The sequence below is a fragment of the Gilliamella sp. B2824 genome (assembly GCF_026536245.1).
In the GTDB taxonomy this organism is placed as follows: domain Bacteria; phylum Pseudomonadota; class Gammaproteobacteria; order Enterobacterales; family Orbaceae; genus Gilliamella.
Window position 1 is genome coordinate 57672 of record NZ_JAFNON010000003.1, and the last position, 115343, is coordinate 173014.

Below are 115343 nucleotides of genomic sequence, written 5' to 3' on the forward strand. Positions count from 1 at the left end.
GCGAATTATTTAGTTTGGCAAAATCAGGATAGTCAATTATTGTTAACCGCAAAAACCGGTTATGCATTTAATTTGAGTAATGATGAATTTGATAGTGATATCACTATTAATGGCATTGATAATTTATCTAAAATGCGTGCCTACTCATCCAACCGTAGCAAAAATCAATATAACTTTGCTAGTGGCATCACCTATAAATATAATTTAGTTGATGTGAATGTTAATTATCAATACTTTGGTGAGAGTAAAAGAAATTCAAATTATATTACGGCTCTTACAAAAATTAGTTTTTAATCACTGAAACTAACCAGACAAAGATGATGCTCTACTGTTTTTTCAAAAAAGAGCATCATCAAATCGACATAGCAACCCTTTATGCGGTGATCTCATCTAAAGAAAGATTAAAACTTGGTACAAAAACATCTAAAAAGTAATCCATTTCAGGGCTACTTCGCTCAGATAAAGTTTTTTTAAGGCGCTGTTTTGCCAGTTTAAATTCGTTATTACCCGCACTTAACTCTTCAATTGTTTTAAGATATGCACATAAAGCATCAGCTTGTTTCACAATGCTTTTTTCTTCTTCAGTATAAAAATCATCATCAATTAGGCATCTAAAATCGTCTTGTAACTCTTTGGGTAACATATTAATGAGTTTATTTTGTGCTATTTTTTCAATTTTTTTATATTCAACCGTTATTTGTGGATTGTAATATTTGGTTGGTGTGGGTAAATCGCCCGTGATAACCTCTGATGCATCATGATACATAGCTAATAATGCAATTCGTTCCGGATTAACATTACCATTAAATCGTTTATTTTTAATAATAGCTAAAGCATGCGCAACAAAAGCCACTTGCAAACTGTGTTCAGATACATTTTCAGTTCTCACATTACGCATTAAAGGCCAGCGATTAATCAATTTTAATCGTGACAAATGAGCAAAAAAATGACTAGTATTCATAGGGAAAACTCTTTCTGATTTAAAAATAAAAAACGCTTCCATTACTGTATGGAAGCGCTTATTAGATAAATAAATGTATTTAAATTTTTAAGCTAAAACAAGTTGCTGCGTACCTAAAGCAAGTGGAACAGTTTGCTCTTCGGTAAAAGTGACATATTCCCACGCATCTTGTTTTGCTAATAAAGCTTGTAATAATTGATTATTTAAAGCATGACCAGATTTATAACAAACGACTTCGCCAATCATATTATGGCCACACATATATAAATCACCGATAGTATCGAGCATTTTATGACGAACAAATTCATCTTCAAAACGCAAGCCATCTTCGTTAAGGACTTTATAGTCATCAACCACAATTGCACAATCTAAACTACCACCTAAACACAAACCTTTTGATTGTAATGCTTCAATATCACGCATAAAACCAAATGTTCTTGCTCGGCTAATTTGACGAATAAATGATTCAGACGAAAAATCCAACTGATAACGTTGTGAACTACTATCAATTGCCGGATGATGAAAATCGATAGTAAAATCTAATCTAAACCCATTATATGGTCTAACTTCAGCCCATTTGTCACCATTTTCAACGCGAACAGTTTCTTTAACGCGTAAAAATCGTTTAAGTGCATTTTGCTCGGTAATACCTGCATCAAGCAGTAAATAAACAAACGGACTTGCACTACCATCCATAATTGGGATTTCAGGCGCATCAACTTCGATAATAATGTTATCGATGCCAAGACCTGCTAGCGCTGAGTTAATATGCTCAACAGTTGAGATACGAACGTTATCTTCATTCACTAAGCATGTACAAAGCATAGTATCACGCACTGATTTTGCATCCACCGGAAAATCAACATATGGATTCAAATCAGTACGACGATAAATAACACCTGTATTTTCAGGCGCAGGGCGTAACGTCAAAGTAACTTTTTTGCCGGTATGCAAACCAACACCTGTTGCTTGTATTGTCCTTTTTAATGTTCTTTGTTTCACTTTACACCTACTATTCTATTTGTTTCTATTGACATTAGACAATAAAAAACCAAATAAGTTCAACACTAATTCGCTTGCTTACGGATAAAAGCAGGAATATCTAAAATTTTATTTTCTTCAAGAGGAGAAATGCTTTGCTCATTAACCACTTTAGCTAATTTCTCTTCTTGATGTCCTAAATTACTGCTTTGACCAAATAGCGAGTTTTGTGAAATTGGTTTAGCAATTTTAACTTCTGGACGCTTATCCATACCAATGCCTGTTGCAACAACAGTAACTCGAATTTCATCTGACATATCAGGATCAAAAGTTGTCCCGACAACAACAGTGGCATTATCAGAAGCAAATGCTCTGACTGTACTACCCACTGTTTCGAATTCTTCTAAGCCAAGATCTAAACCGGCGGTAACATTAACTAAGACGCCGCGCGCACCAGATAAATCAATATCTTCTAATAATGGGCTAGAAATGGCCATTTCAGCAGCTTCTTCAGCTCGATTATCACCACTTGCACGACCTGATCCCATCATGGCATATCCCATTTCTGACATCACTGTTCTAACGTCGGCAAAGTCCACGTTGATATGACCAGGTTTAGTAATTAATTCTGCAATACCTTGTACCGCACCTTTTAATACACCATTTGCTGCCGCAAAAGCATCTAATAACTTAACGCCTCTACCCAATACTTTTAGTAATTTATCATTTGGTATAGTAATAAGTGAATCAACATGCTTAGCTAATTCAGCAATACCTTGCTCAGCAAAAGCCATACGCTTTTTACCTTCAAAACCAAATGGTTTTGTCACTACAGCAACGGTCAAAATACCTAACTCTTTAGCGATTTCAGCAACGACTGGGGCAGCACCTGTTCCTGTTCCACCACCCATTCCCGCTGCGATAAATACCATATCAGCGCCTTCAATAGCACTACGAATGACCTCACGATCTTCCTCGGCAGAATTTCTACCCACTTCAGGATTAGCACCAGCACCAAGTCCTTTGGTTACATTGGTACCGATTTGGATAGTTTGACCTACCTTAATTCTTTTTAATGCTTGTGCATCTGTATTTGCCGCAAAAAATTCTACACCTTCAATATGTTCAGCAATCATGTGTTCAACGGCGTTACCACCGCCACCACCAACACCAATAACTTTAATGACTGCTGCTGGTTCATCATCTGCAACCATAGGCTCAAACATAACTTATCTCCAATTATACGATCTTAGAACATTGTACAGATAACCGTCTACAATGTCCACGAAGTTCTTGAAATATATTAGCTAAAATTCTTTTTTAAACCAACCGGTCAAACGTTTAGCTATCCCTTTTAATGATGATTTGTCACTATCTTTGCCATCATCATTTAATAAACTCTGTTTCCCATAGTGTAATAACCCAACTGTCGTTGAACAATAAGGTTTTTGTACATAATCAGTTAGGCCCGAAATATTTAAAGGCTGACCTATACGTACTTGATTTTGAAAAACTTTTTCCGCACACTCAACCATACCTTTAATTTGAGCTGCACCACCAGTTAATACAATACCGGCTGCGAGTTGATATTTGACATTTTGTTTTTTTAGTTCGTCTTGTAGCGAAAGTAATTCTTTTTGAACTAAGGAAAGAAGTTCAGAATAACGAGGTTCTATGACATCAGCAAGTGTCTGTCTTTGTAAAGAACGAGATGGTCTACCGCCGACACTCGGTACATCGATGACTTCATCTTTACCAATTAATGAACCGACAGCACAACCATAGCGAATTTTAATATTTTCAGCATCCATTGGCGGGGCACCAAAGGCATAAGCGATATCGCTAGTAACAACATTTCCCGCATAAGGAATGACAACAGAATGACGTAAAGCACCACCTGTATACACCGTCACATCCATTGTGCCGCCGCCCATATCAATAACACAGACGCCTAATTCCTTTTCATCATCAGTCAATACTGCATAACTCGATGCTAAGCCAGAAAAAATAAGCTGATCAACTTTTAAACCACAACGTTCAACCGCTTTTACAATGTTTCTAGCCATATCATTATGGCAAGTGACTAAATGCACTTTAGCTTTCATACGTACGCCAGACAAACCAATCGGATTTTTTATTCCTTCTTGTAAATCAATGGAATATTCTTGGGCAATAACATGTAAGATTCGATGTTCATCTAAAATTCTGACTGATTTTGCTGTATGCACCACATTTTCAACATCTTCGGCGGTCACTTCCTCATCGGCAATTGGCACCATACCAATTTCATTTTGACAACGAATATGTTTGCCAGAAAGACTTAAATAAACCGAAGATATTTGGCAATCTGCCATTAGCTCAGCTTGATCAACAGCACGTTGGATTGATTTCACCACAGATTCTAGATCGTTAACACCACCTTTATCAACGCCTTTTGATGGGCAGTGCCCTACACCAATGATATTAATAATACCATCGGGAAGAACCTCACCAACAAGAGCAAGTACTTTTGATGTACCAACTTCTAGTCCTACAACCAATTTTTTTTCTGTTGCTTTCATACTTCAGCCTTTATTTATTCCTTACTGCGCTATTTTTTCTCTTTGTACTGAAATACCATTTTCATAACGTAAATCAGCGACCGTTATTCTTTCATTTGTTGGTATTCTTGATTGTATTTCAGGAAATAATTTCATAAATAGTTGATAACGCTCTTCGATGTTTTCACTTCCTAACACCAATTTTATTTCCTGATCTTCAACACATATACCAGCAATACATTGTTTTACCATCAGTTGCCAAGCATTTCGCTCATCGGATATTGCCGCGTCAATCTTTAATGCCAACTGATTATTAGCCAGTTTTTTAGATAAATTATCTAATTTATAATATGTTTCGAGTACTGATTTTGCTTTACCTTCAGGTCCATATAGCCTTGGTAATTTTAAATTGTTAATACGATCCAAAGGTACACTAAATACAACGCCATTTTCATCAAGTAAAAATAAATCATTCCAATAAAATGCCGGTTTATACTCTTCGACATGAACAATCAATCGATCCGGCCACTGTTTTCGTACACTGGCATGCTTAACCCATGGAAAGCGCATGACTTCTTGCTGAATATCATCAACATCTTGTCCAATATAAGTATTTGGTAAACCTAAACCTAAAATCGCTTCCCGAAGGTCATTTTCCGTTGTATAAGTATGTTCTCCGCTCAATGTTAACTGAGACAATACCATTTGTTCTGGATCATCCATCCACTCTTTAATACTTTGCACAATCCAAGTGCTAATTAAAATAATCATAATAAAGAACAAAAATCCCATGAATTGTTCTGTATTACGAAAAATAAGCAGGCGCCTTTTTTTTCTTTCTTCTCGTCGATGTGCTGCTTGCCTAACTTGTTTCATAAAAATAGGGCCATTATATAGTTGCCAGTTTTAAAATTCGTGTAACTAGTTCACTAAATGACCAACCGTATTGCTTGGCTGCCATTGGCACTAAACTATGATCTGTCATACCTGGAGCGGTATTGACTTCAAGTAAATAAGGATTTTGATTATCGTCAAACATAATATCTACCCTTCCCCACCCTCGACATCCTACTGCTTTATAAGCATCAAGGGCCAATTTACGAATTTCCTGTTCTTTATTTTCGGGTAACCCGCTTGGGCAAAAGTATTGTGTTGAGTCAGATAGATACTTTGCATCATAATCATAAAATTTGGTAGCGGGTTTAATGTAAATTGCGGGTAAAACTTCTTCACCAACTATTGCTACTGTAAATTCCGGTCCAGATAAAAATGACTCAACCATCACCGCATCATCATATTGAAAAGCAACATCTATAGCATCTTTCAATTCAGAGATTTCATTAACTCTTGCCATCCCAACGCTTGATCCTTCATGAATTGGCTTTACAAATAGCGGTAAACCAAGTTGTTTAACAATAGACTCAACATCAACAGGTTGGGTTTTATTAACCATAACATAATTGGCAACCGGCAAATCCATTGCTTTCCAAATTAATTTGGTTTTTAATTTATCCATTGTCAGTGCAGATGACAACACATCACTGCCTGTATAAGGAATATTTTGATAAGTTAAAATGGCCTGAACAATACCATCTTCACCTCCACGTCCATGCAGTATGATGAAAGCTTTATTAAAACCTTGTTGCTTTAGATCCGTAATAGCATGGTCTTTAGTATCAATAAGATGGGCATCAATCCCACTGGCCAATAATCCGGCTAGCACTGCACGACCAGATTTAATCGACACTTCACGTTCCGCAGAGGTACCACCATATAATACAGCTACTTTATCGTTCATGATTATTATACCTCTTTTGAATATAATTGAGCACTGGCTAATTGTCGAGCAATACGACCTACACTACCAGCACCTTGTGTTAATAATAAATCCCCACCTTGCAATAATTCCTGCATAATCTCAGGTAGAAGATCTAAATCGGAAACATAAATCGGATCAACTTTACCGCGATTACGAATCGAACGACATAAAGATCGACTATCCGCTCCCGCAATGGGTTGCTCACCGGCGGAATAAACATCCAACATAACCAGCGCATCGACTTGAGAAAGTACTTGCGCAAAATCATCAAATAAATCCCGAGTTCGAGTATATCGATGGGGTTGAAACAACATGACTAATCGACGATCGGGCCAACCATTTCTTGCTGCCTGTATTGTTGCATTAACTTCACTTGGATGATGACCATAATCATCCACCATCATAATATCGCTGCCATTGACATGCGGGAAGACCCCCAATAAATCAAACCGTCTACTGGTGCCCGCAAATTTAGCTAAGGCATGAATAATTGACTCATCGTCAATACCATCTTCAGTGGCAGCAATAATTGCAGCAGCTGAATTTAACGCATTGTGTTTTCCTGGTGCATTTAATTCTATCTGTAAATCTTCATGATTTGGTCGGCACACCGTGTAATAGCTGATACCTTGTTCCTGACGATAATTTTTAATGACCACATCCGCTTCTTCACTAAATCCATAAGTGATAATTTTACGCCCGACAATAGGTAATAAATCACGATTAAATGGATCGTCATAACACATTATTGCTAAACCATAAAAAGGAAGATTACGTAAAAACGAGATAAATGTCTGTTTAAGATTTTCGACATTACCCTGATAAGTATCCATATGATCAGGTTCAATATTGGTGACAATCGATACCATTGGTTGCAAATGAAGAAATGAAGCATCACTTTCATCTGCTTCGGCAATAAAATAACGGCTGCTACCTAATTGCGCATGTGTGCCAGCTGCTTTAACCAATCCCCCATTAACAAAAGTCGGGTCAAGTTTTGCTTCAGCATAGATAGCTGTAACCATGGCTGTTGTTGTGGTTTTACCGTGTGTACCGGCAATGGCAATACCATAGCGAAAACGCATTAGTTCGGCTAACATTTCTGCCCGTTGAATAACTGGAATACGCGCTTCACGTGCCGCAACAACTTCTATGTTATCTTGCGAAATAGCTGAAGATATCACAACAACACTTGAACCGAGTATATTTTCGGCCGCATGCCCAATAACAATTTTTGCACCTAATGTCTCTAAATGTTGTGTTACCGCGTTTTCAGCAATGTCCGAGCCACTAATTTGATAACCTTCATTAGCCAAAACTTCGGCAATTCCTCCCATGCCAGCGCCACCTATCCCAACAAAATGGATATGTTTGACACGTTTCATTTCGGGAATAATTGCTCTTAATTCAGCTAATTCCTTCGTATTCACAATCGAACTCCTAATTATACTGTTTTTATTTACGTGTTATGCTTTAACTTTATTGAGTATTCTATTATGCTTATTATTAATGAACTCAATAATTGATATGTCATAACGATATTATTAATCTTAAACATCTTAAGTAAGATGATTACATCACATTATATAAAAAATTAATCATTTTACTACTGAACACAAGGTTTGAGCCACTCTTTCTGTCGAATTCACAATGGCTAAACTTTTAGCCTTAACGGCCATATCTATTAACTCCGATCGATTTAAATTTTCAAGTAAATGAGAAAGCGATGCAACATTAAAATCGGGTTGCTCAATAATAGTTGCAGCACCAATATCGGCTAAAGATTTTGCATTCCAATATTGCTGGCGATCTTTATGCATAAATGGCACGAAAATCGCCCCTATACCGACCACTTCAATTTCACTTACTGTTAGTGCTCCACTTCGGCAAATGACAATATCCGCCCAATTATAAGCCTCGGCAACATCAGAAATAAATTCAGTAATTTTATTGTTTGTCATATCACAATCTTGATAAGACTGAGAAACTGATTCTAGCATTCCTTTTCCTGTTTGATGCCAAACTACATATTTATCGGACAATTTGGTTATCACTTTAGGCACAATATCATTAATCACTTTAGCACCTTGACTACCGCCCATTACTAATACTCGAATTGGACCTTGTCTATCTTTCAATCTTTCACTAGGATCAGCTAGTTGCAATAAATCATTGCGAACCGGATTACCCACTACCTCAGCATGGGGGAAAGCAGTAGGAAAAGCTTGAAGCACTTTAGTTGCAATTTTCGCTAACCATTTGTTAGTTAAACCAGCAATACCATTTTGTTCATGTAATACAATAGGTATACCTAAAGTTTTAGCTGCAATTCCACCTGGACCTGATACATATCCCCCCATACCAAGCACTACATCAGGACGATAAGCTTTCAAAATTTTTCTTGCTTGCAAAACCGCTTTAACAATTTTATAAGGTGCTTTTAATAAAGCGCTTATTCCTTTTCCGCGTAAACCTGATATTTGGATAAAATCAATATCAATTCCATTTTCAGGAACTAAATGCGCTTCCATTCTATCTGCTGTACCAAGCCACCTAACTTGCCACCCTTGTTTCATCAAATAATGCGCAACGGCAATACCTGGAAATACATGACCGCCTGTGCCACCAGCCATCACTAATAATTTTTTCATTATTTTATTGACCTTATTCTTGCTTGTGCTTGTTTTTGTCTAAACTCATAGTCTATTCGCAGTAATATAGCAACAGCAATGCTCATTACAATAAGACTTGAACCACCGTAGCTAATAAATGGTAATGTTAACCCTTTAGTTGGTAACATGCCGGATGTTACGCCTATGTTAACGAAAGTTTGAAAACCAAACCAAATACCGATTTCACAAGCTAAATAACCTGAAAACTGCGAACCATCATTAAGTGCTCTATATCCAATAGCTAATGCTTTAAATGTTAGAAAAAATAACAACATCAATAAAGCAACAACCCCAAGATAACCATACTCCTCAGAAATAATGGAAAAAATAAAATCTGTATGACATTCGGGTAAATAGCCCAATTTAAGAATTGAATTGCCCATTCCTTGACCAGTAATACCACCACTACCAATGGCCATCAATGAAGCAACTAACTGATAGCCCGATCCTGTTGCGTCTTGCCAAGGATCGAGAAAGGTTAATAAACGGGTTAAACGATAAGCTTCATATAAAATCAAACATATCACAGCACCAACACCCGTCAACAAAATAGCAATAAATTGCCACAACTGAGCACCGGCAATAAATAAAATACCAATGGTTACCATAAACAGCACAATAACGGTACCTAAATCGGGTTGTTTTAAGAGTAGAATTGATAAAACAGCCATCACCACCATAGGTTTAAAAAATCCCCAAAAACGATTTTGCACTTCATCGGATTTGCGTGATAGATAGGCTGCTAGAAAAATAAATAAAGATAATTTGGCTAACTCAGCCGGTTGGAAGTTAAAAACACCTAATGGGATCCAACGCGATGCACCATTGATTGAAGAGCCTATGCCTAATACAATCACTAACATAATAATGGCAACAATTAAAAGAGCGGTACTAAATTGTTGCCAGCGCTGCATAGGAATATACAATGTTACAAACATTAAAAACAGGGACATAGCCAACTGAATTAATTCGCGCTGGGTATAGAAAAAAGGATTAGTTTCACTAAATGACATCGATGCCGATGTCACCATGATTAAACCAAAAATCATTAAACCAAACACTGTCCAGAGTAATGAATTATCAAACGGTATATTTGGATTTACCTGTTTTTTTATCCAAAAAAACGTCATTTTTCACTCCTTTGAGCATATTGCTTTGCCAGTTGAGCAAACTGATTACCTCGCTCAATATAATTTTTAAATTGATCTAAACTGGCGCACGCAGGGGAAAGCAATACCACATCATCCACCTTAACTTTATTCGCGATCAGTTGCATTGCATCTGCCATGGTTTCAGTCACAGTAGTTTTACTCGGTGCTAATTTTGCAAGTAATTGACGGTCTCGCCCAAAACAAAAAACCTCAATCTGGTTATTTTGTAAGTAAGGAATCAGAGGGGTAAAATCGGCAGATTTTCCATCACCACCTAATAGTAAATATAACTTTCCTTGGCACACTACACTATTTAACGCTGCCTCGGTGCTTCCAACATTGGTCGCTTTTGAATCATTAATCCATTTCACACCATTTTGTTGATATACCAATTCAAATCGGTGAGCTAAACCTTGAAAGGTTGCTATGGTTGCTAAACTTGACGTTCTGGAAATACCTAATCGATCACTAATAGCAAGCGCAGCCAACGCATTTAAATAATTATGACGCCCAATTAGTTTCATCTCTTTAGTCGATAAAACCACTTCATTTTGTGCAATTAAATGTTCACACTTATTATCTAAATGGTAATCGCCTTTATTTACCCCAAATGAGACACAATTTTGCTCATTAGACGCAGGTATTGTTAATTTATCATCGTGATTAAATACGCAATACTTTGCATTATGATAGATGCGTTGTTTAGCTTGAGCATATTGCATTAAACCTAGCGGATAGCGATCCATGTGATCTTCGGATATATTTAAAATCGTCGCTACAGTTGCTTGTAAACTAAAAGTTGTTTCTAATTGGAAGCTTGAAAGTTCAAGCACATACACATCAACATTTTGTTTTAAAAGTGATAATGCCGGCTCACCGATATTACCACCAACACCAACCTTAATACCTGATGATTTAACAATATCACCAACCAATGTTGTGACGGTTGTTTTACCATTGGCGCCGGTAATGGCAACTACTTGCTTATTGGCTTGCTTGTTAACCTCGCGGCAGAAAAGTTCTATATCGCCTATAATTTCAATACCTTGGTTTGCCGCTTGTTGTAATTGTGGCGTAGATAAAGCTATACCTGGACTTGCGATAATTAAATCAGCATCTAACAACCAATCAAGCTTTAGATCACCTAAATGGTATTCAATACGGCTGTCTAATAGCTCTAATCCTTGTGGCTTTAAACGTGTATCAATCACTTTTGGAATCACATTTTGAGCAAGAAAATAGTCCACACAAGAGAGCCCTGTGATGCCTAAGCCAATAATAACAACGTTTTTGCCCTGATAGCTAATCATGATTTAATCCTGATCTTATTAATTAACGTAATTTCAACGTTAATAACCCAATTAATACTAACATTAATGAAATAATCCAAAAACGAACAATCACCCGAGGTTCCGGCCAACCTTTAAGTTCATAATGATGATGTATTGGCGCCATTCTGAAAATTCTTTTACCTCGTAATTTATAAGAACCAACCTGTAAAATTACCGATAACGTTTCAATAACAAATATACCGCCCATTATCAGTAATAAAAATTCTTGGCGTAATAATACTGAAATGATGCCAAACACACCGCCTAACGCTAAAGACCCTACATCGCCCATAAATACCATAGCCGGATACGTGTTGAACCATAAAAAGCCAAGTCCAGCACCGACGATTGCAGTGCAAACAATCATGAGTTCTCCACTGAATTTAATATAGGGAATATGTAAATAAGCAGCAAAATTAACATTACCGGTAGCCCAAGATACTAAAGCAAAACCTGCTGCAACAAATACTGTTGGCATGATGGCAAGTCCATCAAGTCCATCCGTCAAATTAACCGCATTACCGGCACCAACGATGACCACATAGGTTAGCAAAATAAAGAATAATCCTAATTGTGGCATCACATCTTTGAAAAAAGGAACAACTAATACGGTTACCGCCGTATCTTTACCATAAGCATAAAGGCCGAACGCAACAATTAAGGCAATAACTGATTGCCAAAAGTATTTCCATCTAGCAATAAGGCCCGCTGTATTTTTACGAATAACTTTTAAATAATCGTCTGCAAAACCAACAATACCGTAACCAATTAAAACAAATAAGGTTACCCAGACATAAGGATTACGCAGATCTGCCCATAAAAAAACTGAAATCGAGATTGATGCCAAAATGAGGGTTCCTCCCATTGTTGGCGTCCCTTTTTTGCTTAAATGCGATTCGGGCCCATCATTACGAATGACTTGACCAATCTGCAATTTTTGAAGCCAATCAATGACCTTTTGCCCCATAATTAATGAAATAGCTAATGAAGTTAACAGCGCTAAGATGGCCCTGACCGTTAAATAAGAGATAACATTAAAAAAAGTAAAATATTTAACTAAATGTTCTGATATTAAAAACAACATAATTTTAATCCTGAATCAACATTGTTCGATTTGAATTTTTTCGATGAGCTCTTCCATTTTAGCGCTACGTGATCCTTTAACTAGTATGGTTAAAATTGGATGCTGCCGTAGTAACATTAACAGATAATTCACTGCATCTTGTTTATGATTAAAATGGTGGCCGACACCACTATACTGGCTAATAAATTGACTTAAATTACCGACACTAATGACACAATCAAGTTTTTCGTGATGAGCAAGTTCACCAATTTGTTGATGATATTTTTCGGCATCTTCGCCTAATTCAGCCATATCACCAACAACTAAAATTCGATAACCAGGTTGCTTTGCTAAAACCTTAATAGCTGCCGACATTGAACCAACATTAGCATTATAAGCATCATCCAAAATTAACTGGGTTTGATTTAATTGTATTGGAAACAATCGACCTTTTACCGGTTTTAAGGTAGCTAAACCTTGCTTTATTTGATTAAACGTTGCGCCTACAGAAATCGCTAAAGCTGACGCCGCAACCGCATTAGAAACATTATGTTCACCAATCAAGGGAAGTTCTAGTGCACATTGACCATTAGGTGTATGTAAGATAAATGAAGTGGTCTGAGCGATTTGAATATTACTGGCATAAAAATTAGCTGATGGATTAGATAATGAAAAAGTCCATACCGTTTTATTACCTAACGAATTAAACCACTTATCACTACAGCTATCTAAATTGATGATAGCAATACCATTATTCGCTAATCCTGCAAAAATTTCACCTTTGGCGGTTGCCACTCCATCAAGCGAACCAAAGCCTTCAAGGTGCGCCTGCGCAATATTATTAATTAGAGCACTTTGGGGTTTAACAATATTAGTTGTATACGCAATTTCACCAATGTGATTCGCGCCTAATTCTATTACTGCATATTGATCTTGCTCAGTTAGACGGAATAACGTTAATGGTACACCAATATCATTATTAAAATTGCCCTGAGTATAAAGTGTCTGACCACAATGTTGTAAAATTGCGGCAGTCATTTCTTTAACCGAGGTTTTACCCGAAGAACCAGTGAGCGCAACAATTTTAGCATGACTTAACTGACGAACCTCCGCCGCAATAAGCCCAAGTGCAATTTTTGTATCCTTAACGACAATTTGAGCAATAGCATTATTGTCAATTTTATGATCAACAATAACCACACTAGCGCCTTGTTCTATTGCTTGTTCAACAAAAACATGCCCATCAAAATGATCACCCACTAAGGCAATAAATACTGCATTTTTGATAATGTTTCTGGAGTCTGTACAAATAGCATCAATCATCATATCTTCGTTTAAGATATGATAAGATTGACCATTTATGACTTTTTTGATTTGTTTAATTTGTAATGGAATCATGATTGATTCGCTACTCCTAAAAGCTGTTTCACTGTTTCTTGATCGGAATAGTAATATTTGGTTTTACCTACAATCTGGTAATCCTCGTGCCCTTTGCCTGCAATTAATATTACATCATTAGATTTAGCTTGTTTTAGTGTATAAGTAATCGCTTGTTTTCTATCAGGGATGACTTTTACATGGGTACCATCATGTAACCCTTGTTGAATATCATGAATAATGTTCATTTCATCTTCAGTGCGTGGATTATCATTAGTTAGTACAATTTGATCTGCAAATTGTTCAGCCACTTCAGCCATTAATGGGCGCTTTCCACTATCTCTATCACCACCACAACCAAAAATCACCCATAACGTTCCTTTGCAGTGAATTCGGCTAGCTTGTAACGCTTTTTGTAATGCATCTGGCGTATGCGCATAATCGACAATAACTGTAGGACTATTTTTTTCGTGTAGAACTTCCATTCGTCCACAAATTGGTTTAAGAAAAGAGGCCATATTCACAACAGCAAAAAATGGGTAATCTAGTGTTAATAAAGTTGCAATAGACAAAAGTAGGTTAGAAACATTGAATTCACCTAATAAACGGCTATTGATAATGGCATTTCCCCAACTTGACTCCATATGAATTTTGGCGCCTTTATCGTGGTATTCAATCATCGATACGCCAACATAAGGTATATTTAATGCTTTTAAACGACGTAACGATTTAGGCTGGCAAGATACCGCTGTCACCTGTGTCAGTTTTTCAATCCATCGCTTGCCATATTTATCATCATAATTAACAATTGACTTGCCCGAATTTAGTACTTGCTTTTGCTTTTCTTCTGGAGTGAATAATGACCATTTTGCTTTCGCGTATTTACTCATAGTTTTATGATAATCAAGATGATCTCGACTGAGATTGGTAAATACGGTTGCGGCACAATTTAAACTTTTAACGCGGTCCATGGCTAAACCATGTGAAGAAATTTCCATTGCTACAACTTTGACATGCTTTTTCACAAAATCGGCTAATAAAGTTTGTACATCGATAGCTGATGCAGTGGTATTGGTTGATGGCTCGAGCTGATGATTATAAATACCATTACCAATAGTACCTAAAATAGCGGTTTTTTCATTTAATAACGTAGTACATTGAGCAATAAGTTGTGTCACTGTGGTTTTACCATTAGTGCCTGTTACTCCAATCACTGACAATTTTTTGGAAGGTGAATGATAAAAATCATTAGCAATCATCGACAAACGATGTGACAATTGAAAAATACTGATTTGTGGTATTACAGACTTATCATCTTGCTTAAGATAATCAATTTTTAAATTATTCGATTTTCGATTAGTTTCAATAAGTATCGCAACAGCACCTGCCAAAATGGCTTGTTCAATAAAATTACGACCATCTACGGCATGCCCTTTGATCGCAACAAACACATCGTTTTTTTCCACTTGACGACTATCGATACGTAAATGATTAAGCGGAAAATCGGCTAATTCTAATTTGCCAGTTCCACCTAATAATTCAAATAATGTTTTAAATGTGCTTGTAGACATCATTTACCACCTGTTAATAAATAATCATTTGCCCATCAACTTGACGATCTGGCTTCACATTCATTGTTCGAAGAACCCCCCCCATAATACGGCTAAAAACAGGTGCGGATACTGAACCACCATAATATTGACCGGCTTTCGGGTTATCAATAACGACAACTAATGAATATTTAGGACCGGTTGCCGGTGCAATTCCTGCGGTATAAGCTAAATATTGATTGACATAGCGTCCACCCGATAATTTTTTTGCAGTACCCGTTTTAACGCCAACACTATAACCAGGTACCGAAGCTTTAGTTCCCCCACCTGTCACAGCCACAGCTTCCATCAATTGCACGACTGTTTTAGCTATTTTTTCTTGTACTACGCGTTCACCTTTAACCGGTTCTGTAATTTTTAAGATAGAAACAGGACGATATATACCGTAACTACCAATAGTTGCATAAGCTCTGGCTAATTGTAACGGTGTGACACTTAAACCATACCCGAATGCAAAGGTGGCGCGCTCAATATCTGCCCATTTTCTGGTACGATCAGCAGCAATAGATCCACTCACTTCACCACCTAATCCTAATCCCGTTGGCTGACCTAAACCAAAACGACTATAAAATTCAACTAACTCGCCAGGCTGCATTTGTAATGCTAATTTACTGACCCCAACATTACTTGATTTTTCTAAAATGCCCGCTAGATTTAATGATTTTTGATACGACACGTCTTTAATTTCATACCGATTCACAAAAAATGGTCGGGTATCAATGATAGTATTTACATCTGCAATTTTTTTCTCTAAAGCTGCCATAACAACTAATGGTTTAACTGTTGAACCAGGTTCAAACGCATCAGTGACAGCTCTATTACGTAATAAATTATAATCAATAGAGGAACGATTATTAGGATTATAAGACGGGCTCGTTGCCATCGCTAAAATTTCACCTGTATGCACATCAATTAAAACAGCTGTTCCACTATCGGCTTTATTAAATTCAACCGCTTGACTTAATTCGCTGTACACTAAAGATTGCAAGCGTTCATCAATACTTAACGTTAAATCGGATGCGGCTTCACTATCAGTTCGTTCTAACTCTTCAATAACCCGACCCACTCGGTCACGTCTTACGACTCGTTGTCCTGATTCACCAATTAACCATTTATTGAAGCTTTTTTCTATCCCTTCAGAACCCCGTTCGGTGCCGTTATCGTCGATATCGGTTAAACCAATTAACTGCGCAATATTTTCAGCAGCTGGATAATAACGTTTGGATGTTTTAGCAAACGAAATACCCGGTAGTTTTAACTGTTTTAAATAATCCGCTATTGTTGGTGTAATTTGCTTAGTTAAATACACAAAACGCATAGATGGATTACTCAATTTTTGCTGTAAGGTTGACATTGATATATTGAGTGTTTTGGCTAAACCTTGCCACCTAATATCATCAGCTTTGACACCACCTTTTTGTACAACAATTTTAGGATCCGCCCACACATCAAACATTGGCACACTCACGGCAAGCGCTCGACCATTACGATCAGTAATCATGGCACGCGGTGCATCCATTTCTTGATGGCGAATGGATCGTTTATTACCTTCAGCAATAAGCTTATCTGGTTCTATTATCTGCAATATTGCCATTCGAATAATTAAACACACAATAGCAAATATAATAAAGCCATAGACGATATAAAAACGGTTAGGTGTAAAAAACTGTTTTTTGTTCGGTTTATTTGCTTTGTTTGTTTTTACAACCTTTTTAGTTTTATCTTTATTATTTTTCACTACAGGTTTCATTATTTACTCTTTATCACAATAACGGTTTCATTTTGAGGCGTCACATATGACATACCCAATTGATTTTTAGCTTTATCTTCAACACGTTTCGGATCGGCAAGTACATTTTCTTCAATAACTAAATTACGCCATTCGCTCTCTAAAACATCTTGTTCTAGTAAAAGTTGCTCACGTTCAAATAGTTGCTTACGAACTTGTTGCGTTGTGATTAATACGGCTCCAGCTGTAATAATGATAAGTATAAGTAATAATAATGAAATTTTTTGATGACCGAGCAAATCACCAACAATTAAGCCAAATAAACTTTTACTTGGTCGCTTTTGATTGTCGATTTCAGCATAAAAATTTTCGCTATCATTTGCTTGATTACTGTTCATTTTTCCTTTCAGCTACCCTTAATATTGCGCTTCTTGAACGCGGGTTGTGATTAATCTCATCCATACTTGGTTTTACCTTGCCAAGTGATTTTAACTCGGCACCACCATATTGTTTAATTTGTTGTTCAGTAAGTGGTAATCCTGCTGGCAACTCAGGTCCTTTACTCTGTTTGCTAATAAATTGCTTAACTATTCGATCTTCTAAAGAATGAAAACTAATTACGGCAAGCCGTCCTTGGTTGGCAAGTATCGACAAACTGGCGTTCAATGCTTGTTCAACTTCTTCAAGTTCGCTATTAATATATATACGAATTGCTTGAAAACTCCGTGTTGCTGGATGTTTATGTTTATCTTTTTTAGGTGTTGCTTGTTCAATTAAATTGGCTAACTCTAATGTGCGAGTAATCGGCATAATTTTGTTTTTTTCGACAATAGCTCGCGCAATACGTTTAGCAAATTTTTCTTCACCAAATGTTTTTAATACCCATGCTATATCGGCTTCATCACTATGTAATAGCCACTCACTTGCTGTCATGCCCTGATGATTATTCATCCGCATATCGAGCGGACCATCACGCATAAACGAAAATCCTCTTTGCGGATCATCAAGTTGCGGAGAAGAAACCCCAAGGTCCAATAAAAAACCATCAACTTTACCAAGTAAGCCTAAATTATCAATATATTGATATACATTAGAAAACTCACCACGAATAAAGGTAAATCGCGGATCAATTATTTCACTCGCTGCCTGTTGAGCTTTGGCATCGCGATCAATGGCAATTAATCTTCCTTCATTACCTAGATGATTTAAAATTAAACGAGAATGACCGCCTCGACCAAAAGTTCCATCAACATAAATACCGTTTTTTTTTATATTTAATGCTGCAATAGCTTCATTTAGTAAAACAGTTGTATGTAGATAGCTCATTAGTCTTGTACTCTATTATTTAGTTAAATCGTTAAATTTTTTAAATTATCGGATAAGTTTGTAATATCAGCCGACAGCTCAGCAATATCTTCACTAATTTGTTGATACCAGATGACTTCATCCCAAATTTCAAATTTATTAGATTGACCTACAAACATGACATGTTTTTCTAATTTTGCGTATGTGCGTAATGTAGGCGGTAATAGGATCCGACCTGAATTATCCATAGGGCACTCAATTGCATAGCCTAGTAATAATCGTTTTATTCGACGCTCTGACTCAACAATAGTAGAAAGTGTTGATAGTTGCTTTTCAATACTTTTCCATTCAGAAATTGAGTAAAGTGACAAGCAAGAATGATATAAACCAATTGTGCAAACCATGCCTTCAGACAAAGCATCACGATAGCGAGTAGGAATAGCCATCCGCCCTTTACTATCTAAATTGACTGAAGTTGCACCACTGAACATGAAAGCACCGTTTTCTTTAAATTTTTATTATTTTTTTATTGATTAAAATCAGATGGTTAAATAATTCTTACTTTTTTACCACTTAAACCCACTTTTTACCACAAAAGTTACAAAAATAATAGGTATTTAATCAATTAATTTCGCGAATATTCATAAAAATAAGTTCACGCTATTTTTACTAAAAATAACTTCAGCTTTGAATATTTAAAATATTTATTTAAATCAATTGGTTAAATGATTTATTTTTTAAACGTTCATACTAACAATAGAAAAAATATGATTAAGAGATGATGTGAATAAAGTAATGAAGTTAAATATTACTCATAATGGATGAGTAATGATTGAGGCTTTAAAGAAAGATTGTGGCCGACATAAGTCGGCACAATCAATAGGCTTACGCAGCAGTCCAAAATATGGTCACATTAACTTTATCTTGCTGTAAAATTGCTCTAACTGGCATTTGGTTAATATCTTTACCTTGTTCGGCTTGTTCTAATACTGACATTTTACTATCACCCACTAAATGTAGATAGATATTGTGACTATTTAAAATAGTAGGCAGCGTTAAAGTAATTCGATCTAAAGGTGCTGTTAATGGTGTCATACCGATAACTTTACGGCCTGATTTCATATCTAAACCGGCAGCTAAATTCGCAGCGCCAGGGAATAATGACGCAGTATGACCATCTTCCCCCATACCTAGAATTAATACATCAAATGGCATTGGTACTTTGTCTAACTGTTTTTCAGTAATTGACGCGCCATCAAATGGATTATTACAGCTATTTTTTAAACCGATAAAATTAGCCAACTTTGCTTTATTTTGTAATAAGTAAGTCATGACCAATTTTTCATTACTGGCATCATCAGTATCATCAACCCATCTATCATCAACCAGAGTAATAAATACACGGCTCCAATCTAAATTTTGCTCACTAAGAGCAATAAATAAAGGAATAGGCGTTTTACCCCCCGATACAGCTATCGAAGCTTGTCCTCTAATTTGAATCGCTTTGGTAAGTTCATTCACGATGTGTGAAGTCAGGTCTTCAACTAATAACTCACTTGTTGCATATTTATTTAGTGTAACCATATTGGATATTCCTTTTATTCAAATTCATGCCATGAATAGCCATCTTTAGTAATTAAAGCGACTGATGCAACCGGTCCCCAAGTACCAGCTTGATAAGTTTTTGGTGTGTCATTATCAGCATCCCATGCATTGATAATAGAATCAACCCATTTCCAAGCAGCTTCAACTTCGTCACGATGAACAAATAGTGCTTGTCGTCCTCGCATCACTTCAAGTAGCAAGCGTTCATAAGCATCAGCACGATGTTGATGGAAAGTTTCACTAAAACTTAAATCAAGCTTAGTTGTTTGTAAAGTATGGGTACTATCTAACCCTGGCACTTTATTAAGAATTTCAATATCCATACCTTCATCAGGCTGTAATCGAATGGTTAACTTATTTTGTGGCAGCTCAGGATAAGATTCACTAAACAAATTCAGTGGTAATGGTTTAAAATAAACAACCACTTCTGAGCATTTGCTTGGTAAACGCTTACCAGTACGCAAATAAAAAGGGACTCCCGCCCACTGCCAATTATCAATATCGACACGAATAGCCACAAAGGTTTCAGTATGGCTGTCTGGGGTTGCACCATCTTCTTCTAAATACCCCGGTACATTAATACCGTTAACAAATCCTGAGGTATATTGACCTCTAACAACTTTATCACGAATATTGGTTTTATTAATTGGTCTAAGTGCATTAAGTACAGCGATTTTTTCATTACGCAAGCTATCATCACCAAGATTAGATGGTGGAGACATTGCAATCATAGTTAAAATCTGTAATAAATGGTTTTGTACCATATCACGCATTTGACCAGCTTTATCAAAATATCCCCAACGCCCTTCAATACCGACTTGCTCAGCAACAGTAATTTCAACATGATCGATTGAATTTCGGTCCCAAAATGAGGCAAATACAGGATTTGCAAAACGTAATGCTAATAAATTTAAAACGGATTCTTTACCTAAATAATGGTCAATACGATAGACTTGTGACTCATTAAAATATTTCGCAACAGAATCGTTAATTTCACGCGATGATTGTAAATCGGTACCGAGTGGTTTTTCCATAACAATTCGGTTTTGGATTTGATTTAATCCCGCTTCAGCTAAACCTTGGCAGATAGTACCAAACGCACCAGGATGCATGGCAAAATAAAAAATAGTTGGTCTGGTTTGGTCAAGTTCATCCTTTAATGCGCTAAAACCAGCAAGATTATTGACATCTAATTTATGAAAATTAAGTCGTTGACTAAATCGTTGCCAAATCGCGTCGTCGATAGGTTCTGGCATAAAAGTAGCCAATGCTTCTTTGGCTACTTCGCAATAAGCAGCATGATCCCAATCAGCACGACCTACGCCTAAAATTTTAGTCTGTTTTGGCAACTTACCATATTTTTCCAATTGATATAAAGACGGTAATAATTTACGTCTCGTTAAATCCCCTTTAGCACCAAAAATAACTAAATCGCAAACTGGGATATCAGACATAATTTTCTCCTAAAAAAAGCATATTATCTATTTTATTACGTTGTCCTACCTATGTACACTCAGTTAATAGAGCTAATCATAATAATAGGTATTTGCCTTATTTGATACGAAAACAAAAGGTCACCATGAAGGCGACCTTTTGCGTGGATTAGTAATTGGGTGTTACCCAATTGATGGATAATTTATACGCGCACAAAATCCATATGCACTAATTTTGGTTTGAATGGATGACGTTGTACTGCTTGTACTTTTGCTTTAACAGCTTTACCGTCAACTTCAATAGTTAATACTTCAGAATAAAATTCTGGTTTTTCTTGCATATTAAAAATATGGTTGTGATCAAGCACAACAGAAACTGCTGCTTCACTTCCACCATAGATAATAGCTGGGAATTGACCAGCGTGACGCAGGCGGCGGCTCGCACCCTTACCATGCTCTTTTCTAACTTCTGCTTTTAATGTAAACATTTTAATTTCTCTTAGTAATTTCAAATAAAAACCAATTACAGGCGACCCAGTAATTGGCTATCAAATAGTTGCTTAAAAAGCGTTAGCGATTATAAAGCGTTCTGCAATTTAACGCAATCAAATAATCATACTACTATTAATCAAAACCAAGTATCGATTAAGTTTGTAATACGAATTTACTGTTTACTTTATTAATTCTATCTTAAAACCATAAGACACTTTTTCTGTTGGCGAAAGTTTTAAAGGTTGAGTAATACACGCAGTTTCGACACAAACCATAGATTGATATTCATCATCAGCAAAATCAGCCATTGCTTTTGCTTTATCTATCCATGGATTCCATGTTACAACATCGGTCGAATGATTATTAGTTAACTCAATAGTACGTTGCCCATCTTTAATGATTAACTTATTATCGGCATGGGTGTAAATACGATCGACTTCTTGATTGAAAGTCAGCTGACCTACAGTAGTGGGTTTATTTTCATTTGCTAAACGTTCTTGATAGCTGTCTCCTAAACCTTTAACAAGCACATTGTTAATATTATCTACACCAAAATAGGTATGTAATGCACTTGTTGCTTCAAAATCGCCTTGGCAAGTTAACGTGACTTGGCAAGTATTACCAATATGAATCTGTAACCAAACGTGAAAAGGTTTTGAAAAAAACGGCTCAGTTTGTTGATTATTGGTTAACGATAAAACAAGATCAACGCCATCATTATCTTCGTTGCATGAATCTAGAGTCCACTGCACTATACGGGCAAAACCATGCATAGGATCACCTAATTTACCAAACCAAGGCCAACAAATAGGTACACCACCACGAATAGCGGTACCTTTTTTAAATACGGCGTTGTTACTTAACCAAACGACTGGTGCAGTTTCAGTTGTCGGTTGCCAAAATAATAGATGCGCACCTTGTAGTGAAACCGCGGCTGTACAAGTTTGGTGATTAATGACTAAAATAGGTAATTCACCATAGGTGGTTTGTTTAACAGATGGGCTTAAAGACTGAGATTGTTTAGCACTATCCAATAGTTGTTTTAAAATACTCATAATTACTCCTATAATGTTTAATCTGATCGACAATCAATGTCATAAACTAAATCTAAAATTGTTTCTATTTTACGCTTTTTCACCACATTCTAGAAATAGAATAAAGGTAAAAAAGCTTTTTTTAATAAATACGAGTAATATAGCCAGCTCATTTAAACTTATTCTGCGTATTTGACAAAAATTTATGGAAAAGCATATGTTTGATTATAAAATTCCGCTTAGCTTATATATTCATATGCCTTGGTGTGTTCAAAAATGTCCTTACTGTGATTTTAATTCACATACGGTGAAAAAAACACCTGATTATCAAGCTTATATTCAACATCTTATTGAAGATTTACGGCAAGATGTCAAACTGTGTCCTGATCGCTCAATTCACTCTATTTTTATCGGTGGAGGCACGCCAAGTCTATTTTCAGCCGAATTGATTAATCAGTTATTAATCGACGTTAATAAAATTATTCCAATAGACAGCGAGGCAGAAATAACAATTGAAGCAAACCCAAATTCTGTTGATGTAGAAAGGTTTAAGGGTTATCAGCAAGCAGGAATTAATCGTATTTCAATTGGCGTGCAAAGCTTTCAATCGGCTAAACTAGTAAATTTAGGACGCATACATAACCCTGAAGAAGCCATAAATGCAGGTACTCTTGCTCATAACCTAAATTTACATAGTTTTAATTTAGACTTAATGCATGGCTTACCGAATCAATCCATTGATGATGCATTGTATGATTTAAAGCAAGCCATTAAGCTAGCCCCCCCGCATTTGTCTTGGTATCAACTAACTATTGAACCCAATACATTATTTGGTTCCAAACCACCAATCTTACCTGATGACGATAACCTATGGGAAATTTATCAACAAGGGCATCAACTTTTAACTCAACAAGGCTATCAACAATATGAAACCTCAGCATATGCCAAACCCGGCTATCAATGCGAACATAATTTAAATTATTGGCGTTTTGGTGATTATTTAGGGATTGGCTGCGGAGCGCATGGTAAAATTACCCAATCGAATGGCAAAATTACCCGGACAGTAAAAACACGTCACCCTAAAGGGTATTTAGAAGGTCGATATTTAGAACACGCTTATCAAGTAGCGTCGCAAGATCTACCCTTTGAATATTTTATGAATCGTTTCCGATTATTTGAAGCAACGCCCAAGCACGAATTTGAACAACGTACTTTTTTACCCTTGCAATCGGTAAGTAAGCAGATTAACCTTGCCATAGAGCAAAACTATTTGATTGAACATAAACATAATTGGCAAATAACCGAGCGCGGTAAGCTGTTTTTAAACTCATTATTAGAGATCTTCTTATAGATAACACAATAAAAAATAATGAATTAGTGACGAGAATAAAGCGATTTACACTTACTTAACAAGATAGATACAATCTATTTAAGCAATCATTTAGTTATCTTTACATACATTTTTTAAAAAAAGGCGCATACTAACACTCGACAATGCATTTATTTCATTGTTTTCCTATTCCTTATGTTTTCCCAATAACCATGTTATTGGGATTTTTTTTGCAAATTTGTTCAACTGATTTTATTTATATTTAGAAATAAATTGTTTTAATTCATCTAATGTCGATGTCCCTTCCATTGGACCTTTTTTAGATACAGCTAGAGCACCGCTCGCATTCGCATAGCGCAAAGCCTGTTTGACAGAATATCCGGCTAACATCAAACTCACAAAGGTTGCACCAAAACAGTCACCCGCTCCAGTTGGATCAATGACGTTTGTGGCAAAACCGTCGACATGAAGTGTGTATAATTTATTTTTTTCATCGTGACCATAGTAGTCTGCACCATTACTACCTTTTTTCACCACAATATGTTTAATTCCTTTTTCGAGTAATGAAAACATGGTTTGTTGTTCACTCTCATCATGGCTATGGGCAAAATAACTAACCTCGCTTTCGCTTGGTAAAAATATGTCGGTATATTCCATGATATAATCAAACGATTGCTCCATTTCCTGAATATTAAACATCTCCTTACGCAAATTAGGATCAAACGAAATTGTGCCGCCATTTGTTTTAATAATATCAAGTGCTTTACGCATAGCATCAATGGCGCGAAAAGAATAAAGTGAAGAGCCCATAACGTGTAAATGGGTACAATCTTTTAGTAAACTTTCATTTATATGATTGAACGAAAGTAGACCACAGGCACTATTTGGGATATTAAAGATAAAATCGCGTTCATTTAAGTCTTTATAGGTTACAAATGCACTACCTGTATTAGCTTTATAATGCGAGGTAATCCCCTCAATAATCACACCATCTTGTTTTAATCGCTTAGTGCACATGTGACCAAAAGCATCTTTGCCAACACAACCAAAAAAAATAACTGGAAAACCTAATTTTGCAACTTGATCAGCAAATATTGCTGGTGCGCCACTGACAAAAGGTCCGACAAACTCACCCGGTTCGTCAAAACGTTGGTTTTTCTGTTTAGCTAAAAACTCAACTAGCAATTCTCCTATAGTACAAATCTTAAATTGCATATTACATCCCCTTTGCATTACGATAGATCACGCAAAATTTGTTAACCACATCTTGTTTAAAATTAGAATCTAATAATTGTTGATGATATTCGGTGACAACTGGTCTTGATAATATAACCGTATCTAAATGCTTTAGTTTTCCGATACTGTGTTCATCATTCATTACCAAGCGTTGAGGTAAAAGGCCAATAGTATGGTCAGCATTTTTAAATATTTGTTGATATGTTTTTTGTTGATCAATATTAGCAATAATTAAATGATTATTAGCATTGATAGCTGCCAATTCGACAATAAAATGGGTAATAGAAAATTGGTTAACAACCTCAGTTAGGGCATTATTATTTTGCAAAATATTACCCTCTAAAAGCACCCCCCCCACTAATATGACTTCGGCATCTGAAAACTCCTTAACCAATTGAGCATTTTGAATATCATTCATAATTAATTTTAAGGATTTTTTATTATGCAAAAAAGGAATGAGTTTTCGAATTAAAGTGCCATGACCTAAAAAAAGTGTATCGCCATCATTTATATAATCTAAACAATTTTTAACGATATCGATTTCACTGATATTTAAATTGATATTACTATAATTTACAGAGTCGAAAGAAGTTTGGTTAGCCAAACTTTCAGGTGGAATATAAATTGCTCCACCAAAGGATCGTTTTAAATAACCTTGTTGTTCTAAATATGTTAAATCTTGCCGAATGGTAACATTAGATACTTGAAGCTTGTCAGATAAGTCATCTACTTTTACTTCACCTTGTTTACGTACGATTTCGGCAATATCTAACCTACGTTTTAGTAGGGCTGAAGACGCTCTAGCCAAATTTTATTTCCTATATAACTGATAAATATCTAAAGATGATAATAAAATTTATCATACAAGTGGTCAACATCAATTAATGTGAAGAAATTTATCCTAAACATGAATCAATGTTAATTATCGCGATTTAGTAGTCTTAAATCAGCCTTGACCAGTTAAACGTTAAAATGCAACTTTAGCAACAAGTTTATCTTGTTCGACATATTAAAATCTATTTTTGTGATCCACCTCACGCTATTAACACTAGTATAACTTTCGTTTTGCAATCATAATTTAAAAAAATAACTTTCAATTCGAAAGTTAAAAAATTAAGTAGTTAATAAAAATTTTAGGAGAAGTTATATGTCAATTATTTCTAGCCATAATATGTTAAAAAAAGCGCAAAAAGAGCAATATGCCGTACCCGCCTTTAACATTCATAATTTAGAAACAATGCAAGTCATTGTAGAAACAGTTGCTCAATTACAGTCCCCTGTGATTTTAGCAGGAACCCCAGGAACCTATAGTTATGCAGGAACAGAAAATATTGTTGCTATTGCTTATGAGTTGTCGAAAAAACATAATGTTCCTTTAGCGCTTCATTTAGATCACCATGAAGACTATGATGATATAACAACCAAAATCAATGCAGGTATTCGCTCTGTGATGATTGATGGTTCTCATTTTCCATTCGCTGAAAATGTTGCCATTGTTAAACGTGTCGTTGAATATGCTCACCGTTACGATGTCAGTGTAGAAGCAGAATTAGGACGACTAGGTGGCGTTGAAGATGACTTAGTTGTTGATGCTAAAGATGCTTTATACACTAATGCTAAACAAGCAGTTGAATTTATAGAAAAAACAGGTATTGACTCACTGGCAATTGCAATTGGCACTGCGCACGGTCTTTATAAATCAGAACCCAAACTAGACTTTGATCGTTTATCGGAAATACGTTCAATGGTCGATATTCCACTAGTATTACATGGCGCATCGGGCGTGCCAGATAAAGATGTACGTGAATGCATTAAACGCGGTATTTGTAAAGTCAATGTAGCGACAGAATTAAAAATCGCGTTTTCTGATGCCCTCAAACAATATTTTATTGAACATCCTGATGCAAATGACCCTCGTCACTATATGAAACCAGCAAAAGCAGCAATGAAAGAGATCGTCAAAAAAATCATCACAACATGCGGATGCGCAGGAAAATTATAGAGGCTAAGCATGATGATCTATACCTTAACACTCAATACCGCCATTGATATGAATATTCGTTGCCAAGGGCTTTATCCCAATTGTGTCAATCGTACTTCGCATACGGAATATAGCCCAAATGGTAAAGCTATCAATGTATCGATTGTATTACATAAATTCAATAAACCAACCTGTGCTTTAGGTTTCTTTGGTGGTTTTTCGGGTAAGTACATTGTTGATGAATTAACTAAATTGCAACTTGAAACCAAACCTTGCTTTATTGATGACATCACGCGTATCAATGTTTTTGTCAACGATGGGCATAATGAATATAAATTGGTGGGGAAAGGACCGTTTGTTCCTGATAACAAAAAAAGTGAAATGCTAGCGATTATTAGTTCGTTAGCCAATGACAGTTATTTAGTGATCAGCGGAAGTCTGCCAAATAATATTGAACCAGATTATTATCAGTCTATCTTAGATTTATGTCTGTCCAAAAATATCCAAGTCATTCTTGATATTAGTCATCCCAAATTAAGTGAATTACTAAAGTATAAGCCATTATTAATTAAACCTAATGACGATGAACTAAAAGAAATTTTTGGACTTGAAACTAATACCCAACAGCAAATCATAACCGCACTTGAGGCTGTTCATTTAAAAGGCGCACAAAACATTTTATTAACAATGGGTGACAAAGGCATGTACTTTTCAGACGGCACGCATATTTGGTTTTGTAATGCGGTGAAAATAAATCTAGTTAGTTCGGCTTGTGCTGGTGACGCATCGCTTGCTGCATTTATTAGTGAGTGGCTTTTTGAACAACAAAATATTGAAAAAGCCATGAAAAAGGCCTCAGCAACAGGCGCTAATGTTGCCGAGTCAGATGGATTAGGTCAATTAGACAAAATTGACATTTATATGGGTCAAGTTGTCGTTACCCAAATCAAGTAAATAGGAGAGCATTATGAGAAAAATATTAGCTGTCACAGGATGTCCAACTGGTATTGCACATACATATATGGCGGAAGAAGCCTTAAAAAGCGCTGCCGAAAAAGCTGGCTTTGAAATAAAAGTAGAAACCAATGGCGCAGGCGGTGTTGATAACGCTATTACAGACGCAGATATTAGCGAGGCAATTGGGGTAATTATTGCTGCTGATAAAGATGTCAACCCTGACCGCTTTAATGGTTTACCTGTTATTGAAGTACCTGTTAAAGATGGTATTCATAAAGCTAAAGTACTTATTGAACAAATCACATCAGGCGCTGTTCCCATCCGTAAAGGCAAAAATAACAATTCAGACAAATCCAATTCATCATCTAACCAGATAGAAGTTAAAGAATCCATTGGTCGTCAAATTTATAAACACTTAATGAGCGGCGTTTCGAACATGTTACCTTTTGTGGTAGCTGGCGGAGTTTTAATTGCGTTATCGTTTTTATGGGGGATATATTCAGCTAACCCTGATAATGCTCAATATAATGAATTTGCCGCGTTATTAATGAAAATTGGTGGGCAAGCGTTTGGCATTATGGTTCCTATCTTTACCGGTTTCTTAGCGTACTCTATAGCTGGCCGACCAGGAATGGTTGCCGGATTTGTCGGTGGACTGATTGCTAATATCACCGGAGCTGGGTTCCTTGGTGGGATTATTGCTGGTTTTGCTGCCGGTTATTTAATGCTGTTTGTCAAAAAATTGTTAGATGGACTTCCACGTTCATTTGAAGGGCTTAAATCCATTTTCATTATGCCACTCATTGGCGTATTTGTGATTGGTGCAGGTATGTTTTTACTCGGTGGTCCGATTGCGACAGTAAATAATGCCATGAAGTCATTCCTTGAATCACTGCAATCTGCTAATCCTGTTTTATTAGGTATTGTTATTGGTGCGATGTGTTCATTCGACTTTGGTGGTCCAGTAAATAAAGCCGCTTACGTAACAGGTACCATGTTGTTAGGTGAAGGCAATTTCTATTTTATGGCTGGTGTCTCTGCAGCTTGTATTGCCCCCCCGTTTGTTATTGCTTTTTCAACAACAATCTTCCGCGATAAAGCCTTTACTGAAGAAGAGCGTGCAGCTGGTCTGGTCAATTATATTTTGGGTTCAACACACATTACAGAAGGAGCAATACCTTTTGCAGCAAAAGATCCATTGCGCGTGATTCCAATTATGATGTTATCGTCTGCTATTGCAGCTGTTTTAACCTTTTTATGCCAAATTCAAGTCCCTGCACCTCACGGTGGTTTTTTAGTACTGCCACTGGTCAATAAACCATTTTTATGGGTAGGTTGCATTTTCGCGGGCGCAATAGTTGGCGCTATTTTATTAGGTTTAGTTCGTATTGCACAAAACAAAAAATTAGCCAATAAAGCAACAGTATAATCAACAAATTAGTCTACCGCTCATCAGCGGTAGACTAACAAAATAAGGATAACAAATGAGCAATTTAAAACTTAATGTCAATGATATTTCAATCATAGATGGCTCTTTTTCTAAACAAGAGGCGATAAGAGCGGTATCTGAAAAGATGATTAACGCGGGATTAGTCAAAAATGATTATACTCAAGCAATGTTCGATCGTGATGCTCAAATTTCGACTTTTTTGGGTAATGGTATAGCAATTCCACATGGCACAACCGAAAAACGTGATAGTGTTATCGAATCAGGACTTAAAGTAATTTATTATCCACAAGGTATCAAGTGGGATGAAGATAATAATATTGCTTATGTTGTCGTTGGCATTGCAGCTAAATCAAATGAGCACTTAGATATCTTACGTAAATTAACACGTGCCGTAATTGCAGACGATACACTTGAGCGCATCTTAGCAGTAAAAACACCAGAACAACTATTAGCCATTCTTCAAGGTAATTCATGATAATCACCGAATCAAGTATTCGCATTTAACTCATAGAGGTATCGGCATCTTATTAACAATAGATGCCGTTACTCAACTGAGCACAGTTCGTTTTTGCAATAGAAAATACAGTTCATTTATGAATAAAAATTTTTCAGGCGATTATGGATAATTGTCTTATCTTTTACCATTTCGAATGAAACTAAAAATCCCTGCCAATTAATACCTAAAACAATTAACATCTCGTCAAAATCATAGTAATAACGCACCTGATCGTCATCAATAGAGTCTTTGAACTTAAAATTATGATTAAACTCATCTGTTAACTCAAACGGATGCCCCATTTTAAAATCAAAGCCTAGATAAGTTAAAATTTGATTAGCTTTATCACGTAAAAACGTGTTCTCCACCACATCTTCCAGTGATAATACTTCAACATGCCCCAAAATATAAAAAAACAGAATTTGATAACCACATACTTTTGCTATTCCAGATATATCCGCATAAATAAAATCATCGATAATTTGATACTCATCTAACGTAAAAAAATAATCGATATCCAGCTTGTTAAAGCTTGCTTTTTCATACAAAAGGCTCCGTTCGCTATTCAAATTAACGTTTTCCTTTTTTCAAAATAGGGAATTGAATTGTTATCAAATTGCAGATGATTTTCTTTTTAGAATAACGCGCATATCCTCACCAACTGCTGCAACTGATTCAAATTGAAATTGAGGAGCTAGGGATAATTTTTGCAAATTGGGTAAAATACACATATCGTTAGCATTATGGCCTAGCAATTTTGGCGCATAATAAATAATCAATTCATCAACTAAATTTTGTTCAATTAACGCACCAGCAAGGTGTGCGCCTGCTTCAACCCAAACACTATTTATCTGCTTTTGCGCTAAGTTTTCGAGTAAAACGTTTAAATCAATATACTGATTAGTTGAAGGCTCTACAATCAACGATGTATTAGGCATTGCAATCGATAAATTTTGCTTTCGTACAACCCAAGTTTCACCGGGTTGTTGGAAAATATTTTCATCGCCGGTTAGTTGATGTTGACCATCAATAATTACTCTAATGGGTTGTCTAATCTTGTCTACAGGGTAGATTTTCTGTATGTCATCGGGTAATTGGTGATATCTAACGGTTAAACTTGCATTATCGGTTTGTACTGTTTTACGGGTACTTAATATACAACTGGCTTGAGCACGAAACTGTTGTACGTCTTCTCTGGCTTTGTTTGAGGTTATCCACTTACTTTCGCCTGATGCCATGGCGATTTTTCCGTCTAACGAAGCAGCCAGTTTAAGTTGGACAAAAGGTAAGCCTGTGCGCATACGTTTTAAAAAACCTTGATTAATTGCTTCCGCTTGGTCAGCTAAAACACCGACAGTTACCGCTATACCAGCATCTTGTAAACGTTTAATACCATTACCGGCCACGTTAGGATTAGGATCTTGCATAGCAATCACAACACGTTTTATCCCTGATTTGATTAAGGCATCGGCACAAGGGGGAGTGCGTCCAAAATGACTACAAGGCTCTAATGTTACATATGCAGTTGCACCTACGGCATTAGCACCCGCCATTTGCAAAGCATAAACTTCCGCATGGGGTTGCCCCGCTTTTTGATGGTACCCCTTACCAATAATCTGATTATCTTTAACGATAATACAACCGACATTGGGATTAGGTGTTGTAGTAAAGCGACCAAGTTTAGCAAGCTCAATGGCTTGATTCATATAAAGTTGATCGGTATCGTAAGGCGTTGTCATAAGGGTCATTATTTTTGTTGTAATTTAGCAATTTCATTACTAAATTGTTCTATATCATCAAAACTAAAATAAACTGATGCAAAACGTATATAAGCGACTTTATCGAGGTTTTTTAACTCTTCAATAACGTAACTACCAATTAATTTTGCTGGCACTTCACGTTCACCGGTAGCTCTGATTTTTGATTTTATGCGCGTAATTGCATCTTCGATCGCATCAAAGCTAACTGGGCGTTTTTCTAGCGCTCGTTTTATTCCATTACGCAACTTATCTTCATTAAATGGTTCTCGAACTTTATTGCTTTTAATCACATTAGGCATAATTAATTCAGCCACTTCAAATGTGGTAAAACGCTCATTGCACTCAACACATTGACGACGACGACGGACTTGATAACCTTCACCAACAAGACGCGAATCAATCACCTTTGTATCATCTGCATTACAAAACGGACAGTACATAACAATATCCTTATAATGGCCTAATTGATATTACAATAGCTGAAAATAGTGATTTAAACAAGATATGTCTAAACAGCAAAATAAATACTATTGAATTGGTGTTTACTAAAATAATGTATATGTGATTGAATGTAAAAATCGTGAGGATAAATTTAATAGCAAAATAAATAACTGAAATTAGCTAAACCATATTTGATGATAAAGAATAATCCGCCACCGATTGGCAGCGGAACTAATTTTACCAAGATAAATTAATTAAAAAATCACGTAATTTGGCGAAATCATTTGGCATATGATGCGAAAGTAGTGTCATATCTGCACGTTCAGCTAATGCTTTAGGCAGTGGAATTGATTTACCAAGAATATCTTCAACCACCTCTTTAAATTTTGCTGGATGAGCCGTACCTAAAAACAATCCATATTCACCTGCTTGCAGCTGATCACGTAATGCCCGATAAGCAATCGCGCCATGAGGCTCAGACAAATAACCTTTTTTATCTAATTCTCTTACCGTTTGTGAAGCGACTTCATCAGACACCGCCGCATGCCCAAGTGATTTTAACACCCAGCCTTCGCGACGATAAATCTCTTCAATACGAGGCCAGTTATTCGGTTGACTCACATCCATAGCATTAGAAAGCGTAGCAACTGTTGCATGAGGCTCCCACTTTCCAGTTTCTAAATAGCGTGGCACCGTGTCGTTTGCATTCGTTGCAGCAATAAAACGTTTAATTGGTAACCCCATTGTTTTAGCCAATAAACCGGCTGTTAAATCACCAAAGTTACCACTAGGTACTGAAATCACTAATTGTTGACGTTGCGCTGGTGTCAGTTGAGCATAAGCTTCAAAATAGTAACAAATTTGTGCCAGTAAACGACTGATGTTAATCGAATTTGCAGAATTTAATCCAATTAGTGCTTTTAACTCTTCATCATCAAATGCTTTTTTAACTAAGGCTTGGCATGCATCAAAGTCACTTTTAATAGCGATAGTATGAATATTATCGCCCAAGGTGCAAAATAGCTTTTCTTGTAATGGACTAATTTTTCCTTCGGGATATAAAATGACAACACGAATATTAGGTAAATGATAAAAAGCATGCGCCACTGCGGCACCTGTATCACCCGAAGTTGCTGTTAATATCGTAATTTGTTTATCCGCAGCCACTTGCACTAACGCTTGTGCCATAAAACGTCCACCAAAATCTTTAAACGCAAGTGTTGGACCATGATATAACTCTAATGAACCAATATCTGCTTCAACCGATTTGACCGGCGCTGGAAATTGAAAAGCATTATTAACTAATCGATACATATCATCCTGACTAATTTCATCGCCAATAAACGCCGATAAAATTTTGGCGCTACGAGTTATAAAATCCAGTTTTAATAATGCTTCAATTTCATTTTCAGAAAATTTTGGTAATTCTTGCGGGAAAAATAGACCTTGTCCTCTTCCTAATCCTTGTTGCACAGCTTGGGAAAAGCTAACTTGCTGCGAATGATCTTTCAAATTGTACAATTTCATAATATGTTCCAGTTATATTTATGCTGTAATAATTTATTCGTTTTATTATCTATCAACCAAAAAAATAATTTTTTCAATTACGCTTTTTATAGGATTTTAAATAACTCTTGCACCTTGTGTATCTATTTTACAGATATGGGTAAAACCTTCATCATTTTGTAAATAATCACTTTTGAGTAATGCTTCAATTTGCTGAGCAATTTCAAGTTTATCAGCAATGACAAACATTGTTGGACCCGAACCCGAAATACCCGATGCTAACGCACCCAGCTGTTTAACACGTTTTTGCGTCTGATCAAAGTTAGGTAGTAACTGTTTACGATAAGGTTCAGCAATATTATCAACCAACATTGCCGCTGCTAATTTTGGTTGCTGAGTATAACAAGCATGCAAAAATCCACCTACATAGCGACCATGCGCAACACAGTCAGCTTTTTGATACTGAGCAGGTAAAATCGCACGCGCTTCAGCTGTCGACACTTTAATCCCCGGGTAAGCCATTACCCAGTACCAATCGTTAAAGTGCGGAATCGACTCACTGATTGTCCCGATTTCATCAATAATAAGTTGTAAACCACCTAAATAACAAGGCGCTACATTATCATAATGTACACTACCTGAAATTCGACCTTCAAGTTCACCCATCATTGACAACATTTGAAACTCGTTAAACGGTTTATCAAAAAATTCATTTAAAGCAACAAAAGCGCCAACGACAGAACAAGCACTAGAACCTAAACCAGAACCAATTGGCATATTCTTTTCAAGGGTCATATGCACGGGTAACGTTTTACCCATAGCTTGGCAAAATCGTTGCCAACATTGATAAACGATATTGTATTTTGGATCGCGCGGTAATTTTTTTACAAATTGCCCTTTACTGGTAAGAGTAAATTCTTCAGCGGGCGCAACAGTAATACAATCACCTAGCATCGCCCCACTAATGGGGTGAATTGCCGCACCTAAAATATCAAAACCTACACTAATATTTGCCATTGATGCTGGTGCATAAACCGTTAAAGATTGCTGTTTCATTTAGCCTCCAATCTTGCCTGATGTCGTACGTAAAATATCAGCAAAGACACCGGCTGCAGTTACATCATTGCCTGCACCATAACCCCGTAATACCAGTGGAATAGGTTGATAATAACGGGTATAAAATGCCAATGCATTCTCGCCATTTTTCACTTTGTAAAGTGGATCATCACTATCAACAGCTTCGATTTTAACGCTACATTGATTATTTTCGATACTACCAACATAACGTAATACTTTACCTTGTTTTGCTGCTTGCTCGGCTTTTAATTTAAACTCAGCATCAAGTTGCGGTAATTTAGCCATAAATTCATCCACATTACCTTGTGCATATTGTTCTGGTAAAACGGATTCAACATTAATTTGATCAAGCTCAAGCTGCAAACCCGCTTCTCTGGCTAGAATCAATAATTTTCTTGCCACATCGGTACCTGATAAATCATCACGAGGATCGGGTTCAGTAAAACCTTTTTCTTTAGCAAGTTTTGTTGCTTCAGATAGTGACATACCCTCATCAAGCTTACCAAAAATAAAGGATAATGAACCAGACAATATACCTGAAAATCTAATTAACTCATCACCGGCATTAAGTAGATTTTGTAAATTTTCAATAACAGGGAGTCCTGCCCCAACATTGGTATCATATTGGAATTTACGTTTACTTTTAGCGGCTTCTTGACGTAAACGTAAATAGTAAGCCATTGAACTGGTATTAGCCTTTTTATTTGGCGTAACAACATGGAATCCATTAGCCAAAAAGTCAGCATATTTATCAGAAACTTCACTGCTTGATGTACAATCAACTAAAATTGGATTGAGTAATCGGTTATTCTTAGCAAATTCAATTATGCTATCTAAAGTATAGCTTGTTTCACTCTGTTTTATTTGCTCTCGCCAATTTGTCAGATTAATGCCATCTCGATTAAGTACACCGTGCTTAGAGTTAAATAACCCGCAAACATGCAGATCAACTTGTTTATTTTTGAGCCACTTTTGTTGTCGCTCAATTTGATCAATAAGCGCACCACCCACGCCGCCAACACCAATTACAAAAACATCCAGCATTTTATCGGTACCAAATAACATTTGATGAGTAACTCTTACGCCCATCACTGCAACATCATTATCAACTACAACCGAAATTGAGCGCTCGGATGAACCTTGAGCAATGGCAACAATATTAATATTGGCGCGAGCCAATGCTGTAAAGAAATTAGCAGAAAGTCCACGTAAAGTGCGCATTCCATCACCCACAACTGAAATAATCGCTAGTTTTTCGATGACTTCAATTGGCTCTAATAATCCATCTTTTAATTCTAAATAAAATTCATCACCTAATGCTTCTTCTGCTCGATAGAGCTCTGCTTGTGGTACACAAAAGCTAATACTATATTCTGAGGAAGATTGAGTAATGAGAACAACAGAAATACCCGCGTAAGACATAGCGGAAAAAACACGCGCCGACATACCAACCATACCTTTTAAGCCTGGGCCTGATACGTTAATCATCGCCATATTATTTAAATTAGTGATGCCTTTTACTGGGGTTGTTGAATCAACAACATTTGCACCGATGAGTGTGCCGGGTGCATCTGGATTATTGGTATTTTTAATTAAACATGGGATTTGGAATTGTGCAATCGGCAAAATGGTTCTAGGGTGAAGCACTTTAGCACCAAAATAAGACAGTTCCATCGCTTCTTGATAAGACATGGTTTTAAGCAATTTAGCATCTGGCACAATTCGCGGATCACAGGTATAGACGCCATCTACATCGGTCCAAATTTCACAACAACTTGCACGCAAACAGGCGGCTAATACTGATGCGGAATAATCTGAACCATTACGACCAAGCACAACAAGTTCGCCTTTATCATTCCCAGCGGTAAAACCTGGCATTAAAATAATATGATCTTGTGGAATATGCATTTCGCTAATGCGATGTGAGGATTCTGCTATATCGACGGTAGATTCTAGATAACCGCCTTCAGCAATGAGCATTGCGACAGGATTAATTACTGTGACTAAGTGCCCTTTTGCCTTGAGCAACTCTTGCATGATAGCAATTGATAGTTTTTCGCCTCGGCAAATAATTGAAGCGTTAATGCTATCTGGACATTGCCCTAATAAACGAATGCCTTCTAATAATTGCTTGATATTATTTAATTCATCTAAAGCAAAACTTTTCATTTTATCGTAGGCAAAATTAGGGTGTTCTTTTGCGATACCGGCTAATAGATCAGCAAATATTTTTTCCGCATCATAAATATTATTCTGTATATCTTGCCCTGCTACGGTTTTTTCAACCATCGCAACCAGATGATTAGTAATCTTAGCTGGTGCAGATAAAACTGTTGCAGTTTGTTCTTGCTTAGCATTATTTTCAATAATTTCTGCAACTCGCAAAAAACGTTCTGCGTTAGCGACAGAGGTCCCGCCAAATTTCAAAACTTTCATATCACACCTTTACTTATTATCCTAATTTATGCCAATTAAAATTCAAAATACCCGTTTACCTAAACCACTGAATAGTTTTTGAAAACAGGCGTATCATTTTGAACTATATTATTTTTTTCAAATGCCTATTTTTAAGGTTCTTGAACATGTTTTATATAAACTAAAAACCCGCTTTTTTCAGCGGGTTTTTTATATTTTTTTAAGGAAAAATCAACCCGCCCTATAGTGAATAATAGTGCCTAAGGTGCCAATAATGCCTGAAATGATCATTAACATTGTCATCATTTTTCCTAATTAGTTTTTACTCTAAACAAAACAGCCCGACACTTTCATGTCAGGCTGTTATTTAAAATACTTTTTTGCTATTTTCGTACTCATTAACTACCTTATTCAAAGCTTGATAAAGAGTTTTAGCGTCTTGTTTTTTTAACGCTTCATCAAGAATATTAAGATAAGATAGCATAACTTTTTGATTCTCTTCGGCGAATTTTGGTGAAACTTCCTGATCTTCATATAACATGACGTAAGTACGCGCAAAACCAAAGATCAAAAAATAAACTGAAGCATTGTTTGGATCTTCTTGAATCAATGTACGCATAGCTTTACGCAGTTTTACATAACTATCTGTACCCGGCAAGCTTGTCGCAAATGTTTTCGTTACTTCAGTAAATGTCATTACCATTAACCTCAATCAAAATTACAAGGGAAAAGGATAGCAATCCATTGACAGAAGTGCAAGTCTATTTTGTTAACCATATCTATTTTTTTAACATTAAACCGCGTCGATATTGTTTATCCAATATCGACGTCAATTATCTATTTAGTTTCTTTATAAACGGCTAATCCAGCAGAAGCTTGAGCAACTGGCATAATTTCGAGTGCATTGACATTAAAATGTGTTGGTGTGTTAACCAGCCATGAAACAGTGTTAGCAATATCTTCAGGTGTTATATAGTCAACCCCTTCATACACGGCTGCTGCTTGTTCATTATTACCATGAAATCTGACATTAGAAAATTCAGTCCCACCACACAATCCAGGCTCTATATTTGTGACTCTAATTTTTTTGCCTAACAAATCTGTACGTAAATTCGCACTAAATTGTTTAACAAAGGCTTTTGTTGCGCCATAGACATTTCCACCTTTGTAAGCATAAGTCCCTGCGACAGAGCCAAGATTAATTATGTAACCAAAGTTTCGTTCAACCATGCCAGGTAAAAGATGGTGAGTCAAATGAATTAAGCCAACTATGTTAGTTTGAACCATAGTTTCCCAATCTTCATAATTAGCTTGATAAGCGGGTTCTAATCCCAAGGCTAATCCTGCATTATTTATTAAAATATCGATAGGTTGAAACTCTTTAGGCAATTGTAACAAGATTGATTCTACGGCATCTTTTTTAGTGACATCTAAAGGCAATGCACAAAAATTAGCACCTAATTCTTCTGCTAACTTTTGTAATTTATCTGCGCGCCTTGCCACACCAATGACTTTATATCCATCATCAATCAATTTACGACAAATAGCCTGACCAAATCCAGAAGAGGCACCGGTAACTAATGCGATATTCATAATAAATCTCCTTATATTCTAAATATTGAATCTGAGTATATTCTTTAAATTATTAAATGAATAGACAAAAAGTGGCAATTAAATAAATAGATTAAGCCGTATTTTTAAAAAAATTTGTTTAAGATAAAAGGATTGTTAAAAATATAAAAAACCCGCTAGTTAAGCGGGTTGATATTTAGCGGTTCATTTGGCTGTTTCTTCAGAAGGCTCTTCATCTTTTAGAGGAACTATCAATGTATCAATATGGGTATTATTGATAAGCTGACGAGCAGAAGACATTAACTTGCTCCAAAAGTCTTGGTGGTGACCACAAACGACCAAATCAATACTATATTCATGAATAGCTTCAATTAAGACTTGACCAAACTCGCCATTTCCAGAAAGAGTATGTGCAATCGGGTATCCAGCATCATCGGCTAATTTATTCAATGCAAGATGCGCATCTTCAGTAATACGATCTTTCATATCATTCATATTGATATCAACTAAACCAGTGTAAAGATCTGAATAGTTAATACCAACATGAATTAAGGATACTTGAGCATTATATGGTCTAGCCATAGAGACTGCTTTTTCGACAAGAACCTCACTTTCAGGTGATAAGTCAACTGCGACTAATATATGTTTATAAGCCATGATACTTTACTCCTTCTTATTGTTAACGTCCTAGTTAAGTTAAAATCAGTACTCTATTTTTACTACTAAATTAATTTTTGAGCAAGCCAAAAAAGTGAGCCAGATAACAAAATCGATATTGGTAGGGTTAATATCCAAGTTAATGCAATATTTTTAATCGTTTTACTTTGCACACCACCACCATCAACGATCATTGTACCTGCAACAGAGGAAGAAAGTACTTGAGTAGTTGAAACTGGCATACCGGTATAACTCGCAATACCAATAGATAATGCGGTAGTAATTTGTGCTGATACGCCTTGTGCGTAAGTCATACCTTTTTTACCAATTTTTTCACCAATAGTAATAGCGACACGTCGCCAACCAATCATTGTTCCAACCGCTAATGCAGACGCTACAGCAATAATTATCCAAATTGGTGCGTATTCAATAGTTTTAAGTAAATCATCATTTAATGATTTTAAATATTGTTTATCTTGTGAAGAGACATTGGGTTGCTTAGCCACATGAGAAACCGTATCAGATAAGCATAATAATATACGTCTGGTTTGTGAACGTTGCTCAACGGTTAAGGATTCATAATCATTAATTTTATTGAATAAATTATTAGCAATGCCTAAAGTGATAAATGAACGGGAATAATCACAATGGTACTTATTCAGGTCGCCTTCAGGAATACTAGTATCTAAAGCGGGTTGTTTACCAATAACATTCATCAGATCATCATTATGTGTTACAAAGTACTCTTGAATATTATGAATCGCATTACGGGTATTGGTAATTTCATAAGTAGATGCGCCCATATTAACAATAAACCCAGCAGGAGCAATGCCCATTAAGACCAGCATTAATAAACCAATACCTTTTTGCCCATCGTTAGCGCCATGTGAAAAACTTACACCAGCGGCAGATATAATAAGCATTATGCGGATCCAGAATGGTGGTTTTTTCTTACCGTAAAGTTTTTCACGTTGTTCTGGCGTCATAAAGATACGTTCACGTTTTTTACTGCTTTTTTTACTTTGGCTTTTACGAGTCCAATACTTTCGCAGTAAAAAAATCATTAATCCTGCAAGCACAAGCCCAACAACAGGAGAAATAATTAAGGACAAGAAGATTTGTAGCATTTTCGGAATATTTAATGCATCAATAATTGAGGTATCCATAATAAATGCATTTGCAATTGCCACACCAATAATTGAGCCTATCAGCGTATGTGAACTCGATGCTGGAAGCCCAACATACCAGGTACCTAAATTCCAAAGGATAGCGGCAAATAGAATAGAAAACACCATCGCAAGCCCATGTAATGAACTTACATTAAGCAATAAATCAGTTGGTAATAGGTGCACTATAGCATAAGCGACACTAAGACCACCGAGCAAAACACCAAAAAAATTAAACATACCTGCCATAAAAACGGCAAGCTGTTCTTTTAATGCTCTAGTATAAATGACTGTTGCAACCGCATTAGCTGTATCATGAAAGCCATTAATTGCTTCATAAAAAAGCACAAAAAATAGCGCCAAAACTAGTAATACAATGGTGGAAAATTCTAAATCAGCAAATAGATGTAACATAATATATCTTTCTGTTGTTAATAGCGCTTCTATTATCCTTGAGAATTAAGCAATGAGCAAAACAATTTTTATATTTTTCGTTTGGCATAGCGAGCAGCTAATACTGCACAAATCATTAATTGAACTTGGTGAAAAATCATCAATGGTAAAATCATTATTCCCATAACAGAAATAGGAAAGATAACGCTTGCCATAGGAATACCACTTGCTAGACTTTTTTTTGAACCACAAAACACAATGGTGATTTCATCTTCTTTATTAAAACCAAACAACCGTGAACCATACGTAGTAATAAGTAATACAATGGTTAATAACACAATTGAATAGAAAATTATTTGTACCAGTGATAGTAAGCTAATTTCTGACCAAATACCATTTGCCACCGCATCACTAAAAGCAACATAAACCACCAATAAAATCGAAATACGATCAGTTTTAGAAATGACACTTTTATATTTATCTACCCATTTACCAATAAAACGTCTGGATAAATGACCAAGAATAAAAGGTAACATTAGCTTTAACATAATAGATGAAATTGCATCAAGCATACTCATAGAGCCTGATGATTGTGTATTCATTAATAAACCCACTAATATTGGAGTAATAAATACACCCAATAATGTCGATGCCGATGCACTACAAATGGCAGCAGCGACATTGCCTCTTGCGATTGAAGTAAACGCAATTGCAGATTGCACGGTTGCAGGTAATACACAAAGGTAAACAAATCCTTGATAAAGTTCTTGTGATAAAAAAGTGGGGACTAAAAAATGCATCATTATTCCCAGTACAGGAAAAATGATAAAAGTAGTGCTAAAAATGAATAGATGTAAACGCCAATTTTTTATGCCAGTTATGATGGCATCTAATGAAAGTTTTGCGCCATGCATAAAAAAAAGCAAACCAATTGCAAAGGTGGTCAAGTATTGAAACACAACTTTTGTTTGCCCTTCACAAGGAAAAAAGCTAGCTGTGATAACAACACAAATCAGTGTTAGCAAAAAAGGATCAATTTTAAAACGTTGTAGTATATTCATGGCGTTGAGTATAATAAGTCAAAAAAAATCGCCACAAAAGTGGCGATATAAATGGGTAAAAATAATTATTCTAAGAAGCTACGAAGTACGTCAGAACGGCTAGGGTGACGTAGTTTACGTAAAGCTTTAGCTTCAATTTGACGAATACGTTCACGTGTTACATCAAATTGTTTACCAACTTCTTCAAGCGTATGATCGGTATTCATATCAATACCAAATCGCATACGTAATACTTTCGCTTCTCTTGGCGTTAATCCAGATAAGATATCACGTGTTGCACTTCGTAAACTTTCAGAAGTTGCCGCATCCAATGGTTGCTCAAGTGCAGTATCCTCGATAAAGTCACCTAAATGTGAATCTTCATCATCACCAACTGGTGTTTCCATCGAAATTGGCTCTTTAGCAATTTTGAGTACTTTACGAATTTTATCTTCCGGCATTTGCATACGCTCTGATAACTCTTCCGGTGTTGGTTCACGCCCTATTTCTTGTAACATTTGACGTGAAATACGATTCAATTTATTAATGGTTTCGATCATATGAACCGGAATACGAATTGTTCTTGCTTGGTCAGCAATTGAACGAGTGATTGCTTGTCTAATCCACCATGTTGCATAGGTTGAAAATTTATAACCACGTCGATATTCGAACTTATCAACTGCCTTCATCAAACCAATATTACCTTCTTGAATAAGATCCAAGAATTGTAATCCACGATTGGTATATTTTTTCGCAATAGAAATTACCAAACGTAAATTGGCTTCTACCATCTCTTTTTTAGCACGACGAGCTTTCGCTTCACCAATCGACATTCGTCGATTAATATCTTTAATTTGCTCTATCGAAAGATTGGTTTCAATTTCGATTTGCTGTAATAAGTTAATTTCAGCTTGGATGGGTTCTTCAAACTCTTTTAAGCTTGCCGCAAAAGCACCTTTAGCAGTTAATGCTTTATTGAACCAGCTCATATTATTTTCATTGCCAGTAAAATGCGTCATAAATTGCTTTTTCGGCATTTTGCATTGCTCAACACAGATCTTCATAATCGCACGTTCATGCGCTCTGACACGATCCATCATACTTCTCATATTGTTAACAAGAATATCAAATTGCTTGCCAACTAAACGGAATTGTTTAAATATTTCAGATAGATTTTCGATCTCTTGTTGTGCTTTTTTATGCGCACGACCATACTTTTTGATCGCTTCAGATGTTTTATCATGCTGTTCTTTTAATTCAGCAAATTTAGCTCTAGCAACTTCAGGATCGATAGATACATCATCATCGGCTGAAGAGTCTCCCTCTTCTTCTTCGTTTTCATCATCGCTATCATCAAGCTCAATTTCTGCTTCACTGTCTTCAAGTTCTTCAGGTAACTCTTCTGTTGACTCTTCAGCATTAGGATCCACAAAACCGGTAATGAGGTCAGATAAACGAACTTCACCACTTTCAATTAGATTATATTGTTCTAAAAGATAAGTGATAGCTTCTGGGTATTCTGATACCGAAGTTTGAACTTGGTTAATCCCATCTTCAATGCGTTTTGCTATGTCAATTTCGCCTTCGCGAGTTAATAGTTCAACCGCACCCATTTCACGCATATACATACGCACAGGATCAGTTGTTCGACCTATTTCTGACTCAACATTTGATAATACTAATGCTGTTGCCGCTTCTACCGCTTCTTCATCAGGGACATTATCTGAAAGTAACAACTCATCAGAATCTGGGGCTTCTTCTAATACCTGAATCCCCATGTCATTAATCATTTGGATAATATCTTCAATCTGATCTGAATCAATAATTTCTTCTGGCAAGTGATCGTTGACATCAGCATAGGTCAAGTATCCTAGCTCCTTACCTCGGATGATCAGGAGTTTTAACTGTGATTGAGAATTTTGCTCCATAAAAGGTGTCCACATTTAGTTATTCGGTCATGTATATTGTATAGGTATAACTTAAAAAGTTTTATATTACCTATACCCAGTATATTTAGTCTTTTTTTGATAAAACAAGTATAAGCGTCGCTAATTCTTTTTTCTCTGCAGTACTTAAGCCTGAGACTCTCTCTTTTGCGATAAGTTCATCTTGTCTTTGGGTGAGTATATTATCATACAACTCTTTTAAAGTATGAGAAAAAATTGAGCTTACTTCCTCATCTTGATAATGGTACTCAAATGTTGCCAACCGGTTTAATTGCTTATAAAACGGTCTATTAATACATTCAGTCAATATCTGTGCAGTAGTTATATTTGGGTAACGCTGGCATAATTCAAGCAATTCAATAAAAATATCAATACCAGCTAATTTAACTTGGCGCATAACTGCAATATCAGTCACTTGTTTGGCAAGATTCGGATATTGAATCAATAAACCAATCAAAATACGCATAGTGGTTAATTTCATCTGAGATGCAGGTGCTATCTCAGTCACTTTATCTTCGCCTTTTTGACGACTTGTCGACATTAATTGCTCTATTTGAGTTACATCAAGTAACCCCAAATAACGCCCAAGTTGTTGCAATAAATTTAATCGAAACGCTTTGGCTTTAATTTGATCTAACAAAGGAATCGCTAAAGAACTTAATTTTGCTTTTCCCTCTGCTGTTTTCAAATCAACTTGTTTAAGCAATTCATCAAATAAGAATTCAGATAAAGTTGGCGCAGTTTTCAGATAATCTTCAAATCCATCTTTACCAACTTTACGTACAAAACTATCAGGATCTTCATCCTGAGGTAAAAAAACAAAGGTAATTTTTTTACCATCAATCAGGCAAGGTAATAAAACATTCAATGCCCGCCAAGCAGCACTGCGTCCGGCATTATCACCATCATAACAAAATATGACTGAATCGCTTGCTCTAAACAATAATTTGATATGCTCTTCCGACGTCGAAGTACCTAACGCAGCTACCGCATAATCTATACCATATTGTGCTAGCGAAACCACATCCATATACCCTTCAACAACAATAAGTTTTTCAGGATTTCGGTTGACTTCTTGCGCTTCATAAAGTCCATAGAGTTGAAAACCTTTATGAAAGATTGGTGTTTCGGGTGAATTAATGTACTTCGCCGAATCATTAATGATTGTTCGCCCACCAAATGCAATTACATTACCTTGCCTATCACGAATAGGAAACATAATGCGTCCTCGAAAACGATCATATTGGTTGCCATTATCATTAGTAACTAACATTCCGGCCTGATTATACAATGTTGACTCGGCATTGCTTTTCACTACATTTTGCGAAGTTAAACGCCATTCATTAGGTGCATAGCCAATTTTATATCTAGCGATAATTTCATGATTCAGACCTCGTTGCTCAAGATAATGTTGTGCATCAATCGAGGTAGGTAATGCTAACTGCTGTTGGTAAAAATGAGTGATTTTTGCCATCAGTGTATACAGGTCTTTACGGACATTACGTGATTCAATATGTTTCGCTTGATCATCTTGCTTATTATCCGTATCAGTATAAGGAACACGAATTCCTTGCATACTGGCTAACTCTTCTATCGCTTCAGGAAACGATAAACGATCATATTGCATTAAAAAATTAACAACAGAGCCAGATGCACCACAGCCAAAACAATAGTAAATCTGTTTTTTTTCACTGAGTGAAAAAGAGGCCGTTTTTTCATCATGGAAAGGGCAACAACCAAAGTAGTTATTTCCTTTCTTTTTCATTTTGACGCGTTTGCCGATCACATCAAGAATATTGGTGCGAGCAATCAAATCTAAAATAAAATCGCGAGGAATAAGACCTTTCATGATAAAAATTCAACCGATATCAATGTTGGCATTACACAAAGACAACAAGCCGTATCTATGGGTACGGCTTGTTAAAAATTCTTTATATCAAAAATAGATAAAATTGATTTTTTATATCAATTGTAATTTTCTGTATAAATATTAGTATAGACGAGTGCGACGAGCGTTTTCTCTTTCTAATTTTTTAGCATGGCGTTTAACAGCTGCTGCTTTAGCGCGTTTACGAATTGTCGTCGGTTTTTCATAAAACTCGCGGTTACGAACTTCAGCTAAAATTCCTGCTTTTTCACAAGAACGTTTAAAACGACGTAAAGCTACATCGAAAGGTTCATTTTCACGTACTTTAATTACTGGCATGTGCCTCTCACCTCAAATTTGTTTAATATCACAAAGGACTAAAAATTAGTGCGCAATTTTACCTCTAATATAACTATGTTGTAAAGTAAAATATCGAATTATTACGCCATAACAAATTAATTTGCTAATCTCGTAACACAGTCCGATAATAAAGCAATTCTTTACAAAGATAGTTAGGTAGTGTTATGTCATTATTTTTTACTGGTCAATATCCGCAACGACGTTTACGTCGCAATCGTTATCAGGATTTTAGTCGACGTTTAGTTGCTGAAAATCAACTGACAGTTAACGATTTAATTTATCCTGTTTTTATTGTGGAAGGGAAAAACATTACACAGCCCGTTTCATCAATGCCTAAAGTGAATCGTATGAGTATTGACGTCTTATTAAAAGAAGCGCAAGAAATTGCTAAATTAGGTATTCCTGTTGTTTCACTTTTTCCAGCCATTGACCCTGCGCAAAAATCCTTACTGGCTGAAGAAGCTTATAATGAAAATGGATTAGTGCCAAGAGCGATACAGGCACTAAAAAAGGAAATACCAGAACTTGGCATATTAACAGATGTCGCGTTAGATCCTTATACAACTCATGGTCAAGATGGCATCATAGATGAACAAGGTTATGTACAAAATGACATCTCGGTTGAAACTTTAGTTAAACAGGCATTAATGCAGGCACAAGCAGGTGCAGATATTATAGCACCAAGCGATATGATGGATGGGCGTATCGGCGCTATACGTGATGCATTAGAACAACAGCAATTAGTTAATACACAAATAATGGCCTATTCCGCCAAATTTGCATCTAGCTTTTACGGGCCTTTTCGCGATGCGGTTGGTTCTGCCAAAAATATCAAAGGTGGCAATAAAAAAACGTATCAACTTGATCCTGCAAATAGTGATGAAGCACTACAAGAAATCTATCAAGATATTAGTGAAGGGGCTGATATGGTTATGGTAAAACCCGGTATGCCTTATCTTGATATTGTACGGAGAGTAAAAGACAATTTTGCCGTACCGACTTTTGCTTATCAAGTATCCGGAGAGTATGCCATGTTAAGAGCAGCTATTGACAATGGCTGGTTAGATGAAAGAGCAGCCATAATGGAATCGTTACTTTGCTTTAAACGCGCAGGCGCTGATGGCATATTAACGTATTTTGCTAAACAAGTCGCAGAATGGTTAAATCATCAATAATTTTTCAAATTAACTAAAATCGACAATTAGCATTCAAACGTTAATGTCGATTTTACTTGCCGTTATAGGGGTTAAATTAAAGCAACTTACCATTATCAATACTCAACTACCTTTTTATTTACTTACCAATCTAATATGCTGTGCATAGGCTCAATTTATTTCTTTGATTACTTGCTAAAGCTATTTATAACTTTCGTGCATCAACGAGTTAAATAATGTAAAAAAGTTTAAGGAAAGCTATATGTTTATGTAAAAATCTGATAATATTTAGGCAGATAAGGGATAAGGGAGTAAACAATGAATGATCGATGAACTCATACCACTAGAATTGCATGAGCAGCTAAATGCTTTTCGTCACGATCTAGAAAAAATAACATCTCAACATATTGATGCTTGTCCATTTTGTGGCAAAAATGAATTTTATTTGATTCGCTCCAAACCCACCACAACTTATCGATGTAAAGCGTGTTATAAATATTTTACTGTAGCAGTCAATACACCTTTTAGTCGGCTAACGCCCTTTAATTGGTTAGAAATTATTTTTATTAACCGTATTCAAAATCAAAGCTATAATACCATAGCTAACAATTTAGGATGCTCAGTTGAGAAAGTGATGCGACGAGATCACGCGATGATTGATTATTTAAAATCGCATTATCACGCATTGTATCAATGGTATACCAAAAAACAACAGAGCTGCTTAAATCCGGTTTTGATTAAACAACATAAAGTCGTGAGTGAAAAAATAACAGCTTTGCTCAATGTACAAAACCCAACGTGTATACACTGTGGTTCAACCGATACCACCAAAGTTGGGAGTCGTACTTGTTATCGTTGCAAGCGATGCCGGCATAGTTTTAATATTTTAAACGGCACCAAATTAAATCGTTTGCCTAAACCCGAATTATGGTTGCAGTTTATCGATTTACTTGTTGCTGGCGAAACTAATGCACAACTTGAGAAAAAACTAAAATTAACCGATAACACAATAAGGAGCTGGCGATCAACCTGGTGCACCATGATGAAACAATGGAACTGTGATGCTCTGGCGATCTGGTGTCAAAGCCATTAAAAAGAATAGATGAATTGATGATTTGAAATATTAACAATTGAAACTAAAGAAATAATATCTTTTAAATATTAACATAAATAGAGCCAATAATATGAAAAATTACATAACTTATATCTCCATTTGTTTATTAGGCACCGCATTATTAATAGGCTGTGATGATAAAAAAAATGGCACAACAACCGACACAACAACCAATAAAAGTGTTGAGACTAACAACAATAGCAAAAGTAATACCGATCAAAACACATCTGCTGATACCACAAATACCGTAACGACATCTAATGCACCTTCAACGGTAAACTCAGATGAACAAATAACCAAACCATCACAACAATCTACTCCAAAATTAACACTCAGTATTATTAACAGCTATCTTTTTCATACTGAACCAGAATTATTACCCAATAATAAACTGATTAAACAACAAAAAATCCAAAGTTCAGCAAAGAGTAATAAAATCATTAACTATAATGCACAAGGTTATGTAGCTAATTACAATTTAGAAGGTCTTCATGGTGAAGTCAATTATGATACAGCTAAATACATTTATGGCATGAACAATACCAAAAATGAATATGATATTACTTTTGATTCAGAAAAAAATATTTTGGGTATGAAAAACAATGATGGTGATATTGTTGCCAGTTCTGAATTTGATGAACAAGGGCATCTGATTGAAACAAATCTATCACATTTCGCCGAAAATAACGTTATTTTCAATAGTAAAATTGTTTATGAAAACGATCGTGTCGAACTCGTGTTGTATAATGCCTATGTACCTGTTGATAACAAAACAAGATTTCCTGTTTTAGCACAAGAAAAAGACATCGTGTACAACGCCAACAATCAACTTGAAAAAACGATTACCAAAACATTTAAATTAGCATCAAATGGTGACATCATTATTAATGATAAGAACCAACAGGAAGTAGAATTAACTGAAACATGTACTTACTCTGATTATAATGAAAACAGCGACTGGACCAAAGCGGTGTGCGTTACTTCAGGTGAAGAATCCAAAACCATTAACTTAACAAGAACAATTGAATATCAATAGACAATATGCCTATTGATATTAACGTGAATATGATTAATTTTCACCAAATTCGTCATATTCACGGCAAAGTACGATAGTATCTTCAATCAACCTTCTTGCTATGGTGCCATATTCCGGAATTTTAGGTAACTCGGTATAGTGATACCAATTAGCGTCGACAAGCTCATTTTTATCAATAGTAATATCACCACTTTGATAATCAGCTAAATAAGCCATCATAAGTGAATTAGGAAAAGGCCAAGGTTGCGATCCGACATAACGAATATTCTTTATTTTAATTTGTGATTCTTCAAATACTTCACGCTCAACGGCCATTTCCATCGTTTCACCAACTTCTGTAAAACCAGCTAATACCGTATATAAATTATCTTGGTTATGTCTGACATGCTTAGCTAATAAAATTTTATTTTTATCGCGAATAGCGACAATAATAGAGGGTGAGATTTGTGGGTAATAGCGCTCTTTACAATTCGCACACATACAGCACCACTCTGTTTTACTGATATACATTTCATGCCCACAATAACCACAAAATTTATGTGAACGATAAAATTCAGATAATTGTACAGCACGACCCGCCATGTTAAATAATGTCTGATCACTATTGCCCAGCAATGGTCTGATTGAACTCATTGAATGGCTCATTTCTTGGCAAATTAACCATGCAGTTTGTCCTTGCCATTGCCCTATCGACTGGGCAAGTAAACCATTAAAACAGAAATCGTTTGCACGACCGACTGGTACTTCACCATTAGGTAACCATAGTCGTCCATTTTTACTTACAAACCAATAACCGCTTTCGTTACCAGTTAACTTAAATTGTTGCTGAATGTTCATATCAATTACACCAAAAATAACAATTAAAAAGGAGGGTTTTACCCCTCCTTACAATTAATATTATTTCTTTTTCTTTTCGTGAAGTCCCTTTTTCTCAAGTTCCCAGTAAATTATACGTTGCTGAGCAATCGTAAATAAGTTACTTACGATATAGTATAAAACTAAACCTGACGGGAACCATAAGAAGAATACTGTAAAGATTAATGGCATATAAGTCATTAATTTTTGTTGCAATGGATCAGTCACAGGTGTTGGTGACATTTTTTGAATTAAGAACATAGTTCCGCCCATTAACAACGGTAAAATATAGTATGGATCTTGTGCGGATAAGTCATAAATCCAAAGCGCAAACGGTGCATGACGCAGTTCAACAGTATTACCTAACATATAGAACAATGACAAGAAAATCGGCATTTGGATAATTAAAGGTAAACACCCTCCTAATGGATTCACTTTTTCTTGCTTATAAAGTGCCATGGTTTCCATGCTCATTTTTTGTCTATCATCACCATAACGCTCTTTTAAAGCTTGTAAGCGAGGTTGCAGTAACTTCATTTTTGCCATAGAACGATATTGAGCACGCGTTAATGGGAATAAAATACCACGTACAATAAAGGTGATAACAATAATTGAAAAGCCCCAATTACCAATAAAACTATGAATAAATTTTAGTAGATAAAATAGTGGTTGTGATAAGAACCATAACCAACCATAATCGACAACTAAATCTAAGTGATTTGCCGTTTGTTTCAATTGACTTTGAATTTCTGGACCTAACCATAATTTAGCTGCAATCGATTCTGAGCTACCCGCTTGAATCACTGTCGATTGCCCTTTAAAACCAATTGTTGCTTGTGAATTTTTAGCTGTAGCACGTGAATAAAAAAGATTGCTTTGATCTTGAGCCGGCACCCAAGCTGACGCAAAGTAGTGTTGCAACATTGCAACCCAACCTGTTTGAGTCTCGACCGCTAATGCTTTATCTTTAATATCATCAAAACTGTATTTGCTATAGTTGGTACTAGAGCTTGAGTAAGCAGTACCACGGAACGCACTTAACCCTAAGCCGCCGCCACCTTCAGTTGTTGCATCGTCAGGTAATTTTATAGTTTGTTTTAATTGACCGTACATTGAAACTTCAACAGGTGAACCACTTTGGTTGTTAATGTCGTATTGAACGTCGATAGCATAATTACCGCGATGTAAGATGTAGTACTTGGTATAAGTCACACCATTGACTTGATAAGTAAGTGGTACACGTAATTCATCTTGTCCATCAGCTAAAACATATTCTGTTTGCTCAGTTTGATATATCGGACGTTTTGAACCTTGAGAGGCATTATCTGGACCATCTTTACCGGTTAAGCCACTTTCAGCGATATAAATAAAATCAGGTCGTGAAGTCAGTAATTGAAAAGGCGTACCTGAATGTAAAGTCTGCTCATATTTTAATAATTGAGCCGCCTGCACATCACCACCATAGGTATTAATAGTTAGTGACAGCACATCAGATTTTACAGTAATTGTCTTACCTAATGTAAAATCTGTATTGGAATCTTCTTCACTTACTTGCTGAGTTAATTGATTCGTAATCGGCGGTTTAGGTGCATGATCATCTTCCCATGCTCGCCAAATTAAAAAAGATACAAAAAGTAAAACAATGACTAAAATATTACGTTGAGATCCCATTAGTGTTTTTCTCTATTGGTTTTAGTTTTTGGAGGAACAAGATCTTCTCCTCCTTCATGTAAAGGGTGACATTTTAATACACGTTTGACCGTTAGCCAACCACCTTTTATCACTCCAAAGCGTCTTAGTGCAATTATTGCATATTGTGAACATGTTGGAGTAAAGCGGCATTTAGGACCAAATAGTGGGCTTATAATACGCTGATAAAAACGAATAAATAAAATAAAAATGTTAACTATCAAAGTTTTACATGCAATAATGTGCTGTTTTATAATTAATACAATTTTATCTAGACGCTTTGTTTTTCGATAATTCGTTGACATAGTTTCTCTAACGTCGCAACAAGTTTTTGATTATCTAATTCTATCGCTGGCGATTTAGCCATCAAAATAAAATCAATATTAGGAAACTGGTGTTGATGGTGACGAAAATACTCTTTCGCTAACCGCTTAATGCGATTACGTTCATGCGATCGTTTGATCTGCTTTTTAGCTATGGCAAAACCTAAACGACAATGGTTTAAAGTATTCTTTCGTGCAACTAAAGTAAGAAATGGCGAACCCGCTCGAACAGATTCTTGGAATACATAATTGAAATCAAAGGGAGTTAGTAAACGTAACTCCCGAGGAAAAGTGAATTTAATCACTCAACTTTAAATCAGCTAGCAACAGTTAAACGAACACGGCCTTTAGCACGACGGCGAGCAAGAACTTGACGACCATTTTTTGTTGCCATACGAGCACGGAAACCGTGAGTTCTATTGCGTTTTAATACTGATGGTTGAAATGTGCGTTTCATGACGATTTATATCCAAATCTAATTTATCAACAAGTTGTAGAGTTTAAACCCTACAGCATTAATTAAAGAGGTCGGAATTATAGAATCTATTTTAGATATCGTCAATGAGATTTTCATAGAGAATTTCATAGATGATACATTATCGTAATATTTTTATCACAATCGTTGGTGGTAAAAAAGATAGCTATTTGCTATAGCGTAAAACAACATTCAAGCCTTATCCATTTTACACATAATATATTATGTCAATATTAGCCTGTTAATAACATAGACAATATGGTTTGGATTAATAACATTTAGCCTAAAAGGTTTTTAATCATGATCAAATACCAATAGGAAAACACTAATCATCAACAGCAAGTACGCGCTTACTCTTTTCACCACCAATTTCACGCGCTAACTTAGGTACTAAATAACCCGAGACTTTTTCAGCTAATTGTTTCATTATTTTTTTGGCTTGTTTATCTTCAACTAAAAAATGCGCCGCACCTTGCACTTTATCGAGTAAATGAATGTAATAAGGTAAAATACCGATATCAAAAAGTTTATTACTCAGCTCGGCTAAAATGTCTGCATTATCATTAATTTTTTTTAGTAACACACTTTGATTAAGTACTGTAACCCTATTTTGTTTTAACTGTTTGATTGCATCAGCAACATTATCATCAATTTCATTTGGATGATTGATGTGAGTAACCACGATTATTTGTAAGCGACTTTGCATAAACAATTGACAAAGCGTGGTAGTGATTCTGGAAGGAATAACCACAGCTAACCGAGTATGGATACGTAATCGTTTGATATGGGGAATTTTCGATAACGCATCAATTAAATTAGCCAGTTCGTGATCTTTTGCCATTAATGGATCACCGCCTGAAAGAATAATTTCGTCAAGTTCAGGATGATTAGCGATATAGTCTAGTGCTGCACTAACATTTTTTTTAGTACTTTGGTTATCATAGTAAGGAAAATGTCGTCTAAAACAGTAACGACAATTAATAGCACATGCCGTTTTAGTGATTAAAAGCGCACGATTATGATATTTGTGTAAGAGTCCAGCAATGTCATTATTTTGCTCTTGTAAAGGATCTTCACTATATCCATCAACTTTTAACATTTCGCTGTCACTACAAAGCACTTGCAATAAAAGAGGATCGTCGTTATCACCTTTTTTCATTCTATGAATAAATGCCATGGGGACACGCAGCGGAAATTGTTTTTTCGCCTGTAACATTGATAACGAAATAGCGTTAGGATCCAAATCAAGATAACGATAAAGCTTTTGGATATCGGTTACGACATTAGCAAGATCAAAAATCCAGTCATCTTTGTTTGGTAGTTCAACTTTTTGCTGTATAATATGGCTCATTTTTTGTAATTCAGAATGATAGTTGGAGCTTTTATGGCATCTTATAGTACTAATGAGTTTAAAGCCGGTCTTAAAATAATGCAAGATGGCGAGCCTTGTGTAATAGTTGAAAATGAGTTTTATAAACCCGGTAAAGGACAAGCAATTAACCGCGTTAAAATTAAAAAATTACTTTCTGGTAAAACTGTCGATAAAACATTTAAATCAGGCGAATCAGTTGAAGGCGCTGATGTTGTCGATATGAACTTAACTTATCTATACACTGATGGTGAGTTTTGGCATTTTATGAATAATGAAACATTCGAACAACTATCTGCCGATGCTAAAGCGGTAGGCGATAATGCAAAATGGTTAGTTGATCAAGCAGAATGTATTTTAACTTTATGGAATGGTCAACCTATCGCTGTCACACCACCAAACTTTGTTGAACTCGAAGTTGTTGAAACCGATCCAGGTTTAAAAGGTGATACAGCAGGAACAGGCGGTAAACCAGCAACATTATCAACTGGCGCAGTAGTACGTGTACCACTATTTGTACAGATTGGTGAAGTTCTTAAAATAGACACACGTTCTGGCGAATACGTTTCACGTGTTAAATAATACGGATTTACTTAAACATAAAACTTGTTTTTGTAACATCAATGAATAAAGAGGTCTAATTAAGACCTCTTTATTTTAAATACACTAACTAATCTCAAATATTCAATTAACTACAACATTTAATCAAACTTTCACTGATTATTTAGCACCAATATAATTCAGCTGACGCCAAGATTCATAAACCACCACCGCAACAGAATTAGATAGATTCATACTACGGCTATTCGCTAACATCGGAATACGAATTTTTTTATCTTGCGGTAAAACATCAAGAATAGTTGCTGGCAAACCGCGTGTTTCAGGCCCAAACATTAAAAAATCATTGGGTTTATAACTCACATCACTATGTGGTTTTTGCCCTTTAGTTGTCAAAGCATAAATCTGAGTAAGCAAATCAATTTGATTACTATCTAAAAAATGATTCAAATTTTTATAACGCTTAACATCAACAAACTCTTGATAATCAAGTCCGGCTCGTCTCAATTTTTTATCATCCCAAAAAAAGCCCATAGGCTCTATAATATGTAAATTGAAGCCGGTATTAGCACAAAGTCGAATAATATTCCCAGTATTAGCTGGAATTTCGGGCTCAAATAAAACAATATTTAATGCAACATTAGACACAACAATATCTCTTTAGTGTTTTTGTTTTTGAATTGGCAATACTATCACAATTCTTAATCCACCTAAGTGACTTTTTTCAGCTTTAATTGTGCCGTTATCTCGTGTAATGGCATTAGAAGCAATAGATAAACCTAAACCAGTCCCGCCCGATTCTCGATCACGGGCCTCACTTGTTCGATAAAATGGTCTAAAAATTTGTTGTAGCTCATTGTCGGCAACCCCTGGACCATCATCATCAATAGTAATGATGATGTCAGCCTGCTGAACAGTAAAACTGACTATAATTTGATGATGAGAATAACGAAAAGCATTACGAATCACGTTTTCAACGGCACTACATAATGCGATGGGATAACATAAAATACCCACATCAGGAAGCGCTTTAGCAATAGAAAAAGTCTTACCAATTTGTTCAGCTTCAAAAGTGGCATTTTCTAACACTGGCTTAAATAATAGATTAATTTGTTTATATTCTCGCACTTCATTATTTTTATATTGTTGTCTTGATAAAGATAATAAATCACCAATCATTGCATCAAGTTTAATCGCTTCATTATTAATTCGATTCACTTCATTACTTTCACCTTGTTTACGACGTAATAAAGAAACAGCTAGCTGTAATCGAGTTAATGGTGTACGTAATTCATGAGAAATATCGGAAAACAAACGTTGCTGTAATTCCTGCATTCGCTTTAACTCTCTTAACATATGGTTAAAACTTGCACCTGTTGCTTTATATTCCGAAGAACCTATCGTTTCAAGTTCTGGCCATTGTTGCAAGTTTCCTTTAGCAACTTCGTCTGCTGCTTGCTTTAAGCGTCTTGCTGGTTTTGCAATACTCCAAGATAGCCATAGTAAAAATGGCGAACTTATTAACATCATGAGAGTTAATAGCAAAAGAGGATGATCAAAAATCAGATTAACAAATTGTGACTGCGCATCTGAGGAAGGTTGTAAAACATACAATCGATATTGATCATTAGCATAGTTAATCAAAAAAGGGCCAATGATTTCTTGTGAGTCATAAATTTTTTTAGCCGGATCTGCAATATTATGTGATATTTCACTAAAGTTTTTAACTAAATCAATATTTTTAGTATCAGCAGTTATAAATTGGTCATTGGGCGTAAGAATGAATAAAAATTGCCCAGGCTTCTGATAATTATCCATCACAACAATAAAACGCATCCACCAACGAAAGCTATCCTTGGGGATATGAGTAAATTCTTGTTCAATTTGATTAGCAAGTATATTACCTGTTTCTCTTTCTCTATTTGCTAAATAAGTCAAATTTCTCGAATCTAAACTCGGCAATAATACAATCAGCGCTAAAAAAAATGCGATAGTGAGTAGGAAGATAGTGAAAATCCGAATAGTTAAACGATCAAAAATCCACATATCACCAACACCTAAATTAAAATATTACGTCAATTTTGTAACAAATCATCATGACTATCAATAACAAACAAATATCCTTTTGAACGTAGCGTTTTGATCCAAGGCAATCCATCGCTACGCGGTGGAAGTTTTTTACGCAAATTAGATACATGTACATCAATCGAACGAGCTAGTGGAATAAACTCTTTACCTAACACAGTTTCGCTCAGCGTATCTCGGGATATTATTTTACCACCATTCTCAAGGAGCTTAAGTAAAACTTGAAACTCAGTGCCCGTTAAATCGATATATTGATCATCATAATAGGCTGATTGCTGTTTACGATTTACGGTAAGTTTATCAACAGTATATTGTAAAGGTAAATTACTATCATCATTTACAATATTATCCCAGCGCGTTCTTCGCAATAATGCATTTATTCTTGCAATGAGTTCCCGATCGTTAAATGGCTTTAAAATATAATCATCAGCACCCAGTTCAAGACCAATAATTTTATCCATTTCATCGTCTTTTGCTGTTAAAAATATAACTGGAACAGTACACTTGCTTCTAAGTTGGGATAACACATTAAGACCATTCAGTTCTGGCATCATTATATCAAGTAGAATCAGATCAAAAGTTGAATCAAACTTTTCTAAAGCTTCTTTACCATTATTTGCTGTTTCAACTTGAAAACCTTCTAATTCTAGTAGTTCGCATAATAATGAGGCGATTTCTGGATCATCATCAACTACAAGCAATTTACTCATTACAATCCTCTTTTATTCATTTATCGCATTTATTTTTTGGATTAAATATAAAATTTGTATTTTCACTCAATTATTATATATGCAAAAAATGATAGTCTGGTTAATAATATGGTAAATAATTGTTAATTTGCATAATTTAACACCTTTACATTATGAAAACCTTGTTCAATTAAATACAGTGCTTGTAATTTGCTCATGACACCCCTTGCACAATAAAGCAAATATTGTTTATTTTGATCCAAATCACCGAATTGCGTTGCCAATTTATAAAAAGGAATTAACTTAATTTCAACATCGGCTAACTGTAAAGGATTGTCTTCTTGCTCTTCAGATGAACGAATATCAATAACAACATGATTATTGTGCAAGGTAGAAACGGTCTCAACTTGCTCAATTGAAGTATCTGATTGCTTAGCTATTTCTCGAATATCAATATTTTCAGCTTGTTCGACGGCCTTATCAAGTATTGAAAAATCGAAATTTAGCTCTTCTGCTTCAATTTTCTCTTTCACGGCTTTTACTGTTGGGCTTTTTGAAATTACGCCACAGAATTCGGGCATGGTTTTAGCAATATCTTCTGTGCCAATTTGCCGCGCTAAGTTAATAATTGTTTCTTTATCATGGGTTATCAATGGTCTTAAAATTAATCTATCGCTAACATTATCAATTAAACGTAAGTTTGTTAATGTTTGGCTTGATACTTGCCCTAACGCCTCGCCGGTAACAAGCGCTTCAACGTTATAACGCTGAGCTATTTTTGCTGCAGCACGAATCATCATCCTTTTTAAGATAACGCCCATTTGACCATCATCAATTTTTTCTAGAATTTCACCCACAACGTTAGAAAAATCAATGGCAATAAAGCGAACTTTATGAGATGAACCAAACCGTTCCCATAAATAGTGAGCCATCTGTTTAACACCAATTTCGTGAGTTTTCCCCCCTAGATTGAAAAAGCAATAATGCACTCTACAGCCACGCCTAATTAACATATAACTGGAAACACCTGAATCAAATCCTCCTGAAATAAGTGATAAGACATCTTCTTGAGTTCCAGTTGGAAAGCCACCTATTCCACAGTATCTGCCTTTAACTAATAATAATTTATCTTTATCAATTTCAAGGTTCACCGTGATATCAGGTCGAGTTAATTTAACTTTGGCTGAGGCAACATGTTGATTTAATCCGCCACCAACATAACGCTCTACATCAATTGAAGTAAAATCATGTTTTCCTCGACGTTTAACTCGAACACAAAACGTTTTGTTTTCAATAAGAGGAGCATAGTAATTTAATGCTTTTTCGTAGATGTCATGGACGTCAACATAAGTGAGCTCTTCAACGGCTAAGATATGATGAATACCAGGAATACGCATTAGATATTCTAAAATTTGATTTTCACTATCGACAATTTTTGGGCGAACTTCAATATAATCCCAGTGACGAATAACCGCCACTTCTTTAATATGATTTTTGAGAATATTGCGAATATTACTGGTTAATATTTTAATAAAACGTAAACGTACAGAATCACTTTTGATGGTAATTTCAGGGAAAAGCTTAACAATAAATTTCATAAAACGAGCATGGACTATAAATAAAAATGGCGTCTATTATACTGATTTTCACAAAAAACACACAACCGAATATCGCGATATCAATCTAAACGGGTCGGCAATATCATTAAATTAGACTTAGCCATAATATAAAATTGTTTTGAAAACTGTTTACTATATTGATTATATAAAAAATATGAAGATTAATTTAAATTTTTAGTAAAAAAAGATTTTTATTAATTTTAATACCAACGCTAAAAAATATTAGTAGTCATCGATTTAAACACTTAAATCTTAAATTATACCAACAATAACTTAAATTTTACTTGCTTGTTGGCGAGTCTTTCGCTAATATTTCGCAAAATTAAATTCTGTTGTATAACACATAAAAATTGACAGGTTGAAATGTACGAACTTTTGATTATCAGTTATTTGATTATCGCAGTTGCGATCATCGTTTTAGTTTTAATCCAGCGAGGGAAAGGCGCCGATATGGGTTCGTCTTTTGGTGCTGGTGCATCTGCAACGTTGTTTGGCTCATCTGGAAGCGGTAATTTTTTAACTCGCACAACAACGTTACTCGGTGTTTTATTTTTTATACTAAGTATTATTTTATCTAATTTGGGCAGTCGCAGCCATATCACTTCTAGTGGTGAGTTCAATAATATTGAAGATAATGCTCCTGTAACCACGCAACAAACTACAGGTCAAGCACCGACAGTAGATCCTGTTATTCAATCTGAGAATAAAAATCCAACATCAGATATTCCAGAATAAAAACGGCGCCGTGGTGGTGAAATTGGTAGACACGCTATCTTGAGGGGGTAGTGCTCTAAGGGCATGCGGGTTCAAGTCCCGCCCACGGCACCAATTCAATATTCAGTAACATTCTTTAAAATCCTTTAAACCACATCAAAACCTGTATAAACAAGGCTTAAATCCTGTTTTACTATTTCGTAAGCATCAGTAAGACACATTTACAACCACATTTTTTAGTTATATGTTTAGTTATACAAATCTCGTATAACTACCGTTTTAACAAATACTCAAATAAAAACAATCAAGCCCAGCGATAAAATTACTCATTGTTTGACAGTGGAATAGATATTTACGAGTTAAAACGAGTTATAGTAAAAATAATCCCCCCAAAAAGCTACAAAGATATAATTCAAATATCTCGCTAACAATATAAAAAATAGATAAAATCGAGTAATTTTGGCGGGTTGCAGTTAAATATAATTCAAAATTAAAAATTATGATTAATAGTTTTATATAAAACAGCATAATGCTAGGATAGTCATTAATAAATTTTAACAGGCTAAATATCATGCAATATAATCCTAAGTTAACACCCCAAAAATGCTGTAATATGGACGATATTCGTTCAGAGATAGATCAGATTGATCACACTGTTATTAAGCTATTTGCAGCTCGCTTTGAATATGTTAAAGCTGCTAGTGAATTTAAAAAAAGTGCTAGTGCTGTAGAAGCCAAAGCCCGTTTTGACACTATGCTTGAGCAACGAAAGCTTTGGGCCAATGAGTTAGGACTAAATGGTGATATTATTAAAGCGTTATATGCTAATTTGGTTCGTTATTTTATTGATGAAGAATTAAAGCAATTTAAAAATAAAGCAAAAAAAGGATAGTTTGTCTATGGCTTATACCAGTAAACAACAGTTATTGAATGAAATAAACAAAACCGCTAAATTATTTATTGAAGAATTTAATACATTAACAGAATCGCAAAAAGATCAGTTAATTCATGGTGTCGATCGTACTCCTGCGCAAATGATTGCTTATCAGTTAGGATGGTTGGATCTTGTTAAGTCTTGGGATGATGATGAACTTGCAGGACAAACCCCAACATTACCAGCAGAAGGCTACAAATGGAATCAGTTAGGCAAATTATATCAACACTTTTATAAGATTTATCAGGATTATTCATTACAAGAACTAATTACATTATTTAACCAGAAACTTGTTATCTGGAATAATTGGATTGAATCTTTGGATGATGATACGTTATTTATTAAAGATAGACGTAATTGGACTAAACCTTTCCCTGAATCTTGGACCGTAGCGCGCTTTATTCATATTAATTCTGTGGCACCGTTTAAATCATTTCGAACCAAAATCAGAAAGTGGAAAAAGTTAAGTGAACAAGTTTAAATATAAATATAAATATAAATTAAAATTAATATTAATGTAATCCAAATAGGAATGATATGGCTTTTTCAGAAACAGAGCGACAACAATTGTTACAGCTAAAATTTGTGGGTGGCAAAATTATTGACAGACTTGAACAAATGGAACTTGATTCTTTTGATAAATTACGCCACGCCACTTTAGATGAAATTCTAAGCAAAGGCGCATTATTAACAGGCTCAACTTGCTGGAAAAACAGCCATCAAGCTAAAACCGCCATAAATAATATTTTGTATTTAGTTAAACAAAACGACAACAGGTAAACATAATCGGCTTCTTGTTTTTTTATCATATTGTTATTTGATAAATCGAAAGCTAATGAGTTATAACACTATGATAAACATTGTATTTAATGTTATTTAGTATAAAATTTGCTTAAAATTGTAATAAGCCATTGATAAAGGATAAAGGAAATAGAATGTCTATGTTAAAAAAATTTTTAGTTTGTTTATTTGTATTTTTTAGTAGTTCTTGCTTTGCATTAGATCATATTGTTACATTTGTTTGTACTGGTAATACGGGACGTAGTCCAATGGCTGAAGCCTTGGCAAATGATTATGTAAAAAAACATAATCTAAATATTATCGTGCAATCAAGAGGTGTGAATGTTGATCCTAAAGAAACCGCACCAGAACAAGGGACAGTGACGGTATTAAAACAACATGCTATTGATATCTCATCACATAAAGCAACACAATTAACAAAAGCGGATATTGATAAATCAGAATATTTGCTGACTATGACACAAAAACACAAAGCAAAAATTTTAGAACAATATCCGCAAGCAAAAGGTAAGGTTTTTACATTATCTGAGTTTTCTACAGGTAAAAATGAAGATCTTTCAGATCCCTATCAAAAACCTTTAGAGGCTTATATCAAAGTAGAAAGTCAATTAAATGAATTTTTGCCATTGGCTTTAAACAAAATAGCAAAAGAGTGATAGTGAATTTACGTTCCAGTTGGTTAAGTGAATGAACCGCCTAAAATGGCGGTTTTTTATATTTCATCATCTAATTAATTATGCCTATCATAACTTAAAGTAGATAGCATTTTTAACAATTCTATAATTAACAATAAGTTGTAAAAACTAAAAATATATGATACCGTTCAAATCGCTTTTGCCAATTTAATAATAAATTGGCAATTAGCCCCCTTACTATTGTGACCAAAACAACTGTTTTGGACATCTATAAAATAGAGGCTCCCTGAGTAGTGTAAATGATATAAATTCACAAAAACGAGTTAGTGATCATTTAATCTTAGTTGTGAATATTATGCTAATAAGATTAGGGAAATTTATTCAAATAAATAAAAAATATACAATTATTTAAAAGGTCATTTATGTTTACAACTTTGATTATAATTCTCATCCTTATCATTGGTTGGCTGTTTTTTGCATATAATAAACTTAGAGGTTTAGCCGAAAATGTCAAACAGAAACAATCAAATATCTATGCAACAATCAAAAAAAGACACGATATAGCACAACGCCTTTCTGATATAGCATCAAGCTATGGGGATCATGAAAAATTAACTCATTTTACCATTACTGAAAGTGATAGTATTAGCCAAGCTAATGCAGCCTCATCAGAAGCCTCTCATATAATAGGTAATGTTCAAATGTTGGCAAATCGATATCCAGATTTAAAGGCAAATACAACATATCAACAATTGATGGTTCAATTAGACGAAATTGAAAATACTGTTCTAGAAAGACGAGAAGCTTACAATGCTGCAGTGCAAAACTATAATGCAACTCGTGGTAGCATTCCACATTTATTTTACGCTAGTAAATTAGGATTTAATGAAGCTTCATATTTTGAAGTTGACGAAAATGGTATCGATCAATTAGCTTCGTTTAAAACTGATGATGGAAAAATTTTAAGAGACACTATGGGTAGAATGGCATCGGTAGCCTCACAAAGCGTAAAAAAAATGAAAGAAAAAACCAGTAACAATTCAGAACAAGATTAATCCAACCAACAATTGTGATTGTAAATACCTTCTTAGCTTTTAAGGCAAAGAAGGTTATTTTTTATTGATGATTTAACAAGTTTATTTCACAACTAATCTAAAAAATGATTAAGCAAGTTTTTATATAAGCATTAATCTTTCCTTAAACTTTTTGACAAGTCACGCGACTATAAATTGTTACCACGACAAGCAGCGATACCTTCGTTTACAATGGACACCCTTTTACATAAATGTTTAATGCAATTTCTGCATCACCATCGATATTATTAACAGCAAGACCAGACAATAGCTGCAAAAAATTATCAGCTATAACGGGCAACAATGTCATAACTTTCGCACAAAACATTGTAAATCATCGAGATATATAAAATGATATTAATGAAGATAAATATACAGAAAAGGAAAGATTCGCCGATAATACTCGGCGAAATCTGTTTAAGATAATATCAAATAAAAACTAAGCAAAACCTTTTAAACCAACCACATGTACATGTTCTTGGTTATTCATTACTTTACGCACCAGTTTATAAGTAGTCCCTTTTTCTGGGCTGATATTTTCTGGTGCTGCAATAATCAACTGCATTTCGAGTCGTTCACACAGCTCAAATAATGTGGCAATTGATTTAGCATCCAATCGGGCAGCTTCGTCTAAGAATAATAAGCGACATGGTAAAATATCTTTATTACGTAGACGTTTTGATTCTTCTTCCCAACTTTGAATGACCATCAAGAGGATTGACATACCAGTACCAATTGCTTCACCAGTTGATAATGCGCCACTTTCCGCGCGTAACCAACCATCAGCACCACGATTAACTTCAACATCCAGCTCGAGATAGTTTCGATAATCTAACAGCTCTTCCCCAATATTTTGTGCAGTTCGTTGCCCCATATCAATATGTGGATTCAAACGTTGATAAAGTTTAGCTAACGCTTCCGAGAAGGTAATACGATTATTGCTAAACAGATCTTGATGCTCATTTTGATCATCGGCTAATGCAGCTAATAATGATGAGTGCGCTTCACGAATGGTAACATTTAAGCGTACACCGTTAACTTGTCCAAATGCCACAGCCTGTAGACCTTGGTTAAGCATACGGATACGATTTTGTTCACGTTGGATAGTTTTTCGAATAATGTTTGCCACACTTTTCGAACTTATTGCTAACTGTTGCTCACGCGAGGTTAATTCTTCAGTTAAACGTGATAATTCAATTTCCATTTGCTCAATTGCTTCAATTGGATCATCTGTTTTGACAATATCTTGACGAATTCGTTCACGAAGATGTTTATAAACCGCAATATAAAATTGAATTTTGCGTTCCGGACGTTTTGGATCTTCAGATAATCGTAAAACATCACGTAAATGTTCATTATCATTCACAGCCAGACGTAATGAGCCCAGCGCCTTATCTGACATTGAGCGCAGTTCATCAGCACTTAAATAAGCTAATTCTCGACGATGTAATCGTCGTTCAACGCTATTTTCTTTGACGAGTCGTAAAACTAAGCACCAACCAGCTTTAGCTTCAACAACCTGTTCGCGTAATTGTTTATAATCACGGAGTGTTTGAGCTAAACGTTTTTGCATTTGCGTCATTTCGCTTTCACACATAATTAGTTGTTTTTCTAGCGAACTACAGTGCTGACGGTTACTGTTTAATTTTTGATGGATCTCATCACGACGTACCCTAGCCCTCTCTTCCGTGATGGCATCGGCTTTAACACCAATTTGTTCAATCTCTTTATGCAGTTCATTAAGCATGTCACGTTTAGTTTCAAATGCACTTTTTAATGAAGCTAATGTTTGATTGTACTGGTTATACTTATCTTGATACTGCTGCATTTGACGACGAGCATCGGTTCGCTGTGCTTCTACAATATCTAACCGAGCACGTAACTTTTCGTTCAAATCAGCATTTTCATTCAACATGCCGGCTGAATCTTCATAACTAAAATGGGCTCGGCGTTGCATCACTTCAGTAAGCGCAAACACCTGTTGACGAATCGTTTGTTGTTGCGACTTAACGGTATTATATTGCTCACGTAACGCTTCGTTCTGTTCTGGGTCACTTTGTAAAACGGCCACAATAGGCTCAAGCTCAGAAACCGTGTGACGATTGCGACCAACATATTGTGCAGCATCTTGTGCTTCGGCAACTTGTTCGCGTAGATCATCAACTCGATCTGCTAAATCTTCATCAACTAATAAATGCATTTGCGCAACTAAACGATTAACCGTTGTTAACTGCTCTTTGCAATTAGCTACCTGCTGTTGATTCTGCTTATCTATTGCTTCTTGCGAGGATAATTGACGCTCAATCTCATTGCGTCTTGTCGCTAATTTTTGAGCTTCAGCTTCGGGATCGATATCAAAGGCAACCGATAAATATTCACCAATAAATTGACCCACATTTTGTTCTATACGTTGTAATTTTTGTAAATCAAACGAGATAGTAGCATAACGTTCATGAAGTTCATCACGCTCTGCCGATAATTTTTCCAGATGAACTTCACGAGCAGCTCGGCCAAATAATGGTACCGTTGGAAAGCTGGAAAAGCGCCATTGACGATCACCAGTTTTAACCAATACCGCTTTATTCATCTCTTCACAATCAAATACACTGTCGTCAAATGAAGAAGGATCGCCTTCAATAAAATAGATATCTTCAGGGTAGTCTTCTTCGCTAGCAGTAAGATTTTCGAGCTGGGTTTTGACTAACGACAAATCAGGTACCACAATCGCTTGTCTTGAAGGACCATATAATGCCGAGAAATAAGGCGCATCGTCAATAGTCACATCTTCATAAATTTCTGAAAGAAGAACACCATTAAACCGCTCAGCTAATGCCGATAAACGGCCGTCATCAACACCACTAGGTTGATTGAGTTGTTCTATTTGTGTATCTAATTGAGTTCGTTTAAAGGTTATCTGATCGCGCTCTGTAACCAATGTTCGTTCTTGCTCAAGCAGCTGCTGCATATGTTGCGTGACAGCTTGACTGTGGGTAAAACTTTGTCCGGTTTGTTCTTGTAAGGCAATTAAAGCATCTTGTGCTTTTATCCACATTGGTGCTTTTTGTCGATAATCGGCTATTTTAGATTGAATTTGTTCAAGTTCTTGTCTAAATTCAATGCGTTTTTCACTAGATTGATTAGCAAGCTCCGCATTTTCATCTAACTGAACTTCAAGTTCCTGTTTTAGTTCATCAAGTTCATCATAATTAACATGTCGACCAATACGTTTGCAAAATTGGTTTAATAATGATTCTGCTTCTTTTTGTTCAAAAAAGCGTTGTTCAAGCTCATCAAGCTGTAATTGTAAATGTTCAGCTTGTTCAGCTTGATAACATTGTGAAGGCCATTGTCTTAGTGCTTCTTTAGCAGCAGTAAATGCTTCACTACGAACAACATCACCAACCAGTTTTATTACAAGTTGATAAGCACGATCAAACTGATTAATTGCGGCATCAGAAACACTTAATCTTTGTTCAAGCTCTAAAACTTGCTCTGTAATCTCTTTTTGTTTTTCAGCAAAAACGTCAAAGTGATTTTCAATATTACTGATCCCCAATTTTGGTAATTGGCATAAAGACTGTGCATTTTTCAAAGCTTGCAAAGCTTGTTGATACTGAATTGCCCGTGTTTGCTGCACATCAAGAGCTTGTTGATAATCAGCTAATTGCGTTTTTATTTCATCCACTTCTTGTTCAGTTTGTTCAGCCTGATCACGGTAGCTTTGGTACTGTTCATTCGCTTCAATGACAACTTCATTTTGTTCTTCAAGTTTTAGATTAAGATCATCTAAGTCCGCTTGATAGCGATCAATTTTTTCTTGTTGGCGTAAAGCTGTTTGCGCTAGATTAAGATGGTCATTTGCCGCTTGTAAATCAGTTTCTAGGTCATTTTGGGCTTCTTGAAACTCTTTGAGCTCTTTTGCCATTTCAACTTGACGATATTGATGACTGATTAACAAATCTTGCGTTTTAAACATATCTCGACGCAAACCAAGTACCGATTCAATATGAACACGGCGCTCATTAGCATGGCGCATATAATCCGCTGCCACATAATTTGTTGATTCAGTAATCAGGTGTTTAAATAGATCGCGATCAGATTGCGTAACGCGAATCGCTTCTAATGTCATGCGATTTTCACGTAGTGCTGCTTCCATATCCTGAAAAGCTTTACGTACACCACTGTTTTCAGGTAATAAGTAATCACGAAGTGAGCGGGTAATGGCACTTGAAATCCCACCATAAAGTGACGCTTCAATTAATCGGTAATATTTACTACGATCAGATGAGGTACGTAATCGTTTTGGTAATATACCAAAATCAAACATCACTGAGTGATAATCAGTAATAGAGTTAAACTGTTTAAAAATCACGCCCTCTATTGATTCAATTTTATCTTTTAACTCAGGCAGTGATAAGATTCGTGCTTGTTTATCATTTACTCTTTCTGTCACTAATTCGGTTGGTTTGATTTCAACAGGTAAACCTTGTATTAAAAAAGGTTTAATATCGACTTTTTTATCACGACCCGCAACTTGCTGTAATCGAACACCACATATAATCCGTTGGTGACGTGAATTGATCACATCAAGCATCGAATAACAAACACCGGGTTTTAATTTACCATGTAGACCTTTATCACGAGAGCCTGATGTTGCACCAGCTTCGGTAGTATTACGAAAATGTAATAAGGTTAAATCTGGAATCAATGCAGTAACAAAAGCCGCCATGGTGGTTGATTTACCTGCCCCATTCCCCCCAGAAAGTGTGGTGACAAGTTGATCTAATTCAAATGTTCTGGCAAAAAAGCCGTTCCAGTTAATTAAGGTTAAGGAGTGAAATTTTCCGTGTTCAATCATAATTATTCAATCTCCTCGTTAACTTCATCATCTTGTTCATCATTATTATCATCTAAGATAAGTGACGATTCAATTTTGATCGCTTCACCATCCCGAATTAAGCGTAATTGTGCTTCTTGCGCATCGTCACTACTGCGCACATCGGCGCCAAAACGGAAAATAGATTCATTAATTCGAAAACGGCTGCTGTCATTACCGACAATAAAAAAGATCATACCTAATCTACGCAGACGGTTTAGGGCTGTTTTAACTTTATCAAAAAGTTTTTGCCGATCTAAATCCGATCCGGTTGAACGTTGGTTGACTAATTTAAGTAATTTACTTTCGTCGGCTAACGAAACAAGCTCATCAAAGAGTTCTTGTAAAGTAAAAATGCCTTCATGCGCAAGTCGTTCGGGACTTAAATAGAGGTAACAAAGTACTTTACCAACAAGCATATCTAACTCTGATAGAACAGAACGAGGAATTAATGTTGTTGATCGAGGACGAAGATAGAAAAATCCTTCAGGTGCACGTATTAGCTCAACATTATAGCGTTGATAAAATTGTTCAAGTTCAAGTTGAAAATCCATTAAAAAGGCATGTTGATCGAGTTCATCAATACCTATATGACGCCCAGAACGAAGCAAACTATCCAACTCGGGAAAAATAGGATTAGCAATCGCTTGAGCTAATTTTACCGGCATGTATTTATCGATTGACGCTTGAGAGCTCGCTGCAATACGCCCTATAACCTCATCAATATGATGAGCGGTTTGTTCTAATTCTTTAATATCTGTTGATGACATGTGCTTGTACCTTAGCTCCATAATCGTTGATAGGTTTCCATTCGGCAGGGATACCGAGCAAATCATCTTCGGCAATACCTAGACGAATAGCTTGATCGATAAATAATCTTGCAATATCAAAATGTTGTTCACGTGGGAACTGTGCTAAATAGCTACGAATGGCAACACTTATATCAAGTGGTTTATTTTGTTGTTTAAAAACCAATAAATTTTGTTCAATATGCGCAATAATGTGTTCTTGAAGTTCTTCAATCATTTCATATTCAAGTTCTGATGGTAATTCACCTGTAACTTCAGCTTCATGTAAAGCAAGTTCTTCATCACGCATATCAAGTAGACGGTCGGCATTAGCAAAAGTCAGGGACCAAGGTAAATCAAAATAGCTCTGAATCGATTTACGTAATCGTTGAGAAAAGACGCGATTTTTATCTAAATCAATTGCTGTACGGATAAATTTATGAACGTGTCGGTCATAACCTATCCAAAGATCTATCGCTTTTTGCCCCCAACCAATAATTCGATCTAGCTTACCTTGTAGATCAATTACCACGTTATTAATTTTATCTAAATCAGGATTATCTAATGTCGCATCTTGAATTAACAATAAACTGGCTTGAAGTTTATCACCCGCCGCTGCCAGCGTATCTTGCAATTCGCGTAATGTTTGCGAAGTTTCGGTTAATAGCCCTTCACAACTGGTAATGGCAGCTTGCCAGTCTTGACTTAATAATGCCGAGATATTTTGTTTTACATCGGCTTGCTGCTCATCCATCACACGTTGAGTAATATCAATACTATCAAATATTTCAGCAACTGAATATTTTAGTGGAGCAAACACATTTCGATGCCAGTGTAAGTCATCACCACCTTCAAGTGCTGCATCAGCAGCTCGTTTTAACTCTTGAGCAACAATGGATAATTGGATAGACAAACGTAACGTTGAAAACTCCCGCTGACGAATATAGTAATCAGAAATACCAATACCTAATGGTGTCAAACGATAAATAGAATATCCATCAGTCATTTCGCTAGCAAAACGCGTAATTAGGCGCTGACGCACTAAGTCATTAATGGCATTATTTGCTCGAACAGTGATGGTGTCTTCACTCTGTTCAAAAATTTGTGAAACATGCCTGAAAGCATCAATTAATTCAGATTCGGTCATTTCACCATCAAAACGCTCGCTGTTTAATACGGCAATCGCCAATAAAAATGCAAGCCGTTCCACTGGCAAATTAATTGAAAAATCATTCTTTTTTGCCCAAGAGACCAATTCTGGCACTGATTGGGAAAAATCCATCATAGCGGTTCCTTAATTAAAGACACTCAATTTTTAAACGTATCTTAGAAATAATATGAGAAACACAATATATTGTGCTAAAGACAAAATATTATCGATTATATAACAATTTGTAGTAGTTAAAAATAACTAAGTTTGAGATTTATCATTTAACTTAATTAAAAAGCAACAAAGTCAATTTAATTAAAAATTACCTATAATAATTACGATTTTCTGTTTTTTATTTTCGCTCAATCCCATTTTTTGTCGTTAAAAAGATCAATGACAACAAAAAAATAATTATCATAATTGAATTTTAATCTTAAATAATCTTGATATGTTATGGAATTAATTGTTTAATTATTGTACCATTTTTAACTTATAGTTATATTAATAATGATAATGGTTATTTTTTTTATAAGGGAGAAAACAAATGAAAAGTCTATTATACATACTTTTAGCTGGATTTGTCGCATATGTTGTGTCAAAAGCCGTTTCTGCAAATGAAATCGATACAGTACACCGTGTTGTTCAGCAGCAGGGAGTTTTAAGTGAAAATCATTTAGAGAGTGGAGATAAACCAAATAGTCTCTGACAGTTCAGTCATTACTTTCATGATTAGTTAGGATTGTTGATCTTGTAACGCCTGCACGTTAATTTTGTCACAATTGGCGTGTTAATAATGCTGCTGCTTGTTGTAGTAGTTGAGTTTAATTGTGCATATTGATTTAATGGGCACGCAAGGTAAGACTGTTGTTTACCGCGTGTCAATAAATAAACCCAAAATCACCGAAGATATTGCACTCCCACTAGCTGAACAATCCATTCCACAAAATTAAAACTTACAGATGCTTTCTTTATTATAGTTTTAAAAGAGAATGATCTAATCAGCAATATGCTTGCTATTATTGACGTTGTGAATAATGTCGATAAAGCAAATAATCAAATGATAAAAATCAAGTCATAATCGCGCTATTTAATTGAGTGTTAACTATCATTGTTGCTATAAGTAGTTTTCAATTTGAAAAAACCACTCAGCCACTTAAGACAAGTTTTTAACAGCATAGTATCTACACTTATGCACAACACAGAACTCATAAAATTGAATTTGATTTTGGTATTTTTAAAAAGGTAAAAACGGGATGGGTTATCCCGTTTTTTTAATTAATGCGTTACTTCTGCATTGATTGGTCGAGGAATTAAGAAACTACTAAATAACGCTAAAATAGTAATCACTAATCCTACTAAAATACCATTAAAATACCCCGTCATTGTATTACCATTTATCATCTGAACTGCGGGTAACAACGCAAAACTTAATCCTGCACCTAAGTTAAATGCACCGGCATTCATTCCAGGTAAAAATCCTTGATTGTCGGCAGGTGATAAGACAACACCTAAACCATTTAAAATAATATTGGCCATGCCTGCGTAAAAAACACCTAGTGCAATTACACCGATTGATAAGATAGGTAAGGAATGCACACCATAAAATAAGATCACTAAGATACCAACAATACAACCAATCAAACCCAATTTGAGGACATTGTTATATCCGATCGTTGGTGCTAAGCGACCAGAAAATGGTCCAACAAACCAACCAATTAAAGCATAAGGTGTCAACAAAATTAATGACGCCCAATCAGGATTTAGACCAAATCCTATATCATGATTTTGCGCAAGTGACATAACTAAACCATTGACTATGGCAAAAATACCTGTCATGGTTAAGGTTGTTGTTAACAATAAAGCCCAAGTAGCACGTTTTTTCAGATGCGTTGTTGTCACCAAAGGTTGCTTATTTCGTTTTTCGACATTCCAAAATAAAATAAAACAAACAATGGCAAACACGGTTAAGCCAGTAACAATTAACCAATTTGCATTAGCTAAATTACCCGCTTCATTAAGTGCCAATAATAATGCAGCAAGCGTTAGGACAATTAATATAACGCCTAACCAATCCATTTTAGTTCCTGCTGAAGGCTTGGATTCTGGAGCAAAACGATAGACAAGATAAGTCGAAATAGCTGCAACCACAGCAATTACCCAAAATACAGAACGAAAGCCCCAATAAGTAGCAAGTAAACCACCTGCTATCGCATCCACACCAGCAATACCACCATTTACTGCGGTGATAATGCCCATTAACATGCCATATTGTTTGACATCTTTTACTTCGTAACTCAGCATAAGTAAGCAAAGTGGAACAACAGGACCAGATACGCCTTGAATAATACGCGCTGCATATAATACTTCAATATTAGGTGCAACAGCAGCCAATATTGTTCCTATTGTCATAATCAACAACATAACCGTTAATACTTTTTTACGACCTTTGATATCACTCAAACGAGGAAGAAAGAGTGAAAACAGTGCTGCCGCAGTAAAAAAAGAAGTTTGTGAAAATCCAACAGCTGCATCATTGGTGCCTAATTCTTTGGCTATAGTCACTAATACAGGACTTAACATACTTGCATTGAGCTGAAAAGCAACACAAGCTGCAAGTAAAGCAACCATTAATGTTAAAATACTTTTTTTATTGTTGCTTTGTGCAATCATACATTTACCTCACCAATTCGCTGTAACGCATCAACGATTAAATCCCAAAAACCTGCATGATCAAGTTTTGTCGCCACTTGTGTATGGCAAGTTTCATCGACTGGAAAACGAAAATCAGCAACAGTCATGCCTAAAGTTAATGTTCCTGTGAGCTCTATATCAACAGGAACTCGTCGAGTTTTAATTAAATCCGGATTAATAACATAAGCTACAGCACAAGGGTCATGTACTGGTGGATAAGTAAAACCTTGTGCTTGCTTATACATTTTTCCGAAGAATTCAAGCATTTCAAGTACAAATGTTGCTGGTTTTGTTTTGATTGCTGAGATTTTTTCAATTACTTCAGGTGTTGCGAGAGCTTGATGAGTCAAATCTAATCCCACCATAGTCACAGGCCATTTTTCATTAAATACTATATGGGCGGCTTCTGGATCGATTTTTATATTAAATTCAGCAACTGCACTCCAGTTACCAACATGATAGCCACCGCCCATCAAAACCACTTCTTTCACTCTTTCGACAATTTTGGGTTCTTTGCGCGCAGCCATCGCAATATTAGTTAACCCACCAGTTGGGACCAAGGTAATGGTTTTGGGTGGATGAGCCATAATCGTATCGATAATTAAATCAATAGCATGTCTAGAGTCCAATTGTATAGCAGGTTCGGGTAATACAGGACCATCCAGACCTGAATCACCATGAATATCTGGTGCAATTTCAACATTCCTCACTAATGGTCGAACAGCACCAGCGGCAAAAGGAATATGAGTTATGTTAGCAATACGAGCAACTGATAACGCATTACGGGTCACTTTTTCTAATGTTTGGTTCCCGACTACAGTTGTTACCGCTAATAATTCAATATTAGGATTCCCATGCGCCAATAACATGGCAATAGCGTCATCATGACCTGGATCACAATCAAGAATGATTTTTTTAGGTTGATTTGTCATTAAGCGTTTTCCTCTAGTAAATTTTTAATTTGCCATTCTATCAAGTACATTTTGACAAGATGACATAGTTGATGTTCCTTCACGTTCAACCACTGAAAATGCAATAGCACCATCGGCTATCGGGTAAAAAAACTCTCCGTCAGCTTGTGATAAACTTAAAGCATAAATAAAATTGTTGGCCATGTTGAATATGCTAAGTAAGACAAATCCATAAATTTGAATATACCTATAATTTTTAACATAAAAAGCGAGAGGTCCATTACTATTAAATAGGATAATAATGGTTTGAATATCAAAGGAATGAATTTTAGTAACAATTAGTTTGAACGTATCAAAACGATTTACGTTAATGCCAAACATTAAACTTGTTTGAGTTTTATTAGATGTAATTTTATTGATATAAAGTAATAGTTGTATCATCTTGTTAAAATACGCATTAGGATTAACAACGACATCAATGCCTAAAGCTTTAGCTAATGTTATTACATTAAAAACAGCATCACTAGTTTTTGCAAGTTGCGTTAATAAGATATCAGATTTTTTTAAGTTCGTTTCTAACATTACAATTTTTTATCAATCCTTGATTAAATTAGCCACTTAATTTGATTATTATTTTTACCAAAGTTAATTAAAGTATCTTTGGTTGCTTTATTATCATAATGATATAAAGAAAAAAATTCATACTTGATAGCAAATAATAACGACGCTAACCCAATGACTCTTCGTACATCAAGTAATCAAATCCAATTAATTTTTGGCTACATTATTAATACTTTTTTACCTATACTTTTATATACTCAATCTAGTTAATTAGGTCGCGATAACAATATTCATATAACACAAAATACCGATATTACTCTGTAATTTTCTTTTCGCTTTTAGTATTTTATCTTTGCTATTTTTTCACTCATTATAACAATATGAAATACAACGATTTTTTATTATTCATGTTCATCTAAATATCCCAGAATAACCTTATTTTTTTCGAAAAAATAGACTCATTTTTTGCGTGTTATTTGATCAGTATAGCGCAGGTAAATGATAAAAAGAGTGACGAACATCATAACTTAGAAAATAAAAACAAAACTTAAATAATGGATGAAATCAATATATAACAACCATAAATCAGCAAACAATAAATTGATTATTGCTTCATTTAAGAAAGAATCGACAACCGACTTATTAGTTACAATAATAATGTGACTTGGAAGATAAAAAATAAATTCCTTACTCGCACTGCCGCTAATTTATGCTAAAATCGAAAATCATTAATAAACACTAAACATAAGGATGTAACGAAATGCATATCGGTATACCAAAAGAGCGGTTAGCCAATGAAGCTAGAGTTGCAGCAACTCCACAAACAGTTGGACAACTGTTAAAACTTGGATTTACAGTCTCTGTAGAACAGGGTGCAGGGCATGCTGCTCACTTTGAAGATCAAGCATTTATCGATGCTGGAGCAACAATTCAAAATACTCATGATATTTGGCAAAATGACTTAATTTTAAAATTTCATGCCCCAACAGATGATGAAATCGCATTAATGAAAGAGGGTTTAACCCTTATCAGTTATATTTATCCAGCTCAACATAAAGAACTATTAGAAAAATTAGCAGCCAAAAATATTACAGTCATGGCGATGGATTGTGTGCCACGTATTTCTCGTGCGCAATCGTTAGATGCACTAAGTTCTATGTCAAATATTGCTGGCTATCGTTCTGTGATTGAAGCTGCCAACCAGTTTGGTCGATTCTTTACAGGTCAAGTCACTGCCGCAGGTAAAGTGCCACCGGCAAAAGTGTTAGTCATTGGTGCTGGTGTTGCTGGCCTTGCAGCAATTGGCGCAGCAGTAAGCCTTGGTGCAATTGTTCGAGCCTTCGATACTCGCCCTGAAGTTGCTGAACAAATTAATAGTATGGGTGCTGACTTTTTAGAGTTAGATTTCGAAGAAGAAGCCGGCTCTGGAGATGGTTATGCAAAACAAATGTCTGCTGCCTTTATAGAAGCTGAAATGGCATTATTTGCAGAACAAGCTAAAGATGTTGATATCATTATTACTACAGCATTAATTCCAGGTAAACCAGCACCAAAACTGATTTCGAAAGAGATGGTTGAATCTATGAAACCTGGTAGTGTGATTGTTGATTTAGCTGCATTAACGGGTGGTAACTGTGAATTAACTAAACCCGGTGAAGTTTATGAAACAGATAACAATGTAAAAATTGTTGGCTATACTGATTTGGCAAATCGCATGCCAGCTCAAGCATCTCAACTTTATGGTACCAATATCGTTAACTTATTAAAGTTACTGACTAAACAAAAAGATGGCAATATTGATATCAATTTTGACGATGTGGTTATCCGCGGAGTGACCGTTGTTAAAGATAAAGAAATCACTTGGCCTGCACCACCAATTCAAGTATCAGCACAACCGCAGAAAAAAGTTGCAGCGCCGGTTGCTAAACCTGAACCTAAACCAATGGATCCACGCAAAAAATATGGCATTTTAGCGTTAATAATCATTGCTTTCTTCTGGTTGGCTAATTCTGTTCCTGAAAGCTTTTTAGGTCACTTTACCGTATTTGCTCTATCATGTGTAGTTGGTTATTACGTAGTATGGAATGTAACTCATTCTTTACATACACCACTCATGTCAGTCACTAATGCCATTTCAGGCATCATTTTAGTTGGTGCAATATTACAAGTTGGTGATGATAATGGCTTAACTACGGCAATTGCCTTTGTTGCTATTTTAATTGCTAGTATCAATATTTTTGGTGGATTCTTTGTTACCCAAAGAATGCTAAAAATGTTCCAACGTGGCAAATAAAGGAGAGTATCAATAATGTTAAGTAATGGAATTATTCAAGCAGCTTATGTAATTGCTGCCTTACTGTTTATATTCAGTCTACGTGGTCTTTCCAATCAAGAATCCGCTAAATCGGGTAATATCTATGGCATGATCGGTATGGCAATTGCCCTTATTGCCGCGATTGCGAGTATCAATGGTGGATTACATTGGGTCATCATTGCGATGATTATTGGGGCGGCTATTGGTTTATATTTAGCCAAAAAAGTAGAAATGACACAAATGCCAGAACTCGTTGCACTACTTCATAGCTTTGTTGGTATGGCTGCGGTACTCGTTGGTTTTAATAGCTTTTTAGACTCACATATTTTTACCTTCTCATCGAGTGAAATTACCGTTCATTTGGTCGAAATATTTGTTGGTGTTTTTATTGGTGCGGTTACATTCTCTGGTTCGATTGTCGCGTTTGGCAAACTAAATGGTCGCATTAGTTCAAAACCATTATCTATTCCAAATAAACACTATTGGAATCTTGCTGCTATTGTCGTATCTGTAATCCTCATGTTTACATTTGTCAATCTGCAAACAGGAGCTGGCGCGCTATTTTGTTTACTCATTATGACACTTATAGCATTAGTCTTTGGTTTCCATCTTGTTGCATCAATTGGTGGCGCAGACATGCCCGTTGTTATTTCGATGCTTAACTCCTATTCTGGATGGGCGGCTGCTGCGGCAGGATTTATGTTAGGTAATGATTTACTCATTGTAACTGGTGCTTTAGTTGGTTCTTCAGGCGCAATTCTTTCTTACATTATGTGTAAAGCAATGAATCGCTCATTTATTAGCGTAATTGCCGGTGGTTTTGGTAGCGATGGCAGTTCATCAAGCTCTTCAGAAGAAGAACAAGGTGAATATCGCGAAATCCAACCTGCTGAAGTTGCACAAACTTTAAAAGAAGCACGCTCAGTTATTATTGTTCCAGGTTATGGTATGGCGGTTGCACAAGCGCAAGGTGCAGTCAGTAACATTACTGAAAAACTACGAGCTATGGGAATTGAAGTGAGATTTGGTATCCACCCTGTTGCTGGGCGTTTACCGGGGCATATGAATGTATTATTAGCCGAAGCTAAGGTACCTTACGATATCGTACTTGAAATGGACGAAATCAATGACGACTTCCCTGATACTGATGTTGTATGGGTCATTGGTGCAAATGATACGGTTAACCCAGCGGCAGAAGAAGATCCAAATAGCCCTATCGCAGGTATGCCAGTTCTTGAAGTTTGGAAAGCTAAAACGGTTATCATTTCTAAACGTTCAATGAATACCGGTTATGCCGGCGTTCAAAATCCACTATTCTTCAAAGAAAATAGTTATATGCTATTTGGTGATGCCAAAGATAGTGTTGAAAAAGTGTTACAAAATCTTTAATGACAATTAGTCTTATAGAGAATACAAAATATTACTGCGGCCTAGCCGCAGTAATTTTATAAGCGTTAAGGGTTCAAATTTATTTGCGCTAAGAAAGTAGTAATTTGTTTAATTATTTCACGATGAATCTCGGCTCGAGTTCGTTTCCCACCATCCTTACAAATAATACCTTCGCCTTGAGCTTCTTGCTCTAATATTTCTATTGCCTTAGGTTTACAAACTTGTATAAAACTAAAATGCATCGCATCTGGTATCACCGTATAAGTAGATAGTGATTTTGACAGGAACTGCATTAAATAGCCTGATTCAAGCTCTGCATCCATATCACCTACATCAACTCCTGCACCAATAATTAAAGAAGGGATGTTAATATCTTTTAAACTTTTTGACGTAAAACCTCTGACTAATCCTGCATCTAAAGAGATAAATGATTTTATTCTTGGATCGAATAAACTTTGATTTAATTTTGGATTATCAAGACCGAGTTCAGTCACTAATTGGCACGCTTTTAAATGGGAATGAATTGTACAGTCTTGCTTAAAAAGCTCTGTATCAAATTTTGCTCCAGCAAGTGCAATTACCGTCCAACCGCCAAGGGAATGCCCAATGGCTGATATATTATTCATATCAATAGAGTTTGCTAAAGTCTTATCCTCTATCAAACAATCAATTGTTTTACTCAAGTCTTGTGGGCGCAACCATAATTTAGAAGATTGATCAATATCTCTATTAAACAGTGTAGTCCCTGGATGATTTGGTGCGGCAACAATATATCCTTTTTCGGCCAGCGCATAAGCAAGCCAACTTAAATTTTGCTGGCTGCCCCCATAACCATGTGAGAGAACAATTAAGGGATGCTTACGATAATCTAAAACAGGGGGTGCATTGAATAGAACTTTATAACCATAAAAAATAGCACTATCGCCAACCATTACGTTATCTTGTTGATTATTTGCTTTATACCATATTGCGATATTCAACGGTCGGTTACTTTGTTCATCGTAATAAATTTGTTTAAACCCTACAGCTGAATAAGCATGATTGCTAAAGGTGAAGATTAAATAAACAATCAAGCCAATGTAGAATTTAGTCATTCAATTTATCTCTATTAAAAAAATTGCCTATTTGCAACTGGAATGAATATGAAGACTTAACAATAGAATAAATAATACAATTTGTTAATCAATAATTAAATTTATCAGATTAAATATTTAACAAATAATATGACACATTAACTTATTAAAACACGTTAGATTCACTATACATGTCAGTATAAAAATTTAAAATCAGTGATTTTCTTGCTTAATCAATTCTTTGTGATAAAGGTAATAGGCACCACGCGAAACCATACGAAGTTGAAATATAAGATTTTCGATCAATTTTTGGCGTTGTATTAGGTCAAAATCTAAAGCCTCGGCTCCTGCATTAAAAGCAATGGTAACCATTGCTTCAGCTTGAGCTTCATTATATTGATGAGGCATGTCATTAGCATTATCTAAATAATCAACCAATTCAACAATAAAATGTTGAATTTCTCGAGCAATAGCAGAACGAAAAGCCGATGATGTCCCCGCTTTTTCACGCAGTAATAATAAAAAAACTTTAGGATTTTTATCAATAAATTCAATAAAGGTTGTAACAGAGGTTCGTAACACACTTCCGCCCTTTTCAATACGTTTCCGTGCTTGTCGCAAAAGTTGACGAAGGGTTAAACCACTTTCATCAACCATCGCCAAACCTAATTCATCCATGTCACGAAAGTGCCGATAGAAAGAAGTAGCGGCAATACCAGCTTCACGTGCAACTTCACGCAAACTTAGACTAGCAAAACCTTGTTCGGCATTAAGTTGATTAAATGCAGCTTCTATTAATGTGCGACGAGTTCGCTCTTTTTGCTGAGCTCGAACCCCCGAAGTTTTGGCATTTTTCATTATTTCAATCGATTTTGGTAATTTTAACTTAGTCAATCATTAATTCGCTTTTTCTAACAAACGCTCTTTTTCAGCAAATACTTTTGGCATGTGATCTCGAATTGTTTTAGCAATGGTTTCATAACGGGAACGTAATGGCGATCCCGGACGATATATCAGGGCAATGCTTCGCACTGGAACAGGATCAGTACAAGGAATATAGCAAATATTATCACGAATACGTTCATTTGGTGCCGCTAATTCAGGAAACAACGTAATACCGCGCCCAGCAGAAATCATACTGCGTAATGTCTCAAGACTTGTCGCTTTAAATTGTTTGTCTTCGTCAATTCCGACTTGAAAACAATATCCCATTGCATGTTCACGTAAACAATGACCATCTTCCAACATTAAAAACTTATGTCCTTTTAAACTAGAAAGTTTAATTGTCCTTTTGCTGGCTAGTTCGTCCGTCGCCGGAACCGCTAAAAACATCGGCTCATCAAATAATGGCAATTCTATAAATTGTGATGTTTCTTTAACCTGTGCAACAATGGCGCAATCAAGCTTGCCACTCTCAAGTTGGGCAACTATATTGGCAGTTTGCGCTTCATGTAGATAGAGTTCAAGTTGTGGAAAAGATTCGTGTAATACTGTTATTACATGTGGTAACAGATAAGGTGCAATTGTTGGTATCAAGCCAATATGCATTGGGCCGGACATCTCTTCACCTTGACGACTGGCCATCTCTTTTAAAATTTGGATATTGCGTAAGATCTCTTTAGCCTGTTCAACAAGCATCATACCTGTTTGTGTAAATAGTACTTTGCGACTAGTACGTTCCAGCAACATTACACCAAGTTCATCTTCCAATTTTCTGATTTGTCCACTTAATGTTGGTTGACTCACATTGCAAGCATCAGCGGCTTTACGAAAATGACGAAATTCAGCTAACGAAACAAAATATTCCAAATCACGAATATTCATAATGTCCCCCAATAAGTTATCAGTTAATGTTATATACTCAATTGACTTTTTGTCAGAGCGATCTATTAAACGACTATTACTCACATTACTCAAAAAATTAAGCAAAATGTTTAATATGCTTCCTATATCTATTGTGTTCTACAATGAATTAAAAAAGACGTTTTGAGCATAGGTTGTAGTAAACCTTAATCAGCTTGTTAAATAATGCATGAAATATGTATAAACAGGTATTGATGCCTTTTAAAGCTATATGACTAATTCTACTCTATAAACTGCTATTGTTGATAATTATTGCCAAAAAATCAAATAGAATATTCATTTAAAATTAGAAAATACCTGCTTTTCATCGAATTAAAATTCAGATAATAAGAAAAATGGAAAGTTATAAGCAATTATTATATAATCGCGCGCTATATTGCCATTTTGGTTCATACACGTTTGAGGTGCACTATTTTTAAACAAGTCTCTCGCTTTTATCGCAAAATGTTTCGCCATGAAGAACAAAAACAATCTCGCTATATTTCTATTTCTCGTAATGAACATAATATTTCTCGTAAAAATATCAGTGAAAATGCATTAAAAGTTCTTTATCGTTTAAACAAACAAGGATATGAAGCTTATTTAGTCGGTGGTTGTATTCGCGATCTTTTATTAGGAAAAATACCAAAAGATTTTGATATCGCCACGAATGCGACACCTGAACAAGTGCAAAAAACATTTCGAAATTGCCGTTTAGTCGGTCGTCGTTTTCGTCTTGCACACATTATGTTTGGTAAAGAGATTATCGAAGTTGCTACCTTCCGTGGCGAACATAGTTTTCAAGATGAACAAAGTAATGTTGCCAAACGATCGCAAACCGGTATGTTATTACGTGATAACGTCTATGGTACGATTGAACAAGATGCTTTGCGACGTGATTTTACAATGAACGCGCTTTATTACAGTGTTAAAGATTTTACACTGCGCGATTATTGTGGAGGCATAAAAGATTTACAAAATGGTATTATTCGCTTAATTGGTGATCCGCAAACTCGCTATCGAGAAGATCCTGTGCGAATGTTAAGAACCATTCGCTTTGCAGCAAAACTCAATATGACAATTGAGCAAGCAACGGTTGAACCAATTAAAGAGCTTGCACCATTATTAAAAAATATTCCTGCTGCTCGTTTATTTGATGAATCATTAAAGTTGCTGCAATCAGGTCATGGATACAAAACCTACCTATTATTAAAAGAATATCACCTGTTTGAACAATTATTTCCAGTCATTCAACGATTATTTACCGGAAATAACAATAGCTATTTAGAAAAGATGATTGAACAGGTGTTAAAAAATACTGACTACCGAATTGCTCATAATCAACGTATTAATCCAGCATTTTTATTTGCTGCTTTCTTCTGGTATCCGATTATGGAACAAACACAATTAACGTGTGTTGAAAGTGGCTTACAATTCCATGATGCTTTTTCAATGGCTATCAATGATATTTTAAGTGAACAATGTCAAATTATTGCTATTCCAAAACGTTTAACATCAATAATGGGTGATATTTGGCGACTACAATTACGTATGAAAAAGCGTGAAGGTAAACGTGCATTTGCCATTTTAGAACATCCTAAATTCCGAGCGGCTTATGATTTATTAGAAATGCGGGCATCTATTGAAAAAGGGGAGTTATTGGATTTAGCAAAATGGTGGGATGAGTTCCAACATACCTCAATTGAGAAAAGAATTAGCATGGTTAACCAGTTGAGTAAAAGAAATAAACGCAGGGCTAAACATTAATTTTTCATTCGCACTTTTATAAATAACCGCTATAATGCTTAAATTAAAATAATCATCATTACTTTTAATCATTAATGAAAAAATTAGCGCCTTCATTTATCGCAATAACCGTTACTCTATGTCTCTATAATAGTAGCAGTTATGCTATCGGATTACCTAAAGCTATTATTAATAATCCACAATGCCTCATCGATGTGCCTAAATTCGATCGCCCATTAGTTGAGGGTGATATCCAAACACTGCCTGTTGATGCTGAAGCAAACCAGTTTGAAGCACTTTATCCAAACAAAATAATTTATCAAGGTGATGTAGTTGTCGAACAAGGCAATCGTACCGTACAAGCAGATAGAGTAACGATTGATTCTCATGATAAAAATAATCGACTTGTTACTTTGCAAGGCGATATTACTTATCAAGATAATTTGATAAGAATTAAAGGCAATGATGCCTTGATGAATCTTGATAATAATGATGCTAATATTACACCGAGTGATTATCATCTGGTTAACCGACTAGGCCGTGGTAACGCCGACGAGATGAAGCTTGAAAAAAATCGCTATGTTATTTTGAAAAATGGTAGTTTTACATCTTGTCCTGTCGATGACAGCACATGGAGTGTAAAAGGTAGCACAGTGATTCATGATAATGAAGAGCAATTACTTGAAGTATGGAATGCAGTATTTCGTATTGGGAAAGTACCGGTTTTATATTCACCTTATTTACAGTTACCAACTGGTGATAAACGCCGTTCAGGCTTGCTAATGCCTAATTTAAATTATGATAGTGTCGATGGTATTGATTTTTCGTTACCAATTTATTGGAATATTGCACCTAACTATGATGCAACATTTACCCCAAGAATATTACAGCGTAGAGGCGTTCAGTTACAAACAGAGTTCCGCTATTTAAATCAATTAGGTTTAGGTACTGTAGCTTTTGACTGGCTACAACATGATAACAAATATGATGATGATCGAGATAGATTATTAAATGGTCAAAATTATGATGATAACCGCCATCGTTGGTTATTCTACTGGAAAAACGATGAGTTAATTAATTACAATTGGCGTTTTAAGGCAGATACTACAAGAGTAAGCGATAATCAATATCTAACAGATTTGAACTCTAAATATGCGTCACAAACAGCTGGATATTTAACTCAATTTTATAAAATTGGCTACAATGATCCTAGTTGGGATATTACTCTGGGTTATAGACACTTCCAAGCATTCCATGATGGAGTTAGAGATTCACTATACCAAACTCAACCACAATTAAATATGAACTATTATAATTATGATTTTGGTCCATTTAAATTCAAAACCTTTTCACAAGTATCACGCTTTTTAAGTTCAGGCAAAAATAATCCGAAAGCTTGGCGTGCACATATTGAACCTACTCTTGATTATACTATCACCAATACATGGGCTTCATTAAGTGCGTCTGGTGGTTTAATGGCAACGCACTACAACCAAGATAATATAAAAAAATCTATTGAAAGATACCAAAACTTAGACAAGAGTGTTAATCGTTTTATGCCTAAATTTAGTATCGATGGAAAAGTCATTTTTGAGCGTGATTTTGATCTGATTGAGGGTTATACCCAAACTTTAGAGCCACGAGTAAAATATACATATATTCCATATCGCAATCAGTCAAATATTGGCAGCTATGATTCTACTTTCTTACAATACGATTATATCGGTCTATTTAGAGATCTCCCTTATAGTGGGTTAGATCGCATTGCATCAGCTAATAATATCGCGACAGGTGTGACGACCCGTTTTTACGATGAAAGCAAGGTAGAAAAATTTAATTTATCAATCGGACAAATCACCTATTTTACTAAATCAAAAACCAGTGAACACAATACCGAAATAGACAAAAATTCTGATACAGGTAGTATTACTTGGGCATCGGATAATTTCTGGCGTATTACTGACGATGTGATTTTTAGAAGTGGCGTACAATACGATACCCGTATTGATACTATTTCTTTAGCCAACACGATACTTGAATATCGCCCTTCAAGTGAGAAATTACTACAGCTATCATATCGTTATGCTAATCATAATTATATCAATACGGTAGATAAAAGTTCGTTATATAGAGGCTATAAACAAGATATTTCCCAAGCAGGTATTGTGACTACTTGGCCATTATCTCAAACTATAGATGCTGTTGGTTCTTATTATTATGATATTAAATTGGGGCAAACCGCAGATGGTTCAGTTGGATTACATTATAGTGACTGCTGTTGGGGTATGACTGTTCAATATGGACGTAAATTGACAGATTGGGATTGGATATCCCATGATAGTAAATATGAAAATAAACTTTCAGTTAATTTTGAGTTAATGGGTCTAGGCCACAATCGTGATGTAAAAGCAAAAATGTTGAATTTTGGTAAACTACCTTATACAACAGCGTTTGAATAATTATATTAGTAACGCATAACATAACTAATTAACTTAATTACAGTTATTGTCAACTGTAGCAAATAAAATGAGTTGAATAATATGAAAATATCTAAATTACTTATCGCTTTAAACTTAAGTTTAAGTATAGCAGTGATTAATCCTTTATCAGCTAATGCTGCCGCTAAAGTCGTTGAGCAAGTTGCTGCAGTAGTTAATAACAATGTCATATTAGAAAGTGACGTTAATGATATGTTAAAAACTATAAAAGCAAGCACTGATCCACGTAATTTGCCAAATGATAACGTACTGAGGCAACAAATTCTTGATCGTTTAATTGTTGAAAATCTAATCTTGCAAAAAGCCGCTAAAGCTAAAATTACAGTGAGTGATGATCAAGTGAGCAATGCGATTGCTAAAATCGCAGAAGAAAATGGTATGACAATCGATCAACTTAGAAGCAAACTTTCAACAATGGGAATAAGTTATAGCGCTTATCGTGAACGTATACATAACGATATGTTAATAGATCAAGCCCGAATGAACGAAGTCAGACCAAGAATTAAAATCTCTGAAAAAGAGGTCGAAAACTTAGCTAAAAATATGTCTCAACAAACCTCTAACAATATAGATGTTAAAGTAAGCCATATTCTTATATCCGTTCCAGAAAAAGCCTCTAAACAACAAATAGATGATGCGACTAACAAAGCAACCGACATTATCCGTCGAGCCGAAAAAGGTGAAAGTTTTGCGAAATTAGCGACCTCATATTCAAATGATGATCTTGCTTTAAAAGGTGGTGATATGGGCTGGCATAAACTCAATGAATTACCTACCATTTTTGAAGAAAGATTAATTCGAGCACCAAAAGGAAGTATTATTGGTCCAATTCGATCCGGTGTTGGATTACATATTTTAAAAGTTGATGATACACGTTCTGAAGCACCGAAAAAATTCACCATTGATGAATTTAATGCTCGCCATATCCTAATTAAAACTAATGTGCTTGTAACAGACCAAATTGCCAAACAAAAACTGTCTGATATCCGTAAATCCATAGTAAGTGGAGCGACAACCTTTGAAGCAGCAGCTAAAGCTAATTCTCAAGACCCAGGTTCTGCTGAAAGTGGCGGTAATTTAGGTTGGAGTCGAGCCGATGTTTATGATGCTGGTTTTAGAAATGCATTAGTTCAATTAAAAAAAGGCGAAATTAGTCAACCAATCAAATCATCGTTTGGATGGCATTTGATCCAATTAATCGATACTAAACAGACTGATGGTACAAATGCAGTGAAACAAGATCAAGCTTATCGATTAATTTTCAACCGTAAATTTGGTGAAGAAGCGCAAGTATGGATCCAAGAATTAAAAGGCGATGCTTATATCAAAATCACAGGTGAAGAAAAACATGACTAACCGTGTACACCAAGGTCACTTTGCCCGTAAACGATTCGGGCAAAACTTTTTACATGATGATTATATTATTGAAAGTATTGTCGCAGCTATTCAACCTAAATCAGATCAGGCTCTTGTAGAGATCGGTCCTGGTCTAGCTGCATTAACAGTGCCAGTCAGTAAATATGTTGACCATCTAACAGTTATAGAAATTGATAGAGATTTAGCCAGTAAATTGATTGATAATCCTTTTTTAAAAACTAAATTAACTGTTATTGAACAAGATGCTCTAACCTTTAACTTTAATGAGTTAAATCAACAATTAGGTAAACCATTAAGAGTATTTGGTAACTTACCCTATAACATATCTACACCGTTAATGTTCCATTTATTTGAATATGCCAATATCATTGATGATATGCATTTTATGCTACAAAAAGAAGTAGTCACGCGACTTGTCGCGGCACCAAATAGTAAAGATTATGGAAGATTAAGTGTAATGGCACAATATTATTGCCAAATTATTCCTGTGTTAGAAGTTCCACCGACTGCGTTCAAGCCGGCACCTAAAGTTAACTCAGCTGTTGTTAAGTTAATTCCTTACAAACAAAAACCTTATTTAGTTGATGATGTTAAAATACTTTCTCGCATCACTACAGAAGCGTTTAATCAAAGACGCAAAACGATTCGCAATAGTTTAAGTAATATGTTTACAACAGACCAATTAATTGAATTAGATATTGACCCTAATTTACGTGCTGAAAATTTGTCAGTACAACAATATTGTAAACTTGCAAACGCATGGAAATAATATTATGGCAAACCTAATCATTGGTGATATTCATGGTTGTTATGATGAGTTTATGCGTTTGCTTGATAAAGCGAGTTTTTCATCATCTGATACTTTGTGGTTAACCGGTGATTTGGTTGCCAGAGGACCAAAATCGTTAGACGTGCTCAGATTTGTTAAAAATTTAAGTAGTCAAATTCGTTTAGTTTTAGGTAATCATGATTTACATTTATTATCGATTTATGCCAATGTAACATTAGCAAAAAAGAAAGATAATCTTGACAGTGTGATCAATGCGCCTGATTACGATGAATTAATGAATTGGTTACGTAAACAACCATTAGTTCAAATAGATGAAAAGTTAAAACTCATTATGACTCATGCGGGTATTTCACCTCAATGGGATCTCGATACATTAAAAAAATGTGCCAATGACTTAAATGTTATGTTATCGAGTGATTCATATCCACTTTTTCTCGACAAAATGTACGGTAATTTCCCTGATGAATGGTCTTGTGATTTACAAGGTTTAGATCGGTTACGTTACATTGCTAATGCACTCACACGAATGCGGTTTTGTTATGAAGATGGCCGACTTGATTTTTATTTCAAAAAATCACCAGATCAAGCGCCTACAAAACTTAAACCTTGGTTTTTATTACCTTCAAAAATTCCAGCTCAATACAGTATCGCTTTTGGCCATTGGGCCGCTTTAAATGGTAAAGGTACTCCAGATAATATTTATGCTCTCGATACTGGCTGTTGTTGGGGCGGTAAATTAACATGCTTGCGTTTTGAAGATAAAAAATATTTCAAAAAACGAAATATAGAAGCGAAAAGCTAACATTACGACTAAAAGGGCTAATTATGATATCTGTATTATCAGTCATAAAATTAATTTGGAAAACCATCAACGTTTTTAGACAAATTTTTCTAAATATAATATTTTTTATTGCTATTATTCTTATTTTTAGTGGTATTGAACTGATAAAAGATTTGAAAAAACAGGATGTGGTTCCACAATATGGCACGCTTGTACTTGATTTAGAAGGTGTTATTGTTGATAGTACGCGATATGACGATGAGATTTATGCATTACAAAATAAAATATATGGCAAAAAAGTAAATACCTCTCGTGAAAATAGTTTATTTGAATTAACACAAAAAATAGCGCAAGCAACAACAGATCCTAATATTGATGGTATGGTTTTAAAATTGGATAATTTTGTTGGGGCGGATATGAGCTCATTACAATATGTGGGTAAATATTTATCCAAATTTAGAGAAGCCAATAAGCCAATTTATGCAATTGGTTCCAATTTTAATCAAAGCCAATATTATCTAGCCAGTTATGCCAATAAAATTTATTTAACACCATTAGGTGCAGTCAGTGTATACGGGTTATCAGCCAATAATCTGTATTATAAAACCTTATTAGATAACTTAAAAATTAATACTCATGTTTTCCGAGTAGGCACATACAAATCTGCAATTGAACCATTCATTCGAGACGATATGTCAGATGCAGCAAAAAGCAATACGACGCGCTGGCTTTCAGCCATGTGGGAAAATTATCTTAATGATATTTCGGTACAACGTAAAAAAGCCCCTAGTCAATTAGTTCCAAATCCTACTGATATGTTGTCAGAGTTAAAAGCAGCTAAAGGAAGTATGAGTCAATATGCGTTATCTACTGGTTTAGTAGACGTTGTTGCATCCAATTATCAATATGATCTCGATATTGTTCAGAATCAACATCAATTAAGTATTTATGACTATAAATTGACAGAAAAAGATGAACAAACTGACGATAAACCATTAATCGCTGTTGTTTTTGTCAATGGTACGATAACTGACAGTGAAAATAATACTGATATAGCGGGCAGCCAAGATATTGTTGAACAGCTTAGAAATATCCGTAACAACTTGGATAATCAAAATGTTCAAGCTGTTATATTACGAGTTAATAGTCCTGGCGGAAGTGTTGACGCCTCAGAGGCCATTCGCAGTGAATTAGAAGCACTACGCAGTTATCAAATTCCTGTAGTAGTTTCAATGGGCGGAATGGCCGCATCTGGTGGATATTGGATATCGACAGCATCAGATTACATTATTGCTAGCCCGAATACAATTACTGGCTCTATTGGTATTTTTGGTATTATTCCAACCTTTGAAAAATCATTATCTCACATTGGTGTTTACAATGATGGTGTAACAACATCACCACTTGCAAATAATAGTGTTACTCGAAATCTACCGGATGAAATGAGCCAACTAATACAAATGAATATTGATAATGGATACAATACCTTTATTTCATTAGTTGCCAAAGCAAGAAATATGTCAACAGAACAAGTGGATAAAATAGCTCAAGGTCAAGTTTGGTTAGGTTCAGAAGCAAGTAACATTGGTTTAGTTGATAAACTTGGTGATTTTGATGATGCTATCGAAACAGCCGCTACATTGGCCAATTTAACGGATTACAAAATTGACTGGCTTAAACCAGATGTCAGTTGGTTCAATAGTTTTTATTCTGAAATGCTAACAATGCTGCCAAAATCAACTGCCGAAATATTTTTTGATCAATTACCACAAGCAAAACAGTTAAAACAACAAGTGTCTTTATGGAATAAATTTCACGATAGCCAAAATCGCTATATTTATTGTTTAAACTGCGCTGATGTTCGTTAAGAATTCTTCTCTATCCTTTTAAATAAAAGGATAGAGAACTAACTAGTTCGAAGGTTGATAAAAATAACGCATATTGCCTATTGCCGCTTGGATATAGCTATAGTTAGGCGTTGCATCAATCTCATGATTGTGCGAATCCATATAATGACTAATACCTAGTCTGTTAACAAGATAAATATTATCCGGTGTGCGAACAGCATAGGAACTATAATTTGACATCAATAACCAGTTACGATTAGTGATTGGGTTAAATAAATCATACCCTGTTGAATAATCACTTATATCATTTTCCACATATAAATAATGTTTCATTAATGACGGTACTACATCTTCGTGACTAGTCAGTTTAGCGGCATTATCTTTTAACTGCTCTAAATTTTTAGCGCCAATAATGATAAACGGAACTTTGGTTTGAGCATCGGTATAATTACCATTGTGCCCCCAAAAACCAAGCTTATTATCATTCATTTCTTGACCATGGTCACCAGTAATAATAATTAACGTATTATCCAACGTTCCCGATCTAATTAGTTCATCATAAACATTTTGCAATAAATAATCATCATAATAGACGCTTTGTTTATAACGATTGAAAATTGGCACAGGATCAGTATTATTATTTAATGTCATATAATCAAGGTCACCAATTGGCTTAAATTTTACCTCAAAATCATCTGGAAAATCATAAGCGTGAGGTGCGTCATAAAATAAAAATGAGAAACTTGGTTTAGAGGTATCACGTTGTTTATACCATGCTAACCAATCGTTTGTGATCTGTTTATCGCGACTTGAAGCTGGGCCATCATGACTACTTATTCTTAAATTTTTAATTGTTGCAAATACGGTACGATCAAATTCAGGGGCAGTCACCTTAGCTGAGGTAAAAATACCAATATTAAAATTTTCTTTTTGTAATGTCGTAACGAACAAAGATGGAACACTATTACGCAAAAAGGCATCCCAGTAAGTACCAGGGATACCATAAAATAACCCAAAGATACCTGTCCGAGTAGCGTTACCCGTTGAATAATGATTATTGAAAATAACACCATTATTTTGTTGTGCAAAATGATAAGTATTAGGAGAAATTTGCTCACTAAATGTATCATAACGCCAAGAGTCTAATACAATAAACATAATATTTTGAGGTTTATTGTTATCAGAATTAATAATAAGCGTATGTTTAGGATAATGAATTCCTGTATGTTCATCATCTTTTTCATAAATAACTTTTCGTTGCCCTTGTTTATCAAAAAATTCCATTATTTTTTTTGATGTAAACGGACGATATAAGGGAATATATTCTTTTACTACCATAATTGGAGAATAAGCATAATAAAAAGCAATCATGTGCACAATATGGCTAATAAAAAAAGCAAAAATAAGAAAAATAGTAGATAAACGTAGAAATTTAGACTTAGTGTGTGCTATTGCAAATTTGTTATTAATCCAATAAAGAATAAAGCACTCTAGGCAAAGTGAAGCAATGATTAATGTCAACATCAAGCAATAAGTGAATAGCGAAAAATCCACCACTTGCCCAGAAAATACCATTGATATAACAGAGAGATTTATGTGAAATCGGTATTGTTGAAAAACAATAGTATCAATAAATAATCCAATTTGAAAAAAACCAAATAATACAATCAAAATGAGATTACGAAGACATGGTTTTATCCAAAGCAGCGGAATACAAATAATTAAAAGCAATAAATAAACTGAGAAAAAGTGTCCAGTTACTGCGAAAATTGAAAAGGTAATTCCGGCCCAATTAAATAACGCTCCAGGAACAACAAAATAACGAATGGCAATGATTGATGAAATAAAAATGTTTATTAGAACAAAGGAATATAATTTTTTCACAGTAATTCTCTAATATTGAACTTAATATTAAGTATATAAGAAATAAAAAACGATATTCTATATTAAAACACAGTATTTTCCGCGAAATTTTAATATAAAAGACTAAAAAACAAATTACTAATAAAAAACTAACAAAAAAGGCTCTTAATAGAGCCCTTTAAATCTATAAAAATACCATTATCGACGATCGCCAAAAATCCTTAGCAGCATAATGAACAAGTTAATGAAATCAAGATATAAAGTTAATGCACCTAAAATGACAAAGCGTCTAAATACATTTTGATCATCATAAGATATATTTTCGCCTAACTCTTTGAGTTTTTGATTATCATAAGCAGTTAATCCTGCAAAAACAAACACGCCAATGTAAGTTACAGCCCACATTAATGGCTCACTCTTTAAAAAGAGATTAACCAATGAGGCAATCACAATGCCAATTAGTCCCATAAATAAAAAGCGACCGAAAGCTGATAAATCACGTTTTGTGGTATAGCCATAAAAAGCCATCGCAGCAAACATGCCTGCTGTAATAAAAAATACACTCGCAATCGAAGACGAAGTATAAACTATAAAATAGATAGAAAACGTACAACCATTTAAAACAGAATAGAGCATAAACAATGTGGTTGCCGCTGCGCCAGATAAACGATTGATAAAACCAGAAATAACAAAAACTAGCCCTAGCTCAGCAATTAATAATACCCACATACCTCGATATAATAACTGTAATAATTGCAGATTAGTTGATGCATACCATGCAACTAAAGCTGTTAATAATAGTCCAACAGTCATCCAGCCGTAAACATGACTCATATAGGTTTGTACACGACTTGTCGATTTTTCGATTATTGAACTATTAGATGAATAATTTGCCATCCTTTACCTCTTATAAAATATTATGTAACATACTCAATCTATTATATATTAAATGGAGATTAAAGCCATTTTTTCAATGCTTGTATATCAGAATTTTTAGGCTCGACCCAATTATCCCCATTACCTGTACGTTCTTTTTTCCAAAAAGGCGCTTGTGTTTTTAATACATCCATTATAAATTCAGCCGCAGCAAAAGCATCCGCACGATGGGCACTACTGACTCCGACAAAAACGATTTGTTCATTATTACTTATTTCACCTACTCGGTGAATCACGGCCACACGACTTAATTGCCAACGCTCACGAGCTTGATTAACAATTTGACGTAGTACTTTTTCTGTCATGCCAGAATAGTGTTCTAAAAAAAGGCTAAGAGGCAGCTCGTCAACTGAACGAACTTTACCTATAAATGTTACAACCGCACCGTCTTGCGATAGTTCTGATAACCAAGCACTTAATTTGTTGGCATCTATTTGCTCATCACCAACTTGAATGATATCCATATTTTCAGCCGCCTGTCACAGGAGGAAAAAAAGCGATTTCATCATCAGGTTGTATTATATAATCAAAATCGACCAATGATTGATTAACAGCACATAATACAGTTTTCTCTGTTAATGCCATTGACCATTTATTGCCTCGCTGACTTAATTTTTGTAAAAGGTCAGAAATCGACAATTGACTAACATCTAATAAGATACTTTCAACACCAATGAGCTCTCTTATTTGAGCAAAAAAAATAATTCTATTCATACTTTGACTATTTTAGTATTAGATAGCAAAATCACCCGATTTACCACCCGTTTTAGTTAATAATCTTACTTGAGTGATAACCATGTCTTTTTGTACAGCTTTACACATATCATATATCGTTAAAGCCGCTACAGATGCAGCAACCAATGCTTCCATTTCAACACCTGTTTGACCTTGCAATCGACATACGGACTCAATTCTAACACAAGAATTAACAATATCAGCTTCAATATTAACTTCAACTTTACTCAGTAAAAGCGGATGACAAAGGGGAATAAGTTCCCAAGTTTTTTTAGCGGCTTGAATACCTGCAATTCTAGCAGTGGCAAAAACGTCACCTTTGTGATGTTTACCTTCAATAATCATGTTTAATGTTGCTGAGTTCATCATAACCTGTGACTCAGCTCTTGCTTCCCGTGCCGTTATTTGTTTATTGGACACATCAACCATATGTGCATCACCATTATGATTAATATGTGAAAAGTTTTCTGGCATTTTGTATTCCTTAAAAAATATCACTAATTCTAATCTGCCAAGATAACAAATTTTATAAAACGATACCATATTTCGATCAATGGGTTACCATTTAAATTTTAAAGTTTAATCGCAAACTTATTAGATAAAATCCATAAAAAACAAATGATGTCAGCTAGCTTTTGCGAGTTATATAAAAACTCAGTACAATATTGACCTTGATTAATTTTACTTGTGACACTTAATGCTGATCGCTCATGTAGCCTTACCGGTACCGCTTTACCAACTTTATGACTATTGCTTAACTTCACCTGCTCAAGTGGGTATGCGAGTAACAGTCCCTTTTGGTAAACGTTTTGCTATAGGTATTATTGTTAAAATAGATCAGCAAACCGACATTGAAATTGAACACTTAAAATCAATTGTCTCAATAATTGACGAGCAACCGTTGTTCACAAATTCAATTTGGAAATTATTAAATTGGGCAGCTAATTACTATCATTATCCCATTGGCGAAGTTTTGTTTCACGCTATGCCTATTTTGTTACGCCAAGGTCGCAAAGCTTGCCAAGATGAAATTAAACAATGGCAACTGACGCAATTAGGTCAACATATTGATTTAAATACATTATCAAGAGCACCAAAACAAAAATTGTTATTATCTTTATTTAGAAATAATCAGTTGCATGATTCAGATTTAAGCTTAACTGTATATCATCAGTTACAAAAAAAACAATTGATTACCCAAATCAGTCAACAACCAAATAACATTCCATGGCAATCTAGTTTTTCAACTAATCGCAATACTATTGTATTAAATAACGAACAAATCCAAGCTATTAATACCATCAATCAACAAAATGATCATTTTTCAGTATTTTTGTTAGAAGGGATCACTGGATCAGGTAAAACGGAAGTTTATTTAAATGTCCTGACTGGCATTTTAGCAAAAGGCAAGCAGGCACTAGTATTAGTACCCGAAATTAGTTTAACGCCACAAACAATTAGACGTTTTGAACAACGCTTTAACGCACCGATTGATATTTTACATTCAGGATTAACCGATAAGCAACGGTTGAATGTTTGGTTAAGGAGTAAGAATGGTGAAAATGCCATTGTCGTTGGTACTCGCTCTTCAGTTTTTACACCGTTTAAAGACTTGGGCATAATTATTATTGATGAAGAACATGATAGCTCTTATAAACAACAAGAAGGATGGCGTTATAATGCAAGGGATTTAGCCATTATTCGTGCCAAATTCGATAATATCCCTATATTATTAGGTTCTGCAACACCGTCACTTGAAACCTTGAATAATGTCCAAAATCACCGTTATCAATTATTACAGTTAACTAAACGAGCAGGAAATGCACAACTAGCAAAACAATCTATCTTAGATATAAGAGGATTAGTCTTATCGGCTGGATTATCTCAACCCCTTATTGAACAAATAAAAAAACATCTAAACAATAACAATCAAGTCATGTTATTCTTAAATCGACGAGGTTTTTCACCTTTATTGATATGCCATGATTGTGGTTGGATTGCTGAGTGCCCACGTTGTGATAGACCGTATACCTTTCACCAACAGCAAAATAAACTCAGTTGCCATTATTGCGATACCCCAAGAGGGGTACCTAAACAATGCCCTAAATGTGGTTCAACGCACTTAGTACCCGTTGGATTTGGTACCGAACAACTTGAAAAACAATTAGCAATATTATTTCCAGAAATAAAAATTAGCCGAATTGATCGTGATACTGTATCTAAAAAAGGTGCACTCGATACATATTTACAAACTATTGAGCAAGGTGGTGCTCACATTTTAGTTGGTACCCAAATTTTAGCTAAAGGCCATCACTTTCCGAATGTTACTTTAGTTGGTATTGTTGATGTTGATGGTGCATTGTTTTCAAGTGATTTTCGCGCAACAGAGCGATTTGCACAAATCTATACGCAAGTATCTGGTAGAGCAGGACGTGAGGCCAAAGCAGGTGAAGTCATTTTACAAACCTATCATCCAGATCATCCTTTATTAAATATTTTGCTTCATCAAGGATATCAAGAGTTTGCCAAACAGACGTTGCTAGAGCGTCAAAAAACCTTATTACCACCATTTAGTTACCAGACATTAATTCGTGCAGCAGATCGTAATAATCAATATGCACCAGCATTTTTACAACGTATAGATGAGTGGTTAAAAATGCATTGTGACGATCCTGCTTTATGGTTACTTGGTCCAATGCCAGCAAATCAAGCCAAAAAAGCGGGGTACAACCGTTGGCAGTTATTAGTACAACATACTAATCGACAAAAGCTTCAAACTATTTTAGATCAATTAATTATAACAATAGAAAAATGGAATGAATCAAGCAAAGTTAGGTGGAGCATAGATGTTGATCCTATAGATAATTAATCGAAGTCATCTAGATAAACAGCCGACGAGGTTCTCAGTCGACTGCCTAATTACGTTATAATGCTATTTTACCAGCATTTTTATCCAATGTTGCTTGACCAATACCTGATACCTCTTTTAATTGTTCTACTGAAACAAAAGGCCCAAATTTTTCACGATACTCAACGATTTTTTTAGCTTTACTTGCGCCTATTCCTGTTAATACTTTTGTGAGTTCCTCTGCCGAAGCGGTATTGATATTGACTTGAGTTATTTGTTGCTGATCTTGTTTAGCTACTTCATTAGGTAACTTATCAGCTAAACTTACATTAGAAAACGCTAGACTCGATAATAAAAGACAGATTAGGGAAAATAGTTTCATTTGATTAACCTCTTAAATATAGTTATGCAATTAATATGCTTTATTACTATGTCATTGAATAAAACTATATGGCGTTAATCATTTAAAAAATGAGAAAAGTCACCTAAGTGACTTTTCTAAATTAAACAAATTTTCTGTAATTTTACGAACTACATCACAAATTTGCATCCGGCATTATTTCGATTTTAGCTTTAGAACGGATATCTTCAGCTAAATAATAATAGGTATTATTCATGAATAATGGTAATAATTCTGATGATATATCTTTCGATTCGCTAGGGGTATTAACACCCGTTAACACAACAACTGTTGCGCTTTTATCATTCAAATATTCTACGCCATACACGCGTTTAGATGTTGTTGAAGGTACCAGATCAAACACCATATTTATAACACGCGCATCGAGATCATTGTCATTACGATGTAGGGTATAATTTTTGGAAAATTGCACATTTGCCGAACTACCTTTATTATTTAATTGTTCCATTGTGCTATTAACAGTAGCTTGAAAACGACTATTGGCAATATCTTGATGTAATTTTTTATTAATTTCATCTTTAACTTCATCAAAAGGTGCAATACCTTCTGGTCGATAATCAACCACCTGAATGACAAAATCAGACAAATCTAAACCTTGTCCGACGGTTATCATTTCAGACACTTTACCTGTTACTTTACCATCAACTATCATTTCATCACTAAAAGCAACATCTCTAACTTCAGGATAACGTAAAATAGTTGATACATCATTAAAATAAGCCCAATCAGAATTAAATAGTGGTAAATCAGATTCTTTAGCAATCAATTCTAATGAATTAGGATTTTTGTTAACTGCAGCTTGGATTTTCTGTTCTACAGTTTCAAATGCATTTTTTATTTTCGAATTCTTAAGTTTTGATTCGATAATAGACTTAGCATAATCAAAATCCATTGCTTTAGCGGGTTGAATATCATCTAATTTGACAATAAGATATCCTTCATCAACAGCAATAGGATTAGATATTTGCCCTATTGTATCCAAGTGTGCATCTTTAAATGCCTGTGGTAAAGAATCATCATCAACAAACCAACCTAATGAACCATTTTTACCATATGGAGATGCATTATCTTGATTAACAGTTTTAGCAATACTTTCAAAATTGCTACCTGATGCTAATTCATTAACAATATCATCAGCCTCATGTTTATCTTTGATATAAATTACACTATAAGATTTTTTTGCAGGAAAAGTATAATCTTTAATATTGTTATTAAATTCTTGTTTTACCTCATCACCACTGACATGAATTTTTTTATTATATTGATATTCTTCATTTAAAATATAATTAAATTTCACTCTCTCTTTTTTATAAAATTCACTTTGGTGTTCGTCATAATATTTTTGCTCATCCTCTAACGTAATTTTCACATCATCGAGATTAACAATATTGGGATTAATCGCTGCTGTATAAATGGTTCGAGTTTGCTCCTTCAATTTAGAAATTTCTGAGTCCACAGGTAAAACAAAACTCGAATTGATTAGAGCGTCTATGACTTGTTGTTGTTGTAAAGATGATCTTATACCTTCACCATAAGTATCTGGTGTGTAACCATTGGCAGCTAAGAGGTCTAAATATTTTTCATTACTAAATTTACCATTGTCAAAAAATACTCTTTGCTGTCTTATAAACTCTTTTACTTGGTCATTACTTATGTTTGCACCAAGTTGTTGAGAAAATTTATAGGCTAAATAGTTGGTAATTTCAGAATAAAATACGTTCCGACGAAGTTGTTTAATAAATGCAGGATCACCCATTGACGTTGAGGTAACTTCTTTTGCGCGTGCTTCAAATTCAGCTCGACTAATACCTTCTCCATCAACTTTTGCAATATATAGTGTAGCATCGTTAGCTTTGTTACTACCACCAAACCCAAAAAAACCAATCCCTGTAAATATAAAAGATAAAATAATGATTGCAAAAATAATCTTAACGACAATATTATTTGCCGCTTTACGGATTGTATCCATCATTTCTTGCTTTTCTCCATACACCTTAAGTTTTAATTTGGCAAGTATAGCATATTTAGTTAAATTGGCTATTATCGGAATTATCCGAGATAAAAAAAAAGATCAACATCAGTTGATCTTTTTAATTTTAAGGATGATTAATTCAATCGGGCATGTGTAGGAATTTTAGTTTTCACTACTTTTGTAGCCTTTTTTGAAGAGGGTTTTAATTTAATGTTTTTTTTCAGTGGTTCGATACCAAATGGATTATTTTGTAATGCAATGGTGATCACGTCATCAATCCATTGAACAGGTCTAATATCAACTTCTGATTTTACATTATCAGGTATTTCCTCTAAATCTTTAACATTATCCTTTGGTATAATTACTGTTTTAATGCCACCGCGATGTGCTGCCAGTAATTTCTCTTTTAGTCCACCAATAGGTAACACTTCACCACGTAAAGTTATTTCACCTGTCATGGCAACATCTGACCGGACAGGGTTACCCGTTAGTGTCGAAATTAATGATGTACACATGGCAATACCAGCACTTGGTCCATCCTTTGGTGTCGCACCATCAGGAACATGTACATGTATATCGCGTTTTTCGTAAAAATCGCTATTAATACCTAATTTTTCTGCTCGAGAACGTACCACCGTCAATGCCGTTTGGATAGACTCTTGCATAACATCACCTAATGAACCTGTGTAAGTCAGTTTTCCTTTACCAGGAACACTCACCGATTCAATTGTCAATAAATCACCACCAACTTCTGTCCAAGCAAGACCAATAACTTGACCTACGCGATTTTCGTTGTCAGTTTTACCGTAATCAAACCGTTGAATACCTAAGAAATCCTTCAAATTATCTTGCGTAATCGTTACTTTTTTCAACTTACTGTTTAAGGCTAATTGCTTAACCACTTTACGGCAAATTTTGGCAATTTCTCGTTCTAAACTACGTACACCAGCCTCTCGAGTATAATAACGAATAATGCCGATAATCGCTGAATCATCAATCTCTATTTCTTTTGATTTTAATCCATTATTTTCAATCTGTTTCGAAATTAAATGCTGCTTTGCAATATTCAATTTTTCGTCTTCGGTATAGCCTGATAGACGAATGACTTCCATCCTATCTAATAAAGGAGCAGGAATATTCATTGAATTCGCCGTAGCAACAAACATCACATCCGACAAGTCATAATCAACTTCTAAGTAGTGATCACTAAATGCATTATTTTGTTCTGGATCAAGCACTTCTAATAATGCAGAAGCAGGATCACCCCGCATATCTGATGCCATTTTATCAATTTCATCAAGTAAAAATAACGGATTTTTGACACCGACTTTAACCATACGTTGTATCAATTTACCTGGCATAGAACCAATATAAGTACGTCTATGACCACGAATCTCGGCTTCGTCACGAACACCACCAAGAGCCATACGTACATATTGACGACCTGTTGCTTTAGCAATAGATTGGCCTAACGATGTTTTACCTACCCCTGGAGGACCAACTAAACATAAAATTGGACCTTTGACCTTATTAACTCGTCCTTGTACGGCTAAGTACTCTAAAATACGGTCTTTAACTCGCTCTAAACCATAATGATCTTTATCCAAAACTTTCTGTGCTGCTTCAATATCTTTTTTGACTTTCGAACGTTTATGCCACGGAATCTGTATCATCCAGTCAATATAACCACGAACCACTGTTGCTTCAGCAGACATTGCCGGCATCATTTTGAGTTTATTAAGCTCCGCTAATGCTTTTTCGGTCGCTTCTTGAGGCATCTTTGCCTTAGTAATTTTCTCTTTTAGTTCTTCATATTCATCAGGTTTATTATCAATATCACCCAATTCTTTATGGATTGCTTTGATCTGTTCGTTAAGATAATACTCTTTTTGCGCTTTTTCCATTTGCTGTTTAACGCGCTGGCGGATATTTTTTTCAACTTGTAATAAATCAATTTCCGCTTCCATCAATGAGATAAGCAATTCAAAACGCTTTTCTAAATTAGCGGTAACAAGTAACTCTTGTTTTTGTTCAACTTTTAAAAATAGCGTAGCTGCAATTGAATCAGCAAGTTGAGAAGGCTCTTTGATTAATCGAATTGAATCGACAACTTCTTGTGTGACTTTTTTATTCAGTTTTGCATAATCATCAAAATTAGAAAGTACTACCCGCATTAAAGCTTCATTTAAATCACTATCTTTATTTTTTTCATGCAATGGTTGAATACTAGCAACGAAAAAATCATCTTCTTTTTGTTCGACAATATCAACAATTTTTGCTCTTTCGACACCTTCAACTAACACTTTTACAGTGCCATCAGGCAGTTGAAGTAATTGCAAAATATTTGCTACAGTACCAATTTCATATAAATCATCAATCTCAGGATCATCTTGTGAAGGATTTTTTTGGGTTACAAGAAAAACTTGTTTGTCCATTTCCATTGCACTTTCAAGACAACGTATTGATTTATTACGACCAACAAAGAGAGGGATTACCATATGTGGAAAAACAACGACATCACGTAATGGTAAAATAGGCATAATCATTTGGTTAGTTTGTTTTGTTTTCATTTTATTCTCTCTAATAGTACAAAACCTATTATGTTGATATTGGGGTCGTTTTTAGATATTCAAGTCTATTATTTATGATTTAAATACATACTATTCCTGAAACATCTTGACAATATCTATACGATCTATACGTAATTATACCTAAACTATTTGAACTAATGCTTGTGAGTCAAAAACTAACAAGCATATCTAAAATTATGCTGAAAGCTCAACATTATCTCGGTATACTAAACTTGGCGCTTGAGACTGTTCAACTGTTTCTTTTTCAACTATCACTTTTTTAATATTTTTGTTTGATGGTAAGTCATACATAGTATCTAACAAAATATTTTCAACAATTGAACGCAAGCCTCGTGCTCCAGTTTTTCGTTTTAAAGCTTTAGTTGCAATAGCAGCTAATGCCTCTGGAGTGAATTCAAGTTCAACACCATCTAAATCAAAAAGTGTTTCAAACTGTTTTGTTAATGCATTTTTCGGTTCAGTCAATATACTAATTAAAGCCTCTTTATCCAGTTCAGACAATGTGCCAATCACTGGTAATCGTCCAATAAATTCTGGAATCAAACCAAATTTGACTAAATCTTCCGATTCGATTTGCGCCAATAATTCGGATTCTGTTGCTTTATTTTTAGTACTTTTAACATCAGCGCCAAAACCTATGCCGGTGTTAGTAGAAACTCGATTTTCGATAACTTTATCTAAACCACTAAATGCGCCACCACAAATGAATAAAATTTTAGAAGTATCAACTTGTAAAAATTCCTGCTGCGGATGTTTACGCCCACCTTTAGGTGGAACCGAAGCAATAGTTCCTTCAATAATTTTTAAAAGTGCTTGTTGAACGCCTTCACCAGATACATCTCGAGTGATAGATGGATTATCAGATTTTCGAGAAATCTTATCGATTTCATCAACATAAATAATTCCACGTTGAGCTTTTTCAACATCATAGTCACAATTTTGTAATAACTTTTGAATGATATTTTCAACATCTTCACCGACATAACCAGCTTCAGTTAGCGTTGTTGCATCAGCCATAGCGAAAGGAACATCTAAAAAACGCGCTAACGTTTCAGCTAATAATGTTTTACCACTACCAGTTGGCCCGATTAATAGAATATTACTTTTACCTAATTCAACATCATTACGGCTAGCATGATTACGTAAGCGCTTATAGTGATTATAAACAGCAACGGATAAAACCTTTTTCGCTCGATCTTGACCAATCACATATTCATCAAGATGTTTTCGAATTTCATGTGGAGTTGGTAAAGGTTTGCTAATAAACTCTTCATGAGAAAGGAAGCTTTTAGTTTCTTCTTTTAAGATATCATTACATAATCCTATGCATTCGTTACAAATATAAATAGATGATGGACCAGCAATTAATTTACGAACTTCATGTTCACTTTTCCCACAAAAAGTACAATAGAGTAATTTTTCAGAACTTTCTTTATTCACTTTTACCACCTAATTTATTTATTATGATCGTTTACTGTATATGGCATCAACTAATCCATATTCAACTGCTTTTTCGGCAGACATAAAGTTATCACGATCGGTATCTTTTTCTATCACGCTGATATCTTGACCGGTATGCTTGGCTAAAATACTATTCAACCGACTTTTTACCTGTAAAATTTCCTGAGCATGAATTTGAATATCGGAAGCTTGTCCTTGAAAACCACCTAATGGTTGATGAATCATAACCCGAGCATTAGGTAAGCAGTAACGTTTACCTTTAGTGCCAGCAGTCAGTAGTAGTGACCCCATTGAACATGCTTGTCCCAAACAAATAGTGCTTACATCTGGTTTGATAAATTGCATTGTATCGTAAATAGCCATGCCTGCTGTGACGACACCGCCAGGTGAATTAATATATAAATAAATATCTTTTTCGGGATTTTCAGCTTCTAGAAATAACATCTGAGCAATAATTAAATTCGCCATATTATCTTCAACTTGACCAGTTAAAAATATAACGCGTTCTTTCAATAATCGTGAGTATATGTCGTAAGCTCTTTCTCCTCGCGAGCTTTGTTCAACAACCATTGGAATAACGCTCATATATGGTTCTAAAGGCATTTTCATCTCCTAATTAAACAAAATAGCCCAAACAGACAATCCTTATTTGGGCTCTAAAGTGATCTTTTTGATTAAATGAAACAGATAATAAAAAAAACTAAGCTACTTGTTGATTCATTAATTCAGAAAATGAGTAATTTTTATCTGTTACTTTAGCGCTAGCTAATAATAAATCAACAACTTGATCTTCTAATGCTACAGAACGAAGGTTATCCATAGCTTTTTTATCTTTATGATAATATTCTATGACTTCTTTTGGATCTTCATAAGCTGTTGCAATTTCATCAATTAATGATTTCACTCGTGTTTCATCAGCTTTAAGTTTATTACTTTCAATGATTTCACCAAATAGTAATCCCACCGATACGCGACGTTTCGCTTCTGCTTCAAAAAGTTCTTTAGGTAATTCCATTGCTTGTTTCACATTACCACCAAAGCGAGAGACTGCTTGTTGGCGTAATACATCAATTTCGCGCTCAATTAAGGCATTAGGAACATCAATTTCATTATTTTTAACTAAACCATCAATGACTTGAGCTTTTATTTTGTTACGAATAGTTGCATTAAGCTCACGTAACATATTTTTACGCACTTCTGCACGTAAACTTTCAACAGTACCATCAGCAATACCAAATCGTTTGATAACGTCTTTATTTAATTCAGGTAGTTCTAGCTCTTCAACTTTGTTTAAGGTCGCAGCAAAAACAGCCGGTTTACCTTTTAAGTTTTCAGCATGATAGTCTTGAGGGAAAGTGACGTTAATATCAAATTTATCACCAGCTTTATGACCAACAATTGCATCTTCAAAGCCAGGAATCATACGACCTTGACCTAAAACTAGAGTAAAATTATCCGCTTTTCCACCTTCAAATTCACTACCATCAACTTGACCAACAAAATCTAAAGTAACACGATTTTGTTCTTGTGCAGATTGATCTACCTCTTTCCAAGTGCCTTGTTGTTTACGTAAAGTCTCGATCATTGTATCAATATCAGCATCATTTACTTCAGCGACAGGTTTTTCAACTTCAATTTTATCTAAATCTTTAATTTTAACATCCGGATAAACTTCAAATTCAACCGTATAAGTATAATCTTGTCCTTCTTTAAACTGAGTAGGAGAATAAGTTGGTGCGCCAGCTGGATTGATTTTTTCTTGAATAATTGCATCAACAAAATTTCGTTGCATTAAATCACTTAATGCATCTTGTAAAATAGAAGCCCCATAACGCTGCTCAACAATTTTTAAAGGTACTTTTCCTTTACGAAAGCCATCAATACGTACTTTTTTTGCCGTATTAATGAGTTCTTTATCAACCGCTTTTTTAATGTCTTCTGCTTTAATTGTAATTGATAAACGTCGACCTAAACCTTGTGTTGTTTCTACCGAAACTTGCATCTTCATACCTCAAAATTATTAAATAATATCTGCTCAAAATTAGTTTAACTTAATAATTGAGCTAAAAAAATTGATAAAATAGGCAAGCATTATACCGACCGTAATCGCCTACGTCGAGACATTTAATAGTTTCTTCTCAAGCGCTTTCAAACGTTTATTCATTTCATCAATATGTAATACCAATGAAGCGGTTTTTCGCCATACTTTATTTTCTTGTAATGGGATCCCTGATGAGTAAACGCCAGGCTCTTTAATAGGGCGCATAACCATTCCCATTCCTGTTACGGTAACTTGATCACATATTTCCATATGCCCGTTAATGACGCTCGCTCCACCAATCATACAGTGACGACCAATAGTTAAACTTCCCGCCATAATAACGCCACCAGCGACCGCAGTATGATCACCGATTACATCATTATGCGCAATTTGGCATTGGTTATCGATAATCACGCCATCACCAATTACTGTATCATCAAGTGCACCACGATCAATTGTTGTTGAAGCACCAATTTCTACATTGTTACCAATGATAACCCGACCTAATTGTGGGATTTTAATCCATTTACCGCGATCATTAGCGTATCCAAATCCATCCGCACCAATGACGGTACCGGATTGAATTAAACAATTATCACCAATTATACAATTATGATATACAGAGATATTAGCCCATAATTTTGTCCCTGAGCCAATCGTCGTATTTTTTCCTATAAAACAACCAGGACCAATAATGCAATTATCACCAAGTACAACACCACTTTCGATAACAGCATTTGCACCAATCGAAATATTAGTACCTAATTTTGCTGTTGGATCTATTACAGCAGTCGTTGCTATACCTTCAGCGGGTACAGGTGTACTGTCAAGTAACTGAGCTAATTTTGCATAAGCGAGATAGGGATTTTTGACAATTAGAGCAGCACCCTTCCAATATTCAAGACTATCCTCTGTCATCACAACAGCAGAAGCTTTACATTCTAATAAGTTACTTTGCAATTTTTTATCAGACAAAAAAGTAATTTGTCCTGATTTTGCACTTTGCATTGAAGCAATACCGGTGATGGATAATTCACCATCACCATGTAACTTCGCATCAAGCTGTTGAGCTAGTTGTTTTAAACAAAAAGCTGACATTATTTACTAACCTTTTCCAATACTTTATTTGTGATATCTACAGCATCTGATGCTGATAATGTCGCTTCAGCTTTTAAAATGATATCGTACTTTTCAGTAGTAACAATGTCTTTAACCGCTTCTTGAATTTTAGTTAATAATTTGCCGGCTTCTTCTGTTTCACGTTTACGATAATCAGCTGAAAATGCTTTAGCTTTGTTTTCAAAATCAGAAATTGTTTTGTTTAATTTAGTTTTTTCAGAAGCAGATAAAGTCAGACCATCTTTTTTGAGACGAGCAGCAGCATCTCCTGCTTTCTTTTCTTCGTCTTGCAGAGATTTAGCTCTTGCTTCAAATTCCTTATCTAATGCTTTACCTACTGTTTCTCGTTGTGGCATTTTTTGTAAAACTGACATAACATCAACCACACCAATTTTCACTTCTGCATTTGCCATACCTGTAAACAATAATGCAGCACTTATACCTAGAACTGAAATAATTTTTTTCACTTTTATCACCTATGTCTATTTATTAATTTTGACATGGCATTACCATGTCGATCCTATATTAAACTGGAACTGTTGAGCCGAGTCTCCATTATATTTTTTAAACGGCTGTGCATAAGAAAAGACTAATGGTCCTAAAGGGGACATCCATTGCACAGCTAAACCTGCTGACATTCTTATATCAGATGGAGAGCTATAATCCGGAATATTATGTCCTTTAAAGTCCCATTCGGTATCCCATACTGTACCAGCATCAAAAAATACAGAGGTACGAACATTATCTACATATTTTTCACCAATGAATGGTGTTGGCACTATTAATTCAGTACTAGCAAAAGCAATAGCATTACCACCAACCGCATCTTTAGACCTTGTACATGTACTTGTATCATCTAAACCACTACAGCCTTTACTGTTATTGAAATATACAGCCTTAGGACCAACGGTATTTGATTTAAAACCACGAAGTACTGTTGAACCACCAGCATAGAAGTTCTCATAAAATGGTAATTCTTTACCGCCAAGACCATTACCATAACCTAAACGGCCACGAGTTAAAAAGACCCAATGATGTTCAGAATCAAATGGTAAATAATACGATGCATCAGTAACTAGCTTGTAAAAACGGTTATCAAATACTGGTGCAGAAATTTTAGCATTAGAGGTTATTTTTAAACCATCAGTCGGGAAGAAACCACGATCTAACGAATTATAAGTCCAATATGCATTTAATAATAAGTCATTGGTATCAAACGATATAGAGTGTTTATCTTTTGTTTTTTCGCCCATTTTATCAAAATATCGCCACATACCATATTGGGCTTTCATATCTGATAGCTTATGATTTGCGTATTCAGTACCAAAACGAACAAAATTATTCTCACTAATTGGAAAACCTAAATTAGCTGAGGCTCCCCATGTTTTACTCGAATATTCTGATTCATCTTTATCATCATCAGCTTTATAAGTATTATAATAAATACTTCCACCTAAACTGACACCATCCACCGTAAAATACGGGTCAACAATTGAGATAGATGCAGTTTTGTCAGTATCTGTAGTATTCACATCAAACGATACACTGTTACCTGTACCTAACCAGTTATCTTGTGAAATACCAGCATTGAAACTTATTCCACTATCTGAGCCAATACCAACACCAAATTTGATACTACCCGTATTGCGTTCACTCACTTTATAAATGATATCAACTTGATCATCAACGCCCGGAACACGTTCAGTGTTGGCTTCGACTGTATCAAAAAAGCCAAGTCGATTTAATCGATCTTTACCTAGTTCCACCAAACCGTTACTTAACCAAGCCCCTTCCATTTGACGAAGTTCACGACGAACAACACTCTCACTAGTAACAGTGTTACCAACGATTTTAATATTACGAACATAATAACGTTGGCCTACATCAACCATGACAGTTAATTTGACCTGATGGTTGGCATCATCCATCTCTGGTTGGATAGCCACTCGAGGATAGGCATAACCAAAATTAGCAAGTAAACGTTTAATATTATCTTCAACATCGGTAATTTTTTTGCCGTTATACAGCTCACCAATTGTTACGTTTTCTTTTGCTATTTTAGCAATAGCATCTTTATGACCAGCGAAATTGCCTTTAAAATCAAGGCCTGATAGTTTGTACTGCTCACCTTCATGAATATTAATGGTGACGTAAATGCCTTTTTTATCTGGCGTTAAACTTACTTGAGTTGATTCAATATTAAATCGAGCATATCCACGATTGAGGTAAAAACTTTGTAATTCATCTAGATCGTTAGCTAATTTTTGTTTTTGATATTTACGATCACCAAGCATATTCCACCAAGGAACTTCATCTCGCAAAGAAAAACGGGCAATAAGCTCTTCAGAAGAAAAAGCTTTCGCACCGACAATATTGATTTGATCGATTAATGCGGATTTTCCTTCTGCAATAACTAATTTCAGATCAACACGATTTCGAGATAATGGTGTAACAACAGCTTTGATTTTTGCGTTATATTTACCGACACTATAATAAAAATCTTCTAGCCCTTTTTCTATTCCTGAAAGCATTGTACGATCCAACGCTTCACCTTCTCGAATTCCAGAACTATCTAAATTCTTTTTTAACATGTCATCTTTGACTGATTTATTACCAGAAAAAGTAATACTTGCAATAGTTGGCCGTTCTTGAACATGAACAATTAATCGATCACCATCACGAGAAACACTAATGTTTTCAAAATTGCCACTCGCATAAAGTGATTTGATGATACGCCCTAGATCGGCCTCATTCACATAATCGCCAACTTGAACAGGCATTTCAAGCAATGCCGCTCCCGGAGTAACCCGTTGTAATCCTTCGAATTTAATATCCTTTACCACAAAATCATCAACACAAAATGCGTTAGAACTGTATACCGCTGTGGTACTAAACAGCAAAGATGCTATAAGTAATTTATTTATTTTCATTGTAAATGTTTATAACCTCATCCCATCACAATCGTAAAACATCATTAAATAGTGCAATTCCCATTATTACCATTAATAATAAAAACCCTATACGAAATAATCGTTCCTGAGTTATATTAGATAAAGCTTTTCCCTTAATCTTTTCACATAATAATAAGACAAGGTGACCGCCATCTAGCATTGGTAATGGAACAAGATTGATAACCCCCAAACTTATACTGATAAAAGCAAGAAAGTATAAGTAAGGTGTGAAACCATAACTTGCTGTTTGCCCTGCGCTTTTTGCTATCGTTATTGGCCCAGATAAATGCTTAAGCCCAATAACACCTGTCACTAGCTGATAAAGTGAACCTACAGTTAATTTTGTTGTTAATACTGTTTGCTCAATGCCTTTACCTAATCCTTCAAAAAAACCATACTGCTTAACTACCGCGTTTGAAGAAGGATATAAACCCGCTACACCTTCTCCATTTTTTTGAATGGTCGGTGTAAGAAGCAGTTCAACATCATGATTCTTCCGTTCGACCTTCAATGTTAGTTTATTTGCTTTTTTTATCTCAGCTGAAAAATCATCCCAATTAGTATAAAGTTTATTATTATAACTGATAATTTTATCACCAATTTGTAATCCTGCTTTTTCTGCTGCAGATTCTGGCACAATTTTACTCACAATTGGATAAATTTCCAACGCTTTAGGAATAAAACCAAATGTTGTAATTGCTGATTCTTTCTCTACATCAAATCGCCAATGGCTAATATCGACAGTTTTTCTAATTTCGTCTGTACTATTTTTGGTTGATACTAAGTAAGTTAAAGACACATCATGTTGCCCCATAACCGATATCAGAGCTAGATTTACATCATTCCAACTGTCTATCTGAATATCATTTACTTTTTTCAACTCTGCATCGACCGGTAGATTTATTGTCGATGCTGGCGTATTGGGTATCGTTTCTTTAATTTTGACAGGATAAACTGTCACACCAAGTAAAAAAATACCCCAATAAATTACTGCCGCTAGAACAAAATTAGCTATAGGACCTGCAAATACGATTGCAGCTCTTTGCCATAGTTTTTTATTATCAAAAGCCGAGCTTTTATCAATGGTTGCTAATTCTTTCGATCTTCCATCTAGCATTCTAACATAACCACCAAGAGGAATCATAGCAATAACAAATTCAGTTCCACTTGAAAATTTATGCGACCATATTTTTTTTCCAAATCCAATGGAAAAACATTCAACACGAACTCCACATAAACGAGCTACAAAAAAGTGGCCGAATTCATGTATAGTCACTAATATACTGATAGTAATGATAAATAACAACAGTGACCAAAGCAAAATCTATAACCTTTTTATAGTAAATGCAAAGATAATACAGTAAAAATAGGCACCGCAGCTGTTAAACTATCTATTCGATCTAAAAGACCACCATGACCAGGTATCAGATTGCCACTATCTTTTATACCTGCTTCTCGTTTAAACATACTTTCAGTGAGATCACCTAATACTGAAACCAAAATTGCCAATAATGAACTAATAAAAAATACATTAAATTTAATATTAATAAGATTCGAAAAATAAGCAAGAACACTAATAACCACTGCCAGACTTACTCCACCAATAAATCCTTCTATTGTTTTACCGGGTGAAACTTTTGGTGCTAATTTTCTTTTTCCAAAACTTCGCCCAGCAAAATATGCGCCTGTATCGGTAGCCCATACAAGAACAAATACATATAACAACAAAGTCGCTCCTGTATAACAATTTGAACTATAATTGACCGACCTTAACCCCACCATACCAAGGAAAAAAGGCACTAATGTAAAAAAAGCAAACAGTAATTTTAATGTAATTGAATTGAACCAATAATGTGCAGTTTTGGGATAAGTCATAACTAAAATCAGTGCAATTAACCACCAAATAATGGATAATGATAATATTACGCTATAGAGTGTTATTTTTAATTCAATTGGAATTGGAATAAAATAAAGTACAGCCAATATCACTACCATTAGAAGAGCAAAAAACAATTTATTTTGTTGGTTAGTAATATGTAAGAATTGAGCCCACTCCCATGCAGCGATACCACCAATTATCATCATAATAACAACAAAAACGGATAATGGAGCAAAAAAAAGTATAATTAACACAAGTGGAATGAGCGCAATTGCAGCCAATAATCGTTGAATTAACATGAATGTTCCTCTGCTTGAATACCACCAAAACGTCGTTCTCGGGTATTAAAAACATCAATTGCTTTATCAAATAAAGCTTGATCAAAATCCGGCCATAAAACATCAGTAAAATAAAATTCTGAATATGCTATTTGCCATAACAAAAAATTACTAATTCGATACTCACCGCCAGTGCGAATAACGAGATCGACATCGGGTAATTCGTTCATACTTATTTGTGAAGCAAAGTATGTTTCGGTAATATCATCTAAAGTGATTTTTCCATCTAAAACATGTTTAACCATTTTTTTCGTTGATTGAATAATATCCCATCGCCCACCATAATTAGCTGCAATATTCAATACTAACCCAGAATTGTCTTTTGTTAGTTGTTCCGCTTTAATGATCATAGTTTGCAATCGTTCATTAAATTGCGAAATATCACCAATAATATTTAACTTCACATTATTATTATGCAGACTTTTCATTTCACGATTTAACGCGTAAATAAAAAGTGAAAGTAATGCTGAAACTTCATTTTGAGGACGCTTCCAATTTTCACTACTAAATGCATATAAAGTCAAAGCTCTAACACCTAAGGTTGATGCATAACTGACAATTTTACGAACAGCTTTTAAACCAGCCCTATGCCCAACTGCGCGTAACTGCTCTCGTTGTTGGGCCCAACGACCATTGCCGTCCATAATAATTGCTACATGATTGGGAATAGATCTTTGTTGAATCATGAGACATGCCAATCCATATATAGCTTTTTATAAATGTTTTGATCAAATATAGCCATCATCAATTAACGGGTTCCATAAACCACAATGGTTTTACCATGTGCCGATATTAAATGTTGGTCTTCTAGCATTTTTAAAATTCGACCAACAGTTTCACGCGAACAGCCAACAATTTGACCTATTTCTTGACGGGTAATTTTGATTTGCATACCATCGGGATGAGTCATTGCATCGGGTTGTTTGGCTAGATTTAATAGCGTTTGAGCAATGCGACCAGCAACATCTAGAAAGGCTAAATTACTCACTTTTTCTGATGTTACCTGTAAACGGCTTGCCATTTGACTTGCAAGTCGCATTAAAATATCAGGATTGACTTGAACAAGTTGCTTAAATTTTTTGTAAGAAATTTCGGCCACTTCACAACTTGTTTTAGCTTTAACCCAAGCGCTTCGTTCTGTACCTTCTTCAAACAAGCCTAATTCGCCCAAAAATTGATTTTGATTCAAATAAGATAAAATCATCTCATTGCCTTCATCATCTTTAATTAATACCGCAACAGAGCCTTTTACAATGTAATAGAGAGTTTCTGCTTTTTCGCCTTGATGAATGAGAGTGCTTTTGGCGGGATACTTATGAATATGACAATGCGATAAAAACCATTCTAATGTTGTATCCGTGTGCTGTTTACCAATCATTATTCCTTCCTCTCAATCCAATTTCCAATTTACACACTATAACAAAGTTGAGCGATAAATTATATACTAAGCTATAAGGAATTTAGTGATTATTTAACAAGCTTGATGTCGATCGTTTGGTGCAGTTCAGACCAAAAAATTGCCGCTTTTCCCGCAATCAATTGAGATTTAACATTATCTACTTTATCTATAAGTGATATTTCTTGCAAACCGTAATCCGTACCTTCACGTAACACAAAATATTCAATTAAATTATTCAGCGTATTTGAATCTAGTTCTTGCCAAGGAATGATCATAATATTATCAAATAAGTGATTGTGATATTTATTCTATAATAGAAATAGCATGCTATAAAGATAGTAACTTACAAAAAACTAATAAAAAAACCACTCATAAGAGTGGTTTTTAATCTGTTAAAAAACAGAACTATATTAATTCAATACGAATAATATTATCTGTCTGTTGCAACTTTCAACAAGTAACCTTGCGCACCAGCTTTGTATTTAGTGTTATAAAGCTCATTATTATTCTTGGCACCGTCTTCACTACCTAAATAGATTGTATCATTCGTACCTGTTGTAGTAGTGGTTCCGGTTAAAGCTTCAGTAGTTACAGCATCCTGATAATCAGCTGTTGCTGCTGGATCATTAGATAGCGTCCAAGTGTATGTATACGAAGATGTTTTCACTAACTCACCTGCATCAGGAATATTGTTTTTGTTTGCGTCGTCCCATACTACAGCACCATATTTTTCGCCATATTTAGGTGTTGGTGCATCGCCTGTCGCAGGTTTAACTGTATAGTTAACAGTTAAATCTAAACTACCGTCAGTACCATATTTGAAAATACCAACTCTATAGCCATCATCGATAATAGGACCTTTACTAGGAGGGGTATCACCAGGACCATGTTTTTCCTCTGAAGGTTTTGTTGGCTGATTATTATCAACTTCAGGTGGCACTTTTGACCAGATATCAGATACGTTCAACCATTTATTCGTATTTGGTAAACCAAATTCTGTCTGTTCTTGTAAGGTGAAACCAATTTCATCAGCACCACTAAATTCACTATTGATCTTGAATATAATTGTACCTTCAGACACACCATTTACATTTTTTGTTGCTGTTGATGTTAAACCTTCAAGTGTATTGATTTTTTTCCAATCACCAAAATTACCAGTAGCATCTTTTTGTCTGACGAAAAAAGTAACTGTTTTTTCAATGTTTTTATTATCAACATCACCATCTTTATCTTTCAAATTATATGAAATTTTAAAATACTGACCAACTTTAACCTGATCTGTATCTGCAATTGGTGTTAGACCTGCGGCATCAGTTGTAATTGTTAAGGACACAGTATGATCTACATCCGCACTTGTCTTTGAAAGTATTGGCGCATTACCGTGAATTGGCGCTGATGTCTCTGCTGTTAGTACAGCAGCAAATGCACTACTTGAAGCATAACCAGCTAATAATAAGCCGAATGCGACTTTTTTTAACGTTAAATTTTTCATGTTTAACTTCCTATTTTATTTCTAAATTAACATGTTGTATTTATATAAATACACCACTTTGGTTGGTGTTCCCAGTAATAGGCTGCCGATTAACTTCGACAACCTAAAATCTATTATTAATTAACAACGACTTGCAATTTAAACCCTTGATCCCCAGCACAAGCTAATGGCGATGCATTAAATGTTGCTAAATTCAAATAAGTCGGCGCTCCTTCACTCTTTTCAATACTCATTCCAGAAGACGCATAACTTTGTGTTCTTAAACTTCTTAATGTGTAATGAGCATCAACACCCATAGCGACATTAAACCAAGGTCCATTAGGGTTCTTCACAAAATCTGGTAATGCACTTGTTGCCTTACTACCAGGACATGCAAGCTCATTTGACCCCACTAATGACCAAATTATAAATGGATTTTTAATTTCATGCGCTTCATCTTCGTAACCCATAGGATAAGCTTTTACATAATATTCAGAATCAACTTTCCACTCATTTGGACCGCTTGGATCAAATTGAAGAAGATGACCTTCACTTCTTGCTACTAATACACCATCACTACGATAAACTTTTACTATTCCTGCTTTACCGCCAGAGAAATCTACGATCGCTTTATTGAACGATGTCCCAAACTGATCAATTGCGATAGAAAACTCAACAACACCTTCAATGTTAGAAGCAACATCTAAAAGATAACTATCACCTATGACCTCTGTACCTGCTGCTGTTGCTGACTTGGAAGAAGCTTTTTGTCCCATTTTTACTTTTTCAAACCCTTTAACAATAATAC

General features: G+C 35.2%; 105 protein-coding genes and 1 tRNA gene (2 of these 106 cut by a window edge). 28 read left to right on the top strand and 78 right to left on the bottom strand.

All coding sequences use genetic code 11. The features are described 5' to 3' along the window. Nucleotides 1–294, top strand: partial view of an autotransporter outer membrane beta-barrel domain-containing protein gene (locus J3U56_RS03950; protein ID WP_267366795.1) — the 3' end only. Its footprint begins 2160 nt before the window's first position; the window shows 294 of its 2454 coding nt (coding positions 2161–2454); its start codon lies beyond the left edge, outside the window; the stop codon is at nucleotides 292–294. Between the two features lie 79 nt (nucleotides 295–373). On the opposite strand, the gene yfbR is transcribed toward J3U56_RS03950, so the two are convergent. The 21 genes from yfbR to J3U56_RS04055 all read right to left on the bottom strand — a co-directional run bounded on the left by yfbR (nucleotide 374) and on the right by J3U56_RS04055 (nucleotide 23124). Then, nucleotides 374–961 (bottom strand): 5'-deoxynucleotidase, encoded by a 588-nt coding sequence (yfbR, locus tag J3U56_RS03955; protein ID WP_065633868.1) that lies wholly within the window; start codon nucleotides 959–961, stop codon nucleotides 374–376. An 87-nt stretch (nucleotides 962–1048) separates the two neighbouring features. Beyond that, on the bottom strand, nucleotides 1049–1963 hold the full coding sequence (gene lpxC, locus J3U56_RS03960; RefSeq protein WP_065633869.1) for a UDP-3-O-acyl-N-acetylglucosamine deacetylase: 915 nt from the start codon (nucleotides 1961–1963) through the stop codon (nucleotides 1049–1051). 65 nt (nucleotides 1964–2028) lie between these two features. After that, nucleotides 2029–3156, bottom strand: a complete 1128-nt coding sequence (gene ftsZ, locus J3U56_RS03965; RefSeq protein ID WP_416379582.1) for a cell division protein FtsZ — start codon at nucleotides 3154–3156, stop codon at nucleotides 2029–2031. 93 nt (nucleotides 3157–3249) lie between these two features. Beyond that, the gene (gene ftsA / locus J3U56_RS03970) at nucleotides 3250–4503 is read right to left on the bottom strand and encodes a cell division protein FtsA (protein ID WP_267333542.1); all 1254 of its coding nucleotides are present in this window, start codon (nucleotides 4501–4503) and stop codon (nucleotides 3250–3252) included. Between the two features lie 21 nt (nucleotides 4504–4524). Then, on the bottom strand, nucleotides 4525–5358 hold the full coding sequence (locus J3U56_RS03975; protein WP_267347596.1) for an FtsQ-type POTRA domain-containing protein: 834 nt from the start codon (nucleotides 5356–5358) through the stop codon (nucleotides 4525–4527). A gap of 13 nt (nucleotides 5359–5371) precedes the next feature. Continuing rightward, on the bottom strand, nucleotides 5372–6280 hold the full coding sequence (locus tag J3U56_RS03980) for a D-alanine--D-alanine ligase (RefSeq protein WP_065633873.1): 909 nt from the start codon (nucleotides 6278–6280) through the stop codon (nucleotides 5372–5374). A 5-nt stretch (nucleotides 6281–6285) separates the two neighbouring features. Beyond that, nucleotides 6286–7731, bottom strand: coding sequence for a UDP-N-acetylmuramate--L-alanine ligase (gene murC, locus J3U56_RS03985; protein ID WP_065798417.1), 1446 nt, complete (start codon nucleotides 7729–7731; stop codon nucleotides 6286–6288). A gap of 168 nt (nucleotides 7732–7899) precedes the next feature. Beyond that, on the bottom strand, nucleotides 7900–8952 hold the full coding sequence (gene murG / locus J3U56_RS03990) for an undecaprenyldiphospho-muramoylpentapeptide beta-N-acetylglucosaminyltransferase (protein WP_267343955.1): 1053 nt from the start codon (nucleotides 8950–8952) through the stop codon (nucleotides 7900–7902). Then, nucleotides 8952–10103: a cell division protein FtsW gene (ftsW, locus tag J3U56_RS03995; RefSeq protein WP_267333545.1), complete on the bottom strand. Its 1152-nt coding sequence runs from the start codon at nucleotides 10101–10103 to the stop codon at nucleotides 8952–8954. Before ftsW ends, murG begins: the two co-directional genes overlap by 1 nt. After that, nucleotides 10100–11434, bottom strand: coding sequence for a UDP-N-acetylmuramoyl-L-alanine--D-glutamate ligase (gene murD, locus J3U56_RS04000; protein ID WP_267347594.1), 1335 nt, complete (start codon nucleotides 11432–11434; stop codon nucleotides 10100–10102). The genes ftsW and murD overlap by 4 nt, the downstream gene beginning before the upstream one ends. 22 nt (nucleotides 11435–11456) lie before the next feature. Then, nucleotides 11457–12539: a phospho-N-acetylmuramoyl-pentapeptide-transferase gene (gene mraY / locus J3U56_RS04005; protein ID WP_267333547.1), complete on the bottom strand. Its 1083-nt coding sequence runs from the start codon at nucleotides 12537–12539 to the stop codon at nucleotides 11457–11459. Between the two features lie 15 nt (nucleotides 12540–12554). Next, the gene (murF, locus tag J3U56_RS04010) at nucleotides 12555–13916 is read right to left on the bottom strand and encodes a UDP-N-acetylmuramoyl-tripeptide--D-alanyl-D-alanine ligase (RefSeq protein ID WP_267366797.1); all 1362 of its coding nucleotides are present in this window, start codon (nucleotides 13914–13916) and stop codon (nucleotides 12555–12557) included. Beyond that, nucleotides 13913–15466 (bottom strand): UDP-N-acetylmuramoyl-L-alanyl-D-glutamate--2,6-diaminopimelate ligase, encoded by a 1554-nt coding sequence (gene murE, locus J3U56_RS04015; RefSeq protein WP_267366799.1) that lies wholly within the window; start codon nucleotides 15464–15466, stop codon nucleotides 13913–13915. The genes murF and murE overlap by 4 nt, the downstream gene beginning before the upstream one ends. A 13-nt stretch (nucleotides 15467–15479) precedes the next feature. Continuing rightward, nucleotides 15480–17255, bottom strand: coding sequence for a peptidoglycan glycosyltransferase FtsI (gene ftsI / locus J3U56_RS04020; RefSeq protein ID WP_267333550.1), 1776 nt, complete (start codon nucleotides 17253–17255; stop codon nucleotides 15480–15482). Continuing rightward, nucleotides 17255–17632 (bottom strand): cell division protein FtsL, encoded by a 378-nt coding sequence (ftsL, locus tag J3U56_RS04025; protein ID WP_065633882.1) that lies wholly within the window; start codon nucleotides 17630–17632, stop codon nucleotides 17255–17257. Before ftsL ends, ftsI begins: the two co-directional genes overlap by 1 nt. Continuing rightward, a complete protein-coding gene (rsmH, locus tag J3U56_RS04030; RefSeq protein WP_267333551.1) occupies nucleotides 17622–18560 on the bottom strand; it encodes a 16S rRNA (cytosine(1402)-N(4))-methyltransferase RsmH in 939 nt (312 codons plus the stop codon). Before rsmH ends, ftsL begins: the two co-directional genes overlap by 11 nt. Before the next feature lie 23 nt (nucleotides 18561–18583). Beyond that, nucleotides 18584–19030, bottom strand: coding sequence for a division/cell wall cluster transcriptional repressor MraZ (mraZ, locus tag J3U56_RS04035; RefSeq protein ID WP_267333552.1), 447 nt, complete (start codon nucleotides 19028–19030; stop codon nucleotides 18584–18586). Nucleotides 19031–19424: 394 nt separating this feature from the next. After that, the gene (pgl, locus tag J3U56_RS04040; RefSeq protein ID WP_267333553.1) at nucleotides 19425–20123 is read right to left on the bottom strand and encodes a 6-phosphogluconolactonase; all 699 of its coding nucleotides are present in this window, start codon (nucleotides 20121–20123) and stop codon (nucleotides 19425–19427) included. Nucleotides 20124–20137: 14 nt separating this feature from the next. Continuing rightward, nucleotides 20138–21598, bottom strand: a complete 1461-nt coding sequence (gene zwf / locus J3U56_RS04045; RefSeq protein WP_267333554.1) for a glucose-6-phosphate dehydrogenase — start codon at nucleotides 21596–21598, stop codon at nucleotides 20138–20140. Nucleotides 21599–21780: 182 nt separating this feature from the next. Beyond that, nucleotides 21781–22065 carry a 50S ribosomal protein L25 gene (gene rplY, locus J3U56_RS04050; RefSeq protein WP_267333555.1) on the bottom strand — a complete coding sequence of 95 codons (285 nt, stop codon included), beginning with the start codon at nucleotides 22063–22065 and terminating at the stop codon, nucleotides 21781–21783. 183 nt (nucleotides 22066–22248) lie between these two features. Continuing rightward, entirely contained in the window at nucleotides 22249–23124 is an 876-nt protein-coding gene (locus J3U56_RS04055) for a D-hexose-6-phosphate mutarotase (RefSeq protein ID WP_267366801.1), read from the bottom strand. Nucleotides 23125–23320: 196 nt separating this feature from the next. On the opposite strand from J3U56_RS04055, the gene hemW reads away from it, so the two are divergent. Next, a complete protein-coding gene (gene hemW, locus J3U56_RS04060; protein ID WP_267366803.1) occupies nucleotides 23321–24454 on the top strand; it encodes a radical SAM family heme chaperone HemW in 1134 nt (377 codons plus the stop codon). A gap of 231 nt (nucleotides 24455–24685) precedes the next feature. On the opposite strand, the gene J3U56_RS04065 is transcribed toward hemW, so the two are convergent. Together J3U56_RS04065 and J3U56_RS04070 are read right to left on the bottom strand one after the other, a co-directional pair. After that, nucleotides 24686–25648 carry a sugar kinase gene (locus J3U56_RS04065; protein ID WP_267333558.1) on the bottom strand — a complete coding sequence of 321 codons (963 nt, stop codon included), beginning with the start codon at nucleotides 25646–25648 and terminating at the stop codon, nucleotides 24686–24688. Between the two features lies 1 nt (nucleotide 25649). Beyond that, nucleotides 25650–26477: a DeoR/GlpR family DNA-binding transcription regulator gene (locus J3U56_RS04070; protein WP_267333559.1), complete on the bottom strand. Its 828-nt coding sequence runs from the start codon at nucleotides 26475–26477 to the stop codon at nucleotides 25650–25652. A gap of 339 nt (nucleotides 26478–26816) precedes the next feature. On the opposite strand from J3U56_RS04070, the gene J3U56_RS04075 reads away from it, so the two are divergent. From J3U56_RS04075 to J3U56_RS04090, 4 genes are read left to right on the top strand one after another with little or no spacing between them, the layout of a single operon-like run. Then, a complete protein-coding gene (locus J3U56_RS04075; RefSeq protein WP_267366806.1) occupies nucleotides 26817–27671 on the top strand; it encodes a tagatose bisphosphate family class II aldolase in 855 nt (284 codons plus the stop codon). A gap of 12 nt (nucleotides 27672–27683) precedes the next feature. Further along, on the top strand, nucleotides 27684–28604 hold the full coding sequence (gene pfkB, locus J3U56_RS04080) for a 1-phosphofructokinase (RefSeq protein ID WP_416379583.1): 921 nt from the start codon (nucleotides 27684–27686) through the stop codon (nucleotides 28602–28604). Nucleotides 28605–28617: 13 nt separating this feature from the next. Then, nucleotides 28618–30036 (top strand): PTS fructose transporter subunit IIC, encoded by a 1419-nt coding sequence (locus tag J3U56_RS04085; protein ID WP_267333562.1) that lies wholly within the window; start codon nucleotides 28618–28620, stop codon nucleotides 30034–30036. 55 nt (nucleotides 30037–30091) lie between these two features. Continuing rightward, nucleotides 30092–30532 (top strand): PTS sugar transporter subunit IIA, encoded by a 441-nt coding sequence (locus J3U56_RS04090; RefSeq protein ID WP_267347584.1) that lies wholly within the window; start codon nucleotides 30092–30094, stop codon nucleotides 30530–30532. Between the two features lie 116 nt (nucleotides 30533–30648). Here J3U56_RS04090 and J3U56_RS04095 read toward each other — a convergent pair whose 3' ends face one another. From J3U56_RS04095 to rpsU, 14 genes are all read right to left on the bottom strand, one after another. Next, nucleotides 30649–31122, bottom strand: coding sequence for a hypothetical protein (locus tag J3U56_RS04095; RefSeq protein WP_267347582.1), 474 nt, complete (start codon nucleotides 31120–31122; stop codon nucleotides 30649–30651). A gap of 42 nt (nucleotides 31123–31164) precedes the next feature. Beyond that, on the bottom strand, nucleotides 31165–32292 hold the full coding sequence (ribD, locus tag J3U56_RS04100) for a bifunctional diaminohydroxyphosphoribosylaminopyrimidine deaminase/5-amino-6-(5-phosphoribosylamino)uracil reductase RibD (RefSeq protein WP_267347581.1): 1128 nt from the start codon (nucleotides 32290–32292) through the stop codon (nucleotides 31165–31167). Between the two features lie 8 nt (nucleotides 32293–32300). Further along, nucleotides 32301–32753 carry a transcriptional regulator NrdR gene (gene nrdR / locus J3U56_RS04105; RefSeq protein WP_065633897.1) on the bottom strand — a complete coding sequence of 151 codons (453 nt, stop codon included), beginning with the start codon at nucleotides 32751–32753 and terminating at the stop codon, nucleotides 32301–32303. A gap of 238 nt (nucleotides 32754–32991) precedes the next feature. Continuing rightward, on the bottom strand, nucleotides 32992–34281 hold the full coding sequence (gene thrC / locus J3U56_RS04110) for a threonine synthase (protein WP_267333566.1): 1290 nt from the start codon (nucleotides 34279–34281) through the stop codon (nucleotides 32992–32994). 96 nt (nucleotides 34282–34377) lie between these two features. Next, on the bottom strand, nucleotides 34378–35316 hold the full coding sequence (gene thrB, locus J3U56_RS04115; RefSeq protein WP_065633899.1) for a homoserine kinase: 939 nt from the start codon (nucleotides 35314–35316) through the stop codon (nucleotides 34378–34380). Then, complete coding sequence (thrA, locus tag J3U56_RS04120) at nucleotides 35317–37773, bottom strand: bifunctional aspartate kinase/homoserine dehydrogenase I (protein WP_267333567.1); 2457 nt, start codon at nucleotides 37771–37773, stop codon at nucleotides 35317–35319. A gap of 346 nt (nucleotides 37774–38119) precedes the next feature. Then, complete coding sequence (locus J3U56_RS04125) at nucleotides 38120–38449, bottom strand: hypothetical protein (protein WP_065633901.1); 330 nt, start codon at nucleotides 38447–38449, stop codon at nucleotides 38120–38122. Nucleotides 38450–38589: 140 nt separating this feature from the next. After that, the gene (locus tag J3U56_RS04130) at nucleotides 38590–39345 is read right to left on the bottom strand and encodes an SDR family oxidoreductase (protein ID WP_267333568.1); all 756 of its coding nucleotides are present in this window, start codon (nucleotides 39343–39345) and stop codon (nucleotides 38590–38592) included. 183 nt (nucleotides 39346–39528) lie between these two features. Continuing rightward, nucleotides 39529–39981, bottom strand: a complete 453-nt coding sequence (gene uspA / locus J3U56_RS04135; RefSeq protein ID WP_267333569.1) for a universal stress protein UspA — start codon at nucleotides 39979–39981, stop codon at nucleotides 39529–39531. Nucleotides 39982–40046: 65 nt separating this feature from the next. Further along, nucleotides 40047–41561 (bottom strand): inorganic phosphate transporter PitA, encoded by a 1515-nt coding sequence (gene pitA / locus J3U56_RS04140; protein ID WP_267333570.1) that lies wholly within the window; start codon nucleotides 41559–41561, stop codon nucleotides 40047–40049. Between the two features lie 68 nt (nucleotides 41562–41629). Beyond that, entirely contained in the window at nucleotides 41630–42601 is a 972-nt protein-coding gene (locus tag J3U56_RS04145) for a bile acid:sodium symporter family protein (RefSeq protein WP_267366808.1), read from the bottom strand. Nucleotides 42602–42666: 65 nt separating this feature from the next. Next, on the bottom strand, nucleotides 42667–44508 hold the full coding sequence (gene rpoD / locus J3U56_RS04150) for an RNA polymerase sigma factor RpoD (protein ID WP_267333572.1): 1842 nt from the start codon (nucleotides 44506–44508) through the stop codon (nucleotides 42667–42669). Nucleotides 44509–44593: 85 nt separating this feature from the next. Further along, a complete protein-coding gene (gene dnaG, locus J3U56_RS04155; protein WP_267333573.1) occupies nucleotides 44594–46375 on the bottom strand; it encodes a DNA primase in 1782 nt (593 codons plus the stop codon). Between the two features lie 141 nt (nucleotides 46376–46516). Continuing rightward, nucleotides 46517–46732: a 30S ribosomal protein S21 gene (gene rpsU / locus J3U56_RS04160; protein WP_024495180.1), complete on the bottom strand. Its 216-nt coding sequence runs from the start codon at nucleotides 46730–46732 to the stop codon at nucleotides 46517–46519. 185 nt (nucleotides 46733–46917) lie between these two features. Between rpsU and hemB the strand changes: the two genes are divergently transcribed. The 3 genes from hemB (at nucleotide 46918) to J3U56_RS04175 (ending at nucleotide 50057) form a co-directional block, all read left to right on the top strand. After that, nucleotides 46918–47928 (top strand): porphobilinogen synthase, encoded by a 1011-nt coding sequence (hemB, locus tag J3U56_RS04165; RefSeq protein WP_267366810.1) that lies wholly within the window; start codon nucleotides 46918–46920, stop codon nucleotides 47926–47928. 301 nt (nucleotides 47929–48229) lie between these two features. Continuing rightward, nucleotides 48230–49000 (top strand): hypothetical protein, encoded by a 771-nt coding sequence (locus J3U56_RS04170; RefSeq protein WP_267343965.1) that lies wholly within the window; start codon nucleotides 48230–48232, stop codon nucleotides 48998–49000. A 91-nt stretch (nucleotides 49001–49091) separates the two neighbouring features. Then, entirely contained in the window at nucleotides 49092–50057 is a 966-nt protein-coding gene (locus J3U56_RS04175; RefSeq protein WP_267333576.1) for a hypothetical protein, read from the top strand. 33 nt (nucleotides 50058–50090) lie between these two features. Here J3U56_RS04175 and nudC read toward each other — a convergent pair whose 3' ends face one another. From nudC to epmB, 6 genes are all read right to left on the bottom strand, one after another. Then, nucleotides 50091–50894, bottom strand: coding sequence for an NAD(+) diphosphatase (gene nudC / locus J3U56_RS04180; RefSeq protein WP_267366812.1), 804 nt, complete (start codon nucleotides 50892–50894; stop codon nucleotides 50091–50093). 60 nt (nucleotides 50895–50954) lie between these two features. Further along, nucleotides 50955–52583, bottom strand: a complete 1629-nt coding sequence (yidC, locus tag J3U56_RS04185; protein WP_267333578.1) for a membrane protein insertase YidC — start codon at nucleotides 52581–52583, stop codon at nucleotides 50955–50957. After that, complete coding sequence (yidD, locus tag J3U56_RS04190) at nucleotides 52583–52906, bottom strand: membrane protein insertion efficiency factor YidD (protein WP_323849446.1); 324 nt, start codon at nucleotides 52904–52906, stop codon at nucleotides 52583–52585. The genes yidC and yidD overlap by 1 nt, the downstream gene beginning before the upstream one ends. Beyond that, on the bottom strand, nucleotides 52873–53229 hold the full coding sequence (gene rnpA, locus J3U56_RS04195; RefSeq protein ID WP_267333579.1) for a ribonuclease P protein component: 357 nt from the start codon (nucleotides 53227–53229) through the stop codon (nucleotides 52873–52875). Before rnpA ends, yidD begins: the two co-directional genes overlap by 34 nt. 11 nt (nucleotides 53230–53240) lie before the next feature. Beyond that, complete coding sequence (gene rpmH / locus J3U56_RS04200; protein ID WP_025314679.1) at nucleotides 53241–53381, bottom strand: 50S ribosomal protein L34; 141 nt, start codon at nucleotides 53379–53381, stop codon at nucleotides 53241–53243. Between the two features lie 343 nt (nucleotides 53382–53724). Then, nucleotides 53725–54750 (bottom strand): EF-P beta-lysylation protein EpmB, encoded by a 1026-nt coding sequence (epmB, locus tag J3U56_RS04205; protein ID WP_267333580.1) that lies wholly within the window; start codon nucleotides 54748–54750, stop codon nucleotides 53725–53727. Nucleotides 54751–54783: 33 nt separating this feature from the next. Between epmB and efp the strand changes: the two genes are divergently transcribed. Then, a complete protein-coding gene (efp, locus tag J3U56_RS04210) occupies nucleotides 54784–55350 on the top strand; it encodes an elongation factor P (protein WP_065633915.1) in 567 nt (188 codons plus the stop codon). A gap of 138 nt (nucleotides 55351–55488) precedes the next feature. Here the strand turns inward: efp and trmL are convergent, their stop codons facing one another. The 4 genes from trmL to thiI all read right to left on the bottom strand — a co-directional run bounded on the left by trmL (nucleotide 55489) and on the right by thiI (nucleotide 59698). After that, nucleotides 55489–55974 (bottom strand): tRNA (uridine(34)/cytosine(34)/5-carboxymethylaminomethyluridine(34)-2'-O)-methyltransferase TrmL, encoded by a 486-nt coding sequence (trmL, locus tag J3U56_RS04215; RefSeq protein ID WP_065633916.1) that lies wholly within the window; start codon nucleotides 55972–55974, stop codon nucleotides 55489–55491. A gap of 12 nt (nucleotides 55975–55986) precedes the next feature. Continuing rightward, nucleotides 55987–57366, bottom strand: coding sequence for an envelope stress sensor histidine kinase CpxA (cpxA, locus tag J3U56_RS04220; RefSeq protein ID WP_267333650.1), 1380 nt, complete (start codon nucleotides 57364–57366; stop codon nucleotides 55987–55989). 35 nt (nucleotides 57367–57401) lie between these two features. Then, nucleotides 57402–58121, bottom strand: a complete 720-nt coding sequence (locus tag J3U56_RS04225) for a response regulator (protein ID WP_267333581.1) — start codon at nucleotides 58119–58121, stop codon at nucleotides 57402–57404. A 122-nt stretch (nucleotides 58122–58243) separates the two neighbouring features. Continuing rightward, the gene (thiI, locus tag J3U56_RS04230) at nucleotides 58244–59698 is read right to left on the bottom strand and encodes a tRNA uracil 4-sulfurtransferase ThiI (RefSeq protein ID WP_267333582.1); all 1455 of its coding nucleotides are present in this window, start codon (nucleotides 59696–59698) and stop codon (nucleotides 58244–58246) included. A gap of 384 nt (nucleotides 59699–60082) precedes the next feature. Here thiI and secG point away from each other — a divergent pair, with 384 nt between their 5' ends. From secG to J3U56_RS04265, 7 genes are all read left to right on the top strand, one after another. Beyond that, nucleotides 60083–60454, top strand: coding sequence for a preprotein translocase subunit SecG (gene secG, locus J3U56_RS04235; RefSeq protein WP_267333583.1), 372 nt, complete (start codon nucleotides 60083–60085; stop codon nucleotides 60452–60454). Nucleotides 60455–60461: 7 nt separating this feature from the next. Beyond that, a tRNA-Leu gene (locus J3U56_RS04240) sits at nucleotides 60462–60547 on the top strand. Nucleotides 60548–61004: 457 nt separating this feature from the next. Then, nucleotides 61005–61325, top strand: a complete 321-nt coding sequence (locus tag J3U56_RS04245) for a chorismate mutase (protein ID WP_267333584.1) — start codon at nucleotides 61005–61007, stop codon at nucleotides 61323–61325. A 7-nt stretch (nucleotides 61326–61332) separates the two neighbouring features. Then, entirely contained in the window at nucleotides 61333–61848 is a 516-nt protein-coding gene (locus tag J3U56_RS04250; protein ID WP_267343967.1) for a ClbS/DfsB family four-helix bundle protein, read from the top strand. A 56-nt stretch (nucleotides 61849–61904) separates the two neighbouring features. Further along, the gene (locus tag J3U56_RS04255; RefSeq protein ID WP_267333586.1) at nucleotides 61905–62147 is read left to right on the top strand and encodes a hypothetical protein; all 243 of its coding nucleotides are present in this window, start codon (nucleotides 61905–61907) and stop codon (nucleotides 62145–62147) included. Nucleotides 62148–62302: 155 nt separating this feature from the next. Next, nucleotides 62303–62824, top strand: a complete 522-nt coding sequence (locus tag J3U56_RS04260; protein ID WP_267366814.1) for a low molecular weight protein arginine phosphatase — start codon at nucleotides 62303–62305, stop codon at nucleotides 62822–62824. A gap of 401 nt (nucleotides 62825–63225) precedes the next feature. Next, nucleotides 63226–63858 (top strand): LemA family protein, encoded by a 633-nt coding sequence (locus J3U56_RS04265; RefSeq protein ID WP_065798397.1) that lies wholly within the window; start codon nucleotides 63226–63228, stop codon nucleotides 63856–63858. Nucleotides 63859–64063: 205 nt separating this feature from the next. Here the strand turns inward: J3U56_RS04265 and J3U56_RS04270 are convergent, their stop codons facing one another. The 4 genes from J3U56_RS04270 to mukF form a co-directional block, all read right to left on the bottom strand. Beyond that, entirely contained in the window at nucleotides 64064–64204 is a 141-nt protein-coding gene (locus J3U56_RS04270; RefSeq protein ID WP_267366817.1) for a hypothetical protein, read from the bottom strand. Between the two features lie 111 nt (nucleotides 64205–64315). Then, nucleotides 64316–68734 (bottom strand): chromosome partition protein MukB, encoded by a 4419-nt coding sequence (gene mukB, locus J3U56_RS04275; RefSeq protein WP_267366819.1) that lies wholly within the window; start codon nucleotides 68732–68734, stop codon nucleotides 64316–64318. A gap of 2 nt (nucleotides 68735–68736) precedes the next feature. Next, nucleotides 68737–69522, bottom strand: coding sequence for a chromosome partition protein MukE (gene mukE, locus J3U56_RS04280; protein WP_267333589.1), 786 nt, complete (start codon nucleotides 69520–69522; stop codon nucleotides 68737–68739). Beyond that, the gene (gene mukF, locus J3U56_RS04285) at nucleotides 69503–70825 is read right to left on the bottom strand and encodes a chromosome partition protein MukF (protein ID WP_267333590.1); all 1323 of its coding nucleotides are present in this window, start codon (nucleotides 70823–70825) and stop codon (nucleotides 69503–69505) included. The genes mukE and mukF overlap by 20 nt, the downstream gene beginning before the upstream one ends. Before the next feature lie 409 nt (nucleotides 70826–71234). Here mukF and J3U56_RS04290 point away from each other — a divergent pair, with 409 nt between their 5' ends. Beyond that, nucleotides 71235–71396, top strand: coding sequence for a hypothetical protein (locus J3U56_RS04290; protein ID WP_267333591.1), 162 nt, complete (start codon nucleotides 71235–71237; stop codon nucleotides 71394–71396). A gap of 121 nt (nucleotides 71397–71517) precedes the next feature. Next, a complete protein-coding gene (locus tag J3U56_RS04295; RefSeq protein WP_267333592.1) occupies nucleotides 71518–71640 on the top strand; it encodes a hypothetical protein in 123 nt (40 codons plus the stop codon). A gap of 325 nt (nucleotides 71641–71965) precedes the next feature. Here the strand turns inward: J3U56_RS04295 and J3U56_RS04300 are convergent, their stop codons facing one another. The 3 genes from J3U56_RS04300 to J3U56_RS04310 are packed head-to-tail and all read right to left on the bottom strand — an operon-like array spanning nucleotide 71966 to nucleotide 74874. Next, nucleotides 71966–73360 carry an MFS transporter gene (locus J3U56_RS04300; RefSeq protein ID WP_267333593.1) on the bottom strand — a complete coding sequence of 465 codons (1395 nt, stop codon included), beginning with the start codon at nucleotides 73358–73360 and terminating at the stop codon, nucleotides 71966–71968. After that, nucleotides 73357–74313 carry a nucleoside hydrolase gene (locus J3U56_RS04305; RefSeq protein ID WP_267333594.1) on the bottom strand — a complete coding sequence of 319 codons (957 nt, stop codon included), beginning with the start codon at nucleotides 74311–74313 and terminating at the stop codon, nucleotides 73357–73359. The genes J3U56_RS04300 and J3U56_RS04305 overlap by 4 nt, the downstream gene beginning before the upstream one ends. Before the next feature lie 24 nt (nucleotides 74314–74337). Then, nucleotides 74338–74874, bottom strand: a complete 537-nt coding sequence (locus J3U56_RS04310; RefSeq protein WP_267366821.1) for a hypothetical protein — start codon at nucleotides 74872–74874, stop codon at nucleotides 74338–74340. Nucleotides 74875–75613: 739 nt separating this feature from the next. Between J3U56_RS04310 and pntA the strand changes: the two genes are divergently transcribed. Both pntA and pntB read left to right on the top strand, forming a co-directional pair. After that, nucleotides 75614–77146 (top strand): Re/Si-specific NAD(P)(+) transhydrogenase subunit alpha, encoded by a 1533-nt coding sequence (pntA, locus tag J3U56_RS04315; RefSeq protein WP_267333596.1) that lies wholly within the window; start codon nucleotides 75614–75616, stop codon nucleotides 77144–77146. Between the two features lie 15 nt (nucleotides 77147–77161). Further along, entirely contained in the window at nucleotides 77162–78556 is a 1395-nt protein-coding gene (pntB, locus tag J3U56_RS04320) for a Re/Si-specific NAD(P)(+) transhydrogenase subunit beta (RefSeq protein WP_267333597.1), read from the top strand. Between the two features lie 65 nt (nucleotides 78557–78621). Here the strand turns inward: pntB and J3U56_RS04325 are convergent, their stop codons facing one another. From J3U56_RS04325 to oxyR, 3 genes are all read right to left on the bottom strand, one after another. Next, on the bottom strand, nucleotides 78622–79650 hold the full coding sequence (locus tag J3U56_RS04325; RefSeq protein WP_267366823.1) for an alpha/beta hydrolase family protein: 1029 nt from the start codon (nucleotides 79648–79650) through the stop codon (nucleotides 78622–78624). 192 nt (nucleotides 79651–79842) lie between these two features. Beyond that, the gene (gene fabR, locus J3U56_RS04330) at nucleotides 79843–80487 is read right to left on the bottom strand and encodes an HTH-type transcriptional repressor FabR (protein WP_267333599.1); all 645 of its coding nucleotides are present in this window, start codon (nucleotides 80485–80487) and stop codon (nucleotides 79843–79845) included. A 39-nt stretch (nucleotides 80488–80526) separates the two neighbouring features. Further along, complete coding sequence (gene oxyR / locus J3U56_RS04335; RefSeq protein WP_065633934.1) at nucleotides 80527–81453, bottom strand: DNA-binding transcriptional regulator OxyR; 927 nt, start codon at nucleotides 81451–81453, stop codon at nucleotides 80527–80529. A gap of 450 nt (nucleotides 81454–81903) precedes the next feature. Between oxyR and pcnB the strand changes: the two genes are divergently transcribed. From pcnB to sppA, 6 genes are all read left to right on the top strand, one after another. Continuing rightward, on the top strand, nucleotides 81904–83238 hold the full coding sequence (gene pcnB / locus J3U56_RS04340; protein ID WP_416379652.1) for a polynucleotide adenylyltransferase PcnB: 1335 nt from the start codon (nucleotides 81904–81906) through the stop codon (nucleotides 83236–83238). Nucleotides 83239–83312: 74 nt separating this feature from the next. Then, on the top strand, nucleotides 83313–85676 hold the full coding sequence (lptD, locus tag J3U56_RS04345; protein WP_267333601.1) for an LPS assembly protein LptD: 2364 nt from the start codon (nucleotides 83313–83315) through the stop codon (nucleotides 85674–85676). A gap of 81 nt (nucleotides 85677–85757) precedes the next feature. Beyond that, a complete protein-coding gene (surA, locus tag J3U56_RS04350) occupies nucleotides 85758–87071 on the top strand; it encodes a peptidylprolyl isomerase SurA (protein ID WP_267343973.1) in 1314 nt (437 codons plus the stop codon). Continuing rightward, nucleotides 87064–87861 (top strand): 16S rRNA (adenine(1518)-N(6)/adenine(1519)-N(6))-dimethyltransferase RsmA, encoded by a 798-nt coding sequence (rsmA, locus tag J3U56_RS04355; RefSeq protein WP_267366825.1) that lies wholly within the window; start codon nucleotides 87064–87066, stop codon nucleotides 87859–87861. Before surA ends, rsmA begins: the two co-directional genes overlap by 8 nt. A gap of 4 nt (nucleotides 87862–87865) precedes the next feature. Beyond that, on the top strand, nucleotides 87866–88684 hold the full coding sequence (gene apaH / locus J3U56_RS04360; protein WP_267343975.1) for a bis(5'-nucleosyl)-tetraphosphatase (symmetrical) ApaH: 819 nt from the start codon (nucleotides 87866–87868) through the stop codon (nucleotides 88682–88684). Between the two features lie 23 nt (nucleotides 88685–88707). After that, nucleotides 88708–90531: a signal peptide peptidase SppA gene (sppA, locus tag J3U56_RS04365; RefSeq protein ID WP_267366827.1), complete on the top strand. Its 1824-nt coding sequence runs from the start codon at nucleotides 88708–88710 to the stop codon at nucleotides 90529–90531. A 42-nt stretch (nucleotides 90532–90573) separates the two neighbouring features. On the opposite strand, the gene J3U56_RS04370 is transcribed toward sppA, so the two are convergent. From J3U56_RS04370 to moaC, 5 genes are all read right to left on the bottom strand, one after another. Next, nucleotides 90574–92394, bottom strand: coding sequence for a sulfatase-like hydrolase/transferase (locus J3U56_RS04370; RefSeq protein ID WP_267347547.1), 1821 nt, complete (start codon nucleotides 92392–92394; stop codon nucleotides 90574–90576). Nucleotides 92395–92571: 177 nt separating this feature from the next. Beyond that, the gene (locus J3U56_RS04375) at nucleotides 92572–93270 is read right to left on the bottom strand and encodes a Bax inhibitor-1 family protein (RefSeq protein ID WP_267333607.1); all 699 of its coding nucleotides are present in this window, start codon (nucleotides 93268–93270) and stop codon (nucleotides 92572–92574) included. A 59-nt stretch (nucleotides 93271–93329) separates the two neighbouring features. After that, on the bottom strand, nucleotides 93330–93773 hold the full coding sequence (gene moaE, locus J3U56_RS04380; RefSeq protein WP_267347546.1) for a molybdopterin synthase catalytic subunit MoaE: 444 nt from the start codon (nucleotides 93771–93773) through the stop codon (nucleotides 93330–93332). A gap of 4 nt (nucleotides 93774–93777) precedes the next feature. Then, complete coding sequence (gene moaD / locus J3U56_RS04385; RefSeq protein WP_267343980.1) at nucleotides 93778–94023, bottom strand: molybdopterin synthase sulfur carrier subunit; 246 nt, start codon at nucleotides 94021–94023, stop codon at nucleotides 93778–93780. A gap of 18 nt (nucleotides 94024–94041) precedes the next feature. Further along, the gene (moaC, locus tag J3U56_RS04390) at nucleotides 94042–94518 is read right to left on the bottom strand and encodes a cyclic pyranopterin monophosphate synthase MoaC (RefSeq protein ID WP_267333609.1); all 477 of its coding nucleotides are present in this window, start codon (nucleotides 94516–94518) and stop codon (nucleotides 94042–94044) included. Nucleotides 94519–94741: 223 nt separating this feature from the next. Here moaC and priA point away from each other — a divergent pair, with 223 nt between their 5' ends. Further along, nucleotides 94742–96913: a primosomal protein N' gene (gene priA / locus J3U56_RS04395; RefSeq protein ID WP_267366829.1), complete on the top strand. Its 2172-nt coding sequence runs from the start codon at nucleotides 94742–94744 to the stop codon at nucleotides 96911–96913. Nucleotides 96914–96968: 55 nt separating this feature from the next. Here the strand turns inward: priA and J3U56_RS04400 are convergent, their stop codons facing one another. The 16 genes from J3U56_RS04400 to J3U56_RS04475 all read right to left on the bottom strand — a co-directional run. Continuing rightward, nucleotides 96969–97274, bottom strand: a complete 306-nt coding sequence (locus J3U56_RS04400; RefSeq protein WP_267343983.1) for a ComEA family DNA-binding protein — start codon at nucleotides 97272–97274, stop codon at nucleotides 96969–96971. Between the two features lie 154 nt (nucleotides 97275–97428). Further along, nucleotides 97429–99285: a SurA N-terminal domain-containing protein gene (locus J3U56_RS04405; protein ID WP_267333612.1), complete on the bottom strand. Its 1857-nt coding sequence runs from the start codon at nucleotides 99283–99285 to the stop codon at nucleotides 97429–97431. Nucleotides 99286–99419: 134 nt separating this feature from the next. After that, nucleotides 99420–101855: an endopeptidase La gene (lon, locus tag J3U56_RS04410; RefSeq protein ID WP_267333613.1), complete on the bottom strand. Its 2436-nt coding sequence runs from the start codon at nucleotides 101853–101855 to the stop codon at nucleotides 99420–99422. Nucleotides 101856–102050: 195 nt separating this feature from the next. Further along, entirely contained in the window at nucleotides 102051–103325 is a 1275-nt protein-coding gene (clpX, locus tag J3U56_RS04415) for an ATP-dependent protease ATP-binding subunit ClpX (RefSeq protein ID WP_324101515.1), read from the bottom strand. Nucleotides 103326–103337: 12 nt separating this feature from the next. Then, entirely contained in the window at nucleotides 103338–103940 is a 603-nt protein-coding gene (gene clpP / locus J3U56_RS04420) for an ATP-dependent Clp endopeptidase proteolytic subunit ClpP (RefSeq protein WP_304364024.1), read from the bottom strand. A gap of 97 nt (nucleotides 103941–104037) precedes the next feature. Beyond that, nucleotides 104038–105339, bottom strand: coding sequence for a trigger factor (tig, locus tag J3U56_RS04425; RefSeq protein ID WP_267333615.1), 1302 nt, complete (start codon nucleotides 105337–105339; stop codon nucleotides 104038–104040). A gap of 108 nt (nucleotides 105340–105447) precedes the next feature. Beyond that, nucleotides 105448–106476 (bottom strand): UDP-3-O-(3-hydroxymyristoyl)glucosamine N-acyltransferase, encoded by a 1029-nt coding sequence (gene lpxD, locus J3U56_RS04430; protein WP_267333616.1) that lies wholly within the window; start codon nucleotides 106474–106476, stop codon nucleotides 105448–105450. Beyond that, the gene (locus tag J3U56_RS04435) at nucleotides 106476–106964 is read right to left on the bottom strand and encodes an OmpH family outer membrane protein (protein WP_267333617.1); all 489 of its coding nucleotides are present in this window, start codon (nucleotides 106962–106964) and stop codon (nucleotides 106476–106478) included. The genes lpxD and J3U56_RS04435 overlap by 1 nt, the downstream gene beginning before the upstream one ends. Nucleotides 106965–107003: 39 nt before the next feature. Further along, a complete protein-coding gene (gene bamA, locus J3U56_RS04440) occupies nucleotides 107004–109427 on the bottom strand; it encodes an outer membrane protein assembly factor BamA (RefSeq protein ID WP_267333618.1) in 2424 nt (807 codons plus the stop codon). 25 nt (nucleotides 109428–109452) lie between these two features. Next, complete coding sequence (gene rseP, locus J3U56_RS04445; protein ID WP_323849497.1) at nucleotides 109453–110769, bottom strand: RIP metalloprotease RseP; 1317 nt, start codon at nucleotides 110767–110769, stop codon at nucleotides 109453–109455. A gap of 14 nt (nucleotides 110770–110783) precedes the next feature. Next, complete coding sequence (locus J3U56_RS04450) at nucleotides 110784–111626, bottom strand: phosphatidate cytidylyltransferase (protein ID WP_267366833.1); 843 nt, start codon at nucleotides 111624–111626, stop codon at nucleotides 110784–110786. After that, on the bottom strand, nucleotides 111620–112351 hold the full coding sequence (locus tag J3U56_RS04455; protein WP_267333620.1) for an isoprenyl transferase: 732 nt from the start codon (nucleotides 112349–112351) through the stop codon (nucleotides 111620–111622). Before J3U56_RS04455 ends, J3U56_RS04450 begins: the two co-directional genes overlap by 7 nt. A gap of 62 nt (nucleotides 112352–112413) precedes the next feature. Beyond that, nucleotides 112414–113043: a cAMP-activated global transcriptional regulator CRP gene (gene crp / locus J3U56_RS04460; RefSeq protein ID WP_416379580.1), complete on the bottom strand. Its 630-nt coding sequence runs from the start codon at nucleotides 113041–113043 to the stop codon at nucleotides 112414–112416. 89 nt (nucleotides 113044–113132) lie between these two features. Beyond that, nucleotides 113133–113339, bottom strand: a complete 207-nt coding sequence (locus J3U56_RS04465; RefSeq protein WP_267366836.1) for a YheU family protein — start codon at nucleotides 113337–113339, stop codon at nucleotides 113133–113135. A gap of 155 nt (nucleotides 113340–113494) precedes the next feature. Further along, on the bottom strand, nucleotides 113495–114556 hold the full coding sequence (locus tag J3U56_RS04470) for a hypothetical protein (protein WP_267343988.1): 1062 nt from the start codon (nucleotides 114554–114556) through the stop codon (nucleotides 113495–113497). 116 nt (nucleotides 114557–114672) lie between these two features. Next, nucleotides 114673–115343, bottom strand: partial view of an inverse autotransporter beta domain-containing protein gene (locus J3U56_RS04475; protein ID WP_267366839.1) — the 3' end only. 2029 nt of this gene lie beyond the right edge of the window; the window shows 671 of its 2700 coding nt (coding positions 2030–2700); the start codon falls outside the window, past its right edge; its stop codon occupies nucleotides 114673–114675.

Excerpts from the sequence above, each read along its gene's own strand:
- yfbR (WP_065633868.1), bottom strand. The coding sequence starts at position 961 with ATGAATACTAGTCATTTTTTTGCTCATTTGTCACGATTAAAATTGATT.
- ftsZ (WP_416379582.1), bottom strand. The coding sequence starts at position 3,156 with ATGGTTGCAGATGATGAACCAGCAGCAGTCATTAAAGTTATTGGTGTT.
- ftsA (WP_267333542.1), bottom strand. The coding sequence starts at position 4,503 with ATGAAAGCAACAGAAAAAAAATTGGTTGTAGGACTAGAAGTTGGTACA.
- J3U56_RS03975 (WP_267347596.1), bottom strand. The coding sequence starts at position 5,358 with ATGAAACAAGTTAGGCAAGCAGCACATCGACGAGAAGAAAGAAAAAAA.
- J3U56_RS03980 (WP_065633873.1), bottom strand. The coding sequence starts at position 6,280 with ATGAACGATAAAGTAGCTGTATTATATGGTGGTACCTCTGCGGAACGT.
- murG (WP_267343955.1), bottom strand. The coding sequence starts at position 8,952 with ATGAAAAAATTATTAGTGATGGCTGGTGGCACAGGCGGTCATGTATTT.
- ftsW (WP_267333545.1), bottom strand. The coding sequence starts at position 10,103 with ATGACGTTTTTTTGGATAAAAAAACAGGTAAATCCAAATATACCGTTT.
- murD (WP_267347594.1), bottom strand. The coding sequence starts at position 11,434 with ATGATTAGCTATCAGGGCAAAAACGTTGTTATTATTGGCTTAGGCATC.
- mraY (WP_267333547.1), bottom strand. The coding sequence starts at position 12,539 with ATGTTGTTTTTAATATCAGAACATTTAGTTAAATATTTTACTTTTTTT.
- murF (WP_267366797.1), bottom strand. The coding sequence starts at position 13,916 with ATGATTCCATTACAAATTAAACAAATCAAAAAAGTCATAAATGGTCAA.
- murE (WP_267366799.1), bottom strand. The coding sequence starts at position 15,466 with ATGTCTACAAGCACATTTAAAACATTATTTGAATTATTAGGTGGAACT.
- ftsI (WP_267333550.1), bottom strand. The coding sequence starts at position 17,255 with ATGAAACCTGTAGTGAAAAATAATAAAGATAAAACTAAAAAGGTTGTA.
- ftsL (WP_065633882.1), bottom strand. The coding sequence starts at position 17,632 with ATGAACAGTAATCAAGCAAATGATAGCGAAAATTTTTATGCTGAAATC.
- rsmH (WP_267333551.1), bottom strand. The coding sequence starts at position 18,560 with ATGAGCTATCTACATACAACTGTTTTACTAAATGAAGCTATTGCAGCA.
- mraZ (WP_267333552.1), bottom strand. The coding sequence starts at position 19,030 with ATGTTCAGTGGTGCAACTTCAGTCAATTTAGATAGTAAAGGGCGGATG.
- pgl (WP_267333553.1), bottom strand. The coding sequence starts at position 20,123 with ATGGTTACACTAAATAAATATGCAACAAGTGAGTTATTAGTTGAAGAC.
- zwf (WP_267333554.1), bottom strand. The coding sequence starts at position 21,598 with ATGTCTGATATCCCAGTTTGCGATTTAGTTATTTTTGGTGCTAAAGGG.
- rplY (WP_267333555.1), bottom strand. The coding sequence starts at position 22,065 with ATGTTTACATTAAAAGCAGAAGTTAGAAAAGAGCATGGTAAGGGTGCG.
- J3U56_RS04055 (WP_267366801.1), bottom strand. The coding sequence starts at position 23,124 with ATGAGTATTTTAAAACAACTATTGGATAGTGCTAAACAATCTCAGTCT.
- hemW (WP_267366803.1), top strand. The coding sequence starts at position 23,321 with ATGTTTGATTATAAAATTCCGCTTAGCTTATATATTCATATGCCTTGG.
- J3U56_RS04065 (WP_267333558.1), bottom strand. The coding sequence starts at position 25,648 with ATGCAATTTAAGATTTGTACTATAGGAGAATTGCTAGTTGAGTTTTTA.
- J3U56_RS04075 (WP_267366806.1), top strand. The coding sequence starts at position 26,817 with ATGTCAATTATTTCTAGCCATAATATGTTAAAAAAAGCGCAAAAAGAG.
- pfkB (WP_416379583.1), top strand. The coding sequence starts at position 27,684 with ATGATCTATACCTTAACACTCAATACCGCCATTGATATGAATATTCGT.
- J3U56_RS04085 (WP_267333562.1), top strand. The coding sequence starts at position 28,618 with ATGAGAAAAATATTAGCTGTCACAGGATGTCCAACTGGTATTGCACAT.
- J3U56_RS04090 (WP_267347584.1), top strand. The coding sequence starts at position 30,092 with ATGAGCAATTTAAAACTTAATGTCAATGATATTTCAATCATAGATGGC.
- ribD (WP_267347581.1), bottom strand. The coding sequence starts at position 32,292 with ATGACAACGCCTTACGATACCGATCAACTTTATATGAATCAAGCCATT.
- nrdR (WP_065633897.1), bottom strand. The coding sequence starts at position 32,753 with ATGTACTGTCCGTTTTGTAATGCAGATGATACAAAGGTGATTGATTCG.
- thrC (WP_267333566.1), bottom strand. The coding sequence starts at position 34,281 with ATGAAATTGTACAATTTGAAAGATCATTCGCAGCAAGTTAGCTTTTCC.
- thrB (WP_065633899.1), bottom strand. The coding sequence starts at position 35,316 with ATGAAACAGCAATCTTTAACGGTTTATGCACCAGCATCAATGGCAAAT.
- thrA (WP_267333567.1), bottom strand. The coding sequence starts at position 37,773 with ATGAAAGTTTTGAAATTTGGCGGGACCTCTGTCGCTAACGCAGAACGT.
- J3U56_RS04125 (WP_065633901.1), bottom strand. The coding sequence starts at position 38,449 with ATGACATTTACTGAAGTAACGAAAACATTTGCGACAAGCTTGCCGGGT.
- J3U56_RS04130 (WP_267333568.1), bottom strand. The coding sequence starts at position 39,345 with ATGAATATCGCATTAGTTACCGGTGCCTCTTCTGGATTTGGTCAGGCT.
- uspA (WP_267333569.1), bottom strand. The coding sequence starts at position 39,981 with ATGGCTTATAAACATATATTAGTCGCAGTTGACTTATCACCTGAAAGT.
- pitA (WP_267333570.1), bottom strand. The coding sequence starts at position 41,561 with ATGTTACATCTATTTGCTGATTTAGAATTTTCCACCATTGTATTACTA.
- J3U56_RS04145 (WP_267366808.1), bottom strand. The coding sequence starts at position 42,601 with ATGAATATACTACAACGTTTTAAAATTGATCCTTTTTTGCTAACACTG.
- rpoD (WP_267333572.1), bottom strand. The coding sequence starts at position 44,508 with ATGGAGCAAAATTCTCAATCACAGTTAAAACTCCTGATCATCCGAGGT.
- dnaG (WP_267333573.1), bottom strand. The coding sequence starts at position 46,375 with ATGAAAGGTCTTATTCCTCGCGATTTTATTTTAGATTTGATTGCTCGC.
- rpsU (WP_024495180.1), bottom strand. The coding sequence starts at position 46,732 with ATGCCAGTAATTAAAGTACGTGAAAATGAACCTTTCGATGTAGCTTTA.
- hemB (WP_267366810.1), top strand. The coding sequence starts at position 46,918 with ATGTCATTATTTTTTACTGGTCAATATCCGCAACGACGTTTACGTCGC.
- J3U56_RS04170 (WP_267343965.1), top strand. The coding sequence starts at position 48,230 with ATGATCGATGAACTCATACCACTAGAATTGCATGAGCAGCTAAATGCT.
- J3U56_RS04175 (WP_267333576.1), top strand. The coding sequence starts at position 49,092 with ATGAAAAATTACATAACTTATATCTCCATTTGTTTATTAGGCACCGCA.
- nudC (WP_267366812.1), bottom strand. The coding sequence starts at position 50,894 with ATGAACATTCAGCAACAATTTAAGTTAACTGGTAACGAAAGCGGTTAT.
- yidC (WP_267333578.1), bottom strand. The coding sequence starts at position 52,583 with ATGGGATCTCAACGTAATATTTTAGTCATTGTTTTACTTTTTGTATCT.
- yidD (WP_323849446.1), bottom strand. The coding sequence starts at position 52,906 with ATGTCAACGAATTATCGAAAAACAAAGCGTCTAGATAAAATTGTATTA.
- rpmH (WP_025314679.1), bottom strand. The coding sequence starts at position 53,381 with ATGAAACGCACATTTCAACCATCAGTATTAAAACGCAATAGAACTCAC.
- epmB (WP_267333580.1), bottom strand. The coding sequence starts at position 54,750 with ATGAGCCATATTATACAGCAAAAAGTTGAACTACCAAACAAAGATGAC.
- efp (WP_065633915.1), top strand. The coding sequence starts at position 54,784 with ATGGCATCTTATAGTACTAATGAGTTTAAAGCCGGTCTTAAAATAATG.
- J3U56_RS04225 (WP_267333581.1), bottom strand. The coding sequence starts at position 58,121 with ATGAGTAAATTGCTTGTAGTTGATGATGATCCAGAAATCGCCTCATTA.
- thiI (WP_267333582.1), bottom strand. The coding sequence starts at position 59,698 with ATGAAATTTATTGTTAAGCTTTTCCCTGAAATTACCATCAAAAGTGAT.
- secG (WP_267333583.1), top strand. The coding sequence starts at position 60,083 with ATGTACGAACTTTTGATTATCAGTTATTTGATTATCGCAGTTGCGATC.
- J3U56_RS04245 (WP_267333584.1), top strand. The coding sequence starts at position 61,005 with ATGCAATATAATCCTAAGTTAACACCCCAAAAATGCTGTAATATGGAC.
- J3U56_RS04250 (WP_267343967.1), top strand. The coding sequence starts at position 61,333 with ATGGCTTATACCAGTAAACAACAGTTATTGAATGAAATAAACAAAACC.
- J3U56_RS04255 (WP_267333586.1), top strand. The coding sequence starts at position 61,905 with ATGGCTTTTTCAGAAACAGAGCGACAACAATTGTTACAGCTAAAATTT.
- J3U56_RS04260 (WP_267366814.1), top strand. The coding sequence starts at position 62,303 with ATGTCTATGTTAAAAAAATTTTTAGTTTGTTTATTTGTATTTTTTAGT.
- J3U56_RS04265 (WP_065798397.1), top strand. The coding sequence starts at position 63,226 with ATGTTTACAACTTTGATTATAATTCTCATCCTTATCATTGGTTGGCTG.
- J3U56_RS04270 (WP_267366817.1), bottom strand. The coding sequence starts at position 64,204 with ATGTTTTGTGCGAAAGTTATGACATTGTTGCCCGTTATAGCTGATAAT.
- mukB (WP_267366819.1), bottom strand. The coding sequence starts at position 68,734 with ATGATTGAACACGGAAAATTTCACTCCTTAACCTTAATTAACTGGAAC.
- mukE (WP_267333589.1), bottom strand. The coding sequence starts at position 69,522 with ATGTCATCAACAGATATTAAAGAATTAGAACAAACCGCTCATCATATT.
- mukF (WP_267333590.1), bottom strand. The coding sequence starts at position 70,825 with ATGATGGATTTTTCCCAATCAGTGCCAGAATTGGTCTCTTGGGCAAAA.
- J3U56_RS04290 (WP_267333591.1), top strand. The coding sequence starts at position 71,235 with ATGAAAAGTCTATTATACATACTTTTAGCTGGATTTGTCGCATATGTT.
- J3U56_RS04300 (WP_267333593.1), bottom strand. The coding sequence starts at position 73,360 with ATGATTGCACAAAGCAACAATAAAAAAAGTATTTTAACATTAATGGTT.
- J3U56_RS04305 (WP_267333594.1), bottom strand. The coding sequence starts at position 74,313 with ATGACAAATCAACCTAAAAAAATCATTCTTGATTGTGATCCAGGTCAT.
- J3U56_RS04310 (WP_267366821.1), bottom strand. The coding sequence starts at position 74,874 with ATGTTAGAAACGAACTTAAAAAAATCTGATATCTTATTAACGCAACTT.
- pntA (WP_267333596.1), top strand. The coding sequence starts at position 75,614 with ATGCATATCGGTATACCAAAAGAGCGGTTAGCCAATGAAGCTAGAGTT.
- pntB (WP_267333597.1), top strand. The coding sequence starts at position 77,162 with ATGTTAAGTAATGGAATTATTCAAGCAGCTTATGTAATTGCTGCCTTA.
- J3U56_RS04325 (WP_267366823.1), bottom strand. The coding sequence starts at position 79,650 with ATGACTAAATTCTACATTGGCTTGATTGTTTATTTAATCTTCACCTTT.
- fabR (WP_267333599.1), bottom strand. The coding sequence starts at position 80,487 with ATGAAAAATGCCAAAACTTCGGGGGTTCGAGCTCAGCAAAAAGAGCGA.
- oxyR (WP_065633934.1), bottom strand. The coding sequence starts at position 81,453 with ATGAATATTCGTGATTTGGAATATTTTGTTTCGTTAGCTGAATTTCGT.
- lptD (WP_267333601.1), top strand. The coding sequence starts at position 83,313 with ATGAAAAAATTAGCGCCTTCATTTATCGCAATAACCGTTACTCTATGT.
- surA (WP_267343973.1), top strand. The coding sequence starts at position 85,758 with ATGAAAATATCTAAATTACTTATCGCTTTAAACTTAAGTTTAAGTATA.
- rsmA (WP_267366825.1), top strand. The coding sequence starts at position 87,064 with ATGACTAACCGTGTACACCAAGGTCACTTTGCCCGTAAACGATTCGGG.
- apaH (WP_267343975.1), top strand. The coding sequence starts at position 87,866 with ATGGCAAACCTAATCATTGGTGATATTCATGGTTGTTATGATGAGTTT.
- sppA (WP_267366827.1), top strand. The coding sequence starts at position 88,708 with ATGATATCTGTATTATCAGTCATAAAATTAATTTGGAAAACCATCAAC.
- J3U56_RS04375 (WP_267333607.1), bottom strand. The coding sequence starts at position 93,270 with ATGGCAAATTATTCATCTAATAGTTCAATAATCGAAAAATCGACAAGT.
- moaE (WP_267347546.1), bottom strand. The coding sequence starts at position 93,773 with ATGGATATCATTCAAGTTGGTGATGAGCAAATAGATGCCAACAAATTA.
- moaD (WP_267343980.1), bottom strand. The coding sequence starts at position 94,023 with ATGAATAGAATTATTTTTTTTGCTCAAATAAGAGAGCTCATTGGTGTT.
- moaC (WP_267333609.1), bottom strand. The coding sequence starts at position 94,518 with ATGCCAGAAAACTTTTCACATATTAATCATAATGGTGATGCACATATG.
- priA (WP_267366829.1), top strand. The coding sequence starts at position 94,742 with ATGCTGATCGCTCATGTAGCCTTACCGGTACCGCTTTACCAACTTTAT.
- J3U56_RS04400 (WP_267343983.1), bottom strand. The coding sequence starts at position 97,274 with ATGAAACTATTTTCCCTAATCTGTCTTTTATTATCGAGTCTAGCGTTT.
- J3U56_RS04405 (WP_267333612.1), bottom strand. The coding sequence starts at position 99,285 with ATGATGGATACAATCCGTAAAGCGGCAAATAATATTGTCGTTAAGATT.
- lon (WP_267333613.1), bottom strand. The coding sequence starts at position 101,855 with ATGAAAACAAAACAAACTAACCAAATGATTATGCCTATTTTACCATTA.
- clpP (WP_304364024.1), bottom strand. The coding sequence starts at position 103,940 with ATGCCTTTAGAACCATATATGAGCGTTATTCCAATGGTTGTTGAACAA.
- tig (WP_267333615.1), bottom strand. The coding sequence starts at position 105,339 with ATGCAAGTTTCGGTAGAAACAACACAAGGTTTAGGTCGACGTTTATCA.
- lpxD (WP_267333616.1), bottom strand. The coding sequence starts at position 106,476 with ATGTCAGCTTTTTGTTTAAAACAACTAGCTCAACAGCTTGATGCGAAG.
- bamA (WP_267333618.1), bottom strand. The coding sequence starts at position 109,427 with ATGAAAATAAATAAATTACTTATAGCATCTTTGCTGTTTAGTACCACA.
- J3U56_RS04450 (WP_267366833.1), bottom strand. The coding sequence starts at position 111,626 with ATGTTAATTCAACGATTATTGGCTGCAATTGCGCTCATTCCACTTGTG.
- J3U56_RS04455 (WP_267333620.1), bottom strand. The coding sequence starts at position 112,351 with ATGATTCAACAAAGATCTATTCCCAATCATGTAGCAATTATTATGGAC.
- crp (WP_416379580.1), bottom strand. The coding sequence starts at position 113,043 with ATGATTGGTAAACAGCACACGGATACAACATTAGAATGGTTTTTATCG.
- J3U56_RS04465 (WP_267366836.1), bottom strand. The coding sequence starts at position 113,339 with ATGATCATTCCTTGGCAAGAACTAGATTCAAATACGCTGAATAATTTA.
- J3U56_RS04470 (WP_267343988.1), bottom strand. The coding sequence starts at position 114,556 with ATGAAAAATTTAACGTTAAAAAAAGTCGCATTCGGCTTATTATTAGCT.